The organism is Lentzea sp. NPDC042327 (assembly GCF_040647275.1).
Lineage (GTDB): Bacteria > Actinomycetota > Actinomycetes > Mycobacteriales > Pseudonocardiaceae > Lentzea.
On sequence record NZ_JBEZBX010000006.1, the window covers coordinates 30,928 to 144,932 of the forward strand.

107 protein-coding genes, 6 tRNA genes and 1 other annotated feature (1 of these 114 running past the window's edge) are annotated in these 114,005 nt (G+C 70.2%); of the genes, 44 read left to right on the forward strand and 69 right to left on the reverse strand.

Going from position 1 to position 114,005, the window contains the following annotated elements:
• Positions 1 to 107: 107 nt before the first annotated feature.
• From AB0A63_RS16990 to AB0A63_RS17025, 8 genes are all read right to left on the reverse strand, one after another.
• Complete coding sequence (locus AB0A63_RS16990) at positions 108 to 1,220, reverse strand: glycosyltransferase family 4 protein (protein ID WP_360391605.1); 1,113 nt, start codon at positions 1,218 to 1,220, stop codon at positions 108 to 110.
• 37 nt (positions 1,221 to 1,257) lie between these two features.
• On the reverse strand, positions 1,258 to 2,160 hold the full coding sequence (locus tag AB0A63_RS16995) for a phosphatidylinositol mannoside acyltransferase (RefSeq protein WP_360391607.1): 903 nt from the start codon (positions 2,158 to 2,160) through the stop codon (positions 1,258 to 1,260).
• Complete coding sequence (pgsA, locus tag AB0A63_RS17000; protein WP_360391610.1) at positions 2,157 to 2,759, reverse strand: phosphatidylinositol phosphate synthase; 603 nt, start codon at positions 2,757 to 2,759, stop codon at positions 2,157 to 2,159. The genes AB0A63_RS16995 and pgsA overlap by 4 nt, the downstream gene beginning before the upstream one ends.
• An 89-nt stretch (positions 2,760 to 2,848) precedes the next feature.
• On the reverse strand, positions 2,849 to 3,688 hold the full coding sequence (locus AB0A63_RS17005; protein WP_360391613.1) for a helix-turn-helix transcriptional regulator: 840 nt from the start codon (positions 3,686 to 3,688) through the stop codon (positions 2,849 to 2,851).
• 280 nt (positions 3,689 to 3,968) lie between these two features.
• A complete protein-coding gene (locus tag AB0A63_RS17010; protein ID WP_360391616.1) occupies positions 3,969 to 4,148 on the reverse strand; it encodes a hypothetical protein in 180 nt (59 codons plus the stop codon).
• A 71-nt stretch (positions 4,149 to 4,219) separates the two neighbouring features.
• Positions 4,220 to 4,783 (reverse strand): HIT domain-containing protein, encoded by a 564-nt coding sequence (locus AB0A63_RS17015; RefSeq protein WP_360391619.1) that lies wholly within the window; start codon positions 4,781 to 4,783, stop codon positions 4,220 to 4,222.
• Positions 4,780 to 6,828 (reverse strand): threonine--tRNA ligase, encoded by a 2,049-nt coding sequence (thrS, locus tag AB0A63_RS17020; protein ID WP_360391622.1) that lies wholly within the window; start codon positions 6,826 to 6,828, stop codon positions 4,780 to 4,782. The genes AB0A63_RS17015 and thrS overlap by 4 nt, the downstream gene beginning before the upstream one ends.
• Positions 6,829 to 6,876: 48 nt before the next feature.
• Complete coding sequence (locus AB0A63_RS17025) at positions 6,877 to 7,371, reverse strand: GNAT family protein (protein WP_360391625.1); 495 nt, start codon at positions 7,369 to 7,371, stop codon at positions 6,877 to 6,879.
• A 130-nt stretch (positions 7,372 to 7,501) separates the two neighbouring features.
• On the opposite strand from AB0A63_RS17025, the gene AB0A63_RS17030 reads away from it, so the two are divergent.
• Both AB0A63_RS17030 and AB0A63_RS17035 read left to right on the forward strand, forming a co-directional pair.
• Positions 7,502 to 7,801, forward strand: a complete 300-nt coding sequence (locus AB0A63_RS17030) for a hypothetical protein (protein WP_360391627.1) — start codon at positions 7,502 to 7,504, stop codon at positions 7,799 to 7,801.
• A complete protein-coding gene (locus AB0A63_RS17035) occupies positions 7,798 to 8,196 on the forward strand; it encodes a hypothetical protein (RefSeq protein WP_360391630.1) in 399 nt (132 codons plus the stop codon). Before AB0A63_RS17030 ends, AB0A63_RS17035 begins: the two co-directional genes overlap by 4 nt.
• Before the next feature lie 83 nt (positions 8,197 to 8,279).
• Here the strand turns inward: AB0A63_RS17035 and AB0A63_RS17040 are convergent, their stop codons facing one another.
• From AB0A63_RS17040 to AB0A63_RS17065, 6 genes are all read right to left on the reverse strand, one after another.
• Entirely contained in the window at positions 8,280 to 9,923 is a 1,644-nt protein-coding gene (locus AB0A63_RS17040; RefSeq protein WP_360391633.1) for an AMP-binding protein, read from the reverse strand.
• Positions 9,924 to 10,108: 185 nt separating this feature from the next.
• Complete coding sequence (locus AB0A63_RS17045; RefSeq protein ID WP_360391636.1) at positions 10,109 to 10,804, reverse strand: GntR family transcriptional regulator; 696 nt, start codon at positions 10,802 to 10,804, stop codon at positions 10,109 to 10,111.
• Positions 10,805 to 10,819: 15 nt separating this feature from the next.
• Complete coding sequence (locus AB0A63_RS17050; protein ID WP_360391640.1) at positions 10,820 to 11,587, reverse strand: 3-oxoacyl-ACP reductase; 768 nt, start codon at positions 11,585 to 11,587, stop codon at positions 10,820 to 10,822.
• A 30-nt stretch (positions 11,588 to 11,617) separates the two neighbouring features.
• On the reverse strand, positions 11,618 to 12,970 hold the full coding sequence (locus AB0A63_RS17055; RefSeq protein WP_360391642.1) for an aldehyde dehydrogenase family protein: 1,353 nt from the start codon (positions 12,968 to 12,970) through the stop codon (positions 11,618 to 11,620).
• The gene (locus AB0A63_RS17060; RefSeq protein ID WP_360391645.1) at positions 12,967 to 13,662 is read right to left on the reverse strand and encodes a gamma-glutamyl-gamma-aminobutyrate hydrolase family protein; all 696 of its coding nucleotides are present in this window, start codon (positions 13,660 to 13,662) and stop codon (positions 12,967 to 12,969) included. The genes AB0A63_RS17055 and AB0A63_RS17060 overlap by 4 nt, the downstream gene beginning before the upstream one ends.
• A complete protein-coding gene (locus tag AB0A63_RS17065) occupies positions 13,649 to 14,989 on the reverse strand; it encodes a glutamine synthetase family protein (RefSeq protein ID WP_360391648.1) in 1,341 nt (446 codons plus the stop codon). Before AB0A63_RS17065 ends, AB0A63_RS17060 begins: the two co-directional genes overlap by 14 nt.
• A 110-nt stretch (positions 14,990 to 15,099) precedes the next feature.
• Here AB0A63_RS17065 and eat point away from each other — a divergent pair, with 110 nt between their 5' ends.
• Positions 15,100 to 16,524 (forward strand): ethanolamine permease, encoded by a 1,425-nt coding sequence (gene eat / locus AB0A63_RS17070; protein WP_360391650.1) that lies wholly within the window; start codon positions 15,100 to 15,102, stop codon positions 16,522 to 16,524.
• A 37-nt stretch (positions 16,525 to 16,561) separates the two neighbouring features.
• Here the strand turns inward: eat and AB0A63_RS17075 are convergent, their stop codons facing one another.
• From AB0A63_RS17075 to AB0A63_RS17085, 3 genes are read right to left on the reverse strand one after another with little or no spacing between them, the layout of a single operon-like run.
• Positions 16,562 to 17,206, reverse strand: a complete 645-nt coding sequence (locus tag AB0A63_RS17075) for a response regulator transcription factor (RefSeq protein ID WP_360391653.1) — start codon at positions 17,204 to 17,206, stop codon at positions 16,562 to 16,564.
• The gene (locus AB0A63_RS17080) at positions 17,194 to 18,330 is read right to left on the reverse strand and encodes a histidine kinase (RefSeq protein ID WP_360391655.1); all 1,137 of its coding nucleotides are present in this window, start codon (positions 18,328 to 18,330) and stop codon (positions 17,194 to 17,196) included. The genes AB0A63_RS17075 and AB0A63_RS17080 overlap by 13 nt, the downstream gene beginning before the upstream one ends.
• Positions 18,331 to 18,346: 16 nt before the next feature.
• A complete protein-coding gene (locus AB0A63_RS17085; RefSeq protein WP_360391658.1) occupies positions 18,347 to 19,000 on the reverse strand; it encodes a DedA family protein in 654 nt (217 codons plus the stop codon).
• Positions 19,001 to 19,177: 177 nt separating this feature from the next.
• Between AB0A63_RS17085 and AB0A63_RS17090 the strand changes: the two genes are divergently transcribed.
• A complete protein-coding gene (locus AB0A63_RS17090; protein WP_360391660.1) occupies positions 19,178 to 20,041 on the forward strand; it encodes a 3-hydroxybutyryl-CoA dehydrogenase in 864 nt (287 codons plus the stop codon).
• A gap of 133 nt (positions 20,042 to 20,174) precedes the next feature.
• On the opposite strand, the gene AB0A63_RS17095 is transcribed toward AB0A63_RS17090, so the two are convergent.
• The 9 genes from AB0A63_RS17095 to AB0A63_RS17135 all read right to left on the reverse strand — a co-directional run bounded on the left by AB0A63_RS17095 (position 20,175) and on the right by AB0A63_RS17135 (position 28,755).
• Positions 20,175 to 20,756, reverse strand: coding sequence for an ATP/GTP-binding protein (locus AB0A63_RS17095; RefSeq protein WP_360391662.1), 582 nt, complete (start codon positions 20,754 to 20,756; stop codon positions 20,175 to 20,177).
• Entirely contained in the window at positions 20,737 to 21,102 is a 366-nt protein-coding gene (locus AB0A63_RS17100) for a DUF742 domain-containing protein (RefSeq protein WP_360391665.1), read from the reverse strand. The genes AB0A63_RS17095 and AB0A63_RS17100 overlap by 20 nt, the downstream gene beginning before the upstream one ends.
• Complete coding sequence (locus AB0A63_RS17105) at positions 21,102 to 21,536, reverse strand: roadblock/LC7 domain-containing protein (protein ID WP_360391668.1); 435 nt, start codon at positions 21,534 to 21,536, stop codon at positions 21,102 to 21,104. The genes AB0A63_RS17100 and AB0A63_RS17105 overlap by 1 nt, the downstream gene beginning before the upstream one ends.
• On the reverse strand, positions 21,533 to 23,908 hold the full coding sequence (locus tag AB0A63_RS17110) for a nitrate- and nitrite sensing domain-containing protein (RefSeq protein WP_360391671.1): 2,376 nt from the start codon (positions 23,906 to 23,908) through the stop codon (positions 21,533 to 21,535). Before AB0A63_RS17110 ends, AB0A63_RS17105 begins: the two co-directional genes overlap by 4 nt.
• Positions 23,909 to 24,118: 210 nt before the next feature.
• Entirely contained in the window at positions 24,119 to 25,027 is a 909-nt protein-coding gene (locus AB0A63_RS17115) for a superoxide dismutase (RefSeq protein WP_360391673.1), read from the reverse strand.
• Positions 25,028 to 25,132: 105 nt separating this feature from the next.
• Positions 25,133 to 25,966, reverse strand: a complete 834-nt coding sequence (locus AB0A63_RS17120) for a helix-turn-helix transcriptional regulator (RefSeq protein WP_360391676.1) — start codon at positions 25,964 to 25,966, stop codon at positions 25,133 to 25,135.
• A gap of 119 nt (positions 25,967 to 26,085) precedes the next feature.
• Positions 26,086 to 26,856: a hypothetical protein gene (locus AB0A63_RS17125; protein ID WP_360391679.1), complete on the reverse strand. Its 771-nt coding sequence runs from the start codon at positions 26,854 to 26,856 to the stop codon at positions 26,086 to 26,088.
• Between the two features lie 52 nt (positions 26,857 to 26,908).
• Entirely contained in the window at positions 26,909 to 27,223 is a 315-nt protein-coding gene (locus AB0A63_RS17130) for a hypothetical protein (protein ID WP_360391682.1), read from the reverse strand.
• 92 nt (positions 27,224 to 27,315) lie between these two features.
• Positions 27,316 to 28,755 (reverse strand): PucR family transcriptional regulator, encoded by a 1,440-nt coding sequence (locus AB0A63_RS17135; protein WP_360391685.1) that lies wholly within the window; start codon positions 28,753 to 28,755, stop codon positions 27,316 to 27,318.
• A 139-nt stretch (positions 28,756 to 28,894) separates the two neighbouring features.
• Between AB0A63_RS17135 and uraH the strand changes: the two genes are divergently transcribed.
• From uraH to AB0A63_RS17180, 9 genes are all read left to right on the forward strand, one after another.
• On the forward strand, positions 28,895 to 29,197 hold the full coding sequence (gene uraH / locus AB0A63_RS17140; protein ID WP_360391687.1) for a hydroxyisourate hydrolase: 303 nt from the start codon (positions 28,895 to 28,897) through the stop codon (positions 29,195 to 29,197).
• 2 nt (positions 29,198 to 29,199) lie between these two features.
• On the forward strand, positions 29,200 to 30,057 hold the full coding sequence (locus AB0A63_RS17145; RefSeq protein WP_360391690.1) for an FAD binding domain-containing protein: 858 nt from the start codon (positions 29,200 to 29,202) through the stop codon (positions 30,055 to 30,057).
• The gene (locus AB0A63_RS17150; protein WP_360391693.1) at positions 30,048 to 30,509 is read left to right on the forward strand and encodes a (2Fe-2S)-binding protein; all 462 of its coding nucleotides are present in this window, start codon (positions 30,048 to 30,050) and stop codon (positions 30,507 to 30,509) included. Before AB0A63_RS17145 ends, AB0A63_RS17150 begins: the two co-directional genes overlap by 10 nt.
• Positions 30,506 to 31,858 carry an 8-oxoguanine deaminase gene (locus AB0A63_RS17155; RefSeq protein ID WP_360391696.1) on the forward strand — a complete coding sequence of 451 codons (1,353 nt, stop codon included), beginning with the start codon at positions 30,506 to 30,508 and terminating at the stop codon, positions 31,856 to 31,858. The genes AB0A63_RS17150 and AB0A63_RS17155 overlap by 4 nt, the downstream gene beginning before the upstream one ends.
• Positions 31,855 to 34,041, forward strand: coding sequence for a molybdopterin cofactor-binding domain-containing protein (locus tag AB0A63_RS17160; RefSeq protein ID WP_360391700.1), 2,187 nt, complete (start codon positions 31,855 to 31,857; stop codon positions 34,039 to 34,041). Before AB0A63_RS17155 ends, AB0A63_RS17160 begins: the two co-directional genes overlap by 4 nt.
• 19 nt (positions 34,042 to 34,060) lie before the next feature.
• The gene (locus tag AB0A63_RS17165; RefSeq protein WP_360391703.1) at positions 34,061 to 34,522 is read left to right on the forward strand and encodes a nucleoside deaminase; all 462 of its coding nucleotides are present in this window, start codon (positions 34,061 to 34,063) and stop codon (positions 34,520 to 34,522) included.
• A gap of 104 nt (positions 34,523 to 34,626) precedes the next feature.
• Complete coding sequence (locus AB0A63_RS17170) at positions 34,627 to 36,030, forward strand: NCS2 family permease (protein WP_360391706.1); 1,404 nt, start codon at positions 34,627 to 34,629, stop codon at positions 36,028 to 36,030.
• Between the two features lie 36 nt (positions 36,031 to 36,066).
• On the forward strand, positions 36,067 to 37,143 hold the full coding sequence (locus AB0A63_RS17175) for an XdhC/CoxI family protein (protein WP_360391709.1): 1,077 nt from the start codon (positions 36,067 to 36,069) through the stop codon (positions 37,141 to 37,143).
• Positions 37,109 to 37,357 (forward strand): hypothetical protein, encoded by a 249-nt coding sequence (locus AB0A63_RS17180; RefSeq protein WP_360391711.1) that lies wholly within the window; start codon positions 37,109 to 37,111, stop codon positions 37,355 to 37,357. The genes AB0A63_RS17175 and AB0A63_RS17180 overlap by 35 nt, the downstream gene beginning before the upstream one ends.
• 162 nt (positions 37,358 to 37,519) lie before the next feature.
• Here the strand turns inward: AB0A63_RS17180 and AB0A63_RS17185 are convergent, their stop codons facing one another.
• The 5 genes from AB0A63_RS17185 to AB0A63_RS17205 all read right to left on the reverse strand — a co-directional run bounded on the left by AB0A63_RS17185 (position 37,520) and on the right by AB0A63_RS17205 (position 41,895).
• Positions 37,520 to 38,143: a response regulator transcription factor gene (locus AB0A63_RS17185; RefSeq protein WP_360391714.1), complete on the reverse strand. Its 624-nt coding sequence runs from the start codon at positions 38,141 to 38,143 to the stop codon at positions 37,520 to 37,522.
• Entirely contained in the window at positions 38,140 to 39,300 is a 1,161-nt protein-coding gene (locus tag AB0A63_RS17190) for a sensor histidine kinase (protein WP_360391717.1), read from the reverse strand. The genes AB0A63_RS17185 and AB0A63_RS17190 overlap by 4 nt, the downstream gene beginning before the upstream one ends.
• Before the next feature lie 3 nt (positions 39,301 to 39,303).
• The gene (locus tag AB0A63_RS17195) at positions 39,304 to 40,029 is read right to left on the reverse strand and encodes an ABC transporter permease (RefSeq protein ID WP_360391720.1); all 726 of its coding nucleotides are present in this window, start codon (positions 40,027 to 40,029) and stop codon (positions 39,304 to 39,306) included.
• Positions 40,013 to 40,906: an ABC transporter ATP-binding protein gene (locus AB0A63_RS17200; protein WP_360391722.1), complete on the reverse strand. Its 894-nt coding sequence runs from the start codon at positions 40,904 to 40,906 to the stop codon at positions 40,013 to 40,015. Before AB0A63_RS17200 ends, AB0A63_RS17195 begins: the two co-directional genes overlap by 17 nt.
• Before the next feature lie 77 nt (positions 40,907 to 40,983).
• Positions 40,984 to 41,895 (reverse strand): LysR family transcriptional regulator, encoded by a 912-nt coding sequence (locus AB0A63_RS17205; protein WP_360391724.1) that lies wholly within the window; start codon positions 41,893 to 41,895, stop codon positions 40,984 to 40,986.
• 71 nt (positions 41,896 to 41,966) lie between these two features.
• On the opposite strand from AB0A63_RS17205, the gene AB0A63_RS17210 reads away from it, so the two are divergent.
• Positions 41,967 to 42,866, forward strand: coding sequence for an SDR family NAD(P)-dependent oxidoreductase (locus AB0A63_RS17210; RefSeq protein ID WP_360391727.1), 900 nt, complete (start codon positions 41,967 to 41,969; stop codon positions 42,864 to 42,866).
• Entirely contained in the window at positions 42,863 to 43,672 is an 810-nt protein-coding gene (locus tag AB0A63_RS17215) for an SDR family NAD(P)-dependent oxidoreductase (protein WP_360391729.1), read from the forward strand. The genes AB0A63_RS17210 and AB0A63_RS17215 overlap by 4 nt, the downstream gene beginning before the upstream one ends.
• On the opposite strand, the gene AB0A63_RS17220 is transcribed toward AB0A63_RS17215, so the two are convergent.
• Positions 43,665 to 44,255 (reverse strand): helix-turn-helix domain-containing protein, encoded by a 591-nt coding sequence (locus AB0A63_RS17220; protein ID WP_360391732.1) that lies wholly within the window; start codon positions 44,253 to 44,255, stop codon positions 43,665 to 43,667. The two genes, AB0A63_RS17215 and AB0A63_RS17220, sit on opposite strands and share 8 nt — an antisense overlap.
• Positions 44,256 to 44,335: 80 nt before the next feature.
• Here AB0A63_RS17220 and AB0A63_RS17225 point away from each other — a divergent pair, with 80 nt between their 5' ends.
• Positions 44,336 to 44,668, forward strand: coding sequence for an antibiotic biosynthesis monooxygenase (locus AB0A63_RS17225; RefSeq protein WP_360391734.1), 333 nt, complete (start codon positions 44,336 to 44,338; stop codon positions 44,666 to 44,668).
• Between the two features lie 24 nt (positions 44,669 to 44,692).
• On the opposite strand, the gene AB0A63_RS17230 is transcribed toward AB0A63_RS17225, so the two are convergent.
• Positions 44,693 to 45,295, reverse strand: coding sequence for a DUF305 domain-containing protein (locus AB0A63_RS17230; protein ID WP_360391736.1), 603 nt, complete (start codon positions 45,293 to 45,295; stop codon positions 44,693 to 44,695).
• Positions 45,296 to 45,654: 359 nt separating this feature from the next.
• Here AB0A63_RS17230 and AB0A63_RS17235 point away from each other — a divergent pair, with 359 nt between their 5' ends.
• Positions 45,655 to 46,926, forward strand: a complete 1,272-nt coding sequence (locus AB0A63_RS17235) for a hypothetical protein (RefSeq protein WP_360392669.1) — start codon at positions 45,655 to 45,657, stop codon at positions 46,924 to 46,926.
• Positions 46,927 to 46,941: 15 nt separating this feature from the next.
• Here AB0A63_RS17235 and AB0A63_RS17240 read toward each other — a convergent pair whose 3' ends face one another.
• The 9 genes from AB0A63_RS17240 to AB0A63_RS17280 all read right to left on the reverse strand — a co-directional run bounded on the left by AB0A63_RS17240 (position 46,942) and on the right by AB0A63_RS17280 (position 55,186).
• The gene (locus tag AB0A63_RS17240) at positions 46,942 to 48,102 is read right to left on the reverse strand and encodes an MFS transporter (protein WP_360391739.1); all 1,161 of its coding nucleotides are present in this window, start codon (positions 48,100 to 48,102) and stop codon (positions 46,942 to 46,944) included.
• Complete coding sequence (locus AB0A63_RS17245) at positions 48,099 to 48,224, reverse strand: hypothetical protein (protein WP_360391742.1); 126 nt, start codon at positions 48,222 to 48,224, stop codon at positions 48,099 to 48,101. Before AB0A63_RS17245 ends, AB0A63_RS17240 begins: the two co-directional genes overlap by 4 nt.
• Before the next feature lie 48 nt (positions 48,225 to 48,272).
• Positions 48,273 to 49,073, reverse strand: coding sequence for a GNAT family N-acetyltransferase (locus AB0A63_RS17250; protein WP_360391745.1), 801 nt, complete (start codon positions 49,071 to 49,073; stop codon positions 48,273 to 48,275).
• Complete coding sequence (locus AB0A63_RS17255) at positions 49,066 to 50,187, reverse strand: low temperature requirement protein A (protein ID WP_360391748.1); 1,122 nt, start codon at positions 50,185 to 50,187, stop codon at positions 49,066 to 49,068. The genes AB0A63_RS17250 and AB0A63_RS17255 overlap by 8 nt, the downstream gene beginning before the upstream one ends.
• Positions 50,184 to 51,215, reverse strand: a complete 1,032-nt coding sequence (locus AB0A63_RS17260; RefSeq protein ID WP_360391751.1) for an ABC transporter ATP-binding protein — start codon at positions 51,213 to 51,215, stop codon at positions 50,184 to 50,186. The genes AB0A63_RS17255 and AB0A63_RS17260 overlap by 4 nt, the downstream gene beginning before the upstream one ends.
• A 2-nt stretch (positions 51,216 to 51,217) precedes the next feature.
• On the reverse strand, positions 51,218 to 52,000 hold the full coding sequence (locus AB0A63_RS17265; RefSeq protein WP_360391754.1) for an ABC transporter permease subunit: 783 nt from the start codon (positions 51,998 to 52,000) through the stop codon (positions 51,218 to 51,220).
• Positions 51,988 to 52,905: an ABC transporter permease gene (locus AB0A63_RS17270; protein ID WP_360391757.1), complete on the reverse strand. Its 918-nt coding sequence runs from the start codon at positions 52,903 to 52,905 to the stop codon at positions 51,988 to 51,990. The genes AB0A63_RS17265 and AB0A63_RS17270 overlap by 13 nt, the downstream gene beginning before the upstream one ends.
• A complete protein-coding gene (locus tag AB0A63_RS17275; RefSeq protein ID WP_360391760.1) occupies positions 52,902 to 54,023 on the reverse strand; it encodes an extracellular solute-binding protein in 1,122 nt (373 codons plus the stop codon). Before AB0A63_RS17275 ends, AB0A63_RS17270 begins: the two co-directional genes overlap by 4 nt.
• 230 nt (positions 54,024 to 54,253) lie before the next feature.
• Complete coding sequence (locus tag AB0A63_RS17280) at positions 54,254 to 55,186, reverse strand: winged helix-turn-helix transcriptional regulator (protein WP_360391763.1); 933 nt, start codon at positions 55,184 to 55,186, stop codon at positions 54,254 to 54,256.
• 140 nt (positions 55,187 to 55,326) lie between these two features.
• Between AB0A63_RS17280 and AB0A63_RS17285 the strand changes: the two genes are divergently transcribed.
• The gene (locus tag AB0A63_RS17285) at positions 55,327 to 55,830 is read left to right on the forward strand and encodes an RICIN domain-containing protein (protein WP_360391766.1); all 504 of its coding nucleotides are present in this window, start codon (positions 55,327 to 55,329) and stop codon (positions 55,828 to 55,830) included.
• 58 nt (positions 55,831 to 55,888) lie between these two features.
• On the opposite strand, the gene AB0A63_RS17290 is transcribed toward AB0A63_RS17285, so the two are convergent.
• On the reverse strand, positions 55,889 to 56,860 hold the full coding sequence (locus tag AB0A63_RS17290) for a hypothetical protein (RefSeq protein WP_360391769.1): 972 nt from the start codon (positions 56,858 to 56,860) through the stop codon (positions 55,889 to 55,891).
• A gap of 75 nt (positions 56,861 to 56,935) precedes the next feature.
• On the reverse strand, positions 56,936 to 57,496 hold the full coding sequence (locus AB0A63_RS17295) for a hypothetical protein (protein ID WP_360391772.1): 561 nt from the start codon (positions 57,494 to 57,496) through the stop codon (positions 56,936 to 56,938).
• Between the two features lie 143 nt (positions 57,497 to 57,639).
• Here AB0A63_RS17295 and AB0A63_RS17300 point away from each other — a divergent pair, with 143 nt between their 5' ends.
• Positions 57,640 to 60,567: a tetratricopeptide repeat protein gene (locus AB0A63_RS17300; protein WP_360391775.1), complete on the forward strand. Its 2,928-nt coding sequence runs from the start codon at positions 57,640 to 57,642 to the stop codon at positions 60,565 to 60,567.
• Here AB0A63_RS17300 and AB0A63_RS17305 read toward each other — a convergent pair.
• The 12 genes from AB0A63_RS17305 to AB0A63_RS17360 all read right to left on the reverse strand — a co-directional run bounded on the left by AB0A63_RS17305 (position 60,558) and on the right by AB0A63_RS17360 (position 69,417).
• Entirely contained in the window at positions 60,558 to 61,715 is a 1,158-nt protein-coding gene (locus AB0A63_RS17305) for a helix-turn-helix transcriptional regulator (protein ID WP_360391778.1), read from the reverse strand. The two genes, AB0A63_RS17300 and AB0A63_RS17305, sit on opposite strands and share 10 nt — an antisense overlap.
• Before the next feature lie 110 nt (positions 61,716 to 61,825).
• The gene (locus AB0A63_RS17310; protein ID WP_360391781.1) at positions 61,826 to 61,996 is read right to left on the reverse strand and encodes a hypothetical protein; all 171 of its coding nucleotides are present in this window, start codon (positions 61,994 to 61,996) and stop codon (positions 61,826 to 61,828) included.
• 222 nt (positions 61,997 to 62,218) lie between these two features.
• On the reverse strand, positions 62,219 to 65,290 hold the full coding sequence (locus AB0A63_RS17315; RefSeq protein ID WP_360391784.1) for a DUF87 domain-containing protein: 3,072 nt from the start codon (positions 65,288 to 65,290) through the stop codon (positions 62,219 to 62,221).
• Positions 65,287 to 65,892, reverse strand: a complete 606-nt coding sequence (locus AB0A63_RS17320) for a hypothetical protein (protein WP_360391787.1) — start codon at positions 65,890 to 65,892, stop codon at positions 65,287 to 65,289. Before AB0A63_RS17320 ends, AB0A63_RS17315 begins: the two co-directional genes overlap by 4 nt.
• 11 nt (positions 65,893 to 65,903) lie before the next feature.
• Positions 65,904 to 67,544: an ATP/GTP-binding protein gene (locus AB0A63_RS17325; protein ID WP_360391790.1), complete on the reverse strand. Its 1,641-nt coding sequence runs from the start codon at positions 67,542 to 67,544 to the stop codon at positions 65,904 to 65,906.
• Entirely contained in the window at positions 67,544 to 68,137 is a 594-nt protein-coding gene (locus tag AB0A63_RS17330) for a TIR domain-containing protein (RefSeq protein ID WP_360391793.1), read from the reverse strand. The genes AB0A63_RS17325 and AB0A63_RS17330 overlap by 1 nt, the downstream gene beginning before the upstream one ends.
• Positions 68,138 to 68,288: 151 nt before the next feature.
• Positions 68,289 to 68,360, reverse strand: a tRNA-Val gene (locus AB0A63_RS17335).
• A gap of 1 nt (position 68,361) precedes the next feature.
• Positions 68,362 to 68,434, reverse strand: a tRNA-Gly gene (locus AB0A63_RS17340).
• A gap of 192 nt (positions 68,435 to 68,626) precedes the next feature.
• Positions 68,627 to 68,698, reverse strand: a tRNA-Val gene (locus AB0A63_RS17345).
• A 1-nt stretch (position 68,699) separates the two neighbouring features.
• Positions 68,700 to 68,771, reverse strand: a tRNA-Cys gene (locus AB0A63_RS17350).
• Between the two features lie 42 nt (positions 68,772 to 68,813).
• Positions 68,814 to 68,886, reverse strand: a tRNA-Gly gene (locus AB0A63_RS17355).
• A gap of 105 nt (positions 68,887 to 68,991) precedes the next feature.
• Positions 68,992 to 69,417, reverse strand: coding sequence for an SsgA family sporulation/cell division regulator (locus AB0A63_RS17360; RefSeq protein WP_030466274.1), 426 nt, complete (start codon positions 69,415 to 69,417; stop codon positions 68,992 to 68,994).
• Positions 69,418 to 69,672: 255 nt separating this feature from the next.
• On the opposite strand from AB0A63_RS17360, the gene AB0A63_RS17365 reads away from it, so the two are divergent.
• From AB0A63_RS17365 to AB0A63_RS17380, 4 genes are all read left to right on the forward strand, one after another.
• Positions 69,673 to 70,293, forward strand: a complete 621-nt coding sequence (locus AB0A63_RS17365; RefSeq protein WP_360391796.1) for a sigma-70 family RNA polymerase sigma factor — start codon at positions 69,673 to 69,675, stop codon at positions 70,291 to 70,293.
• Positions 70,290 to 71,072, forward strand: a complete 783-nt coding sequence (locus AB0A63_RS17370; protein ID WP_360391799.1) for an anti-sigma factor — start codon at positions 70,290 to 70,292, stop codon at positions 71,070 to 71,072. The genes AB0A63_RS17365 and AB0A63_RS17370 overlap by 4 nt, the downstream gene beginning before the upstream one ends.
• A gap of 22 nt (positions 71,073 to 71,094) precedes the next feature.
• Positions 71,095 to 71,517 carry a TIGR02611 family protein gene (locus AB0A63_RS17375; protein ID WP_360391802.1) on the forward strand — a complete coding sequence of 141 codons (423 nt, stop codon included), beginning with the start codon at positions 71,095 to 71,097 and terminating at the stop codon, positions 71,515 to 71,517.
• Between the two features lie 56 nt (positions 71,518 to 71,573).
• Positions 71,574 to 71,645: transfer RNA gene (locus tag AB0A63_RS17380), tRNA-Val, on the forward strand.
• A 119-nt stretch (positions 71,646 to 71,764) separates the two neighbouring features.
• Here the strand turns inward: AB0A63_RS17380 and AB0A63_RS17385 are convergent.
• Entirely contained in the window at positions 71,765 to 73,180 is a 1,416-nt protein-coding gene (locus AB0A63_RS17385) for an NF041680 family putative transposase (RefSeq protein ID WP_360391805.1), read from the reverse strand.
• Positions 73,181 to 73,413: 233 nt separating this feature from the next.
• Here AB0A63_RS17385 and AB0A63_RS17390 point away from each other — a divergent pair, with 233 nt between their 5' ends.
• From AB0A63_RS17390 to AB0A63_RS17410, 5 genes are all read left to right on the forward strand, one after another.
• Entirely contained in the window at positions 73,414 to 73,770 is a 357-nt protein-coding gene (locus tag AB0A63_RS17390) for a GIY-YIG nuclease family protein (RefSeq protein WP_360391808.1), read from the forward strand.
• Positions 73,771 to 73,832: 62 nt separating this feature from the next.
• The gene (locus tag AB0A63_RS17395; protein WP_360391811.1) at positions 73,833 to 74,180 is read left to right on the forward strand and encodes a hypothetical protein; all 348 of its coding nucleotides are present in this window, start codon (positions 73,833 to 73,835) and stop codon (positions 74,178 to 74,180) included.
• Positions 74,141 to 74,269 (forward strand) — a sequence feature (AL1L pseudoknot). (Overlaps the previous gene by 40 nt.)
• Positions 74,237 to 74,470, forward strand: coding sequence for a hypothetical protein (locus tag AB0A63_RS17400; RefSeq protein WP_360391814.1), 234 nt, complete (start codon positions 74,237 to 74,239; stop codon positions 74,468 to 74,470). (Overlaps the previous feature by 33 nt.)
• Before the next feature lie 572 nt (positions 74,471 to 75,042).
• On the forward strand, positions 75,043 to 75,261 hold the full coding sequence (locus tag AB0A63_RS17405) for a hypothetical protein (RefSeq protein ID WP_360391817.1): 219 nt from the start codon (positions 75,043 to 75,045) through the stop codon (positions 75,259 to 75,261).
• A gap of 384 nt (positions 75,262 to 75,645) precedes the next feature.
• On the forward strand, positions 75,646 to 78,846 hold the full coding sequence (locus tag AB0A63_RS17410; RefSeq protein WP_360391820.1) for an ATP-binding protein: 3,201 nt from the start codon (positions 75,646 to 75,648) through the stop codon (positions 78,844 to 78,846).
• Between the two features lie 514 nt (positions 78,847 to 79,360).
• Here AB0A63_RS17410 and AB0A63_RS17415 read toward each other — a convergent pair.
• Positions 79,361 to 79,666, reverse strand: coding sequence for a hypothetical protein (locus tag AB0A63_RS17415; RefSeq protein WP_360391823.1), 306 nt, complete (start codon positions 79,664 to 79,666; stop codon positions 79,361 to 79,363).
• Between the two features lie 142 nt (positions 79,667 to 79,808).
• Between AB0A63_RS17415 and AB0A63_RS17420 the strand changes: the two genes are divergently transcribed.
• From AB0A63_RS17420 to AB0A63_RS17440, 5 genes are all read left to right on the forward strand, one after another.
• Positions 79,809 to 80,450: a peptidoglycan-binding protein gene (locus AB0A63_RS17420; protein WP_360391826.1), complete on the forward strand. Its 642-nt coding sequence runs from the start codon at positions 79,809 to 79,811 to the stop codon at positions 80,448 to 80,450.
• Positions 80,447 to 82,708, forward strand: a complete 2,262-nt coding sequence (locus AB0A63_RS17425) for a hypothetical protein (RefSeq protein ID WP_360391829.1) — start codon at positions 80,447 to 80,449, stop codon at positions 82,706 to 82,708. Before AB0A63_RS17420 ends, AB0A63_RS17425 begins: the two co-directional genes overlap by 4 nt.
• 114 nt (positions 82,709 to 82,822) lie before the next feature.
• Positions 82,823 to 83,128 carry a type VII secretion target gene (locus AB0A63_RS17430; protein ID WP_360391832.1) on the forward strand — a complete coding sequence of 102 codons (306 nt, stop codon included), beginning with the start codon at positions 82,823 to 82,825 and terminating at the stop codon, positions 83,126 to 83,128.
• Positions 83,125 to 84,405: a hypothetical protein gene (locus AB0A63_RS17435; protein ID WP_360391835.1), complete on the forward strand. Its 1,281-nt coding sequence runs from the start codon at positions 83,125 to 83,127 to the stop codon at positions 84,403 to 84,405. Before AB0A63_RS17430 ends, AB0A63_RS17435 begins: the two co-directional genes overlap by 4 nt.
• Positions 84,402 to 84,884: a hypothetical protein gene (locus AB0A63_RS17440; protein WP_360391838.1), complete on the forward strand. Its 483-nt coding sequence runs from the start codon at positions 84,402 to 84,404 to the stop codon at positions 84,882 to 84,884. The genes AB0A63_RS17435 and AB0A63_RS17440 overlap by 4 nt, the downstream gene beginning before the upstream one ends.
• Before the next feature lie 222 nt (positions 84,885 to 85,106).
• On the opposite strand, the gene AB0A63_RS17445 is transcribed toward AB0A63_RS17440, so the two are convergent.
• The 6 genes from AB0A63_RS17445 to AB0A63_RS17470 form a co-directional block, all read right to left on the reverse strand.
• Positions 85,107 to 85,958 carry a hypothetical protein gene (locus AB0A63_RS17445; RefSeq protein WP_360391840.1) on the reverse strand — a complete coding sequence of 284 codons (852 nt, stop codon included), beginning with the start codon at positions 85,956 to 85,958 and terminating at the stop codon, positions 85,107 to 85,109.
• A gap of 653 nt (positions 85,959 to 86,611) precedes the next feature.
• Positions 86,612 to 88,318, reverse strand: a complete 1,707-nt coding sequence (gene cmlS / locus AB0A63_RS17450) for a chloramphenicol-biosynthetic FADH2-dependent halogenase CmlS (RefSeq protein ID WP_360391843.1) — start codon at positions 88,316 to 88,318, stop codon at positions 86,612 to 86,614.
• Between the two features lie 55 nt (positions 88,319 to 88,373).
• On the reverse strand, positions 88,374 to 89,747 hold the full coding sequence (locus tag AB0A63_RS17455) for a fatty acid--CoA ligase family protein (RefSeq protein WP_360391845.1): 1,374 nt from the start codon (positions 89,745 to 89,747) through the stop codon (positions 88,374 to 88,376).
• Position 89,748: 1 nt separating this feature from the next.
• Positions 89,749 to 90,438 carry an SDR family oxidoreductase gene (locus tag AB0A63_RS17460; RefSeq protein ID WP_360391848.1) on the reverse strand — a complete coding sequence of 230 codons (690 nt, stop codon included), beginning with the start codon at positions 90,436 to 90,438 and terminating at the stop codon, positions 89,749 to 89,751.
• Between the two features lie 22 nt (positions 90,439 to 90,460).
• The gene (locus tag AB0A63_RS17465) at positions 90,461 to 90,769 is read right to left on the reverse strand and encodes a hypothetical protein (protein WP_360391850.1); all 309 of its coding nucleotides are present in this window, start codon (positions 90,767 to 90,769) and stop codon (positions 90,461 to 90,463) included.
• Between the two features lie 263 nt (positions 90,770 to 91,032).
• A complete protein-coding gene (locus AB0A63_RS17470; RefSeq protein WP_360391853.1) occupies positions 91,033 to 91,284 on the reverse strand; it encodes a hypothetical protein in 252 nt (83 codons plus the stop codon).
• Between AB0A63_RS17470 and AB0A63_RS17475 the strand changes: the two genes are divergently transcribed.
• The 8 genes from AB0A63_RS17475 to AB0A63_RS17510 are packed head-to-tail and all read left to right on the forward strand — an operon-like array spanning position 91,258 to position 102,096.
• Positions 91,258 to 92,133: a diiron oxygenase gene (locus AB0A63_RS17475; protein ID WP_360391856.1), complete on the forward strand. Its 876-nt coding sequence runs from the start codon at positions 91,258 to 91,260 to the stop codon at positions 92,131 to 92,133. The two genes, AB0A63_RS17470 and AB0A63_RS17475, sit on opposite strands and share 27 nt — an antisense overlap.
• A complete protein-coding gene (locus tag AB0A63_RS17480; protein WP_360391859.1) occupies positions 92,103 to 93,281 on the forward strand; it encodes a hypothetical protein in 1,179 nt (392 codons plus the stop codon). The genes AB0A63_RS17475 and AB0A63_RS17480 overlap by 31 nt, the downstream gene beginning before the upstream one ends.
• Positions 93,268 to 96,000: an AMP-binding protein gene (locus AB0A63_RS17485; protein WP_360391861.1), complete on the forward strand. Its 2,733-nt coding sequence runs from the start codon at positions 93,268 to 93,270 to the stop codon at positions 95,998 to 96,000. Before AB0A63_RS17480 ends, AB0A63_RS17485 begins: the two co-directional genes overlap by 14 nt.
• 27 nt (positions 96,001 to 96,027) lie before the next feature.
• Positions 96,028 to 97,617, forward strand: a complete 1,590-nt coding sequence (locus AB0A63_RS17490; RefSeq protein ID WP_360391863.1) for an MBL fold metallo-hydrolase — start codon at positions 96,028 to 96,030, stop codon at positions 97,615 to 97,617.
• 30 nt (positions 97,618 to 97,647) lie between these two features.
• Positions 97,648 to 99,693: an aminodeoxychorismate synthase component I gene (gene pabB, locus AB0A63_RS17495; protein WP_360391866.1), complete on the forward strand. Its 2,046-nt coding sequence runs from the start codon at positions 97,648 to 97,650 to the stop codon at positions 99,691 to 99,693.
• Positions 99,690 to 100,577, forward strand: a complete 888-nt coding sequence (locus AB0A63_RS17500) for a prephenate dehydrogenase/arogenate dehydrogenase family protein (protein ID WP_360391869.1) — start codon at positions 99,690 to 99,692, stop codon at positions 100,575 to 100,577. The genes pabB and AB0A63_RS17500 overlap by 4 nt, the downstream gene beginning before the upstream one ends.
• A complete protein-coding gene (locus AB0A63_RS17505) occupies positions 100,574 to 100,876 on the forward strand; it encodes a chorismate mutase family protein (protein WP_360391872.1) in 303 nt (100 codons plus the stop codon). The genes AB0A63_RS17500 and AB0A63_RS17505 overlap by 4 nt, the downstream gene beginning before the upstream one ends.
• Positions 100,873 to 102,096, forward strand: a complete 1,224-nt coding sequence (locus tag AB0A63_RS17510; RefSeq protein ID WP_360391875.1) for a 3-deoxy-7-phosphoheptulonate synthase — start codon at positions 100,873 to 100,875, stop codon at positions 102,094 to 102,096. The genes AB0A63_RS17505 and AB0A63_RS17510 overlap by 4 nt, the downstream gene beginning before the upstream one ends.
• Positions 102,097 to 102,138: 42 nt before the next feature.
• Here the strand turns inward: AB0A63_RS17510 and AB0A63_RS17515 are convergent, their stop codons facing one another.
• The gene (locus tag AB0A63_RS17515) at positions 102,139 to 103,323 is read right to left on the reverse strand and encodes a Cmx/CmrA family chloramphenicol efflux MFS transporter (protein WP_360391878.1); all 1,185 of its coding nucleotides are present in this window, start codon (positions 103,321 to 103,323) and stop codon (positions 102,139 to 102,141) included.
• 317 nt (positions 103,324 to 103,640) lie between these two features.
• On the opposite strand from AB0A63_RS17515, the gene AB0A63_RS17520 reads away from it, so the two are divergent.
• The 3 genes from AB0A63_RS17520 (at position 103,641) to AB0A63_RS17530 (ending at position 107,218) form a co-directional block, all read left to right on the forward strand.
• Positions 103,641 to 104,885, forward strand: coding sequence for a cation:proton antiporter (locus AB0A63_RS17520; RefSeq protein WP_360391881.1), 1,245 nt, complete (start codon positions 103,641 to 103,643; stop codon positions 104,883 to 104,885).
• Between the two features lie 40 nt (positions 104,886 to 104,925).
• Positions 104,926 to 105,852, forward strand: a complete 927-nt coding sequence (locus AB0A63_RS17525) for an aldo/keto reductase (RefSeq protein WP_360391884.1) — start codon at positions 104,926 to 104,928, stop codon at positions 105,850 to 105,852.
• 142 nt (positions 105,853 to 105,994) lie between these two features.
• Entirely contained in the window at positions 105,995 to 107,218 is a 1,224-nt protein-coding gene (locus tag AB0A63_RS17530) for a PQQ-dependent sugar dehydrogenase (RefSeq protein ID WP_360391886.1), read from the forward strand.
• A 116-nt stretch (positions 107,219 to 107,334) separates the two neighbouring features.
• Here AB0A63_RS17530 and AB0A63_RS17535 read toward each other — a convergent pair whose 3' ends face one another.
• The 4 genes from AB0A63_RS17535 to AB0A63_RS17550 form a co-directional block, all read right to left on the reverse strand.
• Complete coding sequence (locus AB0A63_RS17535) at positions 107,335 to 109,065, reverse strand: AIPR family protein (RefSeq protein ID WP_360391889.1); 1,731 nt, start codon at positions 109,063 to 109,065, stop codon at positions 107,335 to 107,337.
• A 24-nt stretch (positions 109,066 to 109,089) separates the two neighbouring features.
• Entirely contained in the window at positions 109,090 to 112,167 is a 3,078-nt protein-coding gene (locus AB0A63_RS17540; RefSeq protein WP_360391891.1) for an ATP-binding protein, read from the reverse strand.
• Between the two features lie 121 nt (positions 112,168 to 112,288).
• On the reverse strand, positions 112,289 to 112,936 hold the full coding sequence (locus tag AB0A63_RS17545) for a hypothetical protein (RefSeq protein WP_360391894.1): 648 nt from the start codon (positions 112,934 to 112,936) through the stop codon (positions 112,289 to 112,291).
• A 169-nt stretch (positions 112,937 to 113,105) separates the two neighbouring features.
• On the reverse strand, positions 113,106 to 114,005 hold the 3' end of the coding sequence (locus AB0A63_RS17550; RefSeq protein ID WP_360391897.1) for a DUF3962 domain-containing protein. It continues 1,692 nt past the right edge of the window; only the last 900 of its 2,592 coding nucleotides appear in the window; the start codon falls outside the window, past its right edge; it ends in the stop codon at positions 113,106 to 113,108.

Consider the following 114,005-nt stretch of genomic DNA (forward strand, 5'->3'; position numbering starts at 1 on the left):
GGCACCCGGAACAGCGGCAGCCGGAACAGCGGCAGCCCGAGCCGCGGCGGCCGGAACCGCGACCACGCGGGCACCCGGCACCGCGAGCGGGCAGCGGTCGGCGCGGGTCATGCCTCGGCCACCCGACGCGGGTCGGCGGCGATGGCGGTCTCGTACACGCGCAGGACCTGGCTGGCGACCACGGACCAGTCGAAGGTCTGCACGCGGTCGGAGGCGGCGGCCACGTACTCGGCGCGCAGCGCGGTGTCGCGCAGGACGGAGCGGAGGGCGTCGGCCAGGGCCGCGGCGTCGCCGACCGGGAACAGCGCGCCGGCCTTGCCGTCGTCGAGGACTCGGCGGAAGGCGTCGAGGTCGGAGGCGACGACCGCGGTGCCCGCCGACATGGCTTCGGTGAGGATGATGCCGAAGGACTCGCCGCCGGTGTTCGGGGCGACGTAGACGTCGATGCTGCGCAGCATGCGGGCCTTGTCCTCGTCGCTGACCTGGCCGAGCAGGTCGACGCGGGCGGCGAGGGGGCCGGTGAGCTCGTGTTCGCCGCGGCCGACGACGAGCAGGCGGAGGTCGGGGAACTCGTCGGCGATCAGGCCGAAGGCCTCCCAGAGGATCGGCATGCCCTTGCGGGGTTCGTCGTAGCGGCCGACGAAGCCGATGGTGCCGCCGGGGCGCGGGTAGCCGTCCAAAGTGGAGGCGGAGGCGAAGAAGTCGACGTCGACGCCGTTCGGGATCTCCACGGCGTCGCCGCCGAGGTGTTCGACCTGGACGCGGCGGGCCAGTGCGGAGACGGCGATGCGGGCGGTGACCTTCTCCAGGAACGGCTGCAGCACGCCCTGGAACGCGGCCAGCATCTTCGAGCGCGGCGTGGAGGTGTGGAAGGTGGCGACGATCGGGCCGTCGGCGACCACCAGTGCCAGGAACGACAGGGACGGGGCCGTCGGCTCGTGCAGGTGCAGCACGTCGAAGGAGTGCTCGTCGATCCAGCGGCGCACGCGCGCGTAGGACACCGGGCCGAACGACAGGCGTGCGACGGAGCCGTTGTAGGGGATGCCGACGGCACGGCCCGCCGAGGTGACGAACGGGGGCAGCGACTGGTCGTCGTCGGCGGGGGCGAGGACGTTCACCTCGTGGCCCAGGCCGATCAGGGCGCGGGCCAGGTCGACGACGTGGGCCTGCACTCCGCCGGGCACGTCCAACGAGTACGGGCAGACGATTCCGATCTTCACCGGGGCACGACCTCCACCTGGGCGGGATCCCGTGGTCTCACCGGACGTGCCGGCGGGCCAGCGCGGCGCGGCGGCTCTCCGGTAGGTCCGCGAGCCAGAGCTTCTGGAGCATGTGCCAGTCGGTGGGGTGCGCGGCGATGTCGGCGGCGAAGACGTCCGCGAGGGCCTGGGTGGCGGCGGGGACGGTGCTCACCTTGATCGGCGGGTGGATGCGGAACTGCCAGCCGTCCTCGGTGTTCCAGCAGCCGACCGGCAGCAGGGCGGCGCCGGTGGTGGCGGCCAGGTGCGCGGGGCCCGCGGGCATCAGGGTCTGCTCGCCGAAGAACGTCACGGGCACGCCGGAGGAGGTCAGGTCGCGGTCGCCGAGCAGGCACACGACCTTGTTGGCGCGCAGGCGTTCGGTCAGCACGGCCGTGGGCGGGCGGTCGCCGCCGGTCAGCGGCAGCACCTCGAAGCCCAGGGTCTCGCGGTACTCCACGAACCGGCGGTACAGCGACTCGGGCTTCAGCCGCTCGGCGACGGTGGTGAACGTGCCGGAGTGGGCGACGAGCCAGACACCGGCCATGTCCCAGTTCCCGCTGTGCGGCAACGCCACCACGGCGCCGGTGCCTTCACGCAGTGCCGCGTCCAGGTTTTCCGTGCCGGAGATCAGCTGGTCGCACTTCTGGACCACCGCGCGGTGGTCCATCGTCGGCAGGCGGAACGCCTCGCGCCAGTAGCGCGCGTATGACCGCAGCGACTCCCGCACGAGCTCGTCGAGCTCCTCGTCGCCCGCCCGCGGGACGACCCGGCTCAGGTTCTTGCGCAGCTGCTGGACGCTCGCACCGCCCCTGCGGGCCGCGTGGTCGGCGCCCGCCTGGAACAGGCCGCGCGCCCACGGCTCCGGCAGCAGCCGGATCAGCTGCCAGCCGGCGGTGTACCCGAGCGTCGCGAGGTTCACGCTGCCTCCCGCGCCGACCTCGACACGGCGAGGACGCGCTGCACCACCGTCGCGACCGTCATGACCGCGAGCAGCCACAACGCCACGTCCAGCAGGTGCGGCACGCCCAGGCCCTGCACACCGGCGCCGACGAGGGCCACGATGAACCGCTCCGCCCGCTCGGCGATGCCGCCGTCGGCGGAGAGCCCGGTGGCCTCCGCCCGCGCCTTCACGTACGAGATGACCTGCGCGGCGACCAGGCAGACGAACCCGGCGGCCGCCGTCCAGCGGGCGCCGGAGTCGAGCGCGTACCAGGTGAGCGCCGCGAACAGGGCGCCGTCGGCGATGCGGTCGCAGGTGGCGTCGAGGACCGCGCCGAACTTCGTCGGGCCGGCCGCGCGGGCCATCGCGCCGTCGATCAGGTCGAGCAGCACGAAGAACGCGACCAGCGCGCTGCCGAGGAACAGCTGCCCGCGGGGGATGAACCACAGCGCGCTCGCGACGGCGCCCACGGTGCCGACGACGGTGACGACGTTGGGCGTGAGGCCACGCGCCAGCAGCCACGCCCCGATCGGATCGGTGACGCGCGAGACGGACGCGCGAGCGAAGATGTTCAGCATGGCGGTTCGCAGCCTAGCTGGACTGCTGAAACGTGCCTCCCGCGGGTGAGCGGGCGCCGGCCGCAGCGGCTGCCGCGGCCCCTCGGCCGCTACGTGAACCTGCGGTGGTCCTCCGCGATCTTCTTCAGCAACCCCTGCAGCTCCTCTCCCCGCACCGCCGTCCGCTCCAGCCGGCCGAACAGCGCGAGGTACTCGCGCACGTCCAGCGGGTCGGTGATGGTGGCGTTGCCGGTCAGCACGCTGACCGTGACGACGCGCTCGTCGTAGATGTGGAAACCGTGCAGCGCCACCACGTTCGTGTCCGCCGACCAGGGCACGACGCCGAGCCGGACGTTGGGCCGGCGCTGGATCGCGGCCAAGTGCTCGACCTGCTCCGCCATCAGCTCCGACGACCCCATCCGCCAGCGCAGCGCGCTCTCGGTGAGCACGAACACGAACTGCTTCGCCAGATCGTCCATCCGGGACCGCCGCACCCGCAGCGCCGCGACGGCCGCCTCCTGTTCGGACGGCGGCATCGTCGCCAGCACGGTGCGCAGGTAGGCCTCGGACTGCAGCAGCGACGGCACGAGGTTCAGCTGGAAGAACCTCGACGTCGCCGCGCGGGCCTCGACCCGGCTGATCGTCTGCTGGTGGCGGTGCGCACCCCGGTGCAGCACGACGCGGCGGGTCTCCGCCTCCGCGTGCAGCGACCGGGCGAGTTCGACCAGTTCGACCCGCGTCTCCCTCGTCGCGGCGAGCTCCGCGACGAGGCGCTCCACGTCGGTGACGGACGGGAGCAGCATGCCGTTCTCTATCTTCGACAGCTTGGACTGGCTCATCCCGGTGGCACGGGCGGTGGCCGTGCCGGTCATCTTCGCCTCGGTGCGCAACCGGCGTAGTTCACGCGAAAGCCGTTCTCTCGCTAATCGCGAACGCTCAGGTGCGGTCATGTTCGCACCGTAACCATTCGGACACGCTGAGACGATCGGCCATAGGCGGGGACTTGACTTCCAGTTGACACCTCCAGGTGGGTGATCTCACCTACCTGGAATCGCTATGCGCTGGCCGAATGTCTCGATCACCCGACTAAATGCACCCGAAAGTTGCAACGCAACCTATTCCGCACCGCATGGAAACTCCGCCGATTGTCCTACCAGGACAACGGGGGTGCTTTTTGTCACTTTTTTGTCCAAGAAATGGTACGGGTTTCAAGCACGCGCGGCCGCGCGCTCATACCGGCTTTCGCCAGCGCAATACCGCGCGCACACCCAGTCCGATGCCGCCGAACACGAGGGCGAACGCGATGAGCCCGAGCCCCGGCGCGTCGTCGGCCTGGGCGTACAGGAGCGCGCTCACGCCGAGCGCGATGAGCAGGACACAGCCCAGCAGGGACAGCAGCAGTCGAGGCATAGATCGACTATCACTCGTCAGCTATCGAAAGTCAATAGATAGCGAGTGGTAGTCGATCTGTGTCCGCAGCGTCAGTCGAGCGCCCGCCAGCCGTCGGCCAGCAGCTGCCTGGTCTCCCCCAGCAGCTGCGGCAGCACCTTCGTGTGCCCGATGACCGGCATGAAGTTCGCGTCCCCGCCCCACCGCGGCACCACGTGCTGGTGCAAGTGCGCGGCGATCCCGGCACCGGCGACGACGCCCTGGTTCATGCCGATGTTGAACCCGTGCGGCGCGGCCACCCGGCGCACCACGCGCATCGCCTTCTGCGTGAACGCGGCGAACTCGGCGGTTTCGGAAACCGTCAGGTCCGCGTAGTCAGGCACGTGCCGATACGGCAGCACCATCAGGTGCCCCGGGTTGTACGGGTAGAGGTTCAGCACCGCGAACACTTCCGACCCGCGGGCGATGATCAGGCCCGATTCGTCGTCCAGTTCGACCACTCGGCAAAACGGACAACCGGCCGGTTCATCGCCGACCGCTTTGCCCTCGCCCTTCACATAGGACAGGCGGTGCGGTGTCCACAACCGCTGCAATGCGTCGTGGACACCGACACCCTCCTGACCGGAAAGTTCCGGCTGCTCGAACTCGGACGTCACGAGAGCAGTTCCGCCGTCGGCGAGGCGTTCTCGCGGCGACCGACCCACTCGACGATCTGCTCGACGGCGCGCTCCACCGGGACGCCGTTGATCTGCGTGCCGTCGCGGAACCGGAACGACACCGCGTTCGCCTCCACGTCCTTGGCGCCGGCCAGGAGCATGAACGGCACCTTCTGCAGGGTGTGGTTGCGGATCTTCTTCTGCATCCGGTCGTCCGAGGCGTCGACCTCGACCCGGATGCCCTGGCGCTTGAGGACGTCGCGCACCGCGAACAGGTGGTCGGCGTTCTCGGAGGTCACCGGGATGCCCACGACCTGCACCGGCGCGAGCCACGCCGGGAACGCGCCCGCGTAGTGCTCGGTCATCACGCCGAAGAACCGCTCCACCGACCCGAACAGCGCGCGGTGGATCATGACCGGGCGCACGCGCGAGCCGTCGGGCCCGGTGTACTCCAGCTCGAACCGCTCCGGCAGGTTGAAGTCGAGCTGGATGGTCGACATCTGCCAGGTGCGGCCGAGGGCGTCGCGGCACTGCACGGAGATCTTCGGGCCGTAGAACGCGGCGCCACCGGGGTCGGGCACCAGCTCCAGGCCGGACTCCCGCGCCACCGACGCGAGCGTCTCGGTCGCCTCGTCCCAGATCTCGTCGTCACCCACGTACTTCTCCGGGTTCTTGGTCGAGAGTTCCAGGTAGAAGTCGTCGAGGCCGTAGTCGCGCAGCAGGCCGAGCACGAACTCCAGCAGCGAGGCCAGCTCGTCGCGGACCTGGTCGCGGGTGCAGAAGATGTGCGCGTCGTCCTGCGTCATGCCGCGCACGCGGGTGAGGCCGTGCACCACGCCGGACTTCTCGTACCGGTACACGCCGCCGAACTCGAACATGCGCAGCGGCAGCTCGCGGTACGACCGCCCGCGCGACTTGAAGATCAGGTCGTGGAACGGGCAGTTCATCGGCTTGAGGTAGTAGTCCTGGCCCGGCTTGCGGACGGTGCCGTCCTCGTTCAGCTCGGCGTCGAGGTGCATCGCCGGGTACATGCCGTCCTTGTACCAGTCGAGGTGGCCGGAGACCTCGAACAGGTTGCCCTTGGTGATGTGGGGCGAGTAGACGAACTCGTAGCCCTCTTCGGTGTGCCGCTGGCGGGAGTAGTCCTCCATGGCCTTGCGGATGATGCCGCCCTTGGGGTGGAACACCGCGAGGCCGGAGCCGATCTCGTCGGGGAACGAGAACAGGTCCAGCTCCACGCCGAGCTTGCGGTGGTCGCGGCGCTCGGCCTCGGCCAGGCGCTCCAGGTGGGCGTCCTGCGCTTCCTGCGACTCCCACGCGGTGCCGTAGATGCGCTGCAGCTGCGGGTTGTTCTCGTTGCCGCGCCAGTACGCGGCGGCCACGCGGGTGAGCTTGAACGCCGGGATGTGCTTGGTGGTCGGCACGTGCGGGCCGCGGCACAGGTCACCCCAGACCTGCTCGCCGGAGCGCGGGTCGAGGTTGTCGTAGATCGTCAGCTCGCCGCCGCCGACCTCCATGACCTCGCTGGTGTCGACGTCGCTCTTGAGGTCGACCAGCTCCAGCTTGAACGGCTCGGACGCCAGCTCGGCCTTCGCGGCGTCGACCGACTCGACGACGCGCCGGGAGAACCGCTGCGAGGACTTGATGATCTGCTTCATGCGCTTCTCGAGCGCCTGCAGGTCCTCGGGGGTGAAGGGCTTCTCGACCTGGAAGTCGTAGTAGAAGCCGTCCTTCACCGGCGGGCCGATGCCGAGCTTGGCCTCGGGGAACTGCTGCTGCACCGCCTGCGCCAGCACGTGCGCGGCGGAGTGGCGGAGGACGCTGCGGCCGTCCTCGGTGTCGGCGGCGACCGCCTCGACCTCGACGTCGACCTGCGGGGTCCACGACAGGTCGCGCAGGTGGCCCTCCGCGTCCTTCACGACGACGATCGCGTCGGCGCCCTTGCCGGGCAGACCGGCCTCGCGCACGGCCGTGCCCGCCGTCGTCCCAGCCGGAACCACCACGCGCGGCGGGTTCTGGGCGACTGCTGGGCGCGACTCGGACACGATGACTCCTCGGTGTGACTCTCGGGCTGGAACTTTGTGTTCAGCAGGTCAGATGTTATCGGTGCTCAAAACCGACATGACGATCGCGTCGTGGAAGACGCCGTCCCAGAGCAGCACGTCGCGCAGCCGGCCCTCCTCGCGGAAGCCGCACTTGCGGTAGACGTGCAGCGCCCGCTCGTTGAACTCGTACACCTCCAGGTCCACCCGGTGGAGGTTGCGCTCGGTGAACGCGTGGTGCAGGACGTGCTTGACCGCCGCCGTGCCGTAGCCCTTGCCGAACCCGTCCTGCAGCGCGATCCGCAGCCCGGACTTGCGGTTGACGTCGTCGATCGGGCTGAGCACGACCTCGCCCAGGTACCTGCCGTCCACGGTGATGGCGCGGGTGTAGCGGTTGGGGTCGGCCAGCGTGCGCTCGATGTAGGCCTCGTAGTCCTCCAGGGTGAACGTGCCGTGCGTGCCGGTGAACCGGTTGACCTCGTCGGCGTGCGGCCCGCCGTCGGCCATGGCCTGGGCGAACTCCCTGCGGAGGGGTACGAGTTCCATGCCTTCGATTGAAGCCGGTCGACGCAACCGGTTTGTCATACGCACGCTCGTCTGAGTGGTTTTCCGGATGCGTTCCAGCGGCCGGGGCGGGCACGCTGTGGGCCCGTCCGCCGATGTGAGGAGCGCTGACATGCACGATCCCGTGGTCGAATGCCCCGTCCGCCGCACGGCGTCCAACCGGGACGAGCTGCGCCTGCTCTACGCCGACCTGCGCGACCACTACGCCCGCCGCGACGCCCGGGACGGCACCCGCACCACGCTGCACTTCCTGTGGTCGGGTGTGCTGGACGCCGAGCTGTTCGGCGCCACCTACGCCGACCAGCGCCACGTCTTCGCGGCCTCCCGGCCGATCATGAACTCGCGGCTTCAGGAAACGAACAGGCAGCTGTCAGGCTGTGCTCAGTCGAGCGGCGCATCGTTGGTGCCATGAGCGAGCAGGGACAGGCGCCTCCCCCACCGGAGCCGCCGCGCAACGAACCACCGGAGGACCGGCCCGCCGCGGACCAGCCGACGACGCCCCACCGGGCACCGCCTCAGCCGGACCCGGCCGCGGCCACACCGGCCGCTGCCCCGCCTCCCCCGGCGCCGCCGGTCACGCGGTCCCGGTTGAGGGGGTTCGCGCGCCACCGGGCCACCCAGCTGGTCGCCGTGGGCCTGCTGGGCCTGGTGCTGGGCGGCGGCATCGTCGGCGCGGTGACCGCCAACCGCTTCGACGACCGCGGCGGACCGGGTCACCACCGCGTGCACGACCGCGGCGAACGCGGGCCGGACCGCTTCGACCAGCGCGGCCCGCTCGACCAGCGGGGCGACCGCTTCGAGCGGTGACACCGGCCGAGCGCGCGACTCGCGCACCGAGTCCCCGACCGCGGGTCGCGCGCTCACCCGGGGCCGGGAACGCACGCCGCCGGCTACTGGGCCTGCGGTCCCAGCCGGATCGCCAGCAACTGGCGCCGCACCACCTTGCCGGTCGCGTTGCGCGGCAGCTTCGGCACGACCACGACCTCGCGCGGGACCTTGTGCCGCGCGAGCCGGGTGCGCACGAACTCGCGCAGCTCCCGCACGTCGATCCGCGTGCCGGCCACCGGCACCACGAACGCGCGCAACCGTTGCCCGTACTCGGGGTCCGGCACGCCGAGCACCGCGGCGTCGCGCACCCGGTAGTGCGTCATGAGCAGGTTCTCCACCTCGACCGGGTACACGTTCTCGCCGCCGGAGACGATCATGTCGTCCTCGCGGCCGTCGAAGTGGAGCCGGCCGTTGGGGTCGAAGTGCCCGAGGTCGCCGGTCGCGACGAGCCCGTCGATGGACTCCTTCTGCGTGCCGTCGGTGTACAGGTCGACGGTCAGCGAGCCGCGCACGTAGATGCGGCCGGTCACGAACGAGCGGGTGATCCGCTGCCCGGACTCGTCGTAGATCCGCACGAGGCAGTTGTGCGGTGGCATGCCGACGCTGGACGGCGCGGCGGCCAGGTCCTCGGGGGTCGCGACGGTGGCGACGGCGACTTCCGTTGAGCCGTAGAGGTTGTAGAGCACCGGGCCGAGCACGGCCATGGTGCGCTGGACGAGCTCGGGCGCGATGGGCGAGCCCGAGGAGAACACCACCCTCAGGTGGCCCAGGTCGAACGAGTCGATCACCGAGCGGTCCAGCTCCATGATCCGCTGCAGCATCGTCGGGACCAGCACCAGCGTGGTGCAGCGCTGGCCCTGCACCGACCACAGCGTCTTGCGCGGGTCGAACCGGCGGTGCAGCACCGCGCGCGAGCCGAGCGACATCGCGAGCGTCAGGTGCGAGTAGCCGACGGAGTGGAAGATGGGGGCGGCGATGAACGTCGACTCGTTCGCCCTCATCGGGATGCGGTCGAGGAAGTCCGACGCCGTGAGCACCGACTTGATCTCCCGCGCGGTGCCCTTGGGGACGCCGGTGGTACCGGAGGTCAGCTGGATCACCACACCGGGCTCGCGCGGCGGGTCGAGCTCACCGCGCGGTGCCTTGGCGACCAGCTGGTCGAGCGTCGGCGTGCGCCGGTCGAGCCCGTCGCGCGACCAGGCGAGCCAGCGCGGGACCGACGGCGGCAGCTGGTGGAACAGCGGGGTGAACTCCTCGTCGTGGATGACGACGGACGCGCGTTCGCGCTGCAGGAGGTCCAGCACGACCGGCGCGCCGAAGCCGGTGTTGACGAGCAGCACCCGGACGCCGAGCTTCGCGCACGCCAGCAGGGACTCGACCATGCCGCGGTGGTTGCGGCACATCAGCGCGACGACGTGGGTGTGCTGCACGCCGAGCGACCGCAGGCCCTGCGCGATCGCGGTGGACCGCCGGTCGAGCTGCCGGTACGTGACGGACCCGCGGTCGTCGACCAGCGCGATGCCGTCCGGGTTCAGCCGCACCGCACGGCGCAGCGCCGTGACGTTCGGGCCCCAGACCGCCACCTCGCGCAACGCCTGCACGGACATCTTGACGTTCGTGAGGTTGACCATGCCCGCTTCGGACAAGACGCGGAGTGAGTGCACCCGGCCCACGGCGTCGCGGAACACCTTGCGCAACCCTGGCATCAACAGCTCCTCGCGCTGCAAGTCCCCCGAGGTGTTCGGACGGTAACTGTCGGCAAGCCGGACGCCAAGTGTTGTTCCACGCGGAATGAGCATGACAACACGACAACCGAACCTGCAAACGTTTTCATGTTAGCGGAGTGGCCGGACCGGCGCGCTGTGAGCGCCCCAAGAGGCGGTCTGGGCGGTCAGACCAGGAAGCCCCGCAGCAGTGACGCCGTCCCGTCGAGGTGCTCGGCCATCTCCCTGCGCGCCGCGGCCGGGTCACCGTCCAAAATGGAAGCGATGATGCGCTCGTGCTGGGCGTTGGAGTGGGCGAGGTTCGGTTCGAGCAGCGGGATGGTGTCGAGCAGTTCGTTGACCCGCATCCGCGAGTCCGCGACCGCCGCGGTGAGCGAGGCCGACCCGGTGGCCTCCGCGATGGCCAGGTGCAGCCGCGAGTCCTTGCGCCGGTACTCGGCCAGCGCCGCCGTGGACGCCTCCGCCAGCCTGCTCCGCAGACCGCGGCGTTCGGCGGGGCCCAGCGACCGGCCGGCCGCAGCCTCCGCCGCACCGGTCTCCAGGACCTTGCGCAGCGTCAGCGCGTCGTGCAGGTCGCCGAGCTCCTTGCCGGGCGCGGACTCCGGGACCTCCTCGGTCACGAACGTGCCGCCGTAGCGGCCGCGGCGCGACTCGACGTAGTTGTTCTCCTGCAGCGACCTGATGGCCTCGCGCACGGTCACCCGGCTCACGCCGAGCCGGGTGGCGAGCTCCCGTTCGGACGGCAGCCGCTCGCCCGGCGCGACGACGCCGAGCCGGATGGCCTGCATGAGCCGTTCGACGGTCTCCTCGAAGGCGTTGCCCGCCCGCACCGGGCGGAACAACGCCTCCTGCGCGTGCTCCATCTGCTGTGACGTCCCTTAGAGGGGGGTCACGTAGGCGCCGGAGATGCCGCCGTCCACGAGGAAGTTCGACGCGGTCATGAACGAGGAGTCGTCGGAGGCCAGGAACGCGACCGCCGCGGCGATCTCCTCGGGTTCGGCGAACCGGCCGAGCGGCACGTGGACGAGCCGGCGCGCGGCCCGTTCCGGGTCCTTCGCGAACAGCTCCCGCAGCAGGGGCGTGTTGACCGGGCCGGGAGAGAGCGCGTTCACGCGGATGCCCTCGCGTGCGAACTGCACGCCGAGCTCACGCGACATCGCGAGCACGCCGCCCTTCGACGCCGTGTAGGAGATCTGCGACGTCGCCGCGCCCATCGTCGCCACGAACGACGCCGTGTTGATGATGGAGCCCTTGCCGTTGGCCTGCATGTGCGGGATGGCGTACTTGCAGCACAGGTAGACCGACGTGAGGTTCACCTTCTGCACGCGTTCCCAGGCCTCAAGTCCCGTCGTGAGGATCGAGTCGTCGTCGGGCGGCGAGATCCCGGCGTTGTTGAACGCGATGTCCAGCTTGCCGTACGTGTCCACTGTGGTCTGGAAGAGCGCCTTGACCTGCTCCTCGTCGGTCACGTCGACCTGGACGAACAGCCCGCCCACCTCGTCGGCCGCTGCCTTGCCGGTCGCCGGGTCGAGGTCGGCGACGACGACCTCCGCGCCCTCGCTCGCGAACCTGCGCGCGGTCGCGAGACCGATGCCGCTGCCGCCACCCGTCACGACGGCCACGCGGCCCTCGAGTCGCTGCACCATGTGTTGTTCTCCTGTCAGACGTGCCGGAAGTCAGGTGGCGATGAAGACGTTCTTGACCTCGGTGAAGGCGTCGAGCGCGTCGGGTCCGAGCTCACGGCCGAGCCCGGACTGCTTCACCCCGCCGAACGGCGTCCAGTAGCGGACGGACGAGTGCGAGTTCACCGACAGGGTGCCGGCCTCCACGGCCCGCGACACCCGGATCGCGCGGCCGACGTCGTTCGTCCAGATCGAACCGGACAGGCCGTACTCGGAGTCGTTCGCGATCCGGACCGCGTCCTCCTCGTCGGTGAACGGCAGGACGACGACGACCGGCCCGAAGATCTCCTCGGTGACCGTGCGGTGGCCGTAACCCGGTGTGAGGACCGTCGGCGGGAACCAGAAACCGGGACCGGCCGGAGCTTCGCCGCGGAACGCGACGTGCGTGTCGTCTGGCACGTAGGACGCCACCTTGCCGAGGTGCGCAGCGGAGATCAGCGGCCCCATCTCGGTCGCCTCGTCGCCCGGTGCGCCGACCTTCACGCCCTTGACCGCGGGCTCCAGCAGTTCCATGAACCGGTCGTAGGCGCTCGCCTGCACCAGAATCCGGGACCGGGCGCAGCAGTCCTGCCCGGCGTTGTCGAACACCCCGTACGGCGCGGTCGCGGCCGCCTTCTCCAGGTCGGAGTCCGCGAAGACGATGTTGGCCGACTTGCCGCCGAGCTCCAGCGTCACCCGCTTCACCTGGTCCGCGCAGCCGGCCATGATCTGCTTGCCCACCTGCGTGGAGCCGGTGAACACGACCTTGCGCACCAACGGGTGCGTGACGAACCGGGTGCCGACGACGCTGCCCTTGCCCGGCAGCACCTGGAAGACGCCCTCGGGCAGGCCCGCCTCCAGCGCGAGCTCGCCGAGCCGGATCGCGGTGAGCGGCGTGACCTCCGCCGGCTTGAGCACCACCGTGTTCCCCGCGGCGAGCGCGGGTGCGAAGCCCCAGCCGGCGATGGGCATCGGGAAGTTCCACGGCACGATCACGCCGACGACGCCGAGCGGTTCGTGGAACGTCACGTCCAGCCCGCCGGCGACCGGGATCTGCTTGCCGAACAACCGCTCCGGTGCCGCGGAGTAGTACTGCAGCACGTCGCGGACGTTGCCGGCCTCCCAGCGGGCGTTGCCGATGGTGTGCCCGGAGTTCTCGACCTCCAGCCGCGCCAGCTCCTCGACGTGCGCGTCGACGACCTCGGCGAACCGGCGCAGCAACCGCGCGCGGTCACCGGGGGCGACGGCGCGCCAGCCCTGGAACGCCTTGTGCGCCCGGCCGATCGCCGCGTCCGTGTCGCCGAGGGTGGTGTGCGGCACGGACCGCACGACCTCCTCGGTGGCCGGGTTGATGACGTCAAAGGTCACAGCGTTGCGCTCCTTGCCACGTCCACGAGTGCTTCGAACAGCCTCAGGTCCTCGATGTCCTGCTCCGGGTGCGACTGCACGCCGACGACGAACCGCGCGCCCTCCAGCTCCACGGCCTCGACCGTCCCGTCCGGGGCCAGCGCCGTGACCCGCAGGCCGTCGGCGACCCGGTCCAGCGCCTGGTGGTGGTGGCACTGCACGGTGGTCCGGTCGCCGAGGACCCGATGCAGCGCGGTGCCCGGTTCGACCGCGACGTCGGTGTGCTCGAACACGCCGGGCGCCGGGTTGTGGCCCTCGACGTGCTGGTGCAGCGTGCCGCCGAGCGCCACGTTGAGCACCTGCATGCCGCGGCACACGCCCAGCACCGGCAGGTCGAGCTTCAGCGCCGCCTCGACCAGCGCGAACTCGGCCTCGTCGCGGTCGCGGCGCGGTGGCCCGGTGCGCGGGTCCGGTTCGGCGCCGTAGGTGGCGGGGTCGACGTCGGCGCCGCCGGCGATCACCAGCGCGTCGAGGAACGCGACGCTCTGGGCGGTCCACGTGCCGACCGGCGGCAGCATCACCGGGTTGGCACCGGCCGCGACCACGCAGTCGAGGTAGCCGCGGTGGAGCACGGCGGCCTCCACGTCCCAGTGGCCGAACCGGGTGCGCTCCAGGTAGGTGCTGATGCCGACGAGGGGCTCAGAGGCGCTCAAAACCGCGCACCTTCTCCCAGTCGGTGACCGCCGCGTCGAACGCCTTCAGCTCCACCTTCGCGGCGTTGAGGTAGTGGTCGACCACCTCGGCGCCGAACGCGTCGCGGGCGAGCTCGCTGGCCGCCAGCAGGTCCGCCGCCTCGCGCAGGGTCGTCGGCACGGTCGGCCGGTCGGAGACGTAGGCGTTGCCGACGAACTCGTCCTCCAGCGGGAGCTTCCGCTCCACACCGCGCAGGCCCGCCGCGATCAACGCCGCCACCGCGAGGTAGGGGTTCACGTCACCGCCGGGCACGCGGTTCTCGAACCGCAGCGACTGGCCGTGGCCGACGACCCGCAACGCGCACGTGCGGTTGTCCCGGCCCCACGCCACCGCGGTCGGCGCGAACGAGCCCTCGACGTACCGCTTGTAGGAGTTGACGTTCGGGGCGAGGAAGTAGGTGAGCTCGCGCAGCGCGGCCAGCTGGCCCGCGAGGAAGTGCCGCATCAGCTCCGACATGCCGTGGCCCTGCGCGAAGACCGGGTCGCCGTCCCGGGAGCGCAACGACAGGTGGATGTGGCACGAGTTGCCCTCGCGCTCGTTGTACTTCGCCATGAACGTGAGCGACTTGCCCTGCTGCGCGGCGATCTCCTTGGCGCCGTTCTTGTAGATGGCGTGCTGGTCGCACGTGCGCAGCGCCGTGGTGTAGCGGAAGGCGATCTCGTGCTGGCCGGGGTTGCACTCGCCCTTGGCGGACTCGACGACCATGCCCGCGCCCGTCATGCCGTTGCGGATGGCCCGCAGCAACGGTTCCACGCGCGCGGTGCCCAGCAACGAGTAGTCGACGTTGTACTGGTTGGAGGGCGTGAGGTTGCGGTAGCCGGAGTTCCAAGCCTGCTCGTAGGTGTCGTCGAAGACGATGAACTCCAGCTCGGTGCCGACGTGGGCCTCCAGGCCGAGCTCGGAGAGCCGGTCGAGCTGCCTGCGCAGGACCTGCCGCGGCGAGGCGACGACCGGGTCGCCGTTCTCCCACACCACGTCGCACATGATCAGCGCGGTGCCCTCCTGCCACGGCACCCGGCGCAGGGTGTCCACGTCCGGCTTCATCACGAAGTCGCCGTACCCGTGCTCCCAGCTCGACATCGCGAAGCCGCTGGCCGGGTTCATCTCGACGTCGACCGCCATGAGGTAGTTGCAGCCCTCCGCGGAGTGCCCGAGGACCTCGTCGAGGAAGTACCGCGCCGCGCACCGCTTGCCCTGCAGGCGCCCCTGCATGTCCACGATCGCGACGAGGACGGTGTCGATCTCCCCGGTGTCCACGGCCGCGCGCAACTCCTCGACGGTCAGCATTCCGCGTTCCTCCAAAGGTATGCATGCGAGCCATTGGCGGCATCATCTTGACACCGCCGGGTGATGAGCGCCACCCTCAACCACTGCTTAAAGGACTAATGGGAGTCCATATGGCCAAGCATGTCGAGTACGAGAAGGTGAGCAGCGACTACCTGGAGCACCGGCAGCTGAAGCGAGGGGCGGCGGGCTGGGTCCTGCTCGCCGGGCTGGGTGTCTCGTACGTGATCTCCGGTGACTTCGCCGGGTGGAACTTCGGCCTCGCGCAGGGCGGCTGGGGCGGGTTGCTCGTCGCCACCGTCCTGATGGCCACGATGTACACGTGCATGGTGTTCGGCCTGGCCGAGCTCGCCTCCGCACTCCCCGTCGCCGGTGCGGGCTACGGCTTCGCACGGCGCGCGCTCGGCCCGTTGGGCGGCTACGCAACGGGTATCGCGATCCTCATCGAGTACGCCATGGCGCCCGCGGCGATCTCGGTGTTCATCGGCGACTACATCAAGGCGCTCGGCCTGCTCGACGCGACGTGGCCGGTGTACCTGGCGTGCTACGTGGTCTTCGTGGGCATCCACCTGTACGGCGTGGGCGAGGCGCTGCGGCTGATGTTCGTCATCACCGGTGTCGCCGTGGTCGCGCTGGTGGCGTTCGTGGCGGGCATGATCCCGAAGTTCGACTCCGCGAAGCTGTTCGACATCGGCGACGGCTCGTTCCTGCCGATGGGCGTCACGGGGGCGTGGGGCGCGATCGTGTTCGCGATCTGGTTCTTCCTGGCGGTGGAAGGGGTTCCGCTCGCCGCGGAGGAGGCCCGCGACCCCAAGCGCGACATGCCGCGCGGCATCATCGCCGCGATGATCGCGCTGCTGGTGTTCGCGGCGGCGATCCTGCTGGTCGCACCGGGCGGTGCGGGCGCGAACGCGCTGAAGGAGTCGGGCAACCCGTTGCCGGAGGCGGTGCGCGCGGCCTACGGCGGGGACACCTTCCTGGCACAGCTCGTGAACTACGTCGGCCTCGCCGGTCTGGTGGCGTCGTTCTTCTCGATCATCTACGCCTACTCGCGGCAGCTGTTCGCGTTGTCGCGCGCCGGGTACCTGCCGCGCTGGCTGTCGAAGACCGGCAGGCGCAAGACGCCGTACCTCGCGTTGATCGTGCCGGGCACCATCGGTTTCGTCCTGGCCACCACGATGAAGACGGTCGACCCGGTGAACGGCGGCGCGCGGATCATCAACATCGCGGTGTTCGGCGCGGCGCTGTCGTACGTGCTGATGATGGTGTCGCACATCGTCCTGCGGAAGACGGCACCGGACCTGCCGCGGCCCTACCGGACCCCCGGTGGCACCGCGACCACCGGTGTGGCGCTGGTGCTGGCGGTCGCGGCGGTCATCGCGACGTTCTTCGTGGACGAGGTCGCGGCGGGTGTCACCGCGGGCATCGTGCTGATCGCGGTGGCGTACTTCTGGTTTTACAGCCGGCACCACCTCGTGGCGAACGCGCCGGAGGAGGAGTTCGCCGCCATCGCCAAGGCGGAGGCGGAGCTGGACTAGCCGCCGGGGCCGGCCGCCGCACGGGTTCGTGCGGCGGTCAGCCCTGCAGGTAGCGCACGATCGCGAGCACCCGCCTGCTGTAGGCGGCGCTGTCGGTGAGGCCGAGCTTCTCGAAGATCGCGTTGATGTGCTTCTCCACGGCGCTGCGCGAGATGCTGAGCGCCTGGCCGATGCCGGGGTTGCTGTGCCCCTGCGCCATCTTCTCCAGCACGTCGCGTTCTCGCGCGGTCAGTCCGGCCAGCGGGTCGGCGTGCGCGCTGCGGGTGATCAGCGCGCGGACCACGTCCGGGTCGAACGCCTCGCCGCCGGCGGCCACCCGTTCCAGCGCGCCGAGGAACTCGCCGACGTCCATCACCCGGTCCTTGAGCAGGTACCCGACGCGACCACCCCCGGTGGTGATCAGCTCGGTCGCGTAGCGCTTCTCGACGTACTGCGACAGCACCAGGACGGCGACCTCCGGCCAGCGCCGGCGGATCTCCAGCGCGGCCCGCAGCCCCTCGTCGGTGTGGCCGGGTGGCATCCGCACGTCGGTGAGCACCAGGTCGGGCCGGTGCTCCTCGGTCCGCTCCAGCAACGCGGTGGCGTCACCGACGGCGGCCACCACCTCGTGCCCCTCCTCGGCCAGCAGGCGGACCAGGCCCTCGCGCAGCAGCGTCGAGTCCTCGGCGATCACGACGCGCACGGCAGCTCCGCGGTGATCACGGTCGGGCCACCGGGCGGACTGTCCACTGTGAACACCCCGTCCACCGCGGCCACCCGCCGCGCCAGTCCGGACAGCCCGCTGCCCGCCAGGTCGGCGCCACCCGCGCCGTCGTCCTCGATCCGCACGACGACCATGCTGCCCCGCCTGCTCACCGACAGGTCGATCCGGGTGGCGCCGGCGTGCTTGCCGACGTTGGTGACGGCCTCGGAGGCGACGAAGTACGCGGGCACCTCGACGGTGCCGGGAGGGCGTTCGGTGAGCGCGTAGCGCAGGCGCACCGGAACGCCGGCGCGTTCGGCCAGCGACTCCAGTGCCGCGTGCAGCCCGCCGCTGTCCAACCCGGCCGGGTACACCCGCCAGCTCACCTCGCGCAGCTCCAGCAGCACCCGTCCGGCCTCCTCGCGGGCCTGCTCCAGCAGTTCCGGCGCCTGGTCGGCACGGCGGCTCGCCCTGCCCAGCAGTACGCCCAGCGCGACCACCCGCTGCTGCACGCCGTCGTGCAGGTCGCGTTCGATCCGCCGGCGCTCCTCGGTGATCGCTTCGACCACCTCCGCGCGGCTCACGGTCAGCTCGGAGACCCTGCGCCGCAACACCTCCTGCGCGGTCGGGCCGAGGAAGTGGCGCGCCAGCCCGAGGTCGAGGCGCTCCACACCGAGCAGCGCCTGCACCGTCATGAACACCAGCAGCGTGCCGAACAGCACGAACGTGATCGGGTCGTACCAGCTCATCCGGCTCGGGCTGCCCGTGCCGAAGACCATCTGCCACACCATGACCGCGGCCGTGCCGGCACCGAGGACGATCAGCAGCAGCACGCCCGCGCCGAGCCCGCCGACGAGCCAGCGCACACCCAGGTACCGCAACGCCCGCCGGCCGGTGAAGTCCCCCGCGCTGCCCTGCCCGTGGAAGCGCTCGATCCGCCGGCCCTCGAACTCGGCGAGCACCCTGGCCGTCGTGAACACCGCTGGTCGCGCGGACCTCACCCCCAGCAGGGCCGCGGCGCAGACCACGAAGGCGAGCTCGGCGAACGCGGACGCTCCCCCGACCGCCAGCCCGGCCGTCCGGCGCGCGGCACGGCGCAGCAGCCCACCGCGGTCGAACAGCACCCCGGCAGCGTAGCCGTCACCGGGCACGCGCTGACCGCCGTTCCCGCAGGCGGATGACCACGAACCACCCGGCGGCCAGCACGACCGCCGCGAGCACGGCCTTCTGGAACACCCCGGCGTACTCGTCGACCAGGTACCAGTTCGCGCCGAGCAGGTACCCCGCGCCCACGAACACCGTGTTCCAGATCAGGCTGCCCAGCGTGGTCAGCAGCAGGAACTTCGCGAAGCCCATCCGCTCCACTCCCGCGGGCAGCGAGATGAAACTGCGGAACAACGGCACCATGCGCCCGAAGAAAACCGCTTTCGCGCCGTGTTCGGCGAACCACTTCTCGGTCCGGTCGAAATCGGAGACCTGCACGAGCGGGATCTTCGCGACGAGGGTGCGGGTGCGTTCGCGGCCGAGCAGCATTCCGGCGAGGTACACGACGACCGCGCCCACGACGGAGCCGACCGTGGTCCAGAAGAGCGCCTCCCCCAGGCTGAACACGCCCCTGGCCGCGGAGAAACCCGCCAGTGGCAGGACGATCTCGCTCGGGATGGGCGGGAAGAGGTTGTCCAAGCCGACCACCACGGCAGCGCCCACGCCGCCGAGCGACTCCATCAGGCCCACGGCCCACCCGGCGAGTCCGCCGACCGGTTCGTGGGCGGCGGGCGCGACAACTGAGAACATCGAACTCCCCCAATTCCATTTCGGTGAGCTCGATCTTTTCAACTCCTTTTTCTCGTCACCATGAGGAAGACCGTTCGTTTTGTGGTGCTCGTCCGCAGCTGCGGAACTGCGGAGGACCACACCCCCGTCCGGACCAGCACCACCTCGTTTCGAGCCGGTCGTGGCAGGATCGGGCCCGTGAGTGACATTCAACGTGTGGGAGTCGTCGGTTCCGGCCTCATGGGCTCCGGGATCGCCGAGGTGAGCGCTCGTGCGGGGCTCGACGTCATCGTCGTCGAGGTCAACGCGGGTGCGGCCGAGGCAGCGCAGGGGCGGATCGCCTCGTCGCTGGCCAGGGGCGTGAAGTCGGGCAAGCTGACCGAGGACGACCGGGCGGCCGCGCTGGGGCGGATCCGGTTCACCACGGACATCGGCGACTTCGCCGACCGGCAGTTCGTGGTCGAGGCAGTCGCGGAGAACGAGCAGGTCAAGACCGAGGTCTTCGCCGCGCTCGACAAGGTCGTGACGGACGAGGACGCGATCTTCGCCTCCAACACGTCATCGATCCCGATCATGAAGCTCGGCATGGCCACCAACCGGCCGGAGCACGTCATCGGCGTGCACTTCTTCAACCCGGTGCCGGTGCTGAAGCTCGTCGAGATCGTGCCGTCGCTGCTGACCGGCGCCGCCACGCAGGAGCGCGCCGAGGCGTTCGTGCGCGGCACCCTGCACAAGGAGGTCATCCGCTCGCAGGACCGCGCCGGCTTCGTGGTCAACGCGCTGCTGATCCCCTACCTGCTCTCCTCGATCCGCATGCTGGAGTCCGGGTTCGCCTCGGCCGACGACATCGACAACGGCATGGTGCTCGGCTGCGCCCACCCGATGGGGCCGCTGCGGCTGACCGACCTGATCGGCCTCGACACCACGAAGGCCATCGCCGAGTCGATGTACGAGGAGTTCAAGGAGCCGCTGTACTCGCCGCCGCCGCTGCTGCTGCGCATGGTGGACGCGGGTCTGCTGGGCAAGAAGTCCGGCCGCGGGTTCCACAACTACGCCCGGTAGAACGCACGCGGGGACCTTTCGTACTCTCAGAGGGTACGAAAGGTCCCCGCGTGCGTTCGCAGGCAGGGGGCGGGGTGCCGGTGTTGCGGAGGCCGGGCCGGGCTTGGCGTCTTCCGCGCTGACGAGCTGACCCTCAGGCCGGCGCCAGGCGGTTCATCGAGTGCTGGATCAGGCCGACCAGCACCGCCTTCGACGACTCGCGGTCGCGGGCGTCGCACAGCAGCACCGGGATCGCGTCGTCGAGGTCGAGGGCGTGGCGCACCTCGTCCACGGTGTAGAGCTGCCCGCCGTCGAAGCAGTTGACCGCCACGATGAACGGGACGCCGCGGTGCTCGAAGAAGTCGATGGACGGGAACGACGAGTCGAGCCGGCGGGTGTCGACCAGCACGACGGCGCCGATCGCCCCGTGGGCCAGCTCGTCCCACATGAACCAGAACCTGTTCTGGCCGGGCGTCCCGAACAGGTAGAGCACCACGCTCGCGTTGATCGTGATGCGGCCGAAGTCGAGCGCCACCGTCGTGGTGTTCTTGCCCTCGATGCCGGCCAGGTCGTCGACGTGCACACCGGCCTCGGTGAGCAGCTCCTCGGTCTTCAGCGGCGGGATCTCGGAGACCGACGAGACCATGGTGGTCTTGCCGGTGCCGAAACCGCCCGCGATGACGATCTTGACCGAGGTCGGCACGGTCAGCTGGTCGTCAGATCCCACGAACACCATCCAGTACGGCCTGCAGGAGATCCCGGTCGGGAACTCGCGGTGCGGAGTTCTGCACGATCACGTCGCCGCGCTCGATGAGGTCCGAGAGCAGCACCTTGACCACGACGAGCGGGACGTCGAGGTAGGCGGCCACCTCGGCGACCGACAGCGGGCGCACGCACAACGACATGATCTCGCGATGCTCGACCGTCAGCGACGTCTGGTCGGACGCAAACGAGGACGTGCGGACCTGCGTCACGAGGTGCAGGTCCGGCGCGTTCGGCCGGGTGCGGCCGCGCACCATGGCGTAGGGCCGCACCAGCGGCCCCGCGGCCTCGTCGTACCACCAGTCCTCGCGGGAGGACATCAGCGGGACTCTCGTGCCGAGGGCACGGGCGCCGTTTCTGCGCGGGGGGCCGACGAGAGGTACGTGCCCACCCGTTTCACCAGCATGTTCATCTCGTAGGCGATCATGCCCATGTCCGCGTCCTCCTCGCCGAGCAGCGCGAGGCACGCACCGTGCCCCGCCGCCGTGACGAACAGGTAGGCGTGCTCCATCTCGACGATGGTCTGCCGCACCGCGCCACCGCCGAAGTGGCGCCCGGTGCCGCGGGCGAGCGACTGGAACGCCGACGCCATCGCCGACAGGTGCTCCGAGTCGTCGCGGGAGAGCCCGGCCGAACGGCCGAGCAGGAGTCCGTCGGCGGACAGCACCACCGCGTGCCGCGCGCCGACCACCCGCTGGATCAGGTCCTCCAGCAGCCAGTTGAGCTCACCGTGCTGGCTGGTCTTGTCCTTCATGACGAGGGGGCTCCTTCTGATCTCCAGTCGTCGGTCAGCCGGGCGTCACGGGTGCCGCGCTGGAACGCGGCGAGCCCGTCACGGGTCCGCTCGGCCGACCTTTCGCCGGTCACCGGCTCAGCATGCGGCACCTCGCCCGGTTGCACGAGCTGCGGCGCCAGGTTCTGCCGCTTCTTCCTGCGGGGAAGCGCAGGCTTCCCGTCCGGGGCCGGTTCCGGGGTACCCAGTTGCGGCGCCGTCTGTTCCGGCGCCACCGGACCACCCGCTTCGGGAACGGACGGGACGGGCCGCGGGTTCACGAGCGCCTCCGCCACCTCGTCCGGCGCCGCCGCGCTCACCGTCCTCTGCGGCAGCCTGACCGGGAAGCTCGGGTGTTCCTCGGCGTGGCCGTGGTGCTGGTCGTGGAACGACCGCACCGGCATCTGCGTGGTCTCGCTGATGTCGCCCGCGGTGTTGTGCGGCGCCACCAGCTGCGGCGGCAGCACGCACAGCGCGACCGTGCCGCCGTAGGGCGAGTCGCGCAGCTCCACCTTGATGCCGCGGCGGGCCGCGAGCCGGGCGACGACGAAGAGGCCCAGCCGCGACTCGCCGCGGAACGCCATGGTCTCGAAGTCCGGCGGGTTGGAGAGCTTCGCGTTGGCCTGCAGGCGTTCTTCCCGCGTCATGCCGAGCCCGTGGTCCTCGATCTCGATCACGATGCCGTGCGGCGCGGCGTTCGAGTGGACGACGACCTCGGAGCGCGGCGAGGAGAACGCCGTGGCGTTGTCGACGAGCTCGGCGAGCAGGTGGATGGTGTCGGCGACGGCCACGCCCACGAGCGCGCGGTCGGGCACCGGGTTGACCTTGACCCGGACGTACTGCTCGGTCTCGGCGACGGCAGCGCGCAGGACGTCGCTCAGCCGCACCGGCTTGCGCCACTGCCTGCCGGGCTGCTCACCGGCGAGGATGATCAGGTTCTCGGCGTTGCGGCGGGCGCGGGTGGCGAGGTGGTCGAGCTGGAACAGCGAGTCGAGCTGGTCCGGGTTCTCCTCCTCGCGCTCCAGCTTGTCGAGGATCTTGAGCTGGCGGTGCACGAGCCCCTGGTTGCGGTGCGCGATGTCGAGGAACACCCGGTTCACGCCCTCGCGGGCCTGCGTCTCCTTCACCGCGGCCGCGACCGCCGTGTACTGGGCGGTGTTGAACGCGTCAGCGACCTGGCCGATCTCGTCGTTGCCGTAGTCCAGCGGCGGCATGTCGCGGTGGACGTCGACCTGCTCGCCCCCGCGCAGGCGGGCCACGATGTGCGGCAGCCGTTCCTGCGCCAGTCGCAGCGTGTCCTCCCGCAGCGAGGCGAGCCGCGTGACCAGCGCCCGGCTCACCAGCCGGTGGGAGATGCGCAGCGCGAGCACGATGCCGACGACGACCGCGAGCAACGCGACCAGGCTGCCGACGAGCACGGCGGTCAACCGGTTGCCGGCCTTCTCCAGCCCCAGGTTCGTCGCGTCCTCCGCCTGCCGGACGGCGATGGCGACGAGCCGCTCGTGCACCGGACCGGCAGCGGCCCGCCACTGCTGGTCGCTGACGGCGGTGTCGCCGTTGATGATGCGGCCCTCGAGGTCGGCCAGCGCGCGGTACTCGGAGCTGGTGCGCAGCGCGTCGTACTGCAGGCGGGGCTGCTCCAGCGCGAACGGGATCGTGGCGTCGACACCGGAGTGGTAGGCGCCGACCAGGCGGGCGAACTCCACGCGCTCCGCGGGGGTGAACGACCGGTTGAGCAGGCCGCGGGAGCCGACGGTGGCGGCGCGGGACATCCAGTCGGCGGACTGGAAGATCGTGACGGCCTGCACGGTGGACTGGCCGGCCTCGGCGTCGGGCACCTGCCGCGCCTGCCGGGAGAACAGCGCGACGCCCGCGTCGACGAGGCTGTTGTAGTAGTCGTAGACCTCCTGCGGGTTGCCGGTGCCCGACTCGACCCGCGAGCGGTGCTGCCCGAGCTCGTCCAGCGCGGTGGTGAGCGCGGTGACCCGGTCGATGACGTCCTGCGGCGCGCCGTCGGTCAGGTCCGCGAACGCCGCTTTCATCCTGGTGACGGACTCGTCGGTCTCGGCCTGCTGCTGCCGCAGCGCGCTCGCGTCGGTGCCGCCGGCCTTGCTGAGCAGCACGAGGCTCAGCCGGCGTTCCTGCTGGAGGCCGACGAACGCCTGCACGGACGGGATCGTCACGTCCTTCACCTCGGCCGCGGCGGAGCGCATGTGGAAACCGTCGAAAACGGTGTACGAGGAGAAGACCGCCCACATGACCAGCAGGACGACGCTGGGAACGACGACCACTCCGGCCAACCGCGACCTAATGGTCCGGTAGTCGGTCGGTGCGTAGCCGCTCTTCTCGTTCACAGCGCTCTTCGTCTCCATGTGTCCCACGGCTAGCGCTGCGGGTTATCCACGTCACTCCTTCGGCTGCAAAATGGTAACAAGAAAAGATCTTCGTCACCGAATGGCAGCGATCACCTGCTGTACGCGGTCAGCAGGCTACCCAGTCAGGTGACTGCCGCAACACCCAGTCCGGGGGTTCTTGCCCTGCGAGAACCCCCGGACGGCCTAGTTCTACGGACGGGTCACGGAGACCACGTCGTAGGTGGTCTCCGGCGTGGGCGGGGTCGTGAACCGGGCGTTCGGCAGGTACAGGCGCTTTCCGAACGCGGCCACCGTGGTCGGCACGTCGAACCGCGCGTCAGTTCGTTCCGCGGCCAGCGTCGCGCCATCACGGCTGAGCGTGTAGCGCGCGACTTTGTTCAAGCGGTTTTGCACCACGTACAACTGACGTCCCTCACGCAACAGACCGTCACCATTGGTGAGTGTTTGACCGTTCAAATCGATGCCGGTGGTCTTACCGGTGCGCGGGTCGACGCGGAACAGCATTCCGGTGTTGCTCTGGACGACGATCAGGCCGCCGTCGAGTCCGGTCACGATGCCGTTCAGGTTCGTCGCGCCGGGGGTGACGACGAGGTCACCGGTGAGGTCGAGCGTCGAGTGCGGCGTGAGGCTCAGCGGCACCTGGTACAGCACCGCCTTGCGCGAGTCGGTGAACCACGCCGACTTGTCCGTGAGTATGACGTCGTTGACGAACGTGTCCGCGGTGGCGAACTGGAACTTCGCCAGCAGCGCACCGGTGCGCGTGTCATAGACCCGTGCGTCGCCACCGGCACCGCCCGCGACCCACAGCCGTTTGTGCTCGTCGACCTTCATGCCGAGCGAGGGCGTGCCGGGTCCCTTGGCCAGCACCGCGCCCTTGCCGGTCCGCAGGTCGGCCGCGTAGATGGAGCCGTCGGCCCGCGAACCGAAGTAGGCGGTGGTCCCGGCGATCGCGATGCCCTCGGGCTGCCACCCGGCGGGCAGGGAGAACTCCGCCGGGAACCGCCCGTGCTGCCCGGACGCGTCTGCGGTGGCCGGCGCGGCAGCGGTGAGCGTGACGCCCAGAACCGCCGCGAACAGGACACCGAATCTGCGGTACATGCCGCCTCCTGGAGTCGGGGTGGGGTGCGTCCCGATCCTGTCGCAGGTCAGCAGCTGATCCGGACTTTTCTCAGCAACCCGACATCACCGCTGGTGGGGCGTGCTTCACAGCTCCGCCGCCGCCTCCGCGATCAGCTCCAGCGACTCGCCCTCCCCCAGCGCGAGGTCGCTCACCGCCCCGAACCGCCGCGCACACCCCTCGGTCTGCACGGGGTCCTCGACGTACGTCCCCTGGACGAACGTCTCGAAGTACGCCACGTCGTTGTGCTGGCGGTGCGCGAAGCTGAGCAACGTGAACGGCGTGCCCATCGCCGGGTGTGCGCCCGCGCTGTGCGGCACGATCCGCAGCGACACCCCGTCCAGCTCGCTCAGCTCCATCAGGTGCAGCAGCTGCGCCTTCATCACCCGCGGGCCGCCGACCACGGGCCGCAGCACCGGTTCGGCGAGGACCGCCTGCACCCGCAACGGGTCGCGGCCACCGACGCGGCTCGTCCACGCCTCCCGCGCCGCCGCCTGGTGCTCGGCGCGCGGCGGGTCGTGGTGCAGCACGGCCCTCGCGTAGTCGGCGAGCTGGAACAGGGGCGGGACGAGGTCCGTCGTGAACGTCCGCAACACCGTTGCCTCGAACACAAGATTCGCGAAGTCGGCGGCCGGGTCGAACAACGGCGCATTGTCGAGCGCGCGCACCTGTTCCGCATACTGCGCCTGTCGCACCACGGCCTGCCATTCCTCGGACGGCAGTTGGTACACGTATCCGAGCGCCATGATGTCGAGCACCGCGGAGGGCTGCACGGCGTTCTCCATCATCGACAGCTTGGCGCTGCTGAAGCCCACCCGCTGCCCGGCCTCGGTCAGGCTGAGCTGCCGCTCGTCCCGCCACCCTGCCAGGCGCCGGCCGATGGCGCGTTCGAGGGTCGTGGCCCGGAAATCCTTCGGCATGCCGCGAAGGATAAGACCGAATCGGATTCCCGAATGGGCCACCCGCTGTGGACAACCGTTAAATGGCCGACCTGTTCCTTCACTGATGAGCAATGCCGTTAGATCACGCGGAAAGACATTTAACTCGCATGGCGTTTTGCGCGCGCATGGGCACGCACGAGGTCATGGAAGCGGAACGCGTCGTCGCCCACTTCGGTCAGCAATGCCTTCTCGACGAGGTCGTCCAGCGCGTCCTCGACGTCGCACTCGGACTCGCCGGCGATCGCCGCCGCCTCGGGCACGTCGAAGTGGGCGCCGGGGTGCCACGCGCACAGCCGGTACAGGCGGGCCTGCCGTTCCGGGAGCTCCACGTAGGACAGGTCGAGCAGGGGCGGGAGGCTGCCGTCCTCGTCGGTCAGCGGATCGAGCTCGACCACGGGCGCGTCGAGGTCCAGCGGTGCGCGGCTCGTCACGAGGACCGTGCCGCGGGCGGGCAGGAACGGCCGCACCTGCTCGGCACTGCTCGCGTTGTCCAGCAGCAGGGTGATCCTCTGCCGCAGCACGATCGACCGGAACGCCGCCGCGCGGTCGGCGCGGTCGACGTGGGTGAGCCGCAGTGCGCGCAGCAGGCGGCCGAGCCGGACCTCGACCGGTTCGCGCACGGTCAGGTCGACGTGCAGCTGGTCGCCGCTGCCGCGGTCGCGCAGCCACTTCAGGGCCAGCGCGGTCTTGCCCACGCCGGCAGGGCCGCTGATGACCGTCACCCCGTTGGGCCGCAACTGTTCGAGTTCTCCCGCGCGCCCGACGAAGTGCTTCGGCGGCGCCGGTGGCCGCAACTGCGCCGGAATGCCGTGCGAACCGCGGGAACGAACCTCGCCGGCAGCGTTCCTACCAGCCACAACGTCACTCATCACCGGTAACCTCCCCGAGTAGGTGAAGCTACGGTCTTTCGCACCGCTTACATCAGACGGCCATCGAGTGATCGCACGCGAGCGCGGCGCCGGAGGCGGAGGTCGCGGTCTTGACCTGGCGGCCGTTGATGATGATCTTGCAGGTCAGCTCGCCCCGCACGCCCTCCAGCCGCACCACGAACCGGCCCTTGCGCGCTCCCCTGCGCTGCCACGGCACGTCCGGGTTCTTGAGGGTCCGCTCGTCCTCGCCGGGGAACATGTACGTGAGCTGGTCGGCGGTTCCCGTCCCCTCCACGACCAGCCGGGCGTCGGTGGTGGCCGAGCAGCCGCTCATCAGCACCAGCACGGCGACCACGACGATCCTCATGTCCGGGAACGGTAGGAAACGCGGGTGTCCGGCGGCATCAGCCTGAAGGCTCGACCGGGATCAGCCGTCAGACTGACAACGCCACACGGGTTCTAGTGCGTTTGCAGTGCCAGGAACAGGTCTACGCGGGACTCGAACTCGGTCAGGTCGACGCCGAGCAGCTCCTCCACCCGGCCCACCCGGTACCGCAGCGTGTTGACGTGCACGTGCAGCTTCTGCGCCGCCGTCGTCCACGAACCGCCGCAGCCGAGGAACACCCGCAGCGTCCCGGCCAGGTCGGACCCGTGCTCGGCGTCGTAGTCGAGCACCGGGCCGAGGAGCCTGCGCCGCAACGAGGACCGCAGCTCCTCGGGCACCCCGGCGAGCAGCAGCTGGTGCAGGGCGATCTCCTCGCCCGCCACCACGCACGTGCGGCCGCCGCGCCGTTCGCCGAGCCGGCGGGCGTGGGTCGCCTCCTCGGCCGCGCCGCGCAGGCCTCGTGCGGTGACCGGGGAGCTGATGCCGACGAGCACGCGGGACGAGCCGAGGCCGGGTTCCACGACCCTCAGCGCCTCGCGCACCTCGGCGGGCACCGAGTCATCGGCTTTCGCGACGGCGTAGACGGTGTCGCCGACCGGGGTGACGAGCGCCTGCGGCAGCGCCTCCTCCAGCACGGCGGCGGCGAGGTCGGCGCGCTGGTCCCCGGTGACCGCGCACAGGACGCGCAGCGGGGTGTTCTCCAGACCGGCGGCGGCGAGGCGGGAGTCGAGGTCGGGTGCGCCGGTGAGCACGGCGGTCAGCAGCGGTGCCGCGGTGCGGTTCTCGATCCGGCGGCCCTGGGCCTGGCGCAGGCGTTCGAGTGCGACGAGCGAGGCGAGCTCGGCGGCGGCCTCCGGCTGCGGTTCGCCGGCGACGACGAGGATCCAGCTGGTGAGCCGGGTGCCGCCGCGTTCGGAGACGGGCACGAGCGTGGTGCCCCTGACCGCCTTCGGCAACCGGTCGGCCTGCAGGAACTCCTTCACCAGCGCCACCCGGTCCGGCAGCTCGCCGCCCGCGACGACCCGGCCGGTCGTGGACAGCACCCAGCAGCGGGCGCGGAGCTCGTGGCTGCCCGCGGCCAGCAGTGCGGGCAGCCCGGCGCCCTCCGCGACGACGTTCAGCAGGCGCCGGTGGCGGCTCAGGCCGACGAGCTCCGTCGACACGCGTTCGGTGATCGTCGCGAACGACAGGTCGACGGGGACCTCCAGCAACGGCACGCGGTGGCGTTCGCAGGCGGTCACGAGGTCGGCGGGCAGCTGCCTGTCCTCGGTCTCGCTGGCGGCGAGGCCGGCGACGTCCGCGGCGGCCAGTGAGCGGACGAACGTCTCGGAGTCGCGCGGGCCGTGGTGCCACAGCAGCCCGGACAGCACCAGCTCACCGCCGGAGAGGTACCGGCTGGGGTCGGGCAGCTCCGTTCCGTACACGCGGGTGACCGCGCGGTCGAGCTGGTCCGCACCGGTCCGCAGGCTCAGCCGCAGTTCCGTCATGCCGAGCAACGTCCGCAGCAGCAACATGGGGTGTCACTCTCGTCCATCCGGGTTTGTAGGAAAGCACAAATTCGTTACCTCCAGGAGTCCTCGGATTCATGTGCCACGCCGTAGCTGCCTGTACCACTGAGTCTGTGTACTGGCTCACAACCGGAGGGGAGGGCGAGTGACGATCTCCACGCACGTGCTGGACGCGGCCCGCGGAAGGCCGTTCGCCGGCATCGCCGTGTCGCTGCAGCGCCGAGACGGGACCGAGGTGGCCGCCGCCGAGACGAACGCGGACGGCCGGGTCACCGGGTGGGGTGACGGCCTGGAGGCCGGGGTGTACCGGCTGGTGTTCGACACGGCGCAGGCCGCGCCGTTCTTCCCCGAGGTCGTGCTCACGTTCGACTACTCCGACCCGGCGCAGCACTACCACGTGCCGCTGCTCCTCTCGCCGTTCGCCTACTCCACCTACCGAGGTAGCTGACGATGGACTTCCTCCGACCGGCCACGCTCGCCGAAGCGCTGGAACTGAAGGCCGCGCGCCCCGACGCCGTGCCGATCGCCGGTGGCACGGACGTGATGGTGGAACTGAACTTCGACCACCGCAGACCGGCCGCGCTGCTCGACCTGACGCGCGTCGAGGAGCTGCGCACGGTCACCGAGGCGCGGATCGGCTCCGGGGTGCCGTACGCGCGGATCATCGACGAGCTCGGGACCACGCACCCCGGGCTCGCGATGGCGTCGCGGACCGTCGGTTCGCCGCAGATCCGCAACCGCGGCACGGTCGGCGGCAACCTGGGCGCCGCCTCGCCCGCCGGGGACACGCACCCGGTGCTGCTGGCGTCGGACGCGGTGGTCGAGGTGGCCTCCGCACGCGGCACGCGGATGATCCCGGCCACCGAGTTCTACCTGGGGGTCAAGCGGAACGCGCTGGAGCCGGACGAGCTGATCGTGGCCGTGCACCTGGCACCCGCGCAGGGGCCGCAGCAGTTCTCCAAGGTCGGCACGCGCAACGCCATGGTGATCGCGGTGTGCTCGTTCGCGATCTCGCTGTTCCCGGCGGAGAACCGGGCCGGCGCCGCGGTCGGGTCGGCGGCGCCGACACCGCGGCGGGCGCACGAGGCGGAGGAGTTCCTGGCCGCCGAGCTGGACTTCTCCTCTCCGGCGCCGCTGCTGGACTCGGTGAAGCGGCGGTTCGGGGAGCTGGTGGCGACGGCGGCCGCGCCGATCGACGACGTGCGCGGGTCGGCGGAGTACCGCAGGCACGCGCTGGCCGTGCTGGCACGCAGGACGCTGGGCTGGGTGTGGCAGGAACTCTTGGACGGGGAACAGGCATGCGCGTGAACCTGACGGTCAACGGCGAGCAGCGCCAGGCCGACGACGTGTGGGAGGGCGAGTCGCTGCTGTTCCTGCTGCGCGAGCGCCTCGGGCTGCCCGGCTCGAAGAACGCCTGCGAGCAGGGTGAGTGCGGTTCGTGCACGGTGTACCTGGACGGCGCGCCGGTGTGCGCGTGCCTGGTCGCGGCCGGACAGGCGCAGGACCGGGAGGTGCGCACGGTCGAGGGCCTCGCCGACGGTGACCGGCTCGACCCGGTGCAGGAGGCGTTCGTCGAGGCGGGCGCGGTGCAGTGCGGGTTCTGCACGCCCGGTCTCGTGGTCCAGGCGCACGACCTGCTCGACCGGGTGCCGAACCCGTCCGACCCGGAGATCCGGGAGGCGCTGGCCGGGAACCTGTGCCGCTGCACGGGGTACGAGAAGATCCTGGACGCCGTGCGGCTCGCGGCGGCCCGCCGATGATCGTCCTGGACCGCTGCGCGGTGTCCACTGTGGACGAGGCCGGGACCGAGCACGCGTCCGGGCACGTCGTCGTCGAGAACGGGCGGATCAAGGCCGTCGGCTCCGGTCCCGCACCACGGCCGGCTGAGCCGCACACGTACGTAGACGCGTCGTCGTGCCTGGTCACACCGGGTCTGATCAACACCCACCACCACCTGTACCAGTGGGCGACGCGGGGCCTCGCGACCGACGCGACGCTGTTCGAGTGGCTGACCGCGCTCTACCCGGTGTGGCGCGGGCTGGACGACACCGTGACGCACGCGGCGGCGTCGGCCGGGCTCGCGAAGCTGGCGCTGACCGGCTGCACGCTCGCCGCCGACCACCACTACGTCTTCCCCTCCGGTGGCGGGGACGTGTTCGACGCGCTGGTGTCGGCGGGGCGGCGGATCGGCATCCGGCTGGAGGCGGTCCGCGGGTCGATGGACCGGGGCGAGTCCTCCGGTGGCCTGCCGCCGGACAACCTGGTCGAGGAGACCGAGGCCGCGTTGGCCGCCACGGAACGCGCGATCGGCGCCTACCACTCGACCGCGGACGACGCGCTGGTCCGCGTGGCCGTGGGGCCGTGCTCGCCGTTCTCGGTGTCCAAGGAGCTGATGACCGGGGCGGCCGCGCTGGCTCGGCGGCACGGCGTCCGGCTGCACACGCACCTCGCCGAGACGCTGGACGAGGAAGAGCAGTGCCTGGCGGAGAACGGCTGCACGCCGACCGAGTACGCCGAGCAGCTCGGCTGGCTGGGACCGGACGTGTGGCTCGCGCACACCGTGCACCTCGACGCCGACGCGGTGAAGCGGCTGGGCGCGACCTCGACGGGGTCGGCGCACTGCCCGACGTCCAACGGCCGGCTGGGCACCGGGATCGCGCCGGTGCGGGACCTGCTCGACGCGGGTGCGTCGGTCGGTCTCGGGGTCGACGGCGCGGCGTCCAACGAGGACGGTGGCCTGGTCGTCGAGCTGCGGTCGGCGCTCTACCAGGCACGGCAGCGCGGCGGGCCGGGTGCGCTCGACGCCCGCAAGGCGTTGTGGATGGGCACGATGGGCGGCGCGCAGGTGCTCGGCAGGGCCGGCGCGCTGGGTTCGATCGAACCGGGCAAGGTGGCGGACCTCGCGGTGTGGGACCTGTCCGGACTGGACCACGCGGGCATCGCGGACCCGGTGGCGGCACTGGTGCTGGGCCCGCCGCCGCCGGTGAAACTGCTGGTCGTGGGCGGAGAGGTCGTGGTGCGGGACGGGGTCCTGCTCACGGCGTCGACCGACGAGCTGGCGCGGGACCTCTCCGCGGCCGGCACCAAGCTCCAGGAGGCAGCGCGATGACCCTCACCCCCACTGAGCTCACCTCCGCGGTCTCGGGTGGCATCGGCACGTCACCGCAACGCCCGGACGGCAACCTCAAGGTGCGCGGCGAGTTCGCGTACGCGTCGGACCTGTGGCACGAGGACATGATCTGGGGCGCGACCCTGCGCTCACCGCACCCGTACGCCCGCATCACGTCGGTGGACCTCACCGAGGCCTTGAAGGTGCCGGGCGTGTACGCGGTGCTCACGCACTCGGACGTGCCGGGCCGCAACCTGTACGGGCTGGAGCACAAGGACCAGCCGGTGCTGGCCGTGGACGTCGTGCGCTACCAGGGTGAACCGGTCGCGCTGGTCGGCGCGGACCACCCGGAGACCGCGCTGCGGGCGATGAAGAAGATCGTCGTCACCTACGACGTGCTGGCACCCGTGGTGGACATGGAGACCGCGGTCGACGACACCCCGCTGCACCCCGGCGGGAACCTCGTGCGGCACGTGCCGATCCGGCGCGGCGCGCAGGACGTCACCGCGGACGTCGTGGTCACCGGCCGGTACGAGGTCGGCATGCAGGACCAGGCGTTCCTCGGGCCGGAGTCCGGGCTCGCGGTGCCGGCGACCGACGGCTCGGTCGACCTGTACATCGCGACGCAGTGGCTGCACGTCGACCGCGCGCAGATCGCGTCCGCGCTGGGACTGCCCGAGGAACAGGTGCGGCTGACGCTGTCCGGCGTCGGTGGCGCGTTCGGTGGCCGCGAGGACCTGTCGATGCAGGTGCACGCGTGCCTGCTCGCGTTGCACACCGGCAAGCCGGTCAAGATGGTCTACAACCGCGAGGAGTCGTTCTACGGGCACGTGCACCGGCACCCGGCCGTGCTGTACTACGAGCACGGCGCCGACCGCACCGGCAAGCTGGTCTACGTCCGCACGAAGATGTACCTCGACGGCGGCGCGTACGCCTCCTCGACCCCCGCTGTCGTGGCCAACGCGGCGACGCTGGGCGTCGGGCCGTACGAGGTCGACAACGTGACGGTCGACGCGTACGGCGTCTACACGAACAACCCGCCCTGCGGTGCGATGCGCGGGTTCGGTGCCGTGCAGGCGGGTTTCGCCTACGAGTCCCAGATGGACAAACTGGCCGAGGCGCTGGGGATGTCGCCGGTCGACATCCGCGTGCGCAACGCGATGACCGAGGGTTCGGTGATGCCGACCGGGCAGGTCGTCGACTCGGCGGCACCGGTCGCGCAGCTGCTGAAGCTGGTGCAGGACAAGCCGTTGCCGGCCGGGAGGTCGGCCGACATCCGCGAGCTGCCCGGCGGTGTCTCGAACACCACGCACGGCGAGGGCGTCGTGCGCGGCGTCGGTTACGCCGTCGGCATCAAGAACATCTGCTTCTCCGAGGGCTACGACGACTACTCGACCGCGCGGGTGCGCGTCTCGATGGTGAACGGTTCGCTGGTCGCCGCCGTGCACACCGCGGCGTGCGAGGTCGGCCAGGGCCTGGTGACGATCATGCAGCAGATCGTGCGGACCGAGCTCGGCATCGAGACCGTGACCGTGCTGCCGATGGACACCACGATCGGCAACGGCGGTTCCACGTCCGCGTCCCGCCAGACGTACGTGACCGGGGGCGCGGTCCGTGCCGCGTGCCTGGCCGTGCGCGACAGGCTCGGCGACCGCGCGGACATCGGCGACGAGGTCATCGACGAGACGGTCGAGTGGCGGCACCGCGCCACCGAACCGCTCGACCCCGAGACCGGCCAGGGCAACGCGCACGTGCAGTACGGGTTCGCCGCCCACCGCGCCGTCGTGGACGTGGACGTCGAGCTCGGACTCGTGCGCGTGGTGGCACTGGACTGCGCCCAGGACGTCGGCAAGGCGCTCAACCCGCAGGCCGTCGTCGGGCAGATCCAGGGCGGGTCCGCGCAGGGCCTCGGCCTCGCCGTGATGGAGGAGATCCAGACCTCCGGCGGCAAGGTGCGCAACCCGTCGTTCACCGACTACCTCATCCCGACCGTGCTCGACATGCCCCCGATGAGCATTGACGTGCTCGAACTGGCCGACCCCCACGCCCCGTACGGCATCCGGGGAGTCGGCGAACCGCCCACCATCTCGTCGACCCCGGCGATCGTGGCGGCGATCCGCGCGGCGACCGGCCTGGCGCTCACCCGCGTCCCGGTCCGCCCGGAACACCTCACCGGTACCTGAGTTCCTGGAGTTCGTTGCTGTGAACGCACATCTGCTCGCCACCATCGACCTGGCCACCCGCAACGTGGCCGCCGGCGGTGGCCCGTTCGGCGCGATGATCGTCCGCGCCGGCCAGGTCGTCGCCACCGGCGTCAACCAGGTCACGCCCACGCTCGACCCCACCGCCCACGCCGAGGTCGTCGCGATCCGCGCGGCCTGCCGGGTGCTCGGCGACTTCAAGCTCACCGGCTGCACGCTGATCTCCTCGTGCGAACCGTGCCCGCTGTGCCTGTCCGCTGCTCTGTGGGCCCGCGTGGACCGCGTCGTGTACGCCGCTGACCGGGACGACGCCGCCGCGGCCGGGTTCGACGACCGCGAGTTCTACGAGCTGTTCAGCAGGTCCCGCGACGAGTGGGACCTGCCGGTGCACCAGATCTCCACGGGCGAGGACACCGCCCCGTTCACCGCCTGGACGTCACTCGCGACCCGAATCGACTACTGAGCTCGACCACCAGGGCCACAAGCCTGCTATTCGCTGACCGGAGCTTGCATCGCTCAATTGCGTTCCGGCGCTGGAACGCGCCCACCGGCATGGGAAAGGCCGTCATGACCCAGTTACGGACGCGGCAGTCGTCCGCCTTCGACCAGTTCTTCCGCATCACCGAACGCGGCAGCACGGTCAGTCGCGAGGTCCGCGGTGGCATCACGACGTTCGTCGCGATGTCGTACATCGTCCTGCTCAACCCGCTGATCCTCGGTGCCTCCGCCGACATCACCGGCGCCAAGCTCACCACCGCCGAGATCACCACGGCCACCGCGCTCGCCGCCGGTGTGATGACCGTCCTCATGGGACTGGTCGGCAACGCACCGCTGGCGATCGCGGCCGGCCTCGGCGTGAACGGCGTGGTGGCGTTCCAGATGGCACCGGCCATGACGTGGGCGCAGGCCTTCGGGCTGGTGGTGCTGGAGGGCGTGTGCATCGTGGTCATGGCGGCCTCCGGTGTCCGCGAGCGGATCATCAACGCGATCCCGGAACCGTTGAAGATCGCGATCACCGTGGGCATCGGGCTCTACATCGCGCTGGTGGGACTGGTGTCCGCGGGGTTCGTGACCCGCACGCCGGACGCCGCCGGCTCGACCGTGCCCGTGCGGATGGGCGTCGACGGCCACCTCAGCGGCTGGCCGATCGCGATCTTCTGCCTCGGGCTGCTGCTGATGATCGTGCTGATGGCCCGCGGGGTGCCCGGCGCGGTGCTGATCAGCATCGTGGTGGCGACGGTCGTGGCGGTCGTCGTGAACTCCGCGTTCACCGTGCCGAACTGGGGACTCGTGACACCGAGGCTGCCCTCGTCGGTCGTCGGGCACCCGGACTTCGGGCTGTTCGGCCGGATCGACCTGTTCGGCGGGTTCGTGTCGGCGGGCGTGATCGCGGCGACGATCTTCCTGTTCACGCTGGTGCTGTCCGGTTTCTTCGACGCCATGGGCACCATCACGTCGGTGGCGGACGAGGCGGGCCTCACCCGTGACGGCCGCGTGGAGGGAATGGGCAGGATCCTCGTGGTCGACGGCGCCGGCGCGATCGCCGGTGGTGTCACGGGATCGGCACCGAACACGGTGTTCCTGGAGTCGGCGGCGGGCGTCGGCGAAGGCGCCCGGACCGGCCTGGCCTCGGTGGTCACCGGCGGGCTGTTCCTGGTGGCACTGCTGTTCACGCCGCTGGCGACCGTGGTGCCCGCCCAGGCCGCGGCACCGGCGCTGGTGGTGATCGGCGGGCTGATGATGACCCAGATCCGCCGCATCCCCTGGCAGGAGGCGGACTTCACCATCCCGGTGTTCCTGACCGTCGCGGTCATCCCGTTCACCTACTCGATCACCAACGGCATCGGCGCCGGCCTCGTGTCCTACGTGGTGCTGCGCATCTGCAAGGGCCGCTGGCCGGGCTGGCTGATGACCGGTCTCGCGCTGATGTTCGCCGTGTACTTCGGCGTGGACGTGATCACCGGCAAGTGACGCTCGGGCGGCCGAGCGACCGTGTGGGGAGGTTCGATGCGTGAGCTCGCTTCGACTTTGCTGTCGTGGGACCGGTTCGCGGTCGCCTCGGTGGTGGCCGTGCGGGGCAGCGCGCCCCGTCCGGTCGGCGCCGCGCTGGCCGTCGGCCCGTCCGGTGAGGTCGCCGGCAGCGTGTCCGGCGGCTGCGTGGAGGCCGAGGTCTACGAGCTGGCGTGCGAGGTGCTGAGGACGTCCGTTCCCGCGTTCGCCACGTTCGGGTACTCCGACGACACGGCGTTCGCGGCCGGTCTGACGTGCGGCGGCTCGCTGGACGTCCTGGTGCAGCGCGACAACCCGTCGTTGCGGGCAGCGCTCCAGGCCTCGGTGGACGCCCTGCCGGTGTCGGTGCGGTTCTCGTTCGAGGACCGCGTGTTCACCGAGACCTGGCTGCCGCCGCCCCGGCTGCTGGTGTTCGGCGCCATCGACCACGCCGCCGCCGTGGCCGAGATCGGCCGGTTCCTCGGCTTCCACGTCACCGTGTGCGACGCCCGCCCCGTCTTCGCGACCCCCGAGCGCTTCCCCGCGGCGCACGAGGTCGTCGTCGACTGGCCGCACCGCTACCTCGCCTCGACCCGCACCGACGCGACCACCGCCGTGGTCGTGCTGACCCACGACCCGAAGTTCGACGTCCCGGTGCTGACCGAGGCCCTGTCCCGCCCGCTCGCGTTCGTCGGCGCGCTGGGTTCCCGCCGCACGCACCTGGAACGCCTCGACCGCCTGCGCGAGGCCGGTGTTCCCGCTGCGGCGCTGGCCCGCCTGCGGTCCCCGGTCGGTCTCGACCTGGGCGGCCGCACCCCGGCCGAGACCGCGGTGTCCATCGCGGCCGAGCTGGTGGCCCTGCGCCACGGCGGCACCGGCGCGCCCCTGTCCGACCTGACCACCCCGATCCACGAGGAGCGAGATGGCACTGATCTTCCTCAACGGCGGCGGCATGCGGGGCGGCCCGCTGCACTCCCAGCTGCAGGGCACGCCGATGGTGTGCCGAGCCCGCAGTGCCCCGAGGTACCGGTACTTCTCGGTGCGGGGGACGTTCCCCGCCATGCACGAGTCGGGCACGGCGGCGGTGGTCGGTGAGCTCTACGACCTGCCGCTGAAGGTCCTGCGCGACCACCTCGTCCCCGCGGAACCGCCGGAGCTGGAGATCGGCGTCATCGAGCTGGAGGACGGCAGCGCCGCCCTGGCCACCGTGCTGCGCGACGCGGTCGTCGACCCGTTGCTCCGATCGGGTGACATCGAGGACATCTCGTATCTCGGCGACTGGCGAGCCTTCTTACACGTCGAGGGGTGAGGGAGTGGCAAGGGGGAGTTGCCGCAGGCGGCGGGACCACCGACGGTGGTCCCGCCGCGGGGGGACGGCGACGCCGCTGCTCGACCGGGTCTGACCACCACCCAGACCCGGCACCACCGCTCGACCTCCTTCCGGCCGCACCCGCGACGGCTCGCCGCCGCGTCAGCGCCCGCGGCTGCTCAGCAGCCCTCGTTCGTACGCCACGGCGACAGCGGCCGCGCGGTCCGACACCCCCAGCTTCGCGTAGACGTGCAGCAGGTGCGTCTTCACCGTCGCCTCGGAGATGAACAGCGCCGCCGCCACCGCCCGGTTCGTCGACCCGCGCGCGACCAGGCCCAGCACGTCGAGCTCCCGCGCCGACAACGCCTCCGACGCCGGCTCCCGCACCTGCCCCAGCAACCGCGTCGCCACCGCCGGCGACAGCACCGCCTCCCCCGCCGACGCCGCCACGACCGCCCGGTGCAGCTCGTCGCGCGGGGTGTCCTTGAGCAGGTAGCCGGTGGCGCCCGCCTTGATGGCGGGCAGCACGTCGCGGTCGGTGTCGTAGGTGGTGAGCACCAGGATGCGGCAGGGGTGGCCGCGGAGGCGTTCGATGGCGGACAGCCCGTCGGAACCGGGCATCCGCAGGTCCATCAGCACCACGTCGGGCGAGAGCGCGCGCACCACGGCGACGGCCTCGTCCCCCGACGCGGCCTCGCCGACCACCTCGAACGACGGCGAGGCCAGCATGCCGCGCAACCCGTCGCGGACGACGGGGTGGTCGTCGACGATGACGAGGCGGATCACGCGGGCACCCGCGCCGAGATCGCGGTACCGGCACCCGGTTCCGACTCCACGTCGAGGTCGCCCGACAGCCGCGACACCCGGTGCCGCATCGCCGTCAGGCCGAACCCCGCGGAGGGCTCCGCGAGGTCGAAGCCGATGCCGTCGTCGCGCACGTCCAGGGTCACCACGTCCTCCATGTACGACAGGGTCAGGCCGACGCGCGAGGCCGAGGCGTGCTTCGCGACGTTGGCGAGGGCTTCCTGGGCGGTGCGCAGCAGGGCGACCTCCACCTCGGGGTGCATGGCGCGGGCGGAACCGGTGCAGGTCACCGCCACCGGGACGCCGTGCAGGACCGACCAGCCGGACGCGACCTCGCCCAGCGCCTCCGGCAGGGCGGCCTCCTCCAGCGCGGGCGGGCGCAGGGCGTGGACGGAGCGGCGGGCCTCGTCGAGGCCGGAGCGCGCCAGCGACACCGCCGTCGTGACGCGGTGTTCCCAGTCCGCGGGGGTGGCCGCGGACAGCTGCGTGACGATCCCGGCCAGGTCCTGGGCCAGGGTGTCGTGGATCTCGCCGGCCATGCGCTGGCGTTCGTCCTGCACGCCGGCCTCGTGCGCCTGCACCAGCAGCTGCGCCTGCAGCCCGGAGTTCTCGTCGAGGAGCACCTTGCGCAGCCGGGCCTGCTCGGTCGTCACGTGGCCGACGAACGTGAACACGGACGCCACCACCACGAACACGAGCAGCAGCAACCAGAACGCCGGTCGCGCCTCCGGTGGCGGGTAGCCGCCGAACAACGACAGGGTCGCCAGCACGGCCGTGCCCGCCGTCGCGAGGAACATCCAGCGCGGGCGCAGCAGCTCGCTCGCGAAGACGTACACCGCGTACGACACGGCGCCGAACCAGTGCTCGCGCATGCCGAGGACCGCGTAGAAGACGACCATGCCCGCCACGAACACGGCCATCAGCTCGGTCCGGCCGCGCCACTGCGGGTGCAGCGTGAACCACCACAGCATCCACGCGTACCCGAACGCCACGACGCCGTACGTGAACCAGCGCTCCGCCACCGGCTGCTCGGTGAAGATCGCGTACAGCGCGGTTGTCACGGTCAGCACGAAGTACGGGATCACGTGTGCGACGGAAGCGAGCCTGTGCTCCCACCTGTCCAGCGCGGCCTGGTCCACGAGCTACTCCCAGCGGAACGTCGTGGCCGCGACGCTACCCGCCACGAGGCCCACGAGCCCCATGATCACCAAATGCCCCCACCCCGGCGCGGTGCCGAGCCACGCCTGGTGCAACGCCTCCACACCGGGCGGTGTGAAGGAACCGATCGCCTGCACGACCGGGGGCAGCATGAACCGCGGCAGGTACACGCCGCCGAAGAACATCAGCAGCATGAACACCGCCGTCGCCCAGCCACCGGCCGCACGCGCGTTCGGGGCCAGTGCGGCGATCACCAGTCCCAGCGCGAACGTGCCCGCGCCACCCAGCACCACCGCCGCCGCCAGGCCCACCGGGTGGTGCGGCAGGTCCACGCCGAACACCAGATGTCCCACCAGTGTGGTCAGCAGCACCGACAGGATCGCGGCGCAGGAGTTCACGACCAGCTGCCCCACCAGCAACCGCGCCGGGTGCATCGGCGTCGTGGACAGCCGCCGCAGCACGCCTTTCTCCCGATAGGTCGCCACGACCGTGGGCACGCGCTGCAACCCGATGAACGCCAAGGTGAACACGACCAACGACGACATGTACGCGTCGATGAACCGCATCCCGTCGAACTCGGGGGCGGGCGTCCGCAACGCCGGAACCGCCCCCAGCACGAGCAGCAGCAGCGACGGGAACACCACCGCGAACAACGAGTTCAGCCGGTCCCGCAGGAACAACCGCGCCTCGACCTCAACGATCCGCATCATCACGACCCCCGGTCAGCTCCACGTACGCGTCGTCCAGCGACACCTGGTCCACCCGCAGCCGCCGCGCCACGAGCTGGTTGCGCGCCAGCCACGACGTCACGGCCGCCAGCACGTTCTCGCCGCCGGTGACCACCACCTGCTCCCCCGCCAGGTCCACCCCGGCCACGTCCGGCAACGCCAGCAGCGCCGGCACGTCCACCGGCGCCGAGGGCACGAACCGCACCCGCGTCGAACCGTCCACGCGCGACACGAGACCGGCCGGGGTGTCCAGTGCGGCAACGCGTCCGTCGCGGATCACGGCCACGCGGTCGCACAACCGCTCGGCTTCCTCCATGAAGTGCGTGACGAGCAGGACCGTCACGCCGGCGGCGCGCACGTCCTCGATCACCGACCACGTGTCCCGCCGCGCCTGCGGGTCGAGCCCGGTGGTCAGCTCGTCGAGGATCGCCACCCGCGGCCCGCCGACGAGCGCCAGCGCGATCGACAGCCGCTGCTTCAGCCCGCCGGAGAGCCGCCCGTACTCCGCGGTCAGGTGCTCGGTCAGCCCCAGCCGCTCCGACCAGTCGACCGGCTTCGGGTAGAACGACGAGAACAGCCGCAGCGCCTCCCCGACCCTGATTCGCTCGGGCAGCTCGGAGGCCTGCAGCTGCACCCCGATCGCCGCACGCGAGTGCGCCGGTGGCCGCCCCAGCACGGTCACGCTCCCCCGGTCCGGTGTCCGCAGCCCGGCCACGCACTCGACCGTCGTCGTCTTGCCCGCGCCGTTCGGCCCGAGCACGCCGAAGATCTCCCCCTCGGCCACCGAGAACGACACCGAGTCCACCGCGACCTTCGGCCCGTACCTCTTCCCGATGTCGCGCACTTCGATGATCGCCATGCCACCACGATGGGGCAGCGCGCGCCGGGGATCATCGAACGACGGGCGGCACCGGCATCAACCGATCGGTCGATGCGCTACTCGGTCTCCACGAAGGCGGTGCGCACCGCGGCCGCCAGGCGCGCGACGGGGTCCGGCACCGGTCCCGGCAGCCGGGCGAGCAGCACCCGGCGCTGTTCGGCGGGCCCACCGCGCACGGGCAGGACCCGCACCCCGGCGGGCGCGACCTGGACCAGCGACGCGGGCACCGTCGTGATGCCGAGGCCCGCCGCGACCAGCTGCAGCTTCGCCAGCCAGTCGCGGGCGGTGTGCGCGACGACGGGCCGTTCGGGCAGCCCCGGCCACACGCCCATCACCGACGGGTCACCGGGCCCGGAGATCCAGCGCTGTCCGTGCAGGTCGGCCACGTCGATGAAGTCGTTGCGCGCCAACGGGTGCGTGGTCGGGACGGCGACCCGCAGGCTGCGTTCGACGAGGGTGTCGACGGCCAGCGCGGGGATCTCGTCGTCCGGGGCCCGGAACGGCGGCGCCGAGGCGATCAGCGCGACGTCGAGGGTGCCCGCCCGCACCGCGCGCACCAGCGCGGGCGTGCTGCCCTCCCGCGTCACCACCGTGATCGACGGGTGGGTGCGCGCCAGCGCCGTCAGCGCCCGCGGGAGCAGCCACGCCCCGGCCGTCGCGAACCAGCCGAGCCGCACCGTGCTCTCGCCGGAGGCCGGCAGGCCCTCCAGCTCGCGCGCACCCGCGTCGACCTGGTCCAGGGCGGCAGCGGCCCGGCGCAGCACGACCCGGCCGGCCGCGGTGAGCCGCACGCCGTCGTGCCGCCGTTCCAGCAGCACGGCACCGGCCGCCCGCTCCAGGGTCGCGATCTGCCGGGACACCGCGGACTGCGTGTACCCCAGCGCGGTGGCCGCCGCCGTCAGCGTGCCGCGTTCGGCCACCTCGCGGAACACCCTCAGCGCGGTCAGCGACGCATTGGCCAAAGACATGATTTTTACGCATACCCCGTCTGCTGAACTTTCGCTACCGGCATGGCTGGGCCGAGCCTAGCGTCGAGGGCGTGATCGAAACGGAGTTCGGGTTCAGCACCACCGCCGCCGAGGTCGTCGACGGGATCGACCTCACCGGCAAGCGCGTCGTCGTGACCGGCGCGTCGTCCGGCATCGGCGTCGAGACCGCCCGCGCACTGGCCGGAGCGGGCGCCGAGGTGACCCTCGCGGTGCGCAACGTCGCCGCCGGGGAGCGGGTCGCCGGGGAGGTCGGCGCGGCCGAGGTCGCCCGCCTCGACCTGACCGACCTGGTGTCCGTCGAGGAGTTCGCGCGGAGCTGGAGCGGACCGCTGCACGTCCTGGTCAACAACGCCGGTGTCATGGCGAGCCCCGAGCGGCACACCGAGCAGGGCTGGGAGTGGCAGTTCGCCACCAACCACCTCGGGCACTTCGCCCTGGCCACCGGTCTGCACGGCGCGCTGCGGGCCGCCGGGGGCGCCCGCGTCGTCTCCCTCACCTCGCGCGGCCACATGCTCTCGCCCGTGGTGTTCGACGACGTCCACTACGCGTTCCGCCCCTACGAACCGTGGGGCGCCTACGGCCAGAGCAAGACCGCCAACGTCCTGTTCGCGGTCGAGGCGACGCGCCGGTGGGCGGCCGACGGCATCACCGCGAACGCCGTCATGCCCGGTGCCGTCCTCACCGGCCTGCAACGCCACATCGGTCAGAGCGAGGTCGACCCGGCCATCGTCAAGACGGTCGAGCAGGGCGCGGCGACCTCGGTCTTCGTGGCCACCTCACCGTTGCTGGAGGGCATCGGCGGCCGTTACTTCGACGACTGCGCCGAGACGCGCGTCGCCGACCACCGCGACGAGACGCCACCGATGCGCGGGGTCGCCCGCTTCGCACTCGACCCGGACGCCGCCGCCCGGCTGTGGACGTACTCCGAGACCCTGCTGGCGAAGGCATGATCGCCCTCGTCACCGGTGCCACCCAGGGCCTCGGCCGCGCGCTCGCCGAAGGCCTGGCGCGGCGGCTGACCCCGCGGGACACCGTCTACCTGACCGGCCGCGACGCCACGCGGGTCGCCGACGCCGTCGCGGCCGTCCCCGCGGGTGGGGCCGAGGTCCGCGGCGAGGTGCTCGACGTGGCGGGCCCGATCGACCGGTTCGCGGCACGCGTCCAGGAGCGCCACGGCGGCATCGACGTCGTCTTCGGCAACGCCGTCATGCGCATCGGCCCCGACGACGACCCGCGCGCGATCATCGACGAGTACACGCAGGTCAACAACTTCGGCACCACGAGGTTGCTGAACGCCTTCGCGCCGATGCTCAACGACGGCGGCCGGCTGCTCGTGGTCGCCAGCTCGCTCGGCACCCTCCACCACCTGGCACCCGTGCTGCACGGGCGGTTCGCCGACCCGTCCACAGTGGACGAGGTCGACGCGCAGATCGCCCGGTGGCGCGACGACGTGAAGGCGGGCCGTCCCGGCGCGTGGCCCGCGTTCGTCAACATCCCGTCGAAGATCGGCCAGGTCGCCGCCGTCCGGGCGCTGGCCGCCCTGCGCCGGGACACCGATGCGGCGCGCGGGGTCCTGGTCGCCGCGGTCTGCCCCGGGATGATCAACACGCCGACGTCCGCGCTGTGGTGGGACGTCAGCGCCGCACCCACCCCGGACCGGGCCGCCGGACCGCTGCTCGACCTGGCGCTGGGTCCGGTCGAGCCGGCGCATTACGGGGAGCTGGTGCGGTACGGCGAGGTCGTGCCGTTCAGCTGAGCGGCTGGTGCAACCCGTGCACCGCCTGGTCGAGCAACGTCTGGATGACGGCCTCGTTGTGCTCGGTCCGCCCCGGCGTGATCATGCGCGACGAGGCCTCGACCATGGCGTGCACCAGCATCGCCCGCAGCTGCGCGCGCTGCACCCCCGCGGTCTTGAACACCGACACGAGCGGCGCCAGCAGTCGTTCGTGCTCGGCCCTGATCTGCTCGCGCGAGGCGTCCGGCAGCGCGTGCGCGGACAACGCGACGACCGCGCCGTGGCTGCCGTCGGTGATGATCGCGAGTTCGGTCCGCACGTACGCCTCGATCTTGGCGGGCACGCTGTCCGCGCTGTTGACCGCGTCGTCCAGCTTGTCCGCCCACTCGGGCAGCGCGTCGGACACGATCGCGGCGACCAGCTCCTCGCGTGAGCGGAAGTACTCGTAGAGGCTCGGCCGGGACAGGCCCACCCGCCTGGCCAGCGACGCGAGCGTCAGCGCCTCGGCGCCCTCGGACGCCACGATGTCGCGCCCCGCGTCCAGCAGGGCGCGCAATCGGTTGGCGCGGTGCTCGGCAACGGTGTCGGCGCTGATCCTCGGCACCCGTGGATCGTATCGCGCTTGCTTTCCCGACGGGGTGTTGGAATAGTTCCCGACAGAGCGTCGGGATCAGGGAGGCCAGCATGTTCATCGCGACCAACCGGATGTTCGTCAACCCGGACATGTCCGAGGAGTTCGAGCGCTACTTCCGCGGCACCATGCGCACCCACCTGCCCGGAGTCCCCGGCCTGCTGCGCAGCACGCTGCTCAAGCCGGTGCGCGACGACCAGCCGTACGTCTCGGTCAACGAGTTCGAGTCCGAGGACGCCTTCCACGCCTGGGTCGCCTCCGACGCGTTCCGCGAGGCGCACAAGGGCCACCGCACGATCGCACGTCTCGTGACGGGCAACGAGCCCGAGCGGTTCACGCACGCGGAGGACCTGGTGCTGCCGCGGCAGCGCACCGAGGCGTCCTGACCGGGCAGCGAGCCCTGCACCGTCTCACAGGGTGGACAGCAGGGCCCTCATCCGGTTGATCTCGTCGGACTGCGTGGCCACCACGTCGTCCGCCATCTCCTCGACCTGGACGTTGTGGCCGGCCGCGCGCACGTCGGTGGCCATCTTGATCGCACCCTCGTGGTGCTTGATCATCAACTCCAGGAACATCCGGTCGAAGTCCTTGCCGCGTGCGGCCCCCAGCGCGGTCAACTGGTCCTGCGTGGCCATGCCGGGCATCGACCCGTGGTCGCCGTGCGAGCCGACGATGTTGTTGGTGCGCTGCCACTGCTTCATGGCACCGATCTCGGGTTCCTGGCTGTACCGGATGCGGTCGGCCAGGCCCTTCACCGTCGCGTTCTCCGCGCGGTCGGGCGCGAACCTGGTCATCGCCAGCGCCTGCTCGTGGTGCACGATCATCATCGACACGTACTCGCGGTCCGCGTCGTTGGGCGGCGGCACGACGGCGGCCGTCGCCTCCGACGCCGCGATGGTCGGCGCCGACCCGCCGGGGGTGTCCGGCGCGATGACCGGTGCCTGCTCCGGCTCCGACGTACAGCCTGCCAGCAGGGCGAATGCCGCCACGATCGCCACGAGCCCAGAACGCATGCACCGGACAATACAGTCCGCGGCGGCGGGCGTTGCCCGGCTTTTCGCGAGGGGGACGAACACCCCCACAACCCTCCGAAAGACGCTGGCCTTTAGCAAGGCGAAGGGTCATACTCCCCCTCACCAACCTGTGATGAGGGGGTAAAGCAGTGACTTCACGCGCAACGGCCCGGCGGCGCAGAGCGCCGTTGGCGGTTCTGGGGGCGCTCGCGCTGACGCTGTCGACGATGACCGCGCCCGCGTACGCCGAGCCCGACCTGCCCGCTGACGGCAGGGGTCTGACCGAGGCTCAACTCGAAGCGCAGGCGGAAGCGGTCGACGGCCTCCCCGGTGTCGACGAGATCTCCCGCAGCCGCAACATGGTCCCGGTCGCCCACCTGGACAAGCAGGCTCCGCTCGACTCGACGCAGACCGACATCGCGTTCCAGGACAACTACGCGTTCGTCGGCAACTACAACGGCTTCGTCATCTACGACATCCGCAACCCGAAGAAGCCGACGATCAAGTCGCAGGTGCTGTGCCCCGGCTCGCAGAACGACATCTCGGTGTACGGGAACCTGCTGTTCCTGTCGACTGACTCGTCGCGCAGCGACAACTCCTGCTCCAGCGTCGCCCAGTCGGCGACGATCAAGGAGTCGTGGGAGGGCATCAAGGTCTTCGACATCAGCGACAAGAGCGCCCCGCGCTACGTCGCCGCCGTCGAGACCGCGTGCGGCTCGCACACCCACACGATGGTGCCGGGCAAGAACAAGAAGGACGTGTACCTCTACGTCTCGTCCTACTCGCCGAACGCGACGTTCCCCGACTGCCAGCCGCCGCACGACCTCATCTCGATCGTCAAGGTCCCGGTGAAGAACCCGGCCGCGGCCGCGCTGCTCAAGGCCCAGGTCGTGTTCCCGGACGGCGCCAACCCCGGCGTCCCCGGCACCATCGAGGACGGCTACACCTCGGCCACCACCGGTTGCCACGACATCACCGTCTACCCGCAGCTCGACCTCGCGGCCGGCGCGTGCATGGGTGACGGCGTGCTGTGGGACATCTCCGACCGGGAGAAGCTGGTCGAGATCAACCGGGTCCAGGACGACGCGCACTTCGCGTTCTGGCACTCCGCCACGTTCAACAACAGCGGCACCAAGGTCGTCTTCACCGACGAGCTCGGTGGCGGTGGCGCCGCGACGTGCAACGAGAAGATCGGCCCGAACCGCGGTGCCAACGGCATCTACGACATCGTGGGCAAGGGCAAGAACCGCAAGCTGGTCTTCAAGTCCTACTACAAGATCCCGCGCATGCAGGGCGACACCGAGAACTGCGTCGCGCACAACGGATCGCTGATCCCGGTGCCCGGCAAGGACATCATGGTGCAGTCCTGGTACCAGGGCGGCATCTCGGTGTGGGACTTCACCGACTCGACCAAGCCGCGTGAGATCGGCTTCTTCGAGCGCGGCCCGATGCCGAACGGCGCGGGCGGCGGTACGTGGTCCACGTACTGGTACAACGGCTACATCTACTCTTCGGAGATGGGCCGCGGCTTCGACGTCATCGACATGCGCGACCCGCGCACGTTCGTGGCGAAGCTGTTCCGCACGGACGAGCTGAACGTGCAGACCCAGGGCAACTTCTACCGCGGGTAGGGGTTCCCACCCAGATCAGCGCGGCTGCCGGCGTTCGGCAGCCGCGCTGATCGCTGTCAGGACCAGGGTGACGGTGACGCCACCGAGCACCGCCCACACCGGTGAGCCGGCGTCCAGCGCCCACGCGGCCACCACGGCGGTCAGGCCGTAGCCCGCGCCGGTCACCGCGTACATCATCGAGAACCCGGCCGCGTGCGCGCCGACCGGCAGCCGTTCGCGCAACGCGAGGCTCCGCGTCACGAGCACACCGGACTGGAACAACCCCGCCGCGAGCAGCGCGCCCGCGATGCCGGGCAGGTTCGGGAACAACGCCACCGCGCCCACGCAGGTCGCCGTGACGACGAGCAGCACCAGCCCCTGCGTGCGCAGCGATCCCGGCCACGGCCGCAACCCGTAGAGCACCGCCCCGAGCGCACTGCACGCCGCGAACCCGGTCAGCAGCGGGCCGGTCCAGCCGATGCCGATCCCCCGGTGCTCCAGCAACGCCGGCAGCACCAGCTCCGCGACCGCCAGCTGCGCCAGCGCCGCCGCGCTCACCAGGTAGATCGGCCACGCCGACGCCACCACGCGCACCTTCGCCGTGCCCGACCGGGACGTCACGTGCCCGCGCGGCAGGATGAACACCAGCCACGCCGCGACGACGATCAGGCTGACCGACACCACCACCGGCGCACGGCGGTCGACGCCCAGCGCCAGTGCCGTCACCAGTGCGGGCGCCACCGCCCACACCACCTGCGTGATCATGGCGTCGAAGCCCATCGCCTTGGGCACCAGCGCGTCCGGCACCAGCCCGAGCAGCATCGCGCGCAGCCCGCCCGGTGTCGTCGACGGCCCGGCGCCCGCGATGAACGCCGCGACCACCATGACGGTCACGTTGCCGGTCAGGGCGAGCGTCGTGAACGCGCCCGCGCCCACGAGCAGCCCGGCGCTGAGCTGCCCGCGCATCCGCGACGGGTCGAGCAGCAGGCCGAGCACCCCGGCGCCGAGGACCTCGCCGAGCACGTAGACGGCGGTCAGCGACGCCGCGAGGACGTAGCCGCCGGGCAGGTTCCTGGTCAGGAACACCATCATCAGCGGCGTCATCGACATCGGCAGCTTCGCCGCGACCGTGACGACGGCCGTGGTGAGCACGTCGCGGTTGGCGAGGTCGCGGTAGCCCGCGGCGGAGATCGTCACCGCGCGCCGCCCTGGCTGAGCGCCGCCCGCTCCGGCAGGCCCGGCACGTCGGGGGCATCGGCGCAGTCGGCGGCGGTGACGACTGCACGGGGTTCGCGGACACCGGTCATGGTGACGATCATTTCACCACCCGCGGCCGCGGGAGCGGTGCCCGCCGAAAGTCCGGCGCCTCAGCCCCGCAGGGCGAAGAAGTGAATCCGCGAGCCCGGCCGGAAACCGATCCGCGGGTACACCGGCGCACCGGCCTCGGTCGCGTGCAGGGTCGCGCGGGTGATCCCCGTGGCACGGGCGCCCTCGTACAACGCCTTCCTGGTCACGGCCTCGCCGTAGCCCCGGCGCTGCCACCCGGGCAGGGTCGCGACGAGCACGACGAACAGCCGTCCCTCGACCTCCACGCACGCCGCGCACGCCACCGCGACGCCGTCGTTCAGCGCCAGGTAGGCGTGGACGTCGTTCTTCCACAGCGCGGAGCCCGCGAGCCCGTCGCGGCCGTCCTCGGGCGCGAACCCGTAGGCCGCGGAGTTGATGTCCGCGTAGGTCAGCAGCTGGTCGTCGGTCCGCACGCGGGCGAACGTCAGCTCGGGGTGCACCGGCTCGGGGATCGAGGGCAGGTCCGCGGCCATGCCCGTTCCGGGGAAGGCGCGCTCCAGGCCCGCCCGCTGCGCCGCGGGGAGCAGGGCGGCGCGTGCGCCGTCGTCGAGCAGATCCTCGAAGAGCCACAGGAAACCCGGCCGCCGCTTCGAGCGCATGACCTCCGCTGCCGTGTGCAGCCGCTGGTCGAGCAGCCCGGCGGCCAGCCCCGGCTCGGTGAGCGTGACGGCGTTCCAGAACGGGAACCGGCTGTCGGCCCAGCGGACGGCGACACCGGGCAGGTCCCGCACGTCGGCCGCGGGGTCGCGGTCGAGCACCACGGGCCGCCAGCCCGCGGTCAGCTGCCGCACCGACTCGATCGAGTCCGCGAGATCAGTCATCGGAACCTGCCACCACCCTCGTCGCCACCACCAGCACCAGCGCGATCCCCGCCGTCACGTGGATCGGCGCCGGCCCGAACGTCGCCGCCAGCACCGCCACCGCACCGGCCGGCAGCAGGTACTTGCGGAGGCCGTCCTGACCGGGACAGTCCTGCACGTACCAGACGCACAGCAGGAACACCGCGAGCGGCACCGTGGTGAACGCCGCCACCGTCGTGCCCGGTGCGTGCGAGACGTGCAGATCGTAGTCGACGCTCGCGGCGAGACCGGCACCGAGCGCGGCGACCGAGCCGAGGACGAACAGGTGCGCGTACCCCCACAGGAACGCCCTGCGCAGGTCGAGCAGACGGGTCGGCGCCTCGAAGTACAGCCACCACACCGAGAACACGATGACCAGCGACGCCGCGGCCAGCGAGATCAGGTTGACGCCGCTGTCGAAGCCCTTCTGGAACGCGAGGGTCGCCGCCAGGATCGACTCGCCGAGCACGATCAGCGTGAACAGGCCGTGCCGCTCGGCGATGTGGTGCGGGTGCCAGGTCGTGGCCGACGCGCGTTCCGCCCAGGCCGGCACCACCAGCTCGCCGAGCATGAACAGCACCCACAGCGGGATCTGCAGGGCGGGCGGCGCGACGAGCACCCACAGCACCCAGAGCACCTGCATGAAGGTGATCCCGGCCGCGTACCGGAGGGTGCAGGCGCGGTGCTCCGGGTTGTCCCGCGACGCGCGCAGCCAGTGCGCGACCATCGCGAGGCGGATGACGACGTAGCCGCCGACGACGACCCGGTAGTCCTGGTGCTCGAAGACGGCCGGGATGCCCGAGGCGACCACGAGCACGCCAGCGATCTGGACCATCGTGATGATCCGGTAGAGCGTGTCGTCGTTGTCGAACGCGCTCGCGAACCAGGTGAAGTTGAGCCACGGCAGCCACAGCGCGAAGAACGCCATGCAGAACGCCACGACACCGGCACCGACGTGGTTCTCGGAGACGGCGTGGTGCAACGAGGCGGCGGCCTGGGCGACCGCCACCACGAAGCTCAGGTCGAACAACAGCTCCAACGGCGTCGCGACCCGGTGGGCCTCCGCCGTGTCGCGCGCGAGGAGCTTCCTGATCATCCGGGCACCACCATGATCCTCGACTCGGTGAGGTCCAGTGCGACCCGCGTGCCCGGCTGGTACGCGGAGGCGGTGTTGGAGGGCTGGTCGACGCGCAGCACCTGCTCACCGACCCTCACCGAGATCCGCGTGACCGGCCCGAGGAACGACTGGGTCAGCACGTCGCCCACGATCTTGCCACCGGTGTCGCCGGTCTGCTCGGACACCCCGATGTCCTCCGGGCGCACGATGACGCGCACGTCGCTGCCGGACGGCTGGTCGTGCGGCACGGGCACGGTGACGCCGTTGATCACGACGGTCTGGCCCTGCGCCTTGGCCTCCACCGAGTTCGTGACGCCGACGAACTGCGCCACGAACGCCGACGCGGGCTCGCGGTACACGACCGACGGCGTGTCGAGCTGCTCCAGCCGGCCGTGCGACATGACGCCGACGCGGTCGGAGACGGCGAGCGCCTCCTCCTGGTCGTGCGTGACGAACAGCGTCGTCATGCCGAGCTCGGTCTGGATGCGCCGGATCTCGTCACGCAGGTTCACGCGGACCTTGGCGTCCAGCGCGGACAACGGCTCGTCCAGCAGCAGCACGCGCGGCTGGATCGCGAGTGCCCGCGCCAGTGCGACCCGCTGCTGCTGACCACCCGACATCTGGTGCGGGTAGCGGCCGCCGAGGTGCGACAGGCCGACCAGCTCCAGCAGCTCACCGGTCCGCTTGGTGTCGCCCTTGCGCAGCTTCAGCCCGAACGCGACGTTCTGCGCGGCGGTCATGTTCGGGAAGAGGCTGTAGGCCTGGAACACCATGCCCATGTCCCGCTTGTTGGCCGGGACCTTCGTGACGTCCTTGCCGCCCACGGTGACCGTGCCGGAGTCGGCGGTCTCGAAACCCGCGACGATGCGCAGCGCCGTCGTCTTGCCGCAGCCCGACGGTCCGAGCAGCGAGACCAGCTCGCCCTCGGCCAGGTCGAGGTCGAGACCGGCCAGCGCCGTGTTGCCGCCGAAGGACTTCCGCAGCCCCTTCAGTTCCAGATGACCCATCTTCACTCCTCGACCACGGTCTGACGGCGCCGTTGGCCGACATAGGAAAGTGCGAACAGAAGGACGAACGCGAAGACCAGGCACAGCAGCGACACCGCGATGGACACGCCCGCGTTGCGCTTGCCGAGCAGGTTGACCTGCACCTGCAGCGTGTCGAAGTTCAGCAGCGACGCGATGGTGAACTCGCCGAGCACCAACGCGACGCTCAGCAGCGACGCGCCGATGAGCGCGACGCGGATGTTCGGCACGACGACCTTCCACAGCACCGTGAGCCACGACGCGCCCAGGCTGCGCGCGGCCTCCGACAGCGTCTTGAGGTCGATGGCGCTCAGACCGGCGTCGATCGCCCGGTAGGCGAACGGCAGCACCAGGACGGTGTACGCGAACGTGAGCGTCAGCGCCGAGTCGCCGAGGAAGTAGTTCACCCACGCGTACAGCGGCGCCATGCCGACCACGAGCACGATCGCGGGGATCGCGAGCGGCAGCAGGCAGAGGAACTCCACGAGCCGTTGCAGCTGCGGCAGCCGCAGCCGGATCCACGCCATCGTCGGCACCAGCAGCACGAGCATCAGCACCGCGGACGTGACCGACAGCAGCAGCGAGTTGCCCAGCGCCGCCATCAGGCCCTCGTCCTCGACGATCGACGTCCAGGAGCCGAGGCTGCGGGTGCCGCCGGCACCGCGGGTGGAGAACTCCGCCATCGCGATCAGCGGCAGGACGAAGTAGACGCCCAGGACCAGCAGGACGACCGTGCGCAGGACGCGCTGCCTGACTAGCGAACCCACTTGGCCACCCTCCGCTGCAGCAGCACGTTGACGCCCATGGCGATGCTGACCACGACGACCATGCCCAGGCCGAGGGCCTTGCCGAGGTTCTCCTGGCCGAGCACGACCTCGCCGGTGAGGAACCCGCGGATCTGCAGCGGCACGATCGGGCTGCCCTGCGACACGAGCGCGGCGGCCGTGGCGTAGGCGCTGAAGGCGTTGGCGAACAACAACAGCAGCGCGCCGAGGAACGGCGGGGTGAGGATCGGCCCGCCGACGTGCCGCCAGAACGTCCAGGTGGTGCCGCCGAGGCTCGCGTTGGCCTCCCGCCACTGCGGGCGCAGGCCCTCCAGGGCCGGCAGGAACACGATCACCATCAGCGGGATCTGGAAGAACGTGTAGACGAGCGTCAGACCGGGCAGCTCGAACAGCCACGCGCTGCCGGCGAACAGGTCGACGCCGGCGCTGTCGCGCAGGAACTTCGTGACCAGGCCCTCGAAGCCGATCGTCGCGAGGAACGCGAACGCCAGCGGCACGCCACCGAACTGGGCGAGCACACCGGACCCGGCCACGACGGTCCTGCGCAGCATCCCGTCGGGGTTGCCGACGGCGACCGCCCACGTGAGCAGGGCGCCGAAGATCGCGCCGATGACCGCGGTGAGCGCGGACAGCTCGATGCTGAGCACGAACGCGTCGAAGACGACACCGGTGAACAGGGTGGAGAGGTTGCCGAGCGTGAACGCGCCGTCCGAGTCCTGGAAGGCGCCGACCAGCACGAGCACCGTGGGGTAGACGAGGAACGTGCCGACGAACGCGAGGAACGGCACCACGACGAGCCAGGCGGCCGCAGACGGCCGACCGGCGGCCCCACCCTTCTGCCGGGTGGAACCGCCGGGCGTCGCCGCTACGGGAGCGACGGAGGTCATCCGATGGCCTGGGCCCAGGTCGCGGTCAGGACGGCCTTGGCCTTGTCGGCCTGCGCCTGCGTCTGGAACACCTGCTTGCCGTCGGTCTTCGGCAGCTTGTCCTTCGCCGCCTTGTCCGCCTTGTCCCCCATCTTGTCGAGGCGCACCGGCCGGGCCAGGCCCTGCAGGTACAGGTTCTGCCCCTCGTCGGAGTAGAGGAACTCCTGCCACAGGCGCGCGGCCGCCGGGTGCGGCGCGTCCTTGCTGATGGCCTGGTTGTAGTAGCCGCCGATCTGCGCCTCGGCGGGCACGACGACCTTCCAGTCGAGCTTGCCCTTGAGCTTGTCGGTCTGGGCGGCGTTGGTGTAGTCCCAGTCGATGACGACGGGCGTCTGACCGGACTCGATCGTGGCGGGCGACGGGTCGACCGGCTGGAAGTTCCCGGCTGCCTTGAGCTGCTTGAAGAACTCGACACCGGGCGCGATGTCGTCGGCGGACCCGCCGTTGCCCAGCGCGGCCATCACGACACCGGCGAACGCGGCACCGGCCTGCGTCGGGTTGCCGTTGAGCGCGACCTTGCCCTTGTACTCGGGCTTGAGCAGGTCCTTCACGCTCGCCGGCGCCGGCACCTTCGCGGCGTCGTAGCCGATCGACATGAAGCCGCCGTAGTCGCCGTAGTAGGCGCCGTCCGCGTCCTTGAGCTCGGCGGGGATGTCGTCCCAGGTGCTGACCTTGTAGGGCGCGAACAGGTCCTTGTTGGCCAGCGCCACGTTCAGCCCGAGGTCGAACACGTCGGGCGCCCGGTCGGTGCCCTTGAGCTGCTTGGCGGCGTTGATCTCCTCCTGGCTGGAGGCGTCCGGCTGGTCCGACTTGACCTCGATGCCGTACTTCGCCTTGAACGCCTCGATGACCTTGCCGTAGTTCGCCCAGTCCGGGGGCAGCGCGATGACGTTGAGCTTGCCCTCCTTCTTGGCCGCCTCGACCAGCTTGTCCATGCCGCCGAGCTCACTCGCCGACTTCGCGGTTCCGGCAGCACCGGCCGGCGTCTCCTTGGCGGGCGGGGCGCCACAGGCAGCCACCGCCAGCACCACCGCGCCGACGCCGATCAACTTCGTCGTGACGTTCCGTCGCTTCAGCACGAGCGGAGGATTCGCGCGGGATGCTTTCGTTGTCAAGCCAGCCGCGCCGGTTGAGACCTTCTCGACTCCTGCGGTGAATTCTCGGAGGCGCGCGGGTGCCGTACCGGGAAACCGGTCCGGCACCGTCGCTTGTAGACGAACCCGGGCCCTGCCCGGCCGGCCGGCCGCCGACGACCCCGGGAGGGCCGTCTCAACTGGAGCCGCAGGCGGAACGGCGAGGTGGGCGGACGTCACCCGATCTCCAGCCCCAGCGGCGTCGGCACGTGCCGCACGGTGTTGCGGTGCCGGTGGCTCGTGATCAGCCCGGCGTCGCGCAGCACCCCGGCGTGCTCGCTGGCCCGTCCCGGCGAGATCCCCAGCGCCGCCGCGATCTGGCTGGTCGTGCTCGACGGGTTGTGCGTGATCGTCCGCAGCACCGCGGTCCGCGTCCGGCCGAGCAGCGGGGTCAGTGCCGGCGTCCGCTCGCTGGCCTCGATCAACGGCATCGGCACGCGCGCCGGGTAGACGACCACCCGCGGTTGTCCGGGCATGGCGCTGCCCAGCAGGGTCGAGCCGAGCCGGAACGCCGTCGGCAGGAGCACCACCCCCTCCCCGCCCAGGTCGATCGCCAGCTCCCGCGCGTGCGGGACCTCCAGCACGTCACCGTGCCACCGCGCCGCCGGAAAGACGCTCTCCAGCGCCGCGCCGAGTCCGGCGGTCATCAGCACCTCCCTGCGGTGCGCCACGTCCGTGTGCCACGCCGCCCGCACCCGCTGGTGGTCGAGCACCGGCCGGGCGCTGCGCAACGCCCGTTCCAGCACGGCCTGCGCCGAGCGGTCGCCCGAGGCCAGGCCGCGCGTCCACGCCGAGCCGGGGCGGCCCACCGCGGCCAGCGACTCGCGCACGTACGCCGGTGGCGAGGCCAGCACCCGGTCGACGGCGGTGTCGAAGTCGTGGTCGAGCGCCCACAGGTACTCGACGGCGCCCGCGTCGGACACGAGCTCCAGCAGCGGCAGCGCCTCCCGCGGCAGCGCCCTCCGGGTCCGGGCGACCCACGGCCCCAGCAGGCCGCGGCCGTTCCCGCACAGCGCACCGGCCGCCAGCGACAGCTCCACCAGCGGCGCCGGGGCGGGCAGGAACCGCGTGCGCAGCAGATCCTCGGCCGTGAACCGGATCCTCAGCACGCGCGCGAGTGCAGCACACACCACCGGGCGTTGTCCTGTGCTTTTCCGACTTTCCGCCCTGCCGGAAGGTCCGTGCCGTGCCGCGGCGAGCACGCCAACCTCGGTGGTGTCCGCAAGAACACCCAAGGGGAGAAACCGAATTGCGCAGGATCACCTTGTTGCTCGCCACCGTCGTCGCGCTCTGCACCGGGTTCGCGACCTCGGCCTCGGCCGGCACGATCTTCTTCCAGCTCAAGGTCCAGCACACGCTGAAGTGCCTGCAGGTCAGCGGCGGCACCACCGCCGTGCAGTCGACGTGCGGGGGCTTCCAGCAGCAGAACCAGATCTTCGTGCTGGACCCGCTGCCCAACGGCAACCACCGGATCAGGAACGTCTCCACGAACAGGTGCCTCGACATCCGCGGCGCCAACCCGGCCACCGGCGCCGACGTCATCGAGTTCACCTGCACCGCCGGGGCGAAGCACCAGGAGTGGGGGTTCGGCTTCGACGGGGCCGGCCACTACGAGGTCGTGTCGGCGCTCAACCAGAAGTGCCTCGACGTCGACACGTTCGGCGGTGGCACGAACAACGGGGCCCGCGTGCAGATGTGGGACTGCCTGGACAACCCCGCGCTCAACCAGCGCTGGAACCTCCAGTCGATCTGACCCGGCGGGTCGGGGACCGTTTCCCGGACGGGAGACGGCCCCCGGCCCGGCCGGGCCGCTACTGCCGCATCAGACCGACCGCGTCCCGGGCGTGGAACACGGCCGGTGAGCCGGCCGGGGCCTCCTGGTACGAGCCGCGCCGTTCCCACCGCACGCCGTAGATCAGGCCCGGCAGGAGCCGCCGGAACCGCAGGTGCACCTCGCCCGCGGCGTCCACCGGGAACGGCTGCCCTGCCGGGTCGCGGCGGTAGGCGCCGTCGAAGCGCTGTACCTGCGGCTTGTGGTCGGGGCCGAAGCGCACCCGCAGGTCGAACTGCTCGCACGGGCGTTCCGGCACGTGCAGCAGCTCGGGCAGCAGCGACTCGCGGTCGAGCGGGTAGCGCAGCGCGAACTCGAAGGTCTCGCCGCGCGGCAACGGCTCGGCGGGCACCACCGTGAACCCGGGCCGGGCGTGGGTGACGACGCCGTGGTCCTGCAGCGTGCCGCCGTAGAGGAGCCGGGTGTCGCGGCGCGGCACCGCGAACAGCGCGGTGAACTCGACCTCGTCGACGTGCTCGGCGTCGATCACGAGCCGGTGCCGTTCGACGACCTCGGGCCTGCCGTGGTCGAGGACCACCGACACGTTCAGCTCCGCGAGGTGCCAGCCCCCGGTCTCGCGGCGCGTGGTCGTGGCGGCGAGCTCGGCCAGCTGCTCGACGGCCTCGTCGACGCGGCGGCGCACGGTGCGCGCGTCGCGGTCGACCTCGGCGGCCACCCAGACGACCCGGTCCTGGTACAGCGGCAGGCGGGTCTCCGGGGTCAGCGCGAACGCCGCGCGCGCGGCGAGCTGCAGGTCGTCCGGCAGCTGCTCGACCAGCTCGGTCAGCCGCGTGATCAGCTTCTGCCGCGCGGCCAGCGGCCCGTCCGAGCGGGTGATGCCGCACGCGGCGCGCAGCGTCGGCCCGATCTTCTCGTCGATCCCTCCCGCGTGCACACCACGCCCCTTGCGCACCCTCTTCAGCTCGCGGACCAGGTTCTTGTGCGTCGTCACCGTTCGCCCTCCCCTTCGTGTGCGGCGCAGCGTGCGACGGGGGCGTGGACGGGAAGTGGACACACCGTGGATTGATCAGTGGTGTTCTGGACGCAGCACCGACGCGGCGAGCGCGATGCCCAGCCGGACGCCGTCGCGGGCGAGGAAGACGCGTGAGACGCCGATGCGGTCCAGTGCGGGCACGTCGACGGCACCGACCCCGAAGACGATCATCTCGGGGCCGTTGTCCGAGGTGGTGAGGCCGGAGAGCGGTGTCTCCCAGACCGCGTCGGTGGCCCGTCCGTCCGAGATGAAGAACAGCACGGGACGCCGGACTCGGATCTGTTGCGCTTTCAGCACCGTCACGTCACGGTCGATGGTGGTGCGCATGAGGGTGAACGTCGCGCCGAAGTCCGTTCCGGATTCCTGGCGGGGGCGAATGATCTCCATGCCCTCCAGCGCGGGTCTCAGCGGCTGCACGACGCACGGGCTCCGCGCGAACGCCACCACGCACACGCGGACCTGCGTGAGGCCCAGGCCCTCCGCGTGCACGGCACCGCGGAACTCGCGCAGCCCGGCGTTGACCTCGTCGAGGTGGTCGGTCATCGAGAACGACACGTCGCAGACCACGTAACACGGCAGCACTTCGGACACCATGCGTCTCCCCCAAGTCACTTCACGTGACCCCAGCTTTCCGCTCCCGTGTAGACCAAAAGTGGAAAGAATGCTGATTCGCGACACACCAAAGGGCCCTTGTGCGACATCCATGCCAGAAGTGAAGCTGGCTCGAAGGAGGCGGAGTGGAATTCCGGATGCTGGGTCCGCTGGAGGCGTGGCAGGACGGCGCGCCGGTACCACTGGGGGACCTCCAGCAGCGCTACGTCCTCGTGGTCCTGCTCCTCAACGCGAACAGGCCGATGACGCCGGAGCGGATCACCGAGATCGTCTGGCCGGACCAGCCCGAGCGCAAGAACCTGGTCCGCGGGTACGTGAACAAGCTGCGCAAGGCGTTCGCCGAGGCCGGTGCCTACGACGTCGTGATCGAGACGACGCCCACCGGGTACGTGCTGCGCGTCGCCGAGGAGAAGATCGACACCGTCCGGTTCGACCGGCTGCGCGACCAGGCCGCGCGGGCGGTGCACGACAACGACGGGCGCCGTGCCGTCGACCTGCTGCGGGAGGCCGTGGCGCTGTGGCGCGGCCGGTTCATCGAGGACATCGACATCGACCGGGTCGGTGGCGCCGACGTCGTCTTCTCCGACGAGGGCCACCACGACGCGATCGGTGACCTGGCCGAGCAGGAGCTGGTGATCGGCGACCACCGCTCGGCGCGCGACCGGATGCGCCGCGCCGTGCGTTCCCGCCCTGACCACCAGAAGTACGCCGAGCTGCTGATGCGCGCGCTGATCGCGGGCGGCGACCAGGTCGGTGCGATCAAGGTGTTCGAGGCGGCCGGTGAGGCGCTGGCGCAGGCCGGGTTCGAACCGGGTCCGCTGCTGCGCAACCTCGCCGAACGGGCCCGCCGCGGCGAACCGGTGAGCTCGCTGCCCTCCCGTCCCGGCCGGTTCACCGGGCGCGCGGCGGAGCTGGCCGCGGTCGAACGGGCCGCGGCGGGAACGGGCGAGCGGCGCGCGGTGTGGGTCAGCGGCGCTCCCGGCGTCGGCAAGACGGGACTGGCGGTCGAGGCCGCGCACCGGCTCAAGCGCCGGTTCCCCGACGGTCAGCTGCAGGTGCGCCTGAACGGGTTCACGCCCGGTGTGGCCCCGACGTCGGTCTCCGACGCGCTGACCCAGCTGCTGACCGAGCTGGGCGTGCCACCCGAGCAGATCCCGGACACCGTGAACCGCAAGGCCACCCTCTACCAGACGCGTCTCTACGGCACGAAGACGTTGGTGGTGCTCGACAACGCTGTCTCGGCCGAGCAGGTGCGGCCGCTGCTGCCCGAGGCCGAGGGCTGCTTCGCGATCGTGACGAGCCGGCAGATGGGCGAGCCGGACATCAGCGCCCACGTCCGGCTGTCCCCGTTGCCGCCGGACGACGCCTTTTCCCTGTTCACCGCGCTCATCGACCCGTTCCGCGTGCAGGGCCGCTCCGCCGACGTGGCGGGGCTGGTCAAGCGCTGCGGCTACCTGCCGATGCCGATCAACGTGGCCGCGGCGCTGTTCCGCAGGCACGACCGGTGGTCGCTCGACCACCTCCTGGGCCTGATCGACGAGAGCGGCCCGTGGCAGGAGGACGGCACCGCGGCGGTCCGCGCGTCGTTCCGCCAGCTCGACGCCGCCCAGCAGGAGGCGTTCCGGCTCTTCGGGCAGCTGCCGGGACCGGACGTCGACCTGAGGGGTGCGGCCGCGCTGCTGGGCCGCGACATCGCTGTCACCCGCGAGCTGCTCGACGACCTGCACGAGGTGTGCCTGCTGGAGGAGGTCGCGCCCGACCGCTACCAGATGCTCGACGTGCTGAAGGAGTACGCCTCCGCCGACCCGCCCGCGACGGGACCGGAGGCGTTGCTGCGGCTGCTCGACTTCTACGTCGTCACGCTCGCGTCGGCGGTGGGCACCGCGTACCCGTTCGACCAGGCCGGTCGGCCGTCGGTGGACCGCACGAGCCCGTACGCGCTGGAGTTCGGGAGCGAGGAGACCGCGCTGGCGTGGGTGACCACCGAGCGCGACAACCTGGTGGCCGCGGTGCACCACGCGAGCCGCACCGGGCTGGCGGGGCACGCGTGGCGGGTCGCCGTGCTGGTGTGGCGGCGGTTCGCGTCGGCCAACCGGTTCCACGACTGGATCGAGGCCACGGAGCTGGCGCGGGAGGCGGTGGGCACCGACCGGTACGGCCGGGCCCACGTGCTGCTGCGGCTCGCCTCCACGCACGACCGGCTGGGCCACCACGCGCAGGCGCTGGAGCTGGCCACGAAGGCGCTGCCGCTGTGGACCGAGCTGCCCGACGTGCGGGGCGAGGCCGCGACGCTCGCCACGATGGCGATCTGCACCATGCAGCTCGGCGACCACGAGAAGGCGACCGGGCAGTTCGAGACCGCATTGCGCAAGTACGAGCAGTGCGACGACCTGCGCGGCCAGGCGCACATGCTGAGCCACCTCGGTTACCTCGACGAGCAGCACGGCGAGTTCGAGACGGCGTTGCGCCGGCACGAGGCCGCCGTCCGCATCCAGCGCTCGATCGGCAACCGGCGCGGTCTCGCCCACGCGTTGAACAACCTCGGCGCGAGCCGCCAGCACCTCGGCGGGCTCGACGACGCGATCCCCGAGCACGTCGAGGCCTACGAGATCGCCTCCGAGCTCGGCGACTCGGTGCTGGCCGCCTACGCGTTGACGAACATCGCCGACGCGCACCGGCTCGCGGGCCGCCTCACCGAGGCGGTGCGCCACCACGAGCTCGCCACGTCCCACGCGTCCGAGGTCGTCGACGCGGACCTGCGGGCCCGCCTGTTCCGCGACCGCGGCCTCGTGGCGCAGGACGGCCGCGACCACCTGGCGGCGCTGCGGCTGTTCCAGTCCTCACTGGACGTCGCCGACGCCACCGGCAACCCGACACACCGCTCGCACGCGGAGGCCGGCATCGCCCGCGCCCTGCACGCGCTGGGCCGGCACCGGGAGGCCGCGGCGCACTGGGACGTGGCGGAGGAGGTGTACGCGGCGCTCGACCAGCCGGAGGTGCGGGAGGTGCGGGCCCAGCGCGCGGACATGACGTGCGCCTGCGGTCAGCGGTGAACCAGCCGCTTGAGGTCCGGGTACACCGCGCGCACGGCATCGTGGTTGTGCCAGCGCCCCAGCGTCCGCGCGAGCTGCCGCAGGTCGGTCCTGATCGTCGCCGAGTCCACGGCCTCGGCGTCGGTCAGCGTCGCGGCCAGCGTGCGGCAGCCCTCGTCCACCTCGCCCGCCAACGCGTGGGCGAGCGACCGCCGGGCCCCGAACCGCGTCCTGGACCGCCGTGACTGCGCCGGGATCAGCTCGATCTGCCGGTCCAGCAGCTCCGCGGCCTCGGCGTTGCGCCCCAGGTCCACCAACGACCAGCCGCGCGCCAGCTCCAGCGGGTCCGGCACGCTCGACCCGAGCACCGGGTACGGCCGGTCGTCGCGTGGTGCGTCCTGCATCAGCTCGGCCGCGCGTTCGAACGCGCTTTCGGCCGCATAACGGTCTCCCGCCAACGCGTGGCCTTGCGCCTCACGGCGTGCGGCCAGCGCGAGTGTGCGCGCTCCGGCCCGTCCGATCCACTGCGCCTGCTGGGCGAGGTTGATCGTGGTGGCCGCCTCCTGCCGGTAGAGCGCGAGCCCCGCCTCCCGCACGAACGCGTAGCAGGCGATCTCCGGGTCACCGGCCGCGCGGGACAGCTCGGAGGCGTGCCGCGTCCACCACAGCGCGTTCTGCTCGTCGCCCGCCTCCTGGCTCATCCAGCCGGTGTACTCGGCGATCCGCGCGGCCAGCCGCTGCAACGCGACGCTGCCGTCCCTGCGCGCGGTGGCGTCGACCTTGTACTGCAGCTCCTTCAACGGTTCCAGGAGCATCGTCGGACTCGTCCGCAGCCCGAGGCCCTGCAGGTGCTCGAACCGGTCGCGGATCCGCACCGCGAGGTCGGGCCCCTGCCCGGTGCCGGTGAGCGCCCCGACGCCGAGCATCGTGCCCGCCACCAGCAGCTGGCGCCGCGTCGGCTGCGGCCGGGTGGCGGCGGCGACCAGCTCCCCGCCGGTGCCGAGCGCGCTGTCGCACAGCCGGGCGAACGCGGTGTTCGGCGGTTTCAGCCCATTCTCGATCTTGCTGAGATATCCCTTGCTGTAGTGCACCAGCTTTGCCAGCTGCCCCATCGACAATCCTGCGGCGAGACGTCGTTCCCGCAACAGCTCACCAAAGTTCTCCGCCACGACTGCCTCCCGCTCAGACGTTCCCCGAGTACAACACCCCGACGAGTTCAGCGCAATGCCCCGGCCTTCCACCGAATAACGGCGGTCGACCGGGGCGAATTGCTCTCAGCTCAGTCGTGCCACGGGTTCCCACCGCCGTTGGGCGCGTCCGTGGTGGTCGTGGTGGGCGGCGGCGGGGTGCCGTCGGCGGTGGCCGCGGGCCCGGAAACGGCGGCGGCGAAGCTGAGCGCGGTCACCAGGGCGGCGACGGTCACACCGAAAGTGGACAGGGTTTTGGACATGACGAATCCTCCGAAGGAAATCGCAGTTTGATTTCTGGATTTCGCCCGTTCGATTTCGGGCTACTTCGAGAATCCATCACCGAAAAGCGCGCAACCAGATGTTTCCCGTTGCCCGGCACAGCGGGCAACGGCCTCCACACCTGTTCCACTTCTCATCCACCAGGACAGCAGAAAGGCGGTGCCCCGGTTCAGGGCACCGCCTCGTTCACCACAGTCCGCGCTCTACCTCCGCGCGCGCTCGACCACGTCCTCCAGCCGCAACGGGCTCGGCGGGTGGTGGCTCAGGCACAGCGGCGCGCGCATCCGCCGGAACCCGAACGTGTCCCCGGTGACGTAGAACCGCCCGCGTTCCAGCCGCGAGATGTCCGCGACCGTGCTGCCCTTCGCGCGCGCCATCTCCGTCGCCGCCGCGATCTGCGCCGGGCTGTTGAGCCGGCCGAAGAACTGCGTGGTCGCGTTGCCGGTCACCTGGTTGTGCACGCCTTTCGGCGCCTGCGTGGCGAGCAGCAGCCCCAGCCCGTACTTGCGCGCCTGCGAGGCCAGCAGGATCGTGCTCTGCGTGCTCGCCGTCCACGCCCCGGACGGCGCGATGGTCTGCGCCTCGTCCATCACCAGCAACCCGCCCAGCGGCCGGTCGGCCGCCGGGTTGCGCTTGATCCAGGCGAACACCTCCAGCTGCAGCTGGCTGATGAACCCCTGCCGCTGCTCCTCCGACGGCAACCCGACGAAGCTGATCACCGACACCCGCGCGCGCCTGCCGTCCGACGGCGTGAGCAGCACCCCGGGGTCGGTCGGCTCGCCCTGCCCGCCGAGCAGCGGGTCGTTCACCATCGCGGCCCTGAGCGTCTCCGCCAGCTCCACCGCCGTCGCCGGCGCCGAGTTGAGCTTGCTCACCCCGTCCGGCAGCTCGGCCAGCACCTCGACGAACCCGTTGAGGTCACGCCGGTCCCTGCGCGCGTAGTACGTCAGCGCCTCTCTGAGCACTGCACGCCCACGCACCGCGAACCGCGACTCGCTGGCCACCCGCGCGTGCGGCACCAACCGCGCCACCGCCGCTTCGACGGCGGCACCGAACTCGTCGGGATCTCCCCGCACCTCCGCGAAGTCCGGCAACGGGTGGAAGCTCAGCGCCCGCCCGCCCGCACGCCCCGGCGTCCACACCACGACCTCGGTGTGCGCCAGGTACTCCGCCGCGCGCTCCGCGTCCCCCGGCCGCCACTCCCCCGGCGGCTCCGGCCACGCGTCCCCCAGCCGCGCCAGGTCGTTGTTGGGGTCCAGCACGATCGCCGACACCCCGCGCAACGCGCACTCCTCGACGATCCGCCGCAGCAGCACCGTCTTCCCGCTGCCGGACCCGGCGAACACGATGGCGTGCTTGCGCAACGACTCCAGCTCGATGCGGATCTCCCCGTCCATGCCGAGCACGATCTCCCCCGGCGCCGCCTCCGGCACCGGCGGTGGCCGGGTCTCCTGGTGCGAGGCCGCCGTCCGCTCCTGCGCGGGCAGGACCGAACGCAGGAACGTGGCACCGCTGGCCGGTTTGCGCGCCACCAGCCACGACAGCAGCTGGTGGGTCTGCACCGCGCAGATCTCCTTGAGGGCGCTGAACGTCCGCAGGTCGTCGTCGCTGATGTCGACGCACCGGCCACCCGCCCGCTCCAGCGCGGCGACCTCCTGCCGGGTCTTCGCACCGGTCCAGCCCTTGGCGCCGTTGCGGATGATGACCAGGTGCCGGCCCTGCCCGCCGTGCGTGCCCTCGGCGGCGGCACGGGCGTCGCGCAGCTTGCGCAACACCCGGTTGCCGTGGCTGCTCGCGATGAACACCAGCCCCCAGCGCTCCTGGGTGTCCAGCTCCTCGTTGACCGTGAGGCGCAGCCCGGCGTGCAGGCGCCCGTCCTCGGACTGCGGCTCCGGGTGCCACTTCAGGTCGTCGTTGCCCACCTCGGTGATCCACGACTTCAGCCCGGCCAGCAGCAGCGGCGGGACGACCTCGTCCTCGTTGTGCGGCCGGATGTCCCCGGCGACGACCCCGGACTGCTCCCGCAGCCGCGCGAACCGCGCGTCGAACTCGGCCAGGTGGTCCTGCTCCCGCACGGCGGGCTCCGGCGCCTCGGCCGGCTGTGCCTCGTCGAACGACGTCAGCTCCCTGATCTCGCCGTACAGGCAGGCCTCCGCGTGCGCGTGCACCCGCTTGAGCAGCTGCCGCGGCGTCCGGTTGGCCCACGTCGCGGCGTCGAACGCGCTCGGCGCCACCGGCCACGTCGGGTGCGGCGGCGTGATCCCGTTGCGCTGGTAGATCACGCCGAGCCACTTCTCCAGCAACCGCCTGCCCAGCACGGGGTCCGCGATGGCGGCGAGGATCGGGGTTCTGGTGAACCGGTCCTCGACGGTGCTGGTCGCGATCGACTTCAGCATCGTCCACGTGTCGGGCAGGCAGGCCACCACCGTGAGCGTGCGCCTCGTGGTCTCACGGAGCTGCATCAGACCGTCGGAGATGTCACTGATCTCCTGGCGGAGCTCGGGGTTCGTGACGATGTCCCCGACCGCGTCGCGGCCCTTGTTCACCAGCGTGTCCAGCTGGTCGACCGCGATCACGCACGGCCCGGTCATCGCGAGGACGCGGGACACGTCGCGGACCAGCTCCCGCGACGGCTTCGGCTCGGCGGGCAGCCCCCACCGCCTGCGTTCCTCGCCCGTGTCGTCGCCGCCCTTGAGGTAGGACCGCGCGATCTCGGCGTGCTCGGACGCGTACAGCACCAGCGCCCTGATCGTGTCACCGCACTCCACCGCGATCCGGCTGTCCACAGTGCGCAGTCCGCTCAGGAACGCCCGCAGGTGCTCCGGTGTCAGCTCCGCCTGCCCCACCACGGCCCTGGCGACGTCCTCGGACACGTCCGCGCCCATGCACAGCTGCCGCAGCAGCACGGTGAGCTGCAGCTCGCCCTCGTCGTCGGCCCTGCGGAGCTCGCTGCGCAGCGCGTCGGCGATGTCGTCCCAGAACGCCTTCCCCGACGTCACCTCGACGAGGAAGAAGTAGCCGCCCTCCTGCTGGACCATGCGGCGCACGGACCCCAGCAGGTGCGTCTTGCCCACGCCCTTCTCGCCCTGCAGCACCAGCCCGCCGATGCTCGGCCCGACGCTGGCCCGCGCGTCCGCGATGCCGGCGCGCAGGCGGTGCTCCGCCCGCGTGTGCAGGCCGTCGACGTGGAACGGCGAGGTGTGCCACACGTCGTCGGGTGTCTCGGCGGAGTTGAACCGCACGACCGCCAGCGCCTCGCGCAGGTGCTCGGTCATGATTCCTCGATCGCCACGAGGTGCTTGTCCTCGCCGCCGATCCGGATGGCCGCCGCGTGGTCCTCGTCGGTCAGCACCTTGCGGTTCGCGCTCGCCACCAGGTGCGTGGAGCCGTCCTTGACCATCTTCAACAACGTCTGGTCGACCTCCTCGCGTTCCGCGCCGTCGAGCCGCGGCCGCAGCTTCGCGAGCCGCACCCAGTCCTGGTAGCCGTCACCGAGCTCCAGGTACACCTGCTTGATCAGGTCCTCGAGGTCTCTCGAGCGAATCGCTTCAGCGAGCAGCCCCTTCTGCCGCAGGAACGGCACGAACCGCCGCACCATCTCCAGAAGCGCCCTCGCCTGCGGTCCCATCCGTGCCGGCATCTCGCTCTCCGTCAGGTCGGTGATGCACCACTCAATGCCTTCATCCGTGATCCGGTGCGTGTAGGGCGTGACATCCGTCGACGACTCGATCAACTTGTCCCGGTTCAACGCCTCCCGGTCGGCACGACCGAACTTGATCTTGCGCTGGACGGTGAACTCGGTGTTCGCCATCTCGCGGTTCTCCAGCAGCAGCACCATCAACACCGCTTTGGCACTGGACGCGTACTTCTCCGGCATCACGCCGCCTTTCAGTCGGTGAACGCGTTGACTCGTCGCTCGATCCGGGCGAGCAGAGCGCGCACCTCGGCGCGCAGCTGCCCAGGAACCACCACGGCGGTCCCTTTGAGGTGCGATTTGGTCAGCAGGGCCAGATCCGCCGTCAGGACCCGCACCGCGTCCATGTCGCCGTCGTCGAGCGCGACAGCGATCCCCTGCACGGTCTCCCTGACCAACGCCAGCCTTGCGGAGGACGGCAGCTGCTCCGGCACCTCCCGCAACGCCACTTCCGCAGCCCGCAACGCCTCCTGGTCCGGCTCGGCCTCCGTGGCCGGAACCGCCTTGAGCAGGTCGTGCAGCTCCCTGGCCACCCGCACGGGCCGCACGTCCGGGTCGAACTCCCCGAGCTGCAGGTTTCGCAGGAAACCCGGCAGCAGGTCGCGTGACGTGTGCGGGCTGACCAGGCAGAACAGCCGCCGCTCCGTTCCGTCGGGTCCCAGCGCCCGCCGCGCGAACCGTTCCGCCTCGGTCTGCTGCCACCGGCTCAGCCGACCGTCGACCAGCAGGCACAGGTGCTCGGCGGGATCGTTCGCCTGGTCGAGGATGCCGGGGTCACCCGACAGCGAGTGCTCCGCGCGCACCCCCAGCAGGCGCAGCTCGGTGATCAGCTCGGTCGAGGTCTGCCACAGCGACCGCGGGCTGGACACCAGCAGGTCCAGGTCGAACTGGCGGCGCCGGGAACGCGCGGCGGCCACGTAGGCGTCGCGGTTGTCCGCCAGCAGGTCGGTCCGGTCGAACTCCTGCGCGACCACCGCGGCGACCGTCTCCAGCGCGAACGAGATCTGGTCCGAGGACGGCGGCTGCTCCGCCACGACGGGCAGCTGCTCGCCGAAGCTCCAGTACGAGATGTAGGGCACGGTGAGGTGCCGCATCATCTGCTCCGGCGTCACGCCCTTGATCAGCCAGTTGCCGAACAGCGGCGCGACGACCCCGGCGCACTTCTTCTGCCAGTCTTCTGCCCGCTCGTACTCGACCCGGTTGTCCAGCCTGGACAGCACCGGCAGCACCTGGTGCCGGGGCCGGTCGTAGGGCAGCCGGTCCCTCGCCCTGTCGGCGAGGCGGACGATGTCCACCACCTCGTTGAGGTTCTGGTCGTTGGCGGTGAACACGACGACCAGGCGGTCGGGCAGCTGGGCCGTGCAGATGCTCGCGATGTCGGACACACCGGTGCGGCTGTCGATCAGCACGAAGTCGTACTTGGCGGTCCACTCCTCGCGGTAGGCCTCGAGGTGCGCCGCGAACCCGCGCTCGTACAGGTCCTCCCAGTCGATCGACTGCATCCGGCGCGAGTACGAGCCGTCCAGCCGGCGGTCCTCGGTCCGCCCCGCGGCGATCAGGTCGAGCACCCCGCCGTCCACCGCGACCCGCACCTCGTGCGCGCCGGGCGTCCTCACCCCGGCCAGGAACTCGTGTGCGATGTCGACCACACCGCTGCGCGGTTTCTCCGGCAGGTGCGGGTCGAAGTAGAGGTGCAGTCCGGGGGCTTCCAGGTCCCAGTCCACGGCGAGCACGCGATAACCCCACCGAGCGAGCAACACCGCCGTGTTGGCCAGGGTGAAGCTGCGTCCGACGCCGCCTTTGTAGGAGTAGAACGTGATCACGGTCCCGGTCATCACTCGAACCTCGGCAACGGCGGAGGAGGGATGAGCACCGGCTCCGGGTGCTCGACGATCGGCCAGTCCGGACTCCAGTCCGGCACCTGCTGCGCCAGTTCCACGAGATCGCGGGCGAGCTCCCTCACCCGGCGGCAGAAGTAGATGTACTCCACCGTGTCCTGATAAACGGGTTCGGTGTAGGAGTACTCCTTGAAGTCCTGCCAGGAGCGCATGCGTTCTTTGACCGCGAATTTGTGCGAGTCCGAGTAGAGAATCGGGTAGACCAGCCCCTGCGGGAAGTCAGCGGAGGCCAGTCCGAGCACGGCCTCGCGCGCCCGCATGCTCTCCAGCTCGGCCATGCACCAGTGGGACTCGAAGTAGTGCGGCGTCATGAGCTGGATCATGATCTTGCTGCGGTGCAGCGAGTTCACCAGGTGGTGCGACCAGTCCACCGCCCGCGGCATCACCCGGTCCATGTAGACCTTGGGCGCCGGCGCACACTCGTCAGCGAGGTACTCGACGAGCTTGTTGTAGAAGTGGTTGAGCAACCATTTCTGCACGCTGCCCGTTCGGCTGTAGCTGATGAAGAAGTCATATTTGTAGCCGGACACAGCGGCCAACGATAGATGCCGATATCCGGCAAAAAAAGACAAAAAAGAGGCCGGTTTCGGTCATTCTGTCCATAAAGTGGACATAAACCGGGCAGCCTGCAACCAGCAAGAAGCCCCCGGTCCTGGTGGACCGAGGGCTTCTCATGCGAAGTGGACGATACTGGGATTGAACCAGTGACCCCTACCGTGTCAAGGTAGTGCTCTCCCGCTGAGCTAATCGTCCGAGCGGATGACGAGACTCGAACTCGCGACCCTCACCTTGGCAAGGTGATGCGCTACCAACTGCGCTACATCCGCGTGCCCCTCAGGATTCCCTTGTGGGGTTTCCCTCGGTGCGGGAGGAACTTTATCCGACGCTCCCCGGAAGTTCCAAATCGGCTGATCTTGAGCCTGCCGGCGCCTCCGGAAGGCCCCCGGAGCGCGATGCAGAGGCCGTGGAACGAGAACGGGGCGAGGTGCGTTGTGCACCTCGCCCCGCTGTCGATCCGATGGACGATACTGGGATTGAACCAGTGACCCCTACCGTGTCAAGGTAGTGCTCTCCCGCTGAGCTAATCGTCCGAGGCGGAGACGGGAATCGAACCCGTGTACAGGGCTTTGCAGGCCCTTGCCTAAGCCACTCGGCCACTCCGCCAGGAGCATGAGTCCTCGATGGACACCCATCGTGAACCCACAGAGCGGATGACGAGACTCGAACTCGCGACCCTCACCTTGGCAAGGTGATGCGCTACCAACTGCGCTACATCCGCGTACACCACTGACTTCGTGATGTTGGACAAACCTTATACGAGGGGTGCAACCCACTTTCACCGGGGGTACCCGCACCGCCTCCGCGGGCCCCCTACCTCGGGTTTTCAGCTCAGGTCGTTCGAGATCAGGTGCGTGAGCGCCTCGTCGACGTTGACCCACAGGTGCTCGTTGCCGGGCACGACGACGTCGTAGGTCCGGTCGAGGAAGTCCGCGAGCTCCTGGGCCGACGCCTCGAACATGGCGTGCCCGGACGGCGAGCTGAGCTCGATCACGACGACCTCGGGGTCGTCGGCGGCGGGGCGGATCCGGACGTCACCGTCACCGGCGTCCGCGATCAGGCCGTCCGCGAGCAGGTCGCGGGCGAACACCCACTCGACCCAGCCCGCGCGACCCGTGCGGAACGCGGCCACGACCGCGTACGGGTCCTTTGTGTCATATCGCAGCTCCACCTGGACCGGGACCGCCGGGGTCCTGGGCGCCAGCAGGTCGAAGACCGCTGTCGAGCGGAGCGTCACGTGGTCGTTGCGCATCGTCGTTACCCTCTTCTCCCTTCCCGGTCAATGAAACGACCGAGCACCTCAGTTGTGACGTGCATGTGGCGAGGAACGCTCGCCGTCCGGCCGCAGATCACCCCTTCGGGTCAGCTTTGCTGCACTCGGCGACCATTCGTGCGCGTTCCGTGCCTTCTTCGTCGTCAGCCCACGTTCAGCGACCCCCATCTTGCTGGGTCTAACCTGAACCCGGTACCGGCTGTTGCGCGAATGTTGGACGTGAGGACATCTCTGGTGGCTGACTCGCCCGGCCCGACCGCTGCGCCACGTAGCGACCGGCCGACCGACTTCGAGCTCGTGCAGAGACTCGCGCAGGGCGACCGGCCGGCGTTCGGTGAGCTGTACGACAGGTACGGCACGCCCGCGTACTCGCTGGCCAGGCGCATCTGCGTGGACGCGGAGCTCGCCGAGGACGTCGTCCAGGAGGCCTTCCTCGCGCTGTGGCGGCACCCCGCCAGGTTCGACCCCGCACGGGGCGGTTTCGGGACCTGGTTGATGACCCTGGTGCACCACCGAGCGGTGGATGCCGTCCGTAAGGAAAACACCCAGCGTCGTCGAACTGTTCCCTTGACCGAGGACGTGTCACCTCCGACGGACGGTTCCGACCACGAAGCGTTGGTGAGCGTGGTGGGCGCCGAGGTCCGGGCGGCGCTGCGCACGTTGCCCGAGGAGCAGCGCCAGGTCATCACGCTCGCCTACCTCGGTGGCTACACGCAGTGCGAGGTGGCGAAACTGACCGGCGTCCCGCTGGGAACTGTGAAATCGCGCACGTTCGCGGCGATAAGACGCCTGAGAGGCACGTTGGGGAACCTGTGGGCCGGCGAGACCGGCGAGACGACGGGAGTGAACCGGTGAACGGCGAGCTGTGCGCTCACGAGGAACTCGCCGTCGGCTGGGCGATGCACTCCCTGGAGCCCGACGAGGAGGCGGTGGCCCGCGACCACCTGCCGACCTGCTCCACCTGCCAGGCCACCGTCCGTTCGACGGAGGAGGTCCTCGCGGGCATCGGCGGCGCGGTCCGCCAGGAACAGCCCCCGGCCCACCTGCGCGCGCGACTGCTGGAGCAGATCGAGCACACCCCGCAGGAGCCCCCGGCCGCACCCCACCCGCGCCCAGCGGCACCGACCCCGCTGCGCCCGCAACCGCGCCGCCGCACCGGTCGGCTCCTGCTGGCCGCGGCCGCCGCAGTCGCAGTCCTCGCGGCAGGCGGCTTCCTCGGCGTGCGCGTGACCCAACTCTCCGACGAGGTCGCCGCCTCGAAGGCCCGCACCGACGACCTGAACAAGGCCCTGGTCCTGGCCGCCGACCCGGCCACGAACCGCGCCCTGCTGCGCACCGGCTCCGGCACCGACGCGGCCGTGGTCCTCTCCGGCCCGACCACCGCAGCCGTCATGCCGATGAACCTGAAACCGAACGACTCGGCCCACGTTTACGTGGTGTGGGGTGCGAGCACGAAGGCGCCGGTACCGTTGGCCGTGTTCAACGTACGCGCCGGCTCGACCGACCCGCAGCTCCTCTCGTGGTCGGCCGACGCCCACAAGCACACGACCTTCGCGGTATCACTGGAACCCGGCCGCCAGGCCCCTCCGAGCCCCTCGGAAGTGCTGGCACTCGGCCAGGTTGCGTCCGCCTGAGTCCCAACAGGATGATCGACACATGACCAAGCCCGACGCGAAGCCCACCGAGCACAGGGGCTGGCGCAACTGGTTCCACCGCAACCCGGCGCTGAACCTCGCCTACCGCATCGGCGTCGGCGTGATCGGCGGCGTCGTGCTGGTCGCGGGCGTCATCATGATCCCGTACCCCGGCCCCGGCTGGCTGGTGGTCTTCGCGGGCCTCGCCATCCTCGCGACCGAGTTCGAGTGGGCCGGCCGCGTCCTGAAGTTCGCCAAGCGCTACTACGACCGCTGGGTGGAGTGGCTGAAGCGCCAACCGGCCTGGGTCCGCGGCCTCGTGATGGCCGGCGTCTGCGCCATCGTCCTGGTCACCTGCTACTTCCTCAACGTGTTTGCGCTGGTAGGAGGCTGGTTCGGCCTCGACTGGGCCTGGTTGCAGAGCCCGATTTTTGGTTCTCGTTGATGATGTTGTAAGCTATGGCCACACCGCGAGAGCGGGACAGCAGGACAACAGAACACGGGCGTTTAGCTCAGCGGGAGAGCGCTTCGTTCACACCGAAGAGGTCACTGGTTCGATCCCAGTATCGCCCACAGTGTGTTTTACCTAGTCAGACGGCCTGTCGATGATCTCATCGGCGGGCCGTTTGCGTTGCGTGGGAGCAAATTGGGAGCAGAAGTCCTCCCTCAACTCGCGAGATCTAGCTTGAGTTTTAACCTGTTCGGCGTGGTCGCGGGTTGCTGGACTTGGTCTTCTTGCTGCGGCTGGATTTCTGCTTGTTTGTGCTGGTGACGGTGTTGACATCGTGGCGTGCCGCTGGTGCGCGGTTGGGTTGTCCGGCGGGGCGTCCTGGTCCGGGTCGTGAGGGTTTCGGGACACGGGCCGGACATGCGAGTTGTGGGCGTAGGTTCCGAAACCCCCGGCGGATTCGTGCGGGGCTCAACCGGTGGGCTGGGCGGGGCTTCTCCCAGGGGCGGCGCAGATCGATCGCGAGATCGCGGGCGAGGCGGAGCTGGGTGTAGGCGATGATCAGCAGCCAGGTCCAGCGGTCAGCAGCCTCGGGTGAGCGCAGTTTCGGGGTGGTCCAGCCGAGGGTCTGTTTGAGCATGCGGAAGGTGTGCTCGATGTCGAAGCGGCGCAGGAACGCCTGCCAGGCCAGATCGACCTCGATGTGGGTGAGGCCGGTGCGGGAGTGCCAGAGCCACACCGGCTTCGGGATGGCGCCGGAGGGCAGCCGCTCGACCTCAAGCCGGATCACGGTGCCTTCCAGAATCGGCAACTCCCCGTCGTGGTCGGCCCAGGCGATGCGGTGGGTCAGGCGTGGGTGCAGCCGGTCCCAGGCCCGGATCAGCGCCGGGCCGTAGAGGCGGGTCGTCGTTTCGATGGTGATGTCCGGTGTGCCCCAGGTGTGTGGGTCGCCGAAGACGAACTCGCCGCCGTGGCGGCGAGGCCGGCCCGTCGTGACGCCGGGAAGGCAGGCGGGTGCGGGGCGGCGAAGGACCCGGTCCGACCGCATCCGCACCAGCACCGCGATCGGCAGGTCGGCCAGCACGTGGGCCAGGCGGGGCCCGTCGTAGCCGGCGTCGGCGACCAGCAGGATCTCCGGGTCGCCCGCTCGCCAGTGCCCTGCGGCGATCAGCCGGGTCACGAGGTCGCGGATCTGGCGGGCGGTCACGCTCGCGGCGTCCTCGCCGGGTGCGAGCCGGACCACGTCCAGCGGCGCGGTCCACGAGTGACGCCCCGTTTCCAGCGCGACGACGATCGAGTACGGCCAGCCCGGCACCATCATGTGCTGGTCCTTGCCCCGGCCGTAGGTGTGGCACAGGATCCGCTGCGCGCAGGTGTGCGCTTCGGGCCGAAGCCAGCAGGTGATGTCCACCGCCAGCACCAGCCGCCCGTCCGCGGCACGAGGCAGCGACACCCCGGCCAGGGCAGTGCGTAACCGGTCGACGTCCACCCGGCCTCTCGCCAGCGCGGCATAGCCGCTGCCATGCCCGCGCCGATGCTCACCGGCCAGCGACAGATCCGCCACCGAGCGGACCGGCCCATCCGCGCACAACACCGCGTCGGCCAGTTCGAACAACGCGTCCGCCCGCCGCGTCAGGCACCGGTAGAACTCCTGCCGCAACGCCGATAACTCCCCGGACGCCGCGGCGTTCCGGGCATGGTGCACACTGATCAACTGAAGCCCTTGGTTCGATCTTCTTTCTGTCGCAAGAGGAATGATCAACCAAGGGCTTCACTCATGATCAACCAGGGTCCCACCCAGCAGCTCAGAGGTTAAAACTCAAGCTAGGCGAAGTCTTGTCACCAAGACTCACAAAACCACAGGTCAGCGAATCGAGGCTCATCAGACTACTGGTGACCTCTTCGCTGCCACATAAGTGTTCACCATGCCTCGTCTTTGCCCTCAGAGGCAACGCTTACGGCTTCACCCTCCGACTCACTCGGTTGCCACCTCGCCGACCGACTCGGAATCGAACTCCGCCGAGCAGGCAGCGGCTGACCCTCACCAAGCCAGGCGAAGCACTGCTCTCAGAGTGGATGGCCGAGCACGCACGCGTAGCGTTCATGCTCGACGACGAACCATGGCTTCTCGAAGACGAACTCATCCGCATAACGATGCTTCCCCTCAACATCGCCGACAACTTCTACCTCCCGACGCGAGCCCTCCGCGCGAAACACCGACTCAAGGCCCGCGAACTACCGATCGTGTGACGGCGTGCCCACGCAGCTCCGCCTCAGCTTGAACCGTCACGGATTTGAGACCGCTTCCGTTCTTGAAGAAGATGGTCGTCATCATGTCGAAGCGTTACCCGCCCGAGGTTCGTGAGAAGGCCGTGCGCCTGGCCCTTGAGCGTCTGGATGAGTTCGAGTCTCCGTATGCTGCCGCCAGGGCGATCGGCCCGGTGGTCGATGTGCACTACGAGACGTTGCGGGTACGGATCAAGAAGGCGCTTGCGGAGGGCTCCCAGCCCGCTGCTCGGCCGTCGCAGGGACTGCCGCCGGCCGAGCACGAGGAGTTGCTGCGGTTGCGGAAGGAAGTCCGGGATCTCAAGCAGGCCAACGAGATCCTGAAGCTGGCCTCGGCTTTTTTCGCGCGGGAACTCGACCCGCGGCACCACTGATCGTCAGCTTCATCGACGAGTACCGCCAGGTCTACGGCGTAGAGTCGATCTGTGACGTGCTTACCGAGTACGGAATCCAGATCGCGCCCAGGACCTACCGCAAGGCCCGCCGCCGGCCACCATCGGCCCGTGATGTGGCGTTCTGCACCATCGATCGGATCATGCGCCGGCTCGGCCTCAACGGCGTGGTCAAAGGCCGCAATCAGCGCACCACGATCCCGGCCAAGGACGGGATACGCGCCGCAGACAGACTCAACCGCGATCGCGCCGAACCTGGTGTGGGTCGCTGACTTCACCTACGTCTCCACGTGAGCGGGATGGGCCTACGTGGCGTTCATGTTCGACGCCTACTCCCGCGCGATCGTCGGCTGGACCGCGTCGGGCTTGAAGACGGCAGGACAGTCGAGTGACTGGCCATGCACTCGCCGCATTGTCCGCGACCTGGCCGAGGCCTATGAACAGCACGCACACCGCTCGAACGACAGAGCGGAACGCCGACGTCGTGGGCTTCCGGACTGAGCGCAGCGGCGAGGAACGCGGAAGGTCCTTCGCCCTCACCGACTGCACGCCGTGTCCGAGCAGGGCATTCGCTCGTAGGTCCACGGGAATGACGACGTCCCACGATGCGACGGAAACGAGGCGTGCATGTCGGTCGGCTTGTTGAGGTGTGTACTTCCGTCTCCAAGCTCTGCTAGCTCGATGATGACGGATCTCCTTCTACCCGAAGGAGATCCGCGCCGGCGACAGACCTGTTCGTTCCGATCTCGCGCCTGGCGAGTTTCGGGGCGAGGCTGGCCTTGCTGACGTCAGGAGTGCTGGGAAGACGTTCGCGCGTCGAAGTGCTGCCGTTTTCGAGAGTGCGGTGTACATCGACGCGGGTGTGCTCGGCAGGAACGGGTTGAAGGCTCGGATCGACGAGGTGGTGCTGCGGCACGAGGTCGCGGTACTGCGCCGGACCAACCCCCGACCGCGACTGCGCTGGGCGGACCGTGCAGTGCTCGCCGCGCTTGTGCGGCGCCTGCCTCAGCAGTTGCGCGGACACCGATTGGTGACACCAGGCACGATCCTGCGATGGCACTGACACCTGGTCGCGAAGAAGTGGACCTACCCGAACCGGACCAGACGCACCCGCCGGCGATCATCTGCGGTGCTAATGTACTTTCGTTTGGGTCTGAAGAAGCCATTTAGGGGTGTGTGGTGGATGGGCGACCTCAGGCTGTTCCGGATAACCGCTGGTCGCGCGGACGAACTGGCCAGTGGCTCGGTCGCCCTGGAGCGCCATCTGCGGCGAACAATCGAGTGTTGCCGACGACTTCACTCGTTACGACGAACACGCCGTGCGCCAGAACAATCACAACATCGAGCGCGTTCGGTACCGCGATTCCGGCGGACCTGACCGAAGCCGAGCAGTACTTGCGAATGAGCTACGACGCGAGCTGAGCCAGAGGCGCACAGGGAGCAAAGCGTGAGTGGAGCCGACGTCAGTCGAGCCGAGATCATCAACTACTGGCACACGATCGAGATGTTCAGCCCTCCCGATGTTCCTGCGGTGAGAGAGGAACACCGGGTCTACCAGGTGGCACCAGGACAACCACTGCCCTGGGAGCCCACCCACCGGCTGCAGAAGGTCCAGCTCGAGGAGCACCTCACCTGGCGGTACCGGGTCTACTGCGGGGTCTTCTCACTCGAGGACATGAACACCGTGCTGGAGCGCGTGTTCCCGCCGGACCAGGACAGCTATGACGAACGACCCGCAGGGCACAGCGCGTTGACGGCGTTCGTCCTCGACGTCGAAGGGCGGCCGCTGTTCGACAGCAACATCTTGTCGACCTGTGCCTGGGCGACAGGTCGGGCGGTCGATCCTGGACCTCGGCGCCGTGACTGGCTTGACGGGTTCGACGAGGACGAGGCCGAGGCCGACGAGCTGTTTCGGAAGCTCGTGGCTGCCGCCAAGGATGATCCGCGTGTGCGCGCGCTCGCCGAACAGGGAATCTCCGTAGGCAGGCCGCTCGCTGCCGCAGATCTGACGGGTTACCAGAAGACGTTGTGCGCGAAGCTCGGCCTGCCGGGCGACTTCGACTGTTCCGAGATCCGGATCAAGTGCGAGCTCGTGAGTCACACGAACGCATACCGGGAGGACGACCAGGATTTCCTGAACAGCTTCATCGCCGCGGATCTTCGCCAAGTGTCGGCCGATGTCCGAGCGGGCAGCTGTGGCACGGCTCTTCGACAGTACCTCAGCGGAGACAGGGAGATCGACACAGCGGCGAGGATCGACGTGCGGGAGGAGTTGGGCCAGGTGTTGGACGTTGTCCGGCCGGACGCCGTGCCGCTCGGGCGTTGGCCCAGCAACGTCGAACATCCACTCGCGCTGAGCCAGCAGCTGGCCGTCAACAACGTGCTGAGCAGGCTCAGCGCGTCGGCGGGCATCTTCGGCGTGAATGGGCCGCCTGGGACCGGCAAGACCACCATGCTGCGGGATCTGATCGCGGCGATTGTGGTCGAACGTGCGTGTCGGCTCGCCGAACTGTCGAGGCCGGCGGCCGCGTTCCGAGGTAAGCGTCAGTGGAAGGTGGGCGACTACACGCGCACCGTGCACCTGTGGCGAGAGGACCTCACCGGGTTCGAGATCGTGGTCGCTTCGAAGAACAACGGCGCGGTCGAGAACGTGACCAACGAGATTCCCGCTGTCGGCGCGATCGACGACGCGTGGCGTGACGAGGTCGACTACTTCCCGGAGATCGCAACCGCTCTGCTCAACGTCGACCAGCTCGACGCCGACCGGAAGACCTGGAAGCAAGCTTGGGGCATGGTCGCCGCGCGGCTTGGCAACAAGACCAACCGCGGTAAGTTCGCGACCGCGTTCTGGTACGGGATCAAGCCCAAGCCGAAGAAGAAGCAGCAAAAGGATGTCGCCGAGCCGCCGCCGATCCCGGGCATGAACGACCTGCTCAAAGCCGTGATCGCGGAAGGTCCCGACCAGTCGTGGACGGATGCGGTCCGTGACTTCCGCAGTGCGTTGGCGGCGGCCCAACAGATCCAGGCCGATCGTGGTGCAGTCGACGGAACCTTCCTGCGCCTGAAAGAAGCGCGTGACCGTGGTCAAACTGGTAGGGGTGCGTTCGAGCGGGCCGGCCGGCAACTGGAGCAGGTGAACGCCGCGCTCAGCGAGGCTCGGCAGAACATCTCAGCGTGGCAAGCGGAACAGCACAAGCGAAGTAGTGCGCGGCAACAGCACCTCAGCCATCGACCGAACCTGGTGCAGTCGCTGTTCGGTTGGGGACGACCCATGCGTAACTGGCAACAAGTCGACGACGGCCTTGCCGCGCAGTTCGCGGAGGCATTTGCGATGAACGCCCAGTGGGGGCACCGGCTCCAGCAACTCGAGCGCGACACCATTGCGGCACAGCATGAGCTTGACCATCACGGTCGGGTTGTGCGAGAGGCTGACCAGGAAGTGGGGCGACTGGAGGCTTCGCTGCGCGCCGCCGAGACGTCCCTTGGTGACTTCTTTCCGGGTGACACATGGTGGACCGACGATGAACGACGTGAATTGAAGGCGCCTTGGACCGACAGCACGTGGAACGACGCGCGAACCCGCCTGTTCTTCGCGGCTTTACGGCTGCACAAGGCGTTCCTCCAGAATGCCGCGCACGAGATGCGGCAAAGCCTGCAGGCCGCCATGGACGTCGTACAGGGCGCCGCACCCAGGGACCTGCCGGAGGCAACGATCCGAGCGGCCTGGCAGACCCTCTTCTTCCTGGTTCCGGTGGTGTCCACGACGTTCGCGTCGGTCAGCCGGGTGTTTCCCCGGTTGGGTCCTGAGTCGCTGGGGTGGCTCTTCATCGACGAGGCGGGACAGGCCACCCCGCAAGACGCTGTCGGTGCGATCTGGCGCAGCAGGAGGGTGGTCGTCGTCGGCGATCCACTTCAGCTCGAGCCGATCGTCTCACTGCCCTTCCGCGTTCAGCAGGCGATCCGGGGCGACCACGGCGTTGACGAGAAGTGGTTGCCCGCACGGACATCCGCGCAGCAGTTGGCGGATCAGCTGACGCCGCTCGGCACCCATCTGCCCACCGACGACGGGCCGATCTGGGTCGGGTCTCCGCTGCGTGTGCACAGGCGGTGCGACGAGCCGATGTTCGGCATCGTCAACCAGATCGCGTACGACGGAATGATGATCAAGGGCGGTCGTCGCAGCAAGGACCTCATGCTTCCGTCGGGTGACCAGCCGCTGCCGGAGAGCAAGTGGTTGCACATCTCAAGCGAGGAAAGCAGCGGCCATTGGAAGCCGGCCGAGAGCAAGAAGCTCGGTGACATGCTCGCCTACCTCGCCAAGTCCGGGTTCGACATGTCCGAGGTGATGGTGATCGGACCGTTTCGAGACGTCGCAAGGGAGATCGGCAAACACCGGCGGCAGTATCCAGGACTGGTCGCTGGAACCGTCCACACAGCTCAAGGCAAGGAAGCGGACATCGTCATCCTGGTCCTGGGCGGAGATCCGCGCAGGCCGGGCGCGAAGAAGTGGGCGGCGAGCAAACCCAACCTCGTCAACGTCGCGGTCAGCCGTGCGAAGCGCAGGCTCTACGTCATCGGTGATCGGACGGAGTGGTCGAAGCAACGGCACTTCGACGTGCTCGCGCAGGGCCTTCCCTGCCGTGAGTGATCAGCGCGTCAGCGTTCTGCACAGAGAAACGCAGCTGGGGCAACGTCTTGTGCGACTTGCCGACTCAGCTGATCACTGCGGCTGTACGGCGGCGTAGAACTGTATCGCCAGTTCGCGCACGGGTCCGCGGCTGCTGTCGAGCGTGCATGCCAGGCCCAGGCGCGACAGAGCCGATGAGTCTTGGGAGCAAGGGGTGAAAGCAGGTTGGGAGTAACTCCGTCCGTTTAACGTACTGGAGCGGTCCTCAATGGACCTAACGGACCCGCGCCGACCTGCAGGAGTCTTGTTTCCGCAGGCTAGCGCGGTATTGGCGCCACAGTTCACACCGAAGAGGTCACTAGCTCGATCCCAGCATCGCCCACAGCGTGTTTCACCTGGTCAAAGGGCCTGCCGATGATGACCATCGGCAGGCCCTTTGCGTTGCGCGAGGGCAAAGTGGGGCAGAAGTCCTCCTCCAGCCCAAGCACTCTTAACAGAATGATCTTGGACTACTGCTGATCGCCTCGGGCGCGGATCATTCGACACACGGGCGACCGGATGACCACCAGGATCTTGCATGGACACGGACGCGCTGACCATCTCGCTCACAGGCGGCATTCGCTACGACATCACCCAACCAGTTCTGTTGATGTCCGAATTCCAAACGCGGCGTCACCTCGATGTCGCCGCCGTGGCGGTGACCACTGAGCCAGGAGTTCTTGGGCCACTCCAATAGGTCGATCGCCTCGATCTCGAGCCCTGAGTCGCGAAGCGAACTTTCGAGCCACCACGGTCCCGGAATGCGTTGTCCTGAAAGGATTTCATTTTCACCGTCGGTCATTCGGCCCAACGAACAGCCACCACCAGGACGGTTTCGCCCCCACAACAGGCTCCGACCGTTTCAAGACCTCAGGGAGCGGCAAAGGTCTGGACCACCAGCCGATCGAGATACCGGTCGGCGCGCCGACGGACTGGAGTGACGGATGAGCGAGGCGAAGCTGCCCCCGCTGTCGATGGACGAGCTGGTCGCCGAGTGTGGCACGGCGTTGCCGGACAAGGAGGTGTACTCGCTGCTCGACCTGAACGTCGACCTGGACCTCGCCCTCGACCTCGCGGCGCCGATCGGCTTGGCCGTCGCGGGCAACGCCAACATCGCGGCCCCGATCGATGCCGCCGTGGGCGCGAACGTGCTGTCCGACGGGTCCACCGCGCAGGCCATGGCCGACCAGGGCGTCGCGATCCAGCAGGGCATCACCGGCGAGGCGGTGGCCAACTCCGACCAGGACAGCGCCATCGGTCAGGGCACGTCCCCGGCCCCCGCCCCGCAGCCGCCGGCCGGCGGGGCGCAGGTCCCGACGCCCACGGATCTGGCCGGCGCGCTGGACGGCGGTCTGCTCAACGTGGACGTCGACCTCGCCGCCGACCTCGACCTGGCCGCCCCGATCAACGGCGCGGTGGCGCTCAACGCCAACGTGGCCGCCCCGATCGACGCCGCCGTGTCCGCCAACCTCGGCTCCGTGGGCTCAGAGGCGACCGCCGTCGCGCAGCAGCAGGCGATCATCCAGCAGACCATCGACGGCACCGCCGAGGCGAATGCCGCGCAGAGGTCCGACATCGACCAGTGAGCGACCTGATGAACGCCTCACCACACCCGGCCGGCGGGGACGTGGTCACCACGACCCCGCCGCGCCGGGCGCGCGACGTCGAACTGATCGGCGAGATGCGCGGCTCCGGCTACCGCCGCCCACCGGCCCTGGTCCGCCGCGCCGACGGCCAGGTCCTCCAGCTCACCCCGCTGCTGTACCGGGTCCTTGAAGCCGTGGACGGGCGTGCTGACCACGCCGGGATCGCCGCCGTCGTCGGGCCGGCCATCGGCCGCTCGGTCACCGCGGAAGACGTGCGCACCCTGCTGGAGACCAGGCTGCGCCCGCTGGGGGTGCTCGAGCTTCCCGACGGTTCCCAACCCGTGCACCGCAAGGCCGAACCGCTGCTCGGCCTGCGCCTGCGCCGGGTGATCAGCGAGCCCCGCGTCACCCGGCGAATCACCGCGCCGTTCGCACGGCTGTTCCACCCGCTGGTGGTGGCCGCGGTGCTGGTGGCGTTCGCGGCGGTGTCGTTCTGGGTGCTGTTCGTCAAGGGCCTGGCCGGTGCCACGCACCAGGCGTTCTACCAACCCGCCTTGCTGCTGCTCGTGTTCGGGGTGACAGTGCTCTCGGCGGGCTTCCACGAGTTCGGGCACGCCGCCGCCGCGCGGTACGGCGGCGCGACACCCGGCGCGATGGGCTTCGGCCTTTACCTGCTGTGGCCCGCCTTCTACACCGACGTCACCGACAGCTACCGGCTCGGCCGGGCCGGTCGGCTGCGCACCGACCTGGGTGGGCTGTACTTCAACGCGCTCGTCGCGGTCGCCGTCCACGGCGTCTGGTGGCTGACCGGCTGGGATGCGCTGCTGCTGGTGATCGCCACGCAGATCCTCCAGATGGTGCGCCAACTCGCGCCCATGGTGCGCTACGACGGCTACCACGTGCTCGCCGACCTGACCGGTGTCCCCGACCTGTTCCACCACATCAAGCCCACGCTGCTGGGCCTGTTGCCACACCGCTGGGGCAGGCCGGAGTCGAAGGTCCTCAAGCCGTGGGCGCGCGCGGTCGTGACGACGTGGGTGCTCGTCGTCGTGCCGATCCTGCTGACGAGCACGGCCCTGCTGGTGCTGGCGTTCCCGCGAGTGGTGGGGACGGCGTGGCACAGCGCCGGTGAGCAGTGGCGGTCGGCGCACGCGGCGCTGGGCGAGGGAGACCTCGCGCTGGTGCTGGTGCGGGTGCTCGGGGTGGTCGCCATCGTGCTGCCCGTGCTCGGCGTCTGCCTGCTGCTGGCCCGGCTCGCGGGTCGTCTGGTCACCCGTAACTGGCGCTCCACTGAGGGCAGGCCTGGCCGGCGCGCGCTCGTGGTGCTGTGCGGGATCGCTGTGGTCGCGGGCCTGGCGTGGGCGTGGTGGCCGCAACCCGACCGGTACCGGCCGATCCGGTCCGACGAGCGCGGCACCGTGACCGACGTCGTGCCCGTCGCCGCGGCGGGCCCGGCTCCCGTCCAACCGGCGCGACCGGTGTCCGCCCAGACCGTGTGGCCTGCTGGCAAACCGTTGCCCAGCAGGGACAAGCCGGTCCTGGCGATGGTCCTGGAACCGGTCTCGCCGGGTGCCCCGACGTGGGTCTTCCCGTTCGACCGGCCGAAACCTCCTGGTCCGGGCGACAACCAGGTCCTGGTCGTCAACACGACCGACGGCGCGGTCCGCTACAAGGTGTCCTTCGCCCTGGTGTGGGCGACCGATGGTGTGGTGGACAACAGGAACGAGGCGTACGCGCTGGCCTCGTGCCGGGGCTGCACTACGGTGGCGGTCGCTTTCCAGGTGGTCCTCGTGGTGGGCCAGGCGAACGTGGTGGTGCCGCAGAACATCGCCGTCGCCGTCAACCACTCGTGTGTCGAGTGCGTGACGTACGCGCTGGCCTCGCAACTGGTCGTCAGCCTTCCCGAAGACCTGAGCCCCCAGGCGAAAGCCCGGCTCGAAGCGGTGTGGGCCGAGCTGTCCCGACTGGCCGCGGACGTGCCGAGCCTGACCGCGCAACAAATTCAGCAGGCCTTGGAGGGCGCCAAGTCCCGCATCCTCGACGTGCTCCGGCAGGAAAGCGTTCCCCTGCCCAGCACCGCGCCGACCACCACCCCACCGCTCAACACCACGTCGGCGGAAAGTTCCCGTCCGGCCACCTCGTCCGACGTGCCCACGACGACCGCGCCACCGAGCACCACGGTGACGACCACGCCACCGTCGTCCGCGGAGCCGACGACCACGGTCACGTCACCTCCCAGCGCAGTCCCCTCGGCCTGATTCCAGTCGCGCTCGGCGAGCGGCGGGCGAATCAGAGCAGATCCACACGAGTGGTTCTCCGATCCGCTGCATTGTTTGACAGCAAACGCTATGGTGCGTTCGGAGGAGGCAGCCATGGGCGGATACGAGGTGGACATCGCCACACTGCGCAAAGCTGCGGAGTCCGCGGTCAGCGCCGGCGAGCAGGCGAAGCAGATCAGGCTGGGCGAGGGGCCGGCCGAGATTCCGGCGGGCATGCGGGGCTCGCGGTCCGCGGCCACCGCACCCAACCTGGCCAAGGCCTGGGACACGAGGCTTGCCGCGTGGTCGGGCGAGATCACGGCCTTCGCCGCGGACGTCCGTGCCGCCGCAGATCGATACGAGAAAGACGAGAACGCCGCGGAGGACGACCTCTCGATCCTGGGCTGGTTGTTCAAATGACCCTCACCTACCACGACGTGCGCACCTGGAACTCGGGTGTGCTCGACAGCGCGGCCGCCACCGTCAAGGCGCGCAAAGACAAGATCATCGGCTTGCAGGACGAGCTCAACCTCGCGTTCGGCCCTGTTCATTGGCACGGCGACGCGGCGACCGCGGCCCAGACCAAGCTCGCCACCCTCGTCGACCGCGCGGAACACGTCGTCGCCGAGGCAGGCACGGTGTTGCGAGCCCTGCACGACTCGGCTGACGCCCTCGCAGCACTCCGCCACGAGGTCGACAACACCGACTCCGCCGCGGCGTCCAACCAGTTCACCATCAGCGCTCAGGGTGACGTCGTCGACGAACGTCCGCCGGACGCGCGGGACACGCCGGAAAGCGTGCAGCAACGGGCCCGTCTCCGTGCGGAGCTCACCGAGGCCGTCGGCAGGATCCTGCGGGCGGCCCACGAGGTCGACGAGGTGCTCAACAGCGCGCTCACCAAGGCGGAGCAGGCGCAGATCTCCGACGGCGGTGCGACGAGCCTCGCCGAGGCGGACGTCAGCAACAAGACGCAGGACGGCCGCTACCGGATCGGTCCACCCGACCGTCCGGACATCAAGTTCGACGAGGACTTCGTCTACGACTCGAAGGAGTCCACGGTCGGTGACCACCTGGACAAGGCGAAGTGGCTCGCCAAGCTCCGCGGTGCCCAGGCGCTCGGCATGATGCCCGACGGCACCGAGATGTACGAGCACTACTGGAAGAACACCGGTGAGCCCAAGGAGTTCGACTACGAGAAGGCGTACCGCGACGACTCGGGCATCCGCCAGGGCGTCGACTCCGAGATCACCCGTGCCGCCGCGGCGGCCGAAGAACTCATCCGCAGTGGCAACACCAGCTTCCCGATGACAGGGCAGGCCTCGGTCGCCCAGCCCTATCCGACGACGGAGAACTGGCAGAAGGCGGTCGGCGGCTACCAGGTGTGGAGCCACTCCAACGTCCGGGTGGAGGGCAACAAGGTCACCATGGAGATCACCGTCAAAGCCGAGGACCGGTACAACTTCAACCGCGACCAGGCCGACATCGCCACCGGTGCCGGCGACAACGAGAACGGCCGCTTCACCGAGATCGGCTGGGCCAAGCCGTTCGACACGCACGGCACGATCACCAGGACCGTCACCTGGGAGGCCGGTCACCCACCCGGTGGACCGACCGGAGAGCCTGGCGAGGATCGTGAGCCACGCGGGTCGGGCCGCGACCGGGGACCGACCCCGGACAACCCCAGGGAGCGCCGGTGAGGTTCACCAGGTTGACCGCCGTGCTGCTGTGCGCGGTGCTGACCGCGGGCTGTCAGTCGTTGTGGAACGGAGGAACGAACGTGCGCACCACCGACGCCGCCGGCAAGTCCGGCACCGGCGAACTGCGAACCGACCTCGAGCCGCTCACCAAGCGGTTCGCGGCACTGGGCTCCCCGGAGCAGGCCCGCTGGATGTCGGGCACCCTCGGCTCCGACCGCGCACCCGGCCCGTCGACCTACTGGATCGACGCCGTGATCACGCTGCCGGAGAGCAAGATCGACGAACTGAGGTCCGCGTACAGCCCCGAGCCTGCCGGCAAGGCGCCGGACGTCGTCGATGGCCTGCGCGGTGAGCTGCCCAGTGGCAGCTTCCTCACCAGTGATCGGCTCGACCAGGCTTTCACCGCCGACAAGTGGTTCGCCAAGGCCTACCTCGTGCCGGACGACCGTGCGCTCGTGCTTGTCGCCACCGGGACCTGATGCCCACCGCACGCACCGTTGACGTTCCAACGGTCGCCGGTGCCGGCTGCCAAGCGTCGGTGACCAGGACCACGGTTCTGCGGTCAGGACGACTGTGGGCGAGCGCAGCAAAGGCGGTGGTGGCGACCGTTGGCGGAGGTGGCCTTCATCCTGTCGACCGCGAAGACGGCCGGCAGGACCCCGCCGCGGTCTTGCGGAACCCGGCCGGCCGGACCGCGACGGTCAGAAGAGTGCGGAGTGCTTGCTCCTGGACGACAGCGGGTTGTGCCGCGGCTTGCTGCGTGCCATCGGCACCATCGCGTGGCACTCGGTGGTGCGCGGGGGGCTGTCGCGGTGGTCGAAGGTGCGCAGGGTGTCGGCGGTGCGGCGGAGGTCTTCCGCGCAGCTCGCGAGGATCTGGGCCACGGCGCTGCGGCCGTGCGGCGGGATTCCGGGTGCCAGGTCGCGCCAGTCCTCGATGCGGCGCAGCTGGGTGTGCAGCTGTTGCAGGATCTGCCTGCCGACCTCGTTGAGCCGGAACGACGGGTCGTTGCAGAGCACGTCCAGCACCGACAGGTGGTTCGTCAGGCCCGAGGTGGCCGCTGTCAGGCGCTCGCGTTCGGGTACCGGGTCACGGCCTTCGGCGAGCCTTTGCCGGACGTCGCGAGCCGTTCCCACGGAGATGCCCGACTGGCGGGCGATTTCGCGCAACGACGCGGTCGGGTGGTCGCGGATCACCTGGGCCGCGGCGGTCCGGCCGGAGGCCGTGGTCATGGGGCGGGCTCGGCCGTCACGGCCGGTGCGCACGTCCATGGTCCGGGGGACGGTCTCGCGGCGCAGTGCGGCCACGCTCTTGGCGCCCAGGCCGGCGGCGAGTGCGATGGCGCGGTCGGAGAGGTCGGGGTGCGTGTTCAGGATGCGTATCACGGCGCGTTTGCGGTCGTCCCTGGTCAATGGGAGACCGTGGGTGACGTTGAGCTTGACGGCGTGCAGGAACGCGTCGCGCTCGCCGCCGTCGAACCACTGCACGGCGATGGTGCGCTGGCCGCGGGCACGGGCCGCCTCCACGCGGTGCGCTCCGTCGATGACGCGCATGGTCGGGCGGTGCACCAGGATCGGAGGCAGGTCCGTGTCGCACTCGACCAGGATCCGGACGTGTTCCGGGTCTGTCCTGGATCTGGGCGAGTCGCCGGGCAGCACTGTGTCGATGTCTACTTCGGACGTTGATGCCTGTTGGTGCGACGCCGCTTTTCCTGACATGAAGAACTCCGGTGTGGTGGATCGCCGACCCCGTGCCGCGGGTCTGGGCGACAAAAGTGATGGAAGCCGCTCAGGCTCGTTGTGGTCACGCGCAGCACAGCCCCAGTCAGCCCCCAGCTGTCCAGCTCGTTTCTTCTTAACAAACCAGGTTTCCAGCTGGTTATCCACCTCGTCGCCCGATCGGACCAGCACGTCGAACAGTGCCCCCACCTGCGAAGCGGCAGTTTTCCCACGCTCGTGGGAGCGCTCACATACAGCGCAAGCTGCGAGATCATGGAATAACTCTGAGCACACCGCGGTTCTGTCAAAGTTTATTTCCGCTAAGCATCAGCCACGCGACTCGTGCGCGTTGACCGTGCGTGATCAGAACCGCAGGTGGGACTCCCGTAACACTCGTCCCGGAGCAAATCAACACGACGTTGAACAAGATTGCCGGGAACACGCCAGTCCCCCGGTGGGGTCTCCACCGGGGGTACCTGGACCTCGCGTCAGACCTCGTACTCGACGCCCACGCCGCCGAAGTGCAGCCGGCCCTGGATGACGACCTTCTCCCCCGCGCTGTCGAAGCCGGTGATCAGGCCCGCCTCCATCAGGCGCGTGACCAGCTGAGCGCTGATCTCCTGCTTGCCGATCGCGCCGAGCTTCTTCACCAGCGCCCGGTAGCCGAAGTTCTCCTCGGCGAGCTCCTGGAACACCTGCCGTTCCGCCTCGCCCATCACGTACTGGGTGAGGTCCTCGTCGGCGTCGTTGGCCAGCACGTGCACCGGCTCCAGCCGCATGCTCAGCGGTTCGACCTTGTAGTGCGGCTTCAGCAGCACCTTGCTGCCGGTCCAGACGAGCTTGCTGATGCTGTTGAGCCGCTGGGTCAGGCCACTGATCCAGCGGACCCTGGCGGCGTCCAGCTCGGCTTCGGAGAACTCGTCCGAGAGCTCCTGGCGCTGGTGCTTGCCGATGTGGATCATCGTCGCGGCGCGGTCGTGGAAGTCCGCCACCGCCGCGCTCTCGTCACCGTCGGACAGCCGGTCGAACCACTGCCGGCGCACCAGCCGGTCGTCGTCGGACTCGGTGATGCGGCGCTGCCGCCAGAACTCCGACTCGGGCTCGGTGAGCGAGGCGAAGGTGTAGAACGACGCGAGGAACTGGTGGTAGCCCTCGTAGGCGTCCCGGTACGAGCGGTTGTACCAGGCGTGCACGGCCTCGGACTCGCCCGGGTTCGCGGTCATCCGGTCGATCGCCGCGGCGGCGCTGACCGCCGACTGCGAGGCCAGGTGGACGCCCTGGGAGAACAGCGGGTCCGTGAAGCAGGCCGCGTCACCGCAGAGGAAGTAGCGGCCGGCCGAGAAGTGGTCAGCGTCGTAGGACCAGTCCTGCACGATCCGCACCTCGTCGACCATCTCGGCGTCGCCGAGGATCTCCATGGCGCGCTTGGCCTTCGGCAGGGTGGCGCGGTAGAACGCCTCCGCGCCCATCTCCCTCACCTCGGCCGCACGCGAGCGGTCCACCACCAGGCCGACGCTGTAGAGGCCCCCCTTCATCGGGATCATCCACACCCAGCCGTCCTCGAACGTGATCGAGTACGTGGTGCCCGCGAGGTCGCCGGTGAACGGGTCGGGCAGCTTGAAGTACGACCAGACCGCGAAGTTCCGGTAGAACTCGTCGTAGCGGCGCACGCTGAGCTTGCGGCTGAGCGGGCCGCCGGAGCCCCCGGCGTCGATCACGTAGTCCGCCGTCACGTCCCACCGCTCGTCGGCGCGCCGCAGCGACAACGTCACGGAGTCGGCCGCGGACACGTCGACACCGGTGACGGTCGTGGCCTCGTGCACGGGGATGCCCCGCGACCTGGCCTCGTCCATCAGCATCTGGTCGAACTCCTCGCGCTTCACCTGCACCGCGTGGTCGAACACCCACGGGTTGATCTTCGGCGCGGCGAAGGAGAAGGTCCAGGGCGCCTGGTCCTGTCCCCACAGGAAGGTCGCCGACGGCTTCTTGACGAAACCGGCGGCGTCGATCCGGTCCTGCAGCCCCAGCCGGTTGAGGATCGACATGGTCCCCGGCAGCAACGACTCACCGATGCGGTACCTCGGGAACGTCTCCCGTTCGAAGACCTCCACGTCGTGCCCGAGCTTGTGCAGCGTCAACGCGGCAACGCAGCCCGCGGGCCCGCCGCCGACGACAGCTACTTTCGACCGTGCCATTCCGCTCCCCCTAAGGGTTTTCGTGGTGTCATCAGGCGGATGGTCCGCCTGAAGGTCAGTCCTGGTCGCTGTGCGGGCGCAGCCGCACCTTCTTGAGCCGGTCGGACATGCCGATGTCGTCGATCACCGTCACCTTGGACGGGATCTTGAACGGTTCGACCCGGCCGGTCAGGAACTCCCGCACGTGGGCCCTGGCCTCCGCCCTGGTCAGGCTGCCCACCGGTTTGACGTCGACGCACACCGCCTGGCCGGTGATGGCGTTCGGCCTGCCGTAGACCACGCAGTCCTCGACGAGCGGGCTGGTCAGCAGCACCGACTCCAGCTCGAGCGGGAGCAGCTTCTCGCCGCCGACGTTGATGACCTCGGTGGCGCGGCCCTTGACCCGCAGGTAGCCGTCGCCGTTCTCCTCGACCAGGTCACCGGTGCGGAACCAGCCGTCCTCGGTCACCGCGTCGGCCGGGTGGTTGAGGTAGCCGAGGAACTGCGTGCTGCTCTTGAGCTGCAGCTCGCCGTCGACCACGCGGTAGCGGGTGCTGTCGTCCGCGATCTTGAAGTAGGTGCTGCTGGACGACTCGCTCGTGGTCGCGGCGATGCCGGTCTCGCTGGTGCCGAAGGTCTGCACCAGCCGCACGCCGGGGAACGCCGCGCCGACGCGGGCGAGCAGCTCGGCCGACATCGGCTCGGTGCCGTAGGTGATCAGCCGGAGGCTGCTGACGTCGTGCCGTTCGAGGTGGCCGCCGACCATGATCAGGTTGAGGAACGTCGGGCTGGCCGGCAGCACGCGGATGCGGTGCTGTTCGATCAGCCCGCAGATCTCGTCGGGCGTGCGCTTGGCGGGCAGGACCGCCGCTCCGCCCACCAGCATGGTGCTCAGCAACGAGTTGATGCCGCCGATGTGGTCGAACATCAGCACCATCAGGATGTTGAGCGAGACGGAACCGCGGGGGCGTTTGGCGAGCTTCTGCTCCACCAGCGCGTCGAGGTCGTGCAGGATCGCCTTCGGGGTGCCGGTGCTGCCGCTGCTCAGCAGCACCAGTCCGGCGGCGCCCCTCCCGGCCAGCTCGTTGAAGGCGGGCGACGGCGCACCCGCGGCGGACATCGGCACGACCTCGACCGCGTCGGCGGTGCGGAGGGTGAAGCGGGGCGCGCACGTCTCCCGCACGGTGTCCGCGGTGACCGGTGTGCTGCCGACCATCGGGACGACGGTGTTGCGGTCGAGGTAGAGCGCGAACAGCGCCGCGACCGCGTTGGGGGAGAAATCCCCTTCCAGGACAACGGCGTCGTGCGCGCGGGCGCCCGCCTCGGCGAGCAGGCGGCGGATCTCGCCGATCCGGTCCAGCAGGGCGGCGTAGCTGTGCGGGACACCGTCCACCCACAACGCGGTGCGCTCGCCGAAACCGGCCATTCGCTCCAGAAATGCTTCCCGCACGTCAGTTCACTCCTCCCAGGAAGATCGTTTCGCCGGTCACGAACGCGGACTGGGAACCGATCAGGAACTCCACCGGCCCGCACAGGTCGGCGGTGGTGCACATCCGCTTGATCGCCTGCCTGCCGACAAGTCCGTCGATGCGCTCGCGCGGCACGGTGCGCGTGAGCGTGGTGCTCACCGGCGGCACGCCGAGGCCGTTGACCCGCACACCGTGCTCTGCCAGTTCCTTGCTCATCACCCGCACGAGCTGCTCGACAGCGGCTTTGCTCGCCGAGTAGGCGAGCTGCCCGTCGATGGCCCACGGCACCGCGACCGTGGACAACGCGACGATCGAGGTGCTGGGCTGCTCCGAGCGGCGCAGCAGCTTCACGGCCTCGCGGCAGCAGCTCAGCACCGCGAAGAAGTTCAGGTCGAACAACCGGCGCGTGGTCTGCTCCGGCGTCAGCATGAAGTGGTTCATGACCGACGTGCCGGCGTTGTTGATCAGGGCGTCGAGGTGGCCGTGGGTGCGCCGCAGCTCGCGGAAGAGCGCCTTGACCGCGGTGGTGTCGGTCAGGTCGACCTGGTGGTGGTCGTAGCGCTCGTGCTCGATGCCGCCCGGTTTGCGGCTGCACCCCACGACCTCGTGGCCGGCCGCCAGCAGGTGCTCGGCCAGCGCCTTGCCGATGCCGGTCCGGGTACCGGTGATCATGACCTTCACGGTTCGGCCCGCCTCACCGCGGTGCCGCGACCAGCCGCAGTTCCTCCTCGGCGAAGCCGACGAGCCGCCGGACGCTGCTGAACGGGCTGACCCGTTGCGACACCGCCTTCTCGGAGGCGAGTGCCACCTCCACGTCGAACTCGTCCTCGAGCTTCTCCTCGACGAGCGCGAGAAAACCGACCAGGTGCATGGACTCGAACACCCCTGAGTCACCGCCGTAGAGCCGCAGGTCGAGCACATTGTCGGTCGGTATCTTTTCCTCCCGCGTTTCGTTCAGCTCCTCGATTGCGGAAACAATGATCTGCAGGATGCGATCGTCCACCGTGCTCTCCTCTTACCGGTTCTCCAGGCGCGTCGAATTGCGCCGGATTCACGATCTCGTCTGGAGGCCCTCCGCCGCACGGGCTGTCCCGATTGGGGGCCGGCCGCCGGATGGGTGCGGCACCGCGTCGGGTGCCTGCCGGTTTCGGACGCTAGCAGCGGATATCGGCCTTCGGAAGCGACTCCGGCGACTTTTGCGGAGGTTGAACGCACCACCGGTGTGCGAGTGCGGCACTGCCGCAGTCGCACGTGTCCGCGCGGCGCTCAACACCACTTGTCACCGTTCGGGGCGCTCGACAAACTCGGCGGCAGGAAATCCACTGCGATATTCGACAGCGAGAGAGGTGTGCCATGGGCAGTCAGGCCGATCCCGATGCCGAAGGCGGAGGGCTGACCGAAATCGCCGGTCTGCCCGCGTTCGACCGGACTGATTCCGCTGAAAGCGCGGTGATTTCCAGGTTGGTTGGAAATTGGCACCGGCGCGCGGCGGTGAAGCGCGCGGAACCGGACGTCCACGCGTTGTTCGACCCCGACCGCCCGGACTTCCGGGTGGACATGGTGCCGTTCAGCGCCCACCCGGTGTGGGAGCGGTGGTCCGACGCGCAACGGTCGCGCATGACCAGCTGGGGCTGGATCGCCTACAACCGCAACACGGTCCTCATCGAGCAGGGCATCGCGAACCCGGGCTTCCAGCTCGTCGCGTCCGGTGAGTACCCCGGCGCCGGCGGCCAGGAGCTCGAGCTCGCCATCGCGCAGGCGATGGTCGACGAGCAGTACCACACGCTCATGCACATGAACGGCAGTGCGACCACCCGCCGGATGCGCCGCTACGAGTTCTCCGACCGCGTTCTGCCGGACTCGCTGATCACCACCATCCACGACGAGCACGTGGACCGCTGCGCGGAACGCTGGGAGCGCAGCCTCACCACGCTCGCGTTCGCGACCGTCGCGGAGATCTCCATCAACGCCTACCTGGACCTGCTCGCGAACGACGAGGACATCCAGGTCGTCAACTCCACCACCGTGCGCCTGCACAACCGGGACGAGTACTGCCACGCCTCGATCTCCGGGGAGATCCTCAAGCAGGTCCACGACGTCCTGCCCGCGCACCAGAAGCGGTTCGTGCTGGACAAGGTGGTCGCGGGCCTCGCCGCGTTCGTGGCCCCCGACTTCACCACCTGGGAGACCATCGCGGACTTCGAGGGGCTGCCCGGCTGGGAGAAGGCCGCCGCCGAGATCCGCGAGGAGCAGGGCGGCACGCACCTGGTGCAGGACCACTCCGGTGTGCACGCGCTGCTGTCCGAGATGGACGTCCTGGACCAGGTGGAGTTCGCGTGGGGCACGACCGCGGCGAAGCAGGGCTGACCGCGGTGGCCACGACACCGGTCCTGCGCGAGGACGCGGTCGCCGTCCGCGACCTGTTCAGCTTCCTGCGCGACCTCGGCCTCGACTGCGACGTCAACCCGTGCGCGGCCGCGTTGGGCGTGCTCGCCACCGACCCGCGCGACACTGAGGACTTCCTGCGGCAGCTGGGTGTCACCGCCGCGCTGGGCAACCTCATCGGCGTTCCCGAGCACGAGGTCAAAGCCACCTGCGTCGTCCACGACACCCGCGTGACGGGCAGCCCGGACGACCTGGCCGAGGTGACCACCGCCTACCACAACACCCGGCCGCTGGGCCTGGACGAAGCCGTCCACGTCGCCTTCTGGCCCCACGACGACGGCCGGCACCTGGTGTTCGCGAAGTTCAACCACATGGTCGTCGACCTTGCCGACGTCGTCGCGTTGCTCGGACAGCTGCGCGCACACCTGCGCGGTGAGCCGGTGAAGCGGCCGGGGTCGCGCTACCGGGACCACTCGGGGATGCTCGCCCGCTTCGCCGCGCTGCCGGCCGCCGACCCTGAGGTGGTGCAGCGGGAGCTCGGAGCGCTGCCGACACCCGGCAGACCCGGTGTGCCCACGATCTCCGGCAGCTCCGAGCGCTGGCTGCTCCTGCGCCCCGGCCTCTCGTTCGACGACCTGCTGGCCGCGGTGACCGCCACCGTGCTGCGGGTGGTCGGCGGAGGACTCGTGCTGCAGTACCCGTTCTCCCGCTGGGACTTCGCCCGCAGGGGCGGCTACTTCGTGGAGATCCGGCCGCTGGTCGTGCACCGGGAACGCGCAGGCGAGTACACGCCGGAGCACTTCGCCGCCACCAGGGCGCGGCTGGAGGGGCTGGGCCGTTACACGATGTCCGACCTGACCGCGTTCGCCACCGCGTTCAGCCGGGGCCGGATGCCGCGGATCGTCGTCTCGGACACCACCTTCATGCGTCCAGAGCCGCGCGACTGGGACTGGGTGCGGGTGCGCAGCGACCGCGTCTTCGAGGACCTGAAGTTCCTCGCCGACCGCTCCTTCCCCGGACCGCCGCTGATGAAGCTGCAGTACAAGAGCCGGTTCATCGGCGAGGACACCGTCGCGGTCGTCCTCTCCGAACTCGAACAGCGAATTGGAGCCCTCCGTGCGACTGCCTGACCTGCTGAGCGGTGCGTTCGCGCGCCACGCCGACCGGGTGGCGTTGCGCTGTGCCGGTCGCGAGTGGACCTACTCGGAGCTGGACCGGATCACCGGCGCACTGGCCGCGCGGATCGGCCGCGAGTGCCCGCCCGGCCGCCGGGTGCTGGTGGTGGGCGAGCACTCCGCCGAGTCCGTGCTGTGGGCGCTCGCGGCACTGCGCAGCCACGCCGTGCACACCCCGGCCAACCCCGCGTTGCCCACGGCGAGGTTCGTGGAGTCGGCGCGCGTCGCCGACCCCGGTCTTGCCGTCTGCTTCGACGACGACTCGCTGGCGAAAGCCGCGGCGACGGGTGTGCCCGCCCTCGACACCCGCACCGTGCCGCTCACCGCCTCGGCGGCCGGCGTGCCGGACGCCGGTGACAGCGCGGTCGCCTACTCGATCTTCACCTCCGGTTCGACCGGCACGCCCAAGCTCGTCGACGTGGGGCACGGCGGCCTGCTGAACCTCTGCCGGTCGCTGACCCGCCTGCTGGACATCGGTCCCGGGCAGGAGGTCGTGCAGTTCGCCTCGCTGTCCTTCGACGCCTCGATCACCGAGATCGTCGTGCCGCTGCACGCGGGTGCGACCGTCGTCGTGCCCGCCCGCGGTGTGCAGTCGTGGCTCGGCGCGCTGTCGCAGCACCTGGCGGAGCACGGCGGTGACCTGATCATGGTGCCGCCGTCGGTGTACGCCCGGCTCGGCGAACGGGCTCAGCGCAACGTCCGCAAGGTGCAGTTCGCGGGTGAGGCGCTGGGCAAGGCGGAGTTCGACACGGCCGCGCGCCACAGCCGCGTGTTCAACGCCTACGGCCCGACCGAGGGAACCGTGTGCTTCTCGGTCGCCGAGCTGACCGAGTTCGCCACCACGATCGGCACGCCCATCGACGGGTTCTCCGCACTGGTGCGCGACCTCGACACCGGCCGGTTGACCGAGTCGGGCATCGGCGAGCTCGTGATCGTCGGTGACGGGGTGGCGCTGGGCTACGTGGGCGGGGACCCGCGCGAGCGGGAGAGGTTCGGCGAGGTGCGGGGCAGCCGCGCCTACCGGACCGGCGACCGGGTCGCGCTCGACCGGGGTGGCCTGACCTACATGGGCCGCGTCGACGAGCAGGTCAAACGGCTGGGGCACCGGGTCAACCTGGCGCACGTGGAGTTCGCGCTGAGCGCGCACCTCGGCGTGCAGGTCGCCATGGTGCAGCTGGACGACGAGCTCGTGCTCGCCACGACGGAGGCACCGGACGGCGAGGACGCGCTGATGGTCCGGCTGCGGCAGCTGCTCCCGGCCTGGGAGGTGCCGGACCGGGTCGCCGTCGTTCCCGAGTTCCCGTTGGCGACCAGCGGGAAGCTGGACAAGAACGCGCTGGGTGAGCTGCTGGCCGAACCCGCGGCCGCGCCCGGCGGCGCCCGCGGTGAGGAACTGGGCCAGGTGCTCGACGTGGTTGCCGCGGTGCTCGGCCAGGAGGTCGGCGCGGACGTGTCGATCTTCGACGCGGGCGGCAGCTCGCTCGCGATGATGCGCATCCAGGTCAAGCTGGCCGAGCTGTTCGGCCAGCAGGCGGTGGAGGCGGCGTTCGAGGCCATGGAGTACGACTTCGTGGCCGCGGACTTCCTGCGGCACGTGCGCGGCGAGGAGGTCGTGCGCGACCTCTCCCCGGCGGAGCTGGCCTTCCGACAGGCGGAGACCGAGCTCGCGGCCCTGCGCGCGGAGCTGCCAGAGCTGCGGCGCGGCGCGCCCACCGGTCCGGGCCCGGTGCTGCTGACCGGTGCGTCCGGGTTCATCGGCGGGCACGTGCTGGAACGGTTGCTCGACGACGGTCACCGCGTGCTGGTGGTCAGCACCAGCAGCGCGCAGCGGCTCAAGGCGGGCCACGCCGCCAGGTTCGGCCGGTCGGAGGCCGGACTCGGTGCCGTGGAGGTCATCGGCTACCCGGAGCTGGAACGCCACCTGGCGCAGGGCACCGGGCCGGCGGTCGAGGCGGTCGTGCACTGCGGTTACGACGTCAACCACCTGCTGCCGCTGGACCGGCACATGTCCGGCAGCGTGCGCACCACCGCTCTCGTCGTGCGCGCCGCCGCCGCGTGGGGCGCTCAGTCGTTCGCGTTCCTCTCGGCGGCGTCCGCGGGAGAGCGGTTCGGCACCTTGTCCGCCCAGGCGCTCACGGCGGTGGGCGAGCCGTACTCGCGTTCCAAGCTCATCTGTGAGTCCTATGTGGACGCTTTGGCCGCCGTCGGGTGCGCGGGCGCCAGCTATCGGGCAGGTCTGGTCTACGGCCACGGCGAGACGGACAGGGCGTTCCTGCGGGACGACTGGTTCTCGTCCCTGCTCGACCTCTCGGTCCGCCTGCGCGCCCTGCCCCGGCTCGACGGGTACGTGCCCGTCTGCGACGTCGGTCTGCTGGTCGACGCGCTGCTGGCCGGCGTGCAGGGCGCACCCGCGCGTTCCCAGGTCGTCGTGCACCGCACCTACGGCCTGGCGGACCTGCTGGCGGTCACCGGGCTGACCGAGTCCGACGTCGTCGACGTCGGCGGCTGGTTCGACCTTGCCAGGGTTGGCGGAGCGGCAGACCCGAGGGTGCTCGCCGCGACGCAGTCGGCACTGGGAGGACGGGGCTGGCGGGAAGCGCGCCACGAGACCGACCGCGACGTGCTCGCGGACCTGCTGGCCCTGCTGCCGGGCACGTCCGTCGTGAGCGCCTGACCCCCGACGCACGAACGGAGCCCCGAAATGCGCTACTACCTGCGTGACGACGTCGCGGTCGAACCGGTGGTCGCCGGCTGGTACGGCTGGTCGTACCTGCTGCCGCCGCAGACGCTGGCCCGCTTCCTCCGCAACAGGTTCACCCCGATCATGGAGTCCTATTCGGACTCCCCCGAGGTGCACGCCGCCGCGGTGCGCCAGCCCCGCATGCACGGCGGCCCGTGGGTCCACGCCCACGAGCACTACGACACCATCGTCAGCTGGTGGCGTGACACGGCACCACGACGGGCGAAGCTGGACGAGCTGTTCGAGGCGATCCGGCAGCTGGAGGACGAGATCCTGCCCCGCTACACCGGCCAGTGCCTCGACCCGGTCTACCGGGAGCTGCCCACGGCACTGGCCGGCCGGGTCGAGGTGTTCTACGGCCGGGACAACCACAGCCCGGACTACCGGTTCATCGAACCGCTGATGTACGCCTCGGAGTACTACGACAAGAGCCTGCAGCAGGTGCGGTTCTCCTTCGTCACCGAGGACGCCAGGGAGTTCGCGCTCACCACGCCGATGCTGGAGTACACCCCGCAGCAGCTGCTGGTCGACGTGCCGCTGGACTCGCCGCTGCTCGACCAGGTGTTCCGCGGCGGCCTCGACGACGCGGGCCTGCACGAGCTCACCGTGAACCTCGGCCTCTCCGGGGAACGGGCCCAGCGCTTCGCCGGGTACTTCACCCTCGCGCAGGTGCCGGAACCACGGGACGAGCGGTCCCTGCCGGACGTGCTCGACTACGCGGGCCACGCCTGCGTGTTCATCCGCCACGAGGGCGGCACGTTCCTCATCGACCCGGTGCTGAGCCACACCGGGTACGAGGGTGAGACCGAGGGCAGGTTCACCTACGCCGACCTGCCCGACCGCATCGACCACGTGCTGATCACGCACAACCACCAGGACCACATGCTGTTCGAGACGCTGCTGCGCATCCGCCACCGCGTCGGCACGGTGCTGGTCCCCCGCTCCACCAACGCGAGCCTGGTGGACCCCGGGCTCGCCGGAATCCTGCGCAGGCTCGGGTTCACCGACGTGGTCGAGGTCGACGACCTGGAGGCCCGCCCGTGCGGCACCGCGACCGCGATCGCGTTGCCGTTCCTGGGCGAGCACGGGGACCTGCGCATCCGCAGCAAGACCGGCTGGTTGCTGCGGCTGGGCGACCGGCAGGTGCTCTTCGCCGCCGACTCGACCAACGTCTCCCCCGCCACCTACGCCGAGGTCGTCGCGCTCGTCGGCCGGGTGGACACGGTGTTCATCGGCATGGAGAGCATCGGTGCGGCCGCCAGCTGGATCTACGGCCCGCTGTACCCGAAGCCGTTGTCGCGGCGCGAGGACCAGAGCCGCAGGCTCAACGGTTCGGACTTCGAGCAGGCGAAGTCCATCGTGGACGCACTCGGTCCGAGCGAGGTCTACGTCTACGCCATGGGACTCGAACCGTGGCTCGGCACCGTCATGGCGATCGAGTACGACGAGGAGCACCCCGCCATCGTCGACAGCGATCTGCTGGTCAAGTACGTGGTCAACCAGGGCAACGCCGCCGAGCGCCTGCACATGCGCAGGACCCTGACCCGGTAGCGCGTTCCCGCCCGAGACAAGGCGCAGCGCATGCGAACTCTTCTGATCGACAACTACGACTCGTTCACCTACAACCTCTTCCAGTACATCGGTGAGGTCGCCGGCCGCCCGCCCGTGGTGGTCCGCAACGACGCGGAGTGGTCCGACATCGACCTCTCCGAGTTCGACGCCATCGTGGTCTCCCCCGGTCCCGGTCGTCCCGGACGGCTGAAGGACTTCGGCATCAGCGCCCGCGCGGTGCTCGACAGCGACCTGCCGGTGCTCGGGGTGTGCCTGGGGCACCAGGGCATCGCGGAGCTGTTCGGCGCCACGGTCGCACTGGCGCCGGAACCGATGCACGGCCGCGTGTCCCAGGTCCGGCACACCGGCGAGGACCTCTTCGCCGGTCTGCCCTCGCCGTTCACCGCCGTGCGCTACCACTCCCTGGCCGTCACCGACCTGCCCGCCGAGCTCGACGCGACGGCGTGGACGGACGACGGGGTGATCATGGGGCTGCGGCACCGGCACCGGCCGCTGTGGGGGGTGCAGTTCCACCCCGAGTCCATCGGGAGCGAGTACGGCAGGGAGGTCCTGGCCAACTTCCGCAGGCTGGCCCTCGCCCACGAGCGGGCCGCCCACGAGGTCCTGGTGCGCCGCGTCGACGTGGCGCCGGACGGCGAGTCGGTGCGGGAGGCCTGCTTCGCCGGCGCGCGGTCGACGTTCTGGCTGGACAGCAGCGAGGTGATCGACGGACTGTCCCGGTTCTCGTTCCTCGGTGACGACAGCGGTCCGCTGGCCGAGCACATCACCTACCGGGTCGCCGACCAGACCGTCACGGTGCGGGACGCGCACGGCCGCACGACCCACGTCCGGCAACCGTTCTTCGACTACCTCCAGGAACAGCTGCACCGCAGGAGGGTGCCCGCTCCACCGGGACTGCCGTTCGAGTTCAACCTCGGCTACGTCGGCTACCTGGGCTACGAGCTGAAGGCCGAGACGATCGGGGAACCGGCCCACGTCTCGGCGCATCCGGACGCGGCACTGCTGTTCGCCGACCGCGCGGTGGTGCTCGACCACGCGGAGGGGTGCTGCTACCTGCTGGCACTCGCCGCGCCGGGTGCCACGGCGTGGCTCGACGACACCGAGGCGAGGGTGCTGGCGATCAAGCCGGCGACGGCCCGCGGGCGTGCGATCGCGCTGGCGGCACGGGACTGGGACTCCTTCGGCAAGGTCGCGATGCCGCGCCACGACAAGGACGCCTACCACGACCGCATCGAGGACTGCCTCGCCGAGATCCGGGCCGGGGAGTCGTACGAGATCTGCCTGACCAACATGATCACCGTGCCCTCCCGCGCACGGCCGGACCGGCTGTACTCGGCGCTGCGGGAGATCAGCCCGGTGCCCTACGGGGCGTTGCTGGAGTTCCCGGAGCTGGCGGTGCTCAGCGCCTCCCCCGAGCGGTTCCTGACCGTGGGCGCGGACGGCGGCGTCGAGTCGAAGCCGATCAAGGGCACCCGGCCGCGCGGCGGCTCCCCCGCGGAGGACGCCGCGCTGCGCGCCGACCTGCTCAGCCGGGAGAAGGACCGCGCGGAGAACCTGATGATCGTCGACCTGGTCCGCAACGACCTCAACGCGGTTTGCGCTGTCGGGTCGGTGCACGTGCCGCTGCTGTTCGACGTGGAGACCTACGCCCCGGTGCACCAGCTGGTGTCGACCGTCCGCGGCACGCTGCGGCCCGGTGCGACCGCGGTGGAGTGCGTGCGGGCGGCGTTCCCCGGCGGCTCGATGACCGGTGCGCCGAAGAAGCGCACCATGGAGATCATCGACCGGCTGGAGGACGGTCCGCGCGGCGTGTACTCCGGCGCGCTCGGCTGGTTCTCGCTCAGCGGAGCGGCCAACCTCAGCATCGTCATCCGCACCATGGTGCTCACGCCCGGGGTGGCGGAGTTCGGGGTGGGCGGCGCCATCGTGGCCCTGTCCGACCACGAGGAGGAGTTCACCGAGACCGTGGTCAAGGCGGGCGCGCTGCTCGCCGCGCTCGACCGGGCGGCGGGTGCCGCGCATTCGGCCGGCACGGTCGCGGGTGAGGTCGCGTGACGGCGCTGCGGCACGCGGTGGTGGCCGGGGGCGGAGGTGCGGTCGGCGCGCTGTTCGCCGCCCTTCTGAGGGACAGCGGCGTGACCGTCACCGCGGTGGACCTCGGCCCCGGCGACGGCGACGTCCTCCAGGGCGACATCACCGCACCGGACGCGGTGGTCGCCGCCGCCGTCGCCGCCGCGGACCTGGTGGTGCTCGCGGTGCCGGAGCCGGTGGCGCTGCGGGCGGTGAAACCGCTGGCCGGGCTGCTCGGACCGGGCGCGGTGCTCGCCGACACCCTGTCGGTGAAGTCGCGGCTGAGCGCCCGCCTCACCGACCTGCCCGGCGAGGTGCAGGTGGTGGGCCTCAACCCCATGTTCGCCCCCGACCTGGGCATGGCGGGCCGGCCGGTGGCCGCCGTGGTGGCACGCGGCGGACCGGGTGTCGACGCACTGCTCGACCTCGTGCGCCGGTGGGGCGGGCGGGTGGTGCGCTGCACGTCCGGCGAGCACGACGCCACGGCGGCCGCCACCCAGGCGCTGACCCACGCGACGGTGCTGTCCTTCGGGCTGGCGCTGGCCAGGCTGGGGGTGCCGGCGGATCGGCTGGCCGCCACGGCACCGCCACCGCACCTGACCCTGCTGGCCCTGCTCGCCCGCATCACGAGCGGCCGGCCCGAGGTCTACCTGGACGTCCAGGAGGCCAACCCGCACGCGGCGGGTGCCCGGCAGGCGCTCGCGGACGGCCTGCGCGCGTTCGCCGCCGCCGTGGAGGAGGGCGAGGCCGGTGTCGCGGCCGCCTTCGGTGAGATCCGCGCCCTGCTCGGCGACAGGTGCGCCGAGCACGAGCGGCGCGCGCACGACGTGTTCACGACCATGCACTGCCACGCTGAGGAGCTTCGATGACCGAACACGACGGCCTTGCGCAGTTGCGCGAGGAGCTGGACCGCCTGGACGCGGAGCTGCTCGACATCGTCCGCGGCCGGCTGGACTGCGGCCTGCGCATCGCGGCGTACAAGTCGGCCAACGAGGTCCCGATGATGCAGCCCCACCGGGTGCGGCTGGTGAAGGAGCGCGCGGCCCGGTACGCCGCGGAGCACGGGATCGACCCCGGTTTCCTGGTGCGGCTCTACGAGCTGCTCATCCAGGAGATGTGCCGGGTCGAGGACGTCGCGATCGCCGCGGCCGCCGGGAGCGGCAGGTGACCGCCGCCGACCGGCTGGTCCCGGTCCTCGACTCCCCGGCCGCGCTCGTGCGGGCGGAGATGGCCGCACGCACCGCACGGCAGCAACCCGTCTGGCCGGACCAGGACGCCGTGGACGGGGTTGAAGCCGAGCTGGCCGGACTGCCCGGTCTCACGACCGAGGACGAGGTGGTCGACCTCGCCCTCGGCATGGCCCTGGTCGCCGAGGGCGCCGCGCTCGTGCTGCAGGGCGGTGACTGCGCGGAGCGGTTCCACGAGGCCGTGCCCGAACTGGTGCGGCGCAAGGTCGACCACCTGCAGGGGCTCGCCGCGATGATGCGGGCGGGCAGCGGGCTCGCGGGCGTGGCGGTGGGCAGGCTGGCGGGGCAGTACGGCAAACCCCGGTCCTCACCGTTCGAACCCGACCCGTTCGAGACCGGGCTGATGGCCAGCTACTGCGGTGACGCCGTGAACGACCCGGAACCGGACCCGTTGCTGCGGGTACCCGACCCGCGCCGGCTGCGCACCGCCTACGACTGCTCGCAGGTCGTGCTGCGCGAGGTGCGGCGGGCCTGGTGGGGAAAGCCGTTGGAGGAACGCGTCTACACCGCGCACGAGATGCTGCTGATGCCCTACGAGCGGCCATTGGTGCGTGACGGCGTACGTGGTGCGTACAGCGCGGGTACGCACTTCGGCTGGATCGGCGAGCGCACGAGGGAGATCGGGGGCGCCCACCTGGCGCTCGCGGCAGGGGTGCGGAACCCGCTGGGGGTCAAGATCGGTCCCACCGCGACACCGGACGACGTCGTGGCGCTGACCCGGCACCTCAACCCGGACGGTGTTCCCGGCCGGTTGAGCCTGATCCTGCGCTACGGAGCGGAGCAGGTCGACGAGCTGCTGCCCGCCGTGGTCGCGGCGGTCGCCAGGAGGGGCACGCCGGTGGTGTGGCTGTGCGATCCCATGCACGGCAACGGGCTCAAGCTGCGCGGGGTCAAGACCCGGCTGATGGCGGCGATGCGGGCAGAGGTGACGTCGTTCGTGCGGGTCGTCGCCGGGTACGGACTCCGCCCCGCCGGGTTGCACCTCGAACTGACGCCGGACCCGGTGACCGAGTGCGTGTCCGGAACGGACGACGAACCGTCCTTCCCGGACTACCGGTCGACCTGCGACCCGCGGCTCAACCCGGAGCAGTCGGTGGCGCTGATCGCCCACTTCCTCGACCGGCTGGCCTGGACCGGGTGAACGCTCAGGGGGTCACCCGCGGGCGACCCCCTGAGCCGGGGATCACACCGCCTGCACCTCGGCGCGCTGCCCGGCGCCGGCCCTGGTGCGCGCGGCCAGCAGCCCGGCACCGCCGACCAGCAGGGCCGCGACCACCAGTGCGGCGCTGACCAGCAGCGGAGAGCGGAAGCCCGCGCCCGCGCTGATGGCCGCACCTCCCAGCACGGGTCCCACCGCGGCGCCCACGTTGAGCGCCGCGGTGGCGAAACCACCGGCGAGGGTCGGAGCGCCGGCGGCGGAGTAGAGGGCCTGGGAGATCAGCGTCGAGCCGACCGCGAACGAGAGCGTGCCCTGGATGAACATGAACACGAGCGCCACGACCGGGTTGCCCGCCGTGGCCGCGAACACGAGCCAGCCTGCGAGCAGCGCGACGGCGCCGACCGACAGCAGGCCCGTCGGGTTGCTGTCGGCGAACTTGCCGCCGAGCGTGACACCGGCGAACGAGCCGAGGCCGAACAACAGCAACGCGAGCGGCACCCAGCTCGGCGACATGCCCGCGACATCGGTGACGACCGGGGCGAGGTACGTGAACGAGCAGAAGGTCGCGCCGTTCACGAGAGCGCCCAGCACCAGCACGATGATCAGGCGTGGCGTGCGCAGCGCACGCAGCTCGTGCAGTGCGCTCGGGGCGTTGGGATCGGGCGCGGTGCCCGGAACCGACCGCAGGATGGCGAACACCGGCGGCACGGACAGCACCGCGACCGCCCAGAACGCGGAACGCCAGCCCCACAGCTCACCCATGTACGCGCCCGCGGGCACGCCCGCGATGCACGCGATGGTCACGCCGCTGACCAGGACCGCGGTCGCCTTGCCCTTGGTCTTGTCGTCGACCATCGAGGCCGCGGCGGCGATGCCCACGGCGAGGAAGCCGGCGTTGGCGAGGGCGGCGACGACCCTGGTGACGAGCAGGACCGAGAAGCTGTCGGTGAGTGCGCCGACGACGTGCATCAGCAGGAAGACGACGAGGAACGCCAGCAACGAGGTGCGGCGCGGCCAGCGCAGGCTCAGCATCGCCACCACGGGCGCGCCGACGATCATGCCGACGGCGAAGGCGGAGATCAGCGAACCCGAGGCGGGGATCGACACGCCCAGCTCGACGGCGATGTCGGGCACGAGCCCGGACAGCATGAACTCGGACATCCCCATGGCGAAGACCGCCAAAGCGAGGACGTACACGGCAAGAGGCATTTCAGAACTCCTGGAACCGCAAGAGAAGAGGTGTCAGCCGGCGGTGCGCGGTGCGCGCACGGCAGCGCCCCGGAACGAATCCGGGGTGTGGGTGATCTCGATGCGGTGGCTGGGACCGGAAAGCCCGGACAAGGGCGAGGTCCACGTGCGTCAGCGCCGGAAGAGCGCGACAGCGACGAACGCCACCGGAGAGGTCCGGTGGCTACCTACTGGAAGCCTCTGGGCTGGACACGCCGGTCAACATACCAACGCCGTTCCCGCGTTGTCCAACCGCTTCCACCCGAACGACCGACGACCGATCCCGGAGTGACTCCCCCATGACCCCACTGAACACGCTCCTGTTCCTGTTCGCGCTGGCGGTGGTCCTGGTGGCCGCCCAGCTGCTGGGCGCGCTGGCCAAGCGGCTCGGGCAGCCCGCCGTGGTCGGCGAGATCGTCGCGGGTGTGCTGCTCGGCCCGACGCTGTTCAGCGGCGCCGTTCCCGCCGCGCTCTTCCCCGCGGACGTCCGGCCCGGCCTGACCGCGCTGGCCAGCGTCGGCGTCGCGGTGTTCATGTTCGTCATCGGGCTGGAGCTCGACCAGAAGCTGTTGCGCGGCAAGGGTGGTGCCGCCACCGGTGTGGCCGTGGGGGCCATCGCGCTGCCGTTCGGCCTGGGGTGCCTGCTGGCACTGCACCTGGCCGGCGACCACGAGCACCGGGGACCGCTCCTGGCGTTCGTCCTCTTCTTCGGCGCGGCGATGTCCATCACCGCGTTCCCGGTGCTGGCGCGCATCCTGGTGGAGCGCGGCCTGCACCGCACGAACGTGGGAGGGCTGGCCATCGCGGCCGCGGCGATCGGTGACGTGGTGGCGTGGTGCCTGCTGGCCGCGACGCTGACCTTCGCCGCGGGCCGGAGCGCCTGGCAGACCGTGCTCGTCGTGCCGTACGTCCTGGTCATGCTGTTCGTCGTGCGCCCGGTGCTGGCACGACTGGTCGCCGCGCACCAGCGCACCGGCCGGGCCCTGCCCGCGGGTGCGCTCGCCGGTGTCGTGGTGTTCGCGGTGGTGTCCGGCGGGGTGACCGAGTGGCTGGGGCTGCACTTCATCTTCGGGGCGTTCTTCGCGGGCGCGGTCGTCCCGCGTGCCGGAACGGAGAGGCTGCGCGAGGAGGTCATCGGCCGGGTGGATCCGCTGGGCTCGGTGCTGCTGCCGGTGTACTTCGCGGTGGCGGGCCTGGGGGTCGATCTGTCCACAGTGGACCTGAGTGGCGCCGGCGAGCTCGCGCTGATCCTGCTCGTCGCGATCGCCGGCAAGTTCTTCGGCGCCTATCTCGGCGCCCGCGCGTGCGGCCAGGACGTCCGGCACGCCCGCACGCTCGCCGTCCTGATGAACACCCGCGGCCTCACCGAGCTGATCATCCTGGGCGTCGGCCTGGAGACCGGACTGCTGGACGCCTCGCTGTACTCGCTGATGGTCGTCATGGCGGTGGTGACCACGGCGATGACCGGCCCGCTGCTGAGCCTGGTCCACCCGCGCACCCGCGTCAGCCCTCCGGACCGCTTCCTGCCGGCGACGAAGTCCTGACCCACCAGGAGAACTCACCGTGACCAGTTCCTTTTCCCTCTTGGACTCCCCGCTCCCACCCCTGGCCGTCGGCACGATGTACTTCGGCACCCGCGTGCCCGCCGCACACGCGCATGTTCTGCTGGACCACGCGATCGAGCTCGGCGCGTCCTTTGTGGACACGGCGAACAACTACGCGTTCTGGCACCCCGGCGCCACCGGCGACGAGTCGGAGAACTGCATCGGCGACTGGCTGGTGAGCCGACGGCGCAGGGACCGCGTCACGCTGGCCACGAAGGCCGGTGCCCGTCCGTCCCACCCCGGCGGCGACCTGTCCACCGCGCTCGGGCTGAGCGCACCGGCGGTCACGGCGCAGGTCGAGGCGAGCCTGCGGCGGCTGCGCACCGACCACGTCGACCTCGTGTACGCCCATGTCGACGACCGCTCGGTCGCACTGGAGGAGACGGTCGGGGCACTGCAGGACCTGGTCGCGCGGGGTCTCACCCGGGCCATCGCCTGCAGCAACACGTCCGCCGCCCGGCTGTCGGCGGCACTGGCACTACCGGGACCGCGCTATGCGGCGGTGCAGAACCGCTTCACCTACCTCCAGCCCGATCCCGGCCACGACCCGGCCCCGCACGTGCTGCTGGACGACGAGGTGCTCGCGGCCGCGAGCGCGGGCCGCGTCCTCCCCGTGGCGCACTCCGTGCTGCTCGGCGGCGCGTACACCCGCCCGGACCGCCCCCTCCCGGCCCCCTACCTCCGGCCGGGCACCGCGGCCGCGTTGTCCGCGCTGGACGAGGTCGCGGCGGAACACGACCTCGACGCCGGGCAGGCGGTGCTCGCCTGGATGGTTCGCCGTCCGGCCGCCGTCCTGCCGATCGTCGGCTGTTCCACGCCCGCTCAGCTGGAATCGGCGTGGCGAGCGGTGCACACGCCGTTGTCCGATCGCGCGGTCGAGGCACTGGAGGCCGGCCGGTCGTCGTGACCAGGGCGGTGGAGGCGGCCGGTCCTGTACTCCTTCTGCGACCGGAGGCGTCAGGACGGCGGCTCGATGCGGCCGGGAGGGCGCGGTAGATTGGGAGCGCTCCCAGAACGTGTCCTCCACACCCTGCTCGAGGAGCCGAACCATGTCGCGACGGCGTTGTCGCCGGTCCACCCTGCTGGCCGGCCTGCTCATCCTGGCCTCGTCCGCGTTCCCGTCACCCTCGTCGCCGGCGGCCGGCACCGCCGCAGCCGAGACGTACCGCACCCGCGCGGTGCCACTCACCCAGTTGACCGTGGTGTCCGAACGGGTGGCGTCCGGTCTGCGGCGTCCGATCGCGATCACCGGGCTGCCGGACGGGCGGATGCTGATCGCCGAGAAGGACGGCACCGTCCGCGCCTACCACCCGGACACCGGCTTGGCGGCCGAGCCGGTGCTCGACCTGACCGCCCGCATCGACACGTCGGACAACGAGCGCGGCCTCCTGGGCATCACTCCCGCGCCGGACTTCGCGCGGACCGGACTCCTCTACGTTGCCTACACGAGCCTGCCGGCCGGTGCGCTCACCCTGGCACGCGTGCCCCTCGGCGCCCCGGACCGGTTGCAGGTGCTGCTCACCCAGGCGCACGCCGAGTACGGCAACCACAACGGCGGACAGGTCGCCTTCGGCCGTGACGGGTACCTCTACTGGTCGACGGGCGACGGCGGCCACGCCGACGACCCGTTCAAGTCCGGTCAGGACCTCGGCACCCTCCTCGGCAAGATCGTGCGGATCGACGTCAACCGCACCTGCGGGGCGCAGCCCTACTGCGTGCCCCGCAACAACCCGTTCGTCGGCGTGCGCGGCGCGCGGCCGGAGATCTGGCTCTACGGGCTGCGCAACCCGTGGCGGTTCTCCGTCGACCCCGTGGACGGCTCGCTGTGGATCGGTGACGTCGGCCAGGGCCTGGTGGAGGAGGTCAACCACATCCGCCCGTGGCAGGGCGGGGCGAACCTCGGCTGGTCCTGCCGGGAAGGCACCCCGGTGTTCGACCAGGGGCAGTGCAAGCCGGGCGTCCGGTACACCGACCCGGTCTTCGAGTACGACCACTACAACGACAACTGCTCGGTGACCGGCGGCGTGGTGTACCGGGGTTCGCGGACCCCGCAGGCACGGGGGACCTACGTGGCGAGCGACTACTGCTCGACCCGCGTGTTCGCCGTGCGCCCCAGGTCCGACGGCGGCTACGACACCGCCACGATCGGCAACTTCCCCACCCAGCCGAGCGCGATCGGCACGGACGTGCACGGTGAGCTGTACGTGCTCAGCGACCTGCCGGGAGGGCTCAGCCGGGTCCGGTTCGAACTGGTCCAGCCGGGTCAACGCTGAAGCCCCGGCGTGCTCCCGCATTTGCACGACTTCAGGACGACCTCGCGCTGACCTGCAGGAGTCTTGTTTTTCGCAGGTCAGCGCGGTGTCAGCTCTGGGTTCACGGCCAGAGCAGGTCAGGGGCAGGTCGAGTTGAGGATTTCGTTGCTGACGCGTTTGGTGAAGCGTTGGGTTCTGGCCAGTTCCCGGGCGGCCACGCCTTCGGCCTGTTCCGTGTCGATCGCGCGTTGCAGGGGCGTCAGCAAGTTCAGGACGAGCCCTTCCGCTGCCGACTTGTCCCACATCACGTCGAGGATCCGCTTGCACTCGCGTTCCGCCGTGCGGGAGGTGTGCTGGACCGGCGCCCGGCCCAGCACCCGGAGCTTGATCGCGTTGAGGATGTGGAAGCGGTAAGGAGCGTAGGACTTCGGGATCCGGCCGTTGCGCAGCAACCAGTCCAGGCGGTAGAAGGCGGCGGCCGCCGTGTAGTAGACGACCGGCTGGTGGCCCTCGGCGAACAGGTTGCCGCTGCCTGAGGAGATCAGCGACCGGTACTGGCCGCGGCGAGTGGGCTCGTTCAAGAACATGGCGGTGTAGGAACGGACCAGCTGGGCACGGGTGATGATGCGGGTCTTCACGACCGTGTGGTGCTCGTACTGCTTGGTCCTGCGCTCGTAGAAGAGCCTCCGCTCCGGGTCACGACTGTGCGTGAAGTAGTCCTCCAGCAACCGGTGGAAGCTCTCGCGGATCGTCAGGTCTTCTTCACTGATGGTGGTCTGCCGGTTCGTCGCGCCGACGATGCCGTTGATGACGTCCTCGTCGTGCGAGTGCACGATCCGCACACTGACGTGCACGTTGTCGGTGAGTTCGGCCCGGTGTTCGAACAGCACGTGGCAGGTCTGGCAGCCGTTCACGATCTCGAAGTCGTCGAGGTAGATGTCGTCACCCACCACGTGCAGGCCATGCGTGACTATCGTGATGCCGTTGTTCAGGACGGCGAACCGCTCACGTCGCGACGGATCGCGCAGGGTGTTCGCGATCTCGCGGTTCACCGGGTTGTCGTCACCGAGGTAGTCGCGGACATTGCCGTGGAACAACGTCCTGCGCAGCCTGCCGGACTCGTCGGAAAGGATGTGCGACACCAGGTCCCTGGCCGACAGCAGGCCGAGCAGCGCCTGCTCGACGTTCGGTACCTTCGGCACGGACACCTTGCGCGGCATGGGGAACTGGACCGCCACCTTCGTCGTTGCCCGCCGGTACAGCTGGCGGAGCTCGTCGCGGGTCACGCAGCGGAAGTCGACCCGGTCGAAACGACCGAGGCTTCGCAGGCGCTCGCCGGCGGAGGCCGCCTTGCTCGCCACCATGTCCGCGACTCGATCTCCGGTCGTGACGTAGTGGACGTGGAGCTCCGGCAGCGCGCCCGACAGCTTCGCGATGTTGCCGTACACCGCCTCCAGGCACTCGCGGAAGTTGGCGATGTCCCCGGACGCCGCATAGGGCAGGCTGCCCGTACCGGTGATGTGGCTGAGGTTGTCGGCCAGGTCGGAGATCACCCGGCTGTCGAATCCCGCCGTGGTCTTGGCCTGGATCACGACGATCTGCACGTCCACCCGGCGCGACCGCTGGATGTGGGCCCGGACATCGGCCGCGTCCCGGAACAGGATGCCGTCGACGAGCACTCCGATCGCGTCGATGCCCAGGTCGTTGCCGCCACCCGTGCGGAACTCGTCCGGGTTGAACTCCTCCTCGTAGTAGGCACTCAGCACGCAGTACGCTGCGAACACCTCGAACGCCTCGCTCTGCGTCAGGTCCGCGAGCGCGTAGTTCGTCTGGAACTCGTCGACCAGCTTGGCGATGATCTGGTCCATTGTGGTGACCTCTTCTCACGGAGCTCAGTCGGTGCGTGCCCGGACCAGGACTTCCTCGGGGGTGAGCGCGCTCGACGGGTGGTGGCTCAGGCACATGGGCGACTTGACCTTCTGGAACGGCCTGCCTTCCGCGACCGAGTAGAACTCGCCCGCGGTCAGTCGCGAGATGTCCGGCACGGTGCTGGACTTGGCTGAGGCCATCTCCTTGGCCGCGGCCACCTGCACCGGGCTGTTGATGAACCCGAAGTACTGCGTGGCGGCGTTGCCGACTATCTGGTTGTGGATCCCCTTCGGAGCCTGGGTGGCGAACACCAGGCCGAGGCCGTACTTCCTCGCCTGCGACGCCAGCGCGAGCGTGCTCGTCGTGCAGGCGGTCATCACCCCTGACGGGGCGAGCGTCTGCGCCTCGTCCATGACGAACAACCCGCCGAGCGGGCGGTCACCGGCCGGGTTCGCCTTGATCCAGGCGAACATGGCCATCTGGAGCTGGTTGACGAAGCCGCGGCGCTGGTCGTCGTTCTGCAGTCCGATCATGCTGATCACCGAGATCCGGGCGCGCTTGCCCGGCGCCGGTGTGAGCAGCACACCGGGATCGAGTGGCGCGCCCGATCCGCCGAAGAGCGGATCGTTGATCATCGCGGCAAGCAGCGTCTGCGCCACGTCACCGGCGATCGCGGTGGCGTTCGCGAGCTGGGTCACCTCCTCCGGGAGGTCGGTGAGGTAGTCCAGGAACGACCTCAGCCCCGAACCACCGGCTTGGGCGAACGACGTCAGCGCCTCGCGCAGCACGGCCTTCGTGCGCTCCGCCTTGGCCGTCGAACCATCGGCACGGGCACGTGGCGCCAGTGCCGCGACGGCGATGTCCAGCGCGAGGGCGAACTCGTCCGGGTCACCGAGCACGTCCGCGAAGTCCGGCAGCGGCTGGAAGCTGATGGGCCTTCCCATCTCCCGGCGGGGTGTCCAGACCAGGACGTCGGTGTTCGCGAGGTAGTCGGCCGCCTTCTCCGGGTCTTCCGGCGCCCACCCGCTGGGCGGCTGGGGCCACGCGTCGCCCAGCCGCGCCAGGTCGCTGTTGGGGTCGAGCACGATCGCCGACACGCCCAGGAGGGCGCACTCCTCGATGATGCGGCGGATGAGCACCGTCTTGCCCGAGCCGGAGCCCGCGAAGATGACGGTGTGCTTGCGCAACGACTCCAGCGACACGTGCACCGGCTCGCCGGTGTCCGCCCGGTTGCCGAGGGAGATCGACACCGGCGGAGCGGACGGGTGTTGCCGCGACAAGTCCGGGTCATCGGTCGGCCACTCGCCGTGTGCCTGCACGGCCACGTCATCCGGTTCCGGCTCCGGCGGACCGGGCGAAGGTCGCGTCTGCTCGTCAGGAGGCCCGAACACCAGGCGGAACAACGCCGTTCCGCTCGCCGGCTTCCGCAGGTGCAGCCACTCGTGCAGCTCGACGCCCGGATGTTCGAGCATGAGCTCCAGCGCCGCGAACGTCCGCAGGTCCTCCACATCGACGCTCTCCACCAGCACACCACCGGCGGCGCGGAACTCCGCGAGCGCCTTCTTGGTACTGGGGGAGCTCATTGACCACGTGCCGGTGCGCAAGAGGTACGCGAGGCGCTTGCCGGTGTGGGGGTCGACTTCTGAGCTCACCCGCAGTCGTTCGATCCGGTTCTTCGCCGCGCGGGTGTTGTCGGTCGAGATGCCGCGGAACGACCAGAGGACCGCGTCCTCGGTCGTGTCGTCGAGCACCAGTTTGAACCTCGAGTGCAGAGCGGGGTTACTCCCACCTCGCACCTCGTCCACTTCATAGTCGCGCCCCTTCTCCCCCAGCTCGTGCCGGTACGCGGTCAGCGCTGCGCTCAGGAGCGCGGTCATCCGCTTGTCCTCGGTGTCCTTGTGGACAGCCGGGCTCGGGTCGGCTTCGTCGCGCAGCTTGGCGAACGACTCGTCCAGCGGGGCGAGTCGTTCCTCATCGAGGCGGAAGGACTGCACCGGGGGAACCCCGTTCCGCCGCACTGCCACGACCTGGTCGAGCGACCGCAGCTCCACCACCTGTTCGTTGTCCAGACAGGACGCGATGTGGTCGTTGATGCGTTTGAACAACTCGCGCGGGGTGTACTGGGTCGCGTCCGCGAACGCCTCCGGGTGGACGGGCCAGGTGGGGTGCGGCGGGGTGAACCCGCAGTCCTTGAACCGCGGCGCGAACCGCGCGGCGACCAGCGCCCGGCCCGTCTCCGCCGTGGAGATGGTCCGAAGACGCAGCTCCTCGCGGAAGCGGTCGACCGCGGCCCGGTGCGCGAACTTGCGGATGGCCTCCCAGGCGGGGAACTGGCACGCGACGATCAACAGCGACCGGCGCGCCGCCTCACGCAGCTCCATCAGGCCCGTGCCGATCTCGTCGAACAGTTCGTTGCGCGGCAGGACGAACGGCGAATCGTACGTCGACTGCGTCGTGATGCCGGCCTGTGCGATGAGAGCGTCGATCTGATCGATCGCGAGCAGGCTCGCTCCCGTCATGCCGAGCAGACCGGAGATCTCGCGGACCATCTCGTGCGGGTGCTTCGGATCGGGGTGGATGCCCCACGCCGCGCGTTCGCCGGGGACCAACTCGCTGCCCGACGTCAGGTACGCCTCGCCGATCTCCTGCACGGTCGGATCGACGGCCGCGAGCAGGACCAGTGCTCGCGCCGTGTGCCGAGACTGCCGGCCTTCCGCCGGGTTCACCTCGCGCAAGGCGACCACGACCCGGTCGAGGGCCTCCTTCGTCACCGGTTCCTCACCGATCACCTGGCGGCGCACCTCGTCGGGTAACGAGAGAACGTCCGAGAAGCGGTGCAGGAACGTGGACAGCTGCGATTCCGCGGCGGCGTCCGGCTGGTACAGGCCGTCGCGGAACGAGTGGACGATGTTCTGCCAAAAGTTGTTCCCGTGCACCAGCCTGATCAGGAAGAAGTAGCCACCACGGCGCTGGACCTCGACGCGCACGGCACTCAGCAAGTGGGTCTTGCCCGCGCCCTGCTGCCCCGTCACCGCGATGCCGAGCGGGTTCGTCGTCGGATCCACGTCGGCGTCGGTGAAGGCGCTGAGCACCGTGTTCACCACATCTGCGTTCAGTTGTTCCACGTGTGCCGGCGGCGGTGCCCACACGGCGGTGGATGTCGGCGCCCAGTCGAACCTCAGGTTGTTCAGCGCACGCCGTTCCGCGTGGTCCACGGCGGCCTCAGGAAGCCTTGACGGACAACAGGTGCTTTGCTTCCCCGCCGAGCCTGACCGCCGCCGCGCGATCGGCGTCGGTCAGGAGCTTCTGGTTCATCTCGGGGGTGAGGAACACCGACGGCAGCTCGGCGACGCGGTGCACGGCCGCGTCGAACTCAGGCGCCTCCACGTCGGGCAGCGCCCCGCGCAGCTCGGCGAGGCCCACCCACGCTCCGGGATCGCTGACTAGCCGGTGGTAGGCGGAGAGGATGCGTTCATCCACAGTGGACTCGATCTCCCGATCGGCCTCGGCTTCCCATTCCGTGTACGCGTCGGCGAGTTCCAGACCGTGCTTGACGAAGATCCTGTCCACCCATTGGAGAACGCCGTACAGCAGCCGGTCCTTTCGCTGCACTCCGGCAGGAGAGGCGTCCGCCAACTGCTCACGACAGCGTTTCCAGCCGACTTCAGTCAGTTCGTGGACCCACGCGTTCCTGTGCGCCTTGGACTGCTCAGCCTCGATCAGTTTCTGGTCCACGAGGCTCTCTCGGACCGTCCTCTCGATGGTGAAGCCGTATGAATCCAGTATTTCAGGGTTGGATGCGCTTCGGCCGATCATCAACAGCGCCAGCAAAGCGGATTTTTCCGGGATGCTGAGCGGTTCGTTCGCCATCTGTGCTCTCCGGTGTCCGATGATGATCGTCAGTCGACCCTAGCGGCGATGTCACGTGTACGCACACATGTCGCCCGGCTGGACCAACCTCCGCAAAAAAGTGGAAAAATTGTGGACGCGATTCCAGGTCGTAGCAGAATCGCTCGTTTGTTCGAATTCCAGGTCACCTTTACCGATTTTCGCCGACCACGTATTCCTCTGCTCGTTTCGCGAGATGCAGGGCGAGCGGCACGGCGAGCGGTACGTAGTCGTCGACGTACCTGAGCTGGTGCACCAGCGCAGCCCAGGTCCGCGGTTCCTCGGGCTCGCCCGTGGTCGTCATCCGGCTCGCGAGCACGGTGAGTTCGCGGATCTCGGGGTTCCAACCTCGGACGTTGACACCTTTCGACGCCACGCCGTCGCGGTACTTCACCGCTTGGTTGGGTGCGGCACCTTGGACCGGGACCTCGGTGATGCTCTGGAACACGCGGTTGTCTGCCTCGGCGTCGAACGGGTGCCAGATGCCGCTCGCGTGGCCCGCGAACCTCGCGTCGTCGCGCGGCGCATACCACTGCGGCACCTCGTCCCGCCCACCGCTGTCGCGGATCACGACAATCCGCAGGTCGGGACCGAACAAAGCGGTGCGCTGGGCCGGCCAAGAGCCGAAGCCGAGTGAGTCGGGCACCATCGAGCTGTTGAGGAGCCACGGCCACGAGTGGCGCAAGTTCCCCGCCTGCACCAGCAGCAGCGTCGGCGTCCCGCGGATCTGGAAGAGCAGCGACCTGATCCGGCGTTCCGCTGCCGCACGCTGTTCCGCCAGCGACAGCCACGCGCCCCCGTCCTGTTCCGCATCGACGTCCCCGTGCAGGCTCAGCAGCAGCTCGCGGTACGACACCCAGCTCTTGCGGTGTTCGTTCCAGCCCTCGACCCGCTGGCCGTGTTCGGCCGGACGGATGCGCACCGCCACCAAGGCGCGCCGCGCGGTGCGAGCCGTGGTGTGGTTCTTCCGGATCATCCAGAGGCCCACGTACTGGAGGTCCGGCGGGATCGCCGCGCCGAGGGTGTGCTCCGGTGGCAGCACGGCGCCGAG

Coding starts and splice junctions, on each gene's coding strand:
- AB0A63_RS17505 (WP_360391872.1), top strand. CDS start 100,574: ATGACCGAACACGACGGCCTTGCGCAGTTGCGCGAGGAGCTGGACCGC.
- AB0A63_RS17310 (WP_360391781.1), bottom strand. CDS start 61,996: ATGTCCAAAACCCTGTCCACTTTCGGTGTGACCGTCGCCGCCCTGGTG.
- AB0A63_RS17225 (WP_360391734.1), top strand. CDS start 44,336: ATGTTCATCGCGACCAACCGGATGTTCGTCAACCCGGACATGTCCGAG.
- AB0A63_RS17145 (WP_360391690.1), top strand. CDS start 29,200: ATGGACTTCCTCCGACCGGCCACGCTCGCCGAAGCGCTGGAACTGAAG.
- AB0A63_RS17215 (WP_360391729.1), top strand. CDS start 42,863: ATGATCGCCCTCGTCACCGGTGCCACCCAGGGCCTCGGCCGCGCGCTC.
- eat (WP_360391650.1), top strand. CDS start 15,100: ATGGCCAAGCATGTCGAGTACGAGAAGGTGAGCAGCGACTACCTGGAG.
- pgsA (WP_360391610.1), bottom strand. CDS start 2,759: ATGCTGAACATCTTCGCTCGCGCGTCCGTCTCGCGCGTCACCGATCCG.
- AB0A63_RS17430 (WP_360391832.1), top strand. CDS start 82,823: ATGGGCGGATACGAGGTGGACATCGCCACACTGCGCAAAGCTGCGGAG.
- AB0A63_RS17175 (WP_360391709.1), top strand. CDS start 36,067: ATGCGTGAGCTCGCTTCGACTTTGCTGTCGTGGGACCGGTTCGCGGTC.
- AB0A63_RS17045 (WP_360391636.1), bottom strand. CDS start 10,804: ATGGAGCACGCGCAGGAGGCGTTGTTCCGCCCGGTGCGGGCGGGCAAC.
- AB0A63_RS17115 (WP_360391673.1), bottom strand. CDS start 25,027: ATGTACCGCAGATTCGGTGTCCTGTTCGCGGCGGTTCTGGGCGTCACG.
- AB0A63_RS17150 (WP_360391693.1), top strand. CDS start 30,048: ATGCGCGTGAACCTGACGGTCAACGGCGAGCAGCGCCAGGCCGACGAC.
- AB0A63_RS17035 (WP_360391630.1), top strand. CDS start 7,798: ATGAGCGAGCAGGGACAGGCGCCTCCCCCACCGGAGCCGCCGCGCAAC.
- AB0A63_RS17360 (WP_030466274.1), bottom strand. CDS start 69,417: ATGCGCAACGACCACGTGACGCTCCGCTCGACAGCGGTCTTCGACCTG.
- AB0A63_RS17235 (WP_360392669.1), top strand. CDS start 45,655: ATGGTCCCGGTCGCCCACCTGGACAAGCAGGCTCCGCTCGACTCGACG.
- AB0A63_RS17025 (WP_360391625.1), bottom strand. CDS start 7,371: ATGGAACTCGTACCCCTCCGCAGGGAGTTCGCCCAGGCCATGGCCGAC.
- AB0A63_RS17260 (WP_360391751.1), bottom strand. CDS start 51,215: ATGGGTCATCTGGAACTGAAGGGGCTGCGGAAGTCCTTCGGCGGCAAC.
- AB0A63_RS17375 (WP_360391802.1), top strand. CDS start 71,095: ATGACCAAGCCCGACGCGAAGCCCACCGAGCACAGGGGCTGGCGCAAC.
- AB0A63_RS17040 (WP_360391633.1), bottom strand. CDS start 9,923: ATGCCAGGGTTGCGCAAGGTGTTCCGCGACGCCGTGGGCCGGGTGCAC.
- AB0A63_RS17085 (WP_360391658.1), bottom strand. CDS start 19,000: ATGTTCTCAGTTGTCGCGCCCGCCGCCCACGAACCGGTCGGCGGACTC.
- AB0A63_RS17095 (WP_360391662.1), bottom strand. CDS start 20,756: ATGGTGTTCGTGGGATCTGACGACCAGCTGACCGTGCCGACCTCGGTC.
- AB0A63_RS17200 (WP_360391722.1), bottom strand. CDS start 40,906: ATGGCGATCATCGAAGTGCGCGACATCGGGAAGAGGTACGGGCCGAAG.
- AB0A63_RS17030 (WP_360391627.1), top strand. CDS start 7,502: ATGCACGATCCCGTGGTCGAATGCCCCGTCCGCCGCACGGCGTCCAAC.
- AB0A63_RS17460 (WP_360391848.1), bottom strand. CDS start 90,438: ATGATCACCGGTACCCGGACCGGCATCGGCAAGGCGCTGGCCGAGCAC.
- AB0A63_RS17435 (WP_360391835.1), top strand. CDS start 83,125: ATGACCCTCACCTACCACGACGTGCGCACCTGGAACTCGGGTGTGCTC.
- AB0A63_RS17105 (WP_360391668.1), bottom strand. CDS start 21,536: ATGAAGGACAAGACCAGCCAGCACGGTGAGCTCAACTGGCTGCTGGAG.
- AB0A63_RS17255 (WP_360391748.1), bottom strand. CDS start 50,187: ATGATCAGGAAGCTCCTCGCGCGCGACACGGCGGAGGCCCACCGGGTC.
- AB0A63_RS17515 (WP_360391878.1), bottom strand. CDS start 103,323: ATGCCTCTTGCCGTGTACGTCCTCGCTTTGGCGGTCTTCGCCATGGGG.
- AB0A63_RS17130 (WP_360391682.1), bottom strand. CDS start 27,223: ATGAGGATCGTCGTGGTCGCCGTGCTGGTGCTGATGAGCGGCTGCTCG.
- AB0A63_RS17230 (WP_360391736.1), bottom strand. CDS start 45,295: ATGCGTTCTGGGCTCGTGGCGATCGTGGCGGCATTCGCCCTGCTGGCA.
- cmlS (WP_360391843.1), bottom strand. CDS start 88,318: ATGGCACGGTCGAAAGTAGCTGTCGTCGGCGGCGGGCCCGCGGGCTGC.
- AB0A63_RS17245 (WP_360391742.1), bottom strand. CDS start 48,224: ATGATCGTCACCATGACCGGTGTCCGCGAACCCCGTGCAGTCGTCACC.
- AB0A63_RS17205 (WP_360391724.1), bottom strand. CDS start 41,895: ATGTCTTTGGCCAATGCGTCGCTGACCGCGCTGAGGGTGTTCCGCGAG.
- AB0A63_RS17050 (WP_360391640.1), bottom strand. CDS start 11,587: ATGGTGCAGCGACTCGAGGGCCGCGTGGCCGTCGTGACGGGTGGCGGC.
- AB0A63_RS17520 (WP_360391881.1), top strand. CDS start 103,641: ATGACCCCACTGAACACGCTCCTGTTCCTGTTCGCGCTGGCGGTGGTC.
- AB0A63_RS17545 (WP_360391894.1), bottom strand. CDS start 112,936: ATGGCGAACGAACCGCTCAGCATCCCGGAAAAATCCGCTTTGCTGGCG.
- AB0A63_RS17420 (WP_360391826.1), top strand. CDS start 79,809: ATGAGCGAGGCGAAGCTGCCCCCGCTGTCGATGGACGAGCTGGTCGCC.
- AB0A63_RS17535 (WP_360391889.1), bottom strand. CDS start 109,065: ATGGACCAGATCATCGCCAAGCTGGTCGACGAGTTCCAGACGAACTAC.
- AB0A63_RS17530 (WP_360391886.1), top strand. CDS start 105,995: ATGTCGCGACGGCGTTGTCGCCGGTCCACCCTGCTGGCCGGCCTGCTC.
- AB0A63_RS17120 (WP_360391676.1), bottom strand. CDS start 25,966: ATGCCGAAGGATTTCCGGGCCACGACCCTCGAACGCGCCATCGGCCGG.
- AB0A63_RS17065 (WP_360391648.1), bottom strand. CDS start 14,989: ATGCTGACCGTCGAGGAGTTGCGCGCGGCCGTGGACACCGGGGAGATC.
- AB0A63_RS17415 (WP_360391823.1), bottom strand. CDS start 79,666: ATGACCGACGGTGAAAATGAAATCCTTTCAGGACAACGCATTCCGGGA.
- AB0A63_RS17135 (WP_360391685.1), bottom strand. CDS start 28,755: ATGTTGCTGCTGCGGACGTTGCTCGGCATGACGGAACTGCGGCTGAGC.
- AB0A63_RS17315 (WP_360391784.1), bottom strand. CDS start 65,290: ATGACCGAGCACCTGCGCGAGGCGCTGGCGGTCGTGCGGTTCAACTCC.
- AB0A63_RS17320 (WP_360391787.1), bottom strand. CDS start 65,892: ATGCCGGAGAAGTACGCGTCCAGTGCCAAAGCGGTGTTGATGGTGCTG.
- AB0A63_RS17325 (WP_360391790.1), bottom strand. CDS start 67,544: ATGACCGGGACCGTGATCACGTTCTACTCCTACAAAGGCGGCGTCGGA.
- AB0A63_RS17490 (WP_360391863.1), top strand. CDS start 96,028: ATGCGCTACTACCTGCGTGACGACGTCGCGGTCGAACCGGTGGTCGCC.
- pabB (WP_360391866.1), top strand. CDS start 97,648: ATGCGAACTCTTCTGATCGACAACTACGACTCGTTCACCTACAACCTC.
- AB0A63_RS17295 (WP_360391772.1), bottom strand. CDS start 57,496: ATGGTGTCCGAAGTGCTGCCGTGTTACGTGGTCTGCGACGTGTCGTTC.
- AB0A63_RS17445 (WP_360391840.1), bottom strand. CDS start 85,958: ATGCGCGTCATCGACGGAGCGCACCGCGTGGAGGCGGCCCGTGCCCGC.
- AB0A63_RS17170 (WP_360391706.1), top strand. CDS start 34,627: ATGACCCAGTTACGGACGCGGCAGTCGTCCGCCTTCGACCAGTTCTTC.
- AB0A63_RS17160 (WP_360391700.1), top strand. CDS start 31,855: ATGACCCTCACCCCCACTGAGCTCACCTCCGCGGTCTCGGGTGGCATC.
- AB0A63_RS17195 (WP_360391720.1), bottom strand. CDS start 40,029: ATGATGCGGATCGTTGAGGTCGAGGCGCGGTTGTTCCTGCGGGACCGG.
- AB0A63_RS17155 (WP_360391696.1), top strand. CDS start 30,506: ATGATCGTCCTGGACCGCTGCGCGGTGTCCACTGTGGACGAGGCCGGG.
- AB0A63_RS17125 (WP_360391679.1), bottom strand. CDS start 26,856: ATGAGTGACGTTGTGGCTGGTAGGAACGCTGCCGGCGAGGTTCGTTCC.
- AB0A63_RS17005 (WP_360391613.1), bottom strand. CDS start 3,688: ATGACCGCACCTGAGCGTTCGCGATTAGCGAGAGAACGGCTTTCGCGT.
- AB0A63_RS17100 (WP_360391665.1), bottom strand. CDS start 21,102: ATGTCCTCCCGCGAGGACTGGTGGTACGACGAGGCCGCGGGGCCGCTG.
- AB0A63_RS17270 (WP_360391757.1), bottom strand. CDS start 52,905: ATGACCTCCGTCGCTCCCGTAGCGGCGACGCCCGGCGGTTCCACCCGG.
- AB0A63_RS17180 (WP_360391711.1), top strand. CDS start 37,109: ATGCACGAGTCGGGCACGGCGGCGGTGGTCGGTGAGCTCTACGACCTG.
- AB0A63_RS17250 (WP_360391745.1), bottom strand. CDS start 49,073: ATGACTGATCTCGCGGACTCGATCGAGTCGGTGCGGCAGCTGACCGCG.
- AB0A63_RS17010 (WP_360391616.1), bottom strand. CDS start 4,148: ATGCCTCGACTGCTGCTGTCCCTGCTGGGCTGTGTCCTGCTCATCGCG.